At 69.5% G+C, this 115,343-nt stretch carries 96 protein-coding genes, 4 tRNA genes and 3 pseudogenes (2 of these 103 cut by a window edge); 75 read left to right on the top strand and 28 right to left on the bottom strand.

Annotated features, from left to right (window positions below; all coding sequences use genetic code 11):
• Nucleotides 1–553: the 3' end of an allantoicase gene (gene alc / locus ACFYQ5_RS08130; RefSeq protein WP_389194747.1), read on the top strand. 593 nt of this gene lie to the left of the window's left edge; only the last 553 of its 1,146 coding nucleotides appear in the window; its start codon lies off the left edge, out of view; the stop codon is at nucleotides 551–553.
• Between the two features lie 4 nt (nucleotides 554–557).
• On the opposite strand, the gene ACFYQ5_RS08125 is transcribed toward alc, so the two are convergent.
• Both ACFYQ5_RS08125 and pepN (ACFYQ5_RS08120) read right to left on the bottom strand, forming a co-directional pair.
• Nucleotides 558–1,739: an MFS transporter gene (locus ACFYQ5_RS08125; RefSeq protein ID WP_389195367.1), complete on the bottom strand. Its 1,182-nt coding sequence runs from the start codon at nucleotides 1,737–1,739 to the stop codon at nucleotides 558–560.
• 262 nt (nucleotides 1,740–2,001) lie between these two features.
• Nucleotides 2,002–4,578, bottom strand: coding sequence for an aminopeptidase N (gene pepN / locus ACFYQ5_RS08120; protein ID WP_389194744.1), 2,577 nt, complete (start codon nucleotides 4,576–4,578; stop codon nucleotides 2,002–2,004).
• Nucleotides 4,579–4,691: 113 nt separating this feature from the next.
• Here pepN (ACFYQ5_RS08120) and ACFYQ5_RS08115 point away from each other — a divergent pair, with 113 nt between their 5' ends.
• Nucleotides 4,692–5,192 (top strand): DUF1203 domain-containing protein, encoded by a 501-nt coding sequence (locus ACFYQ5_RS08115; RefSeq protein ID WP_389194741.1) that lies wholly within the window; start codon nucleotides 4,692–4,694, stop codon nucleotides 5,190–5,192.
• 44 nt (nucleotides 5,193–5,236) lie between these two features.
• Nucleotides 5,237–5,389: a hypothetical protein gene (locus tag ACFYQ5_RS08110; RefSeq protein WP_389194739.1), complete on the top strand. Its 153-nt coding sequence runs from the start codon at nucleotides 5,237–5,239 to the stop codon at nucleotides 5,387–5,389.
• A gap of 75 nt (nucleotides 5,390–5,464) precedes the next feature.
• Here ACFYQ5_RS08110 and ACFYQ5_RS08105 read toward each other — a convergent pair whose 3' ends face one another.
• From ACFYQ5_RS08105 to pepN (ACFYQ5_RS08090), 4 genes are all read right to left on the bottom strand, one after another.
• Entirely contained in the window at nucleotides 5,465–6,493 is a 1,029-nt protein-coding gene (locus ACFYQ5_RS08105) for an aspartate-semialdehyde dehydrogenase (RefSeq protein WP_389194736.1), read from the bottom strand.
• 195 nt (nucleotides 6,494–6,688) lie between these two features.
• Nucleotides 6,689–9,997, bottom strand: coding sequence for a S8 family serine peptidase (locus tag ACFYQ5_RS08100; protein ID WP_389194733.1), 3,309 nt, complete (start codon nucleotides 9,995–9,997; stop codon nucleotides 6,689–6,691).
• A gap of 144 nt (nucleotides 9,998–10,141) precedes the next feature.
• The gene (locus tag ACFYQ5_RS08095; protein WP_389194731.1) at nucleotides 10,142–11,149 is read right to left on the bottom strand and encodes a hypothetical protein; all 1,008 of its coding nucleotides are present in this window, start codon (nucleotides 11,147–11,149) and stop codon (nucleotides 10,142–10,144) included.
• 171 nt (nucleotides 11,150–11,320) lie between these two features.
• Complete coding sequence (gene pepN / locus ACFYQ5_RS08090; RefSeq protein WP_389194728.1) at nucleotides 11,321–13,909, bottom strand: aminopeptidase N; 2,589 nt, start codon at nucleotides 13,907–13,909, stop codon at nucleotides 11,321–11,323.
• Between the two features lie 133 nt (nucleotides 13,910–14,042).
• On the opposite strand from pepN (ACFYQ5_RS08090), the gene ACFYQ5_RS08085 reads away from it, so the two are divergent.
• Entirely contained in the window at nucleotides 14,043–14,693 is a 651-nt protein-coding gene (locus ACFYQ5_RS08085) for a DsbA family protein (protein WP_389194725.1), read from the top strand.
• 73 nt (nucleotides 14,694–14,766) lie between these two features.
• Here the strand turns inward: ACFYQ5_RS08085 and ACFYQ5_RS08080 are convergent, their stop codons facing one another.
• Nucleotides 14,767–14,976, bottom strand: a complete 210-nt coding sequence (locus tag ACFYQ5_RS08080) for a tautomerase family protein (protein WP_389194722.1) — start codon at nucleotides 14,974–14,976, stop codon at nucleotides 14,767–14,769.
• Nucleotides 14,977–15,079: 103 nt separating this feature from the next.
• Entirely contained in the window at nucleotides 15,080–15,841 is a 762-nt protein-coding gene (locus ACFYQ5_RS08075) for an SDR family oxidoreductase (protein ID WP_389194719.1), read from the bottom strand.
• A gap of 86 nt (nucleotides 15,842–15,927) precedes the next feature.
• On the opposite strand from ACFYQ5_RS08075, the gene ACFYQ5_RS08070 reads away from it, so the two are divergent.
• Nucleotides 15,928–16,788, top strand: coding sequence for a helix-turn-helix transcriptional regulator (locus ACFYQ5_RS08070; RefSeq protein ID WP_389194717.1), 861 nt, complete (start codon nucleotides 15,928–15,930; stop codon nucleotides 16,786–16,788).
• 123 nt (nucleotides 16,789–16,911) lie between these two features.
• Here the strand turns inward: ACFYQ5_RS08070 and ACFYQ5_RS08065 are convergent, their stop codons facing one another.
• Entirely contained in the window at nucleotides 16,912–17,553 is a 642-nt protein-coding gene (locus ACFYQ5_RS08065; protein ID WP_389194714.1) for a superoxide dismutase, read from the bottom strand.
• Nucleotides 17,554–17,650: 97 nt separating this feature from the next.
• Complete coding sequence (locus tag ACFYQ5_RS08060; protein WP_389194712.1) at nucleotides 17,651–18,712, bottom strand: glycerophosphodiester phosphodiesterase family protein; 1,062 nt, start codon at nucleotides 18,710–18,712, stop codon at nucleotides 17,651–17,653.
• A 141-nt stretch (nucleotides 18,713–18,853) separates the two neighbouring features.
• Between ACFYQ5_RS08060 and ACFYQ5_RS08055 the strand changes: the two genes are divergently transcribed.
• The gene (locus ACFYQ5_RS08055) at nucleotides 18,854–19,315 is read left to right on the top strand and encodes a GNAT family N-acetyltransferase (protein WP_389194709.1); all 462 of its coding nucleotides are present in this window, start codon (nucleotides 18,854–18,856) and stop codon (nucleotides 19,313–19,315) included.
• Here the strand turns inward: ACFYQ5_RS08055 and ACFYQ5_RS08050 are convergent.
• Entirely contained in the window at nucleotides 19,287–20,501 is a 1,215-nt protein-coding gene (locus ACFYQ5_RS08050) for an MFS transporter (RefSeq protein WP_389194707.1), read from the bottom strand. The two genes, ACFYQ5_RS08055 and ACFYQ5_RS08050, sit on opposite strands and share 29 nt — an antisense overlap.
• Nucleotides 20,502–20,561: 60 nt before the next feature.
• Here ACFYQ5_RS08050 and ACFYQ5_RS08045 point away from each other — a divergent pair, with 60 nt between their 5' ends.
• Complete coding sequence (locus ACFYQ5_RS08045) at nucleotides 20,562–21,527, top strand: ArsR/SmtB family transcription factor (RefSeq protein WP_389194704.1); 966 nt, start codon at nucleotides 20,562–20,564, stop codon at nucleotides 21,525–21,527.
• On the opposite strand, the gene ACFYQ5_RS08040 is transcribed toward ACFYQ5_RS08045, so the two are convergent.
• The 3 genes from ACFYQ5_RS08040 to ACFYQ5_RS08030 all read right to left on the bottom strand — a co-directional run bounded on the left by ACFYQ5_RS08040 (nucleotide 21,515) and on the right by ACFYQ5_RS08030 (nucleotide 25,125).
• Nucleotides 21,515–22,162 carry a CatB-related O-acetyltransferase gene (locus ACFYQ5_RS08040; protein WP_389194702.1) on the bottom strand — a complete coding sequence of 216 codons (648 nt, stop codon included), beginning with the start codon at nucleotides 22,160–22,162 and terminating at the stop codon, nucleotides 21,515–21,517. The genes ACFYQ5_RS08045 and ACFYQ5_RS08040 overlap by 13 nt on opposite strands.
• Nucleotides 22,163–22,198: 36 nt before the next feature.
• Nucleotides 22,199–23,614 carry an amino acid permease gene (locus ACFYQ5_RS08035; RefSeq protein ID WP_389194700.1) on the bottom strand — a complete coding sequence of 472 codons (1,416 nt, stop codon included), beginning with the start codon at nucleotides 23,612–23,614 and terminating at the stop codon, nucleotides 22,199–22,201.
• A 119-nt stretch (nucleotides 23,615–23,733) separates the two neighbouring features.
• The gene (locus ACFYQ5_RS08030; RefSeq protein WP_389194697.1) at nucleotides 23,734–25,125 is read right to left on the bottom strand and encodes an amino acid permease; all 1,392 of its coding nucleotides are present in this window, start codon (nucleotides 25,123–25,125) and stop codon (nucleotides 23,734–23,736) included.
• A 263-nt stretch (nucleotides 25,126–25,388) separates the two neighbouring features.
• Between ACFYQ5_RS08030 and ACFYQ5_RS08025 the strand changes: the two genes are divergently transcribed.
• Nucleotides 25,389–25,982, top strand: coding sequence for a biotin transporter BioY (locus tag ACFYQ5_RS08025; protein WP_389194694.1), 594 nt, complete (start codon nucleotides 25,389–25,391; stop codon nucleotides 25,980–25,982).
• Nucleotides 25,983–26,084: 102 nt separating this feature from the next.
• Here the strand turns inward: ACFYQ5_RS08025 and ACFYQ5_RS08020 are convergent, their stop codons facing one another.
• Entirely contained in the window at nucleotides 26,085–27,530 is a 1,446-nt protein-coding gene (locus tag ACFYQ5_RS08020) for an amino acid permease (RefSeq protein WP_389194691.1), read from the bottom strand.
• 237 nt (nucleotides 27,531–27,767) lie between these two features.
• On the opposite strand from ACFYQ5_RS08020, the gene ACFYQ5_RS08015 reads away from it, so the two are divergent.
• The gene (locus tag ACFYQ5_RS08015) at nucleotides 27,768–28,256 is read left to right on the top strand and encodes a ribose-5-phosphate isomerase (protein WP_389194688.1); all 489 of its coding nucleotides are present in this window, start codon (nucleotides 27,768–27,770) and stop codon (nucleotides 28,254–28,256) included.
• Between the two features lie 74 nt (nucleotides 28,257–28,330).
• Nucleotides 28,331–29,152, top strand: coding sequence for an Fpg/Nei family DNA glycosylase (locus ACFYQ5_RS08010; protein ID WP_389194685.1), 822 nt, complete (start codon nucleotides 28,331–28,333; stop codon nucleotides 29,150–29,152).
• A gap of 10 nt (nucleotides 29,153–29,162) precedes the next feature.
• Here the strand turns inward: ACFYQ5_RS08010 and ACFYQ5_RS08005 are convergent, their stop codons facing one another.
• Nucleotides 29,163–30,395: a GNAT family N-acetyltransferase gene (locus ACFYQ5_RS08005; protein ID WP_389194683.1), complete on the bottom strand. Its 1,233-nt coding sequence runs from the start codon at nucleotides 30,393–30,395 to the stop codon at nucleotides 29,163–29,165.
• Nucleotides 30,396–30,500: 105 nt separating this feature from the next.
• Between ACFYQ5_RS08005 and ACFYQ5_RS08000 the strand changes: the two genes are divergently transcribed.
• Nucleotides 30,501–31,646, top strand: coding sequence for a PP2C family protein-serine/threonine phosphatase (locus ACFYQ5_RS08000; RefSeq protein WP_389194680.1), 1,146 nt, complete (start codon nucleotides 30,501–30,503; stop codon nucleotides 31,644–31,646).
• A 142-nt stretch (nucleotides 31,647–31,788) separates the two neighbouring features.
• Here ACFYQ5_RS08000 and ACFYQ5_RS07995 read toward each other — a convergent pair whose 3' ends face one another.
• Nucleotides 31,789–32,967: a cation:proton antiporter gene (locus ACFYQ5_RS07995; protein WP_389194677.1), complete on the bottom strand. Its 1,179-nt coding sequence runs from the start codon at nucleotides 32,965–32,967 to the stop codon at nucleotides 31,789–31,791.
• Nucleotides 32,968–33,118: 151 nt separating this feature from the next.
• Here ACFYQ5_RS07995 and ACFYQ5_RS07990 point away from each other — a divergent pair, with 151 nt between their 5' ends.
• Nucleotides 33,119–33,619 carry an HD domain-containing protein gene (locus tag ACFYQ5_RS07990; protein ID WP_389194674.1) on the top strand — a complete coding sequence of 167 codons (501 nt, stop codon included), beginning with the start codon at nucleotides 33,119–33,121 and terminating at the stop codon, nucleotides 33,617–33,619.
• A gap of 48 nt (nucleotides 33,620–33,667) precedes the next feature.
• Here ACFYQ5_RS07990 and ACFYQ5_RS07985 read toward each other — a convergent pair whose 3' ends face one another.
• The gene (locus tag ACFYQ5_RS07985) at nucleotides 33,668–34,831 is read right to left on the bottom strand and encodes an acyltransferase family protein (RefSeq protein WP_389194671.1); all 1,164 of its coding nucleotides are present in this window, start codon (nucleotides 34,829–34,831) and stop codon (nucleotides 33,668–33,670) included.
• Nucleotides 34,832–35,317: 486 nt separating this feature from the next.
• Between ACFYQ5_RS07985 and ACFYQ5_RS07980 the strand changes: the two genes are divergently transcribed.
• Both ACFYQ5_RS07980 and ACFYQ5_RS07975 read left to right on the top strand, forming a co-directional pair.
• Nucleotides 35,318–35,512 carry a hypothetical protein gene (locus ACFYQ5_RS07980; RefSeq protein ID WP_389194668.1) on the top strand — a complete coding sequence of 65 codons (195 nt, stop codon included), beginning with the start codon at nucleotides 35,318–35,320 and terminating at the stop codon, nucleotides 35,510–35,512.
• 108 nt (nucleotides 35,513–35,620) lie between these two features.
• Nucleotides 35,621–35,968, top strand: coding sequence for a DUF1330 domain-containing protein (locus ACFYQ5_RS07975; protein ID WP_389194665.1), 348 nt, complete (start codon nucleotides 35,621–35,623; stop codon nucleotides 35,966–35,968).
• Between the two features lie 72 nt (nucleotides 35,969–36,040).
• Here the strand turns inward: ACFYQ5_RS07975 and ACFYQ5_RS07970 are convergent.
• A tRNA-Gly gene (locus ACFYQ5_RS07970) sits at nucleotides 36,041–36,114 on the bottom strand.
• A gap of 179 nt (nucleotides 36,115–36,293) precedes the next feature.
• Between ACFYQ5_RS07970 and ACFYQ5_RS07965 the strand changes: the two genes are divergently transcribed.
• The 5 genes from ACFYQ5_RS07965 (at nucleotide 36,294) to clpX (ending at nucleotide 41,054) form a co-directional block, all read left to right on the top strand.
• A tRNA-Pro gene (locus tag ACFYQ5_RS07965) sits at nucleotides 36,294–36,370 on the top strand.
• A gap of 150 nt (nucleotides 36,371–36,520) precedes the next feature.
• Entirely contained in the window at nucleotides 36,521–37,945 is a 1,425-nt protein-coding gene (gene tig / locus ACFYQ5_RS07960; protein WP_389194662.1) for a trigger factor, read from the top strand.
• 297 nt (nucleotides 37,946–38,242) lie between these two features.
• Entirely contained in the window at nucleotides 38,243–38,848 is a 606-nt protein-coding gene (locus ACFYQ5_RS07955) for an ATP-dependent Clp protease proteolytic subunit (RefSeq protein WP_167748643.1), read from the top strand.
• A 67-nt stretch (nucleotides 38,849–38,915) separates the two neighbouring features.
• Nucleotides 38,916–39,599, top strand: coding sequence for an ATP-dependent Clp protease proteolytic subunit (locus ACFYQ5_RS07950; RefSeq protein ID WP_031091966.1), 684 nt, complete (start codon nucleotides 38,916–38,918; stop codon nucleotides 39,597–39,599).
• A gap of 156 nt (nucleotides 39,600–39,755) precedes the next feature.
• Nucleotides 39,756–41,054 (top strand): ATP-dependent Clp protease ATP-binding subunit ClpX, encoded by a 1,299-nt coding sequence (gene clpX, locus ACFYQ5_RS07945; protein ID WP_389194659.1) that lies wholly within the window; start codon nucleotides 39,756–39,758, stop codon nucleotides 41,052–41,054.
• 98 nt (nucleotides 41,055–41,152) lie between these two features.
• Here the strand turns inward: clpX and ACFYQ5_RS07940 are convergent, their stop codons facing one another.
• On the bottom strand, nucleotides 41,153–42,142 hold the full coding sequence (locus tag ACFYQ5_RS07940) for a hypothetical protein (RefSeq protein ID WP_389194657.1): 990 nt from the start codon (nucleotides 42,140–42,142) through the stop codon (nucleotides 41,153–41,155).
• Between the two features lie 137 nt (nucleotides 42,143–42,279).
• Between ACFYQ5_RS07940 and ACFYQ5_RS07935 the strand changes: the two genes are divergently transcribed.
• The 18 genes from ACFYQ5_RS07935 to ACFYQ5_RS07850 all read left to right on the top strand — a co-directional run bounded on the left by ACFYQ5_RS07935 (nucleotide 42,280) and on the right by ACFYQ5_RS07850 (nucleotide 63,235).
• A complete protein-coding gene (locus ACFYQ5_RS07935; protein WP_389194655.1) occupies nucleotides 42,280–44,901 on the top strand; it encodes a valine--tRNA ligase in 2,622 nt (873 codons plus the stop codon).
• Between the two features lie 124 nt (nucleotides 44,902–45,025).
• Nucleotides 45,026–46,549, top strand: coding sequence for a bifunctional folylpolyglutamate synthase/dihydrofolate synthase (locus ACFYQ5_RS07930; protein WP_389194652.1), 1,524 nt, complete (start codon nucleotides 45,026–45,028; stop codon nucleotides 46,547–46,549).
• Nucleotides 46,550–46,552: 3 nt separating this feature from the next.
• Entirely contained in the window at nucleotides 46,553–46,921 is a 369-nt protein-coding gene (locus tag ACFYQ5_RS07925) for a DUF4233 domain-containing protein (protein WP_389194649.1), read from the top strand.
• 85 nt (nucleotides 46,922–47,006) lie between these two features.
• Nucleotides 47,007–47,420: a nucleoside-diphosphate kinase gene (gene ndk, locus ACFYQ5_RS07920; protein ID WP_014156293.1), complete on the top strand. Its 414-nt coding sequence runs from the start codon at nucleotides 47,007–47,009 to the stop codon at nucleotides 47,418–47,420.
• Between the two features lie 293 nt (nucleotides 47,421–47,713).
• Nucleotides 47,714–48,733, top strand: a complete 1,020-nt coding sequence (locus tag ACFYQ5_RS07915; protein ID WP_073746922.1) for a rod shape-determining protein — start codon at nucleotides 47,714–47,716, stop codon at nucleotides 48,731–48,733.
• Nucleotides 48,734–48,830: 97 nt separating this feature from the next.
• Nucleotides 48,831–49,889: a rod shape-determining protein MreC gene (gene mreC / locus ACFYQ5_RS07910; protein ID WP_389194646.1), complete on the top strand. Its 1,059-nt coding sequence runs from the start codon at nucleotides 48,831–48,833 to the stop codon at nucleotides 49,887–49,889.
• Nucleotides 49,890–49,899: 10 nt separating this feature from the next.
• Nucleotides 49,900–50,562 carry a rod shape-determining protein MreD gene (gene mreD, locus ACFYQ5_RS07905; protein WP_389194644.1) on the top strand — a complete coding sequence of 221 codons (663 nt, stop codon included), beginning with the start codon at nucleotides 49,900–49,902 and terminating at the stop codon, nucleotides 50,560–50,562.
• A gap of 64 nt (nucleotides 50,563–50,626) precedes the next feature.
• Nucleotides 50,627–52,801, top strand: coding sequence for a penicillin-binding protein 2 (gene mrdA, locus ACFYQ5_RS07900; RefSeq protein ID WP_389194641.1), 2,175 nt, complete (start codon nucleotides 50,627–50,629; stop codon nucleotides 52,799–52,801).
• A complete protein-coding gene (rodA, locus tag ACFYQ5_RS07895; protein ID WP_389194639.1) occupies nucleotides 52,801–53,994 on the top strand; it encodes a rod shape-determining protein RodA in 1,194 nt (397 codons plus the stop codon). The genes mrdA and rodA overlap by 1 nt, the downstream gene beginning before the upstream one ends.
• Before the next feature lie 76 nt (nucleotides 53,995–54,070).
• Nucleotides 54,071–55,597, top strand: coding sequence for a CHAD domain-containing protein (locus tag ACFYQ5_RS07890; RefSeq protein ID WP_389194636.1), 1,527 nt, complete (start codon nucleotides 54,071–54,073; stop codon nucleotides 55,595–55,597).
• 50 nt (nucleotides 55,598–55,647) lie between these two features.
• On the top strand, nucleotides 55,648–57,576 hold the full coding sequence (locus tag ACFYQ5_RS07885; RefSeq protein WP_389194633.1) for a TIGR03960 family B12-binding radical SAM protein: 1,929 nt from the start codon (nucleotides 55,648–55,650) through the stop codon (nucleotides 57,574–57,576).
• A 575-nt stretch (nucleotides 57,577–58,151) separates the two neighbouring features.
• A complete protein-coding gene (locus ACFYQ5_RS07880; RefSeq protein ID WP_389194630.1) occupies nucleotides 58,152–58,676 on the top strand; it encodes a DUF6879 family protein in 525 nt (174 codons plus the stop codon).
• A gap of 18 nt (nucleotides 58,677–58,694) precedes the next feature.
• Nucleotides 58,695–59,543 carry a helix-turn-helix domain-containing protein gene (locus ACFYQ5_RS07875; RefSeq protein ID WP_389194627.1) on the top strand — a complete coding sequence of 283 codons (849 nt, stop codon included), beginning with the start codon at nucleotides 58,695–58,697 and terminating at the stop codon, nucleotides 59,541–59,543.
• 297 nt (nucleotides 59,544–59,840) lie between these two features.
• Nucleotides 59,841–60,053 carry a hypothetical protein gene (locus ACFYQ5_RS07870; protein ID WP_389194625.1) on the top strand — a complete coding sequence of 71 codons (213 nt, stop codon included), beginning with the start codon at nucleotides 59,841–59,843 and terminating at the stop codon, nucleotides 60,051–60,053.
• 102 nt (nucleotides 60,054–60,155) lie between these two features.
• Nucleotides 60,156–60,293 carry a hypothetical protein gene (locus ACFYQ5_RS07865; protein WP_168712694.1) on the top strand — a complete coding sequence of 46 codons (138 nt, stop codon included), beginning with the start codon at nucleotides 60,156–60,158 and terminating at the stop codon, nucleotides 60,291–60,293.
• A gap of 14 nt (nucleotides 60,294–60,307) precedes the next feature.
• Entirely contained in the window at nucleotides 60,308–61,495 is a 1,188-nt protein-coding gene (locus ACFYQ5_RS07860; protein WP_389194621.1) for a JmjC domain-containing protein, read from the top strand.
• Nucleotides 61,492–62,397 carry an aldo/keto reductase gene (locus tag ACFYQ5_RS07855; protein ID WP_389194618.1) on the top strand — a complete coding sequence of 302 codons (906 nt, stop codon included), beginning with the start codon at nucleotides 61,492–61,494 and terminating at the stop codon, nucleotides 62,395–62,397. The genes ACFYQ5_RS07860 and ACFYQ5_RS07855 overlap by 4 nt, the downstream gene beginning before the upstream one ends.
• Nucleotides 62,398–62,602: 205 nt before the next feature.
• Nucleotides 62,603–63,235 carry a hypothetical protein gene (locus tag ACFYQ5_RS07850; protein ID WP_389194615.1) on the top strand — a complete coding sequence of 211 codons (633 nt, stop codon included), beginning with the start codon at nucleotides 62,603–62,605 and terminating at the stop codon, nucleotides 63,233–63,235.
• An 83-nt stretch (nucleotides 63,236–63,318) separates the two neighbouring features.
• On the opposite strand, the gene ACFYQ5_RS07845 is transcribed toward ACFYQ5_RS07850, so the two are convergent.
• A complete protein-coding gene (locus ACFYQ5_RS07845; RefSeq protein WP_389194612.1) occupies nucleotides 63,319–64,152 on the bottom strand; it encodes a recombinase family protein in 834 nt (277 codons plus the stop codon).
• Nucleotides 64,153–64,284: 132 nt separating this feature from the next.
• The gene (locus ACFYQ5_RS07840) at nucleotides 64,285–64,485 is read right to left on the bottom strand and encodes a hypothetical protein (protein WP_389194610.1); all 201 of its coding nucleotides are present in this window, start codon (nucleotides 64,483–64,485) and stop codon (nucleotides 64,285–64,287) included.
• A gap of 386 nt (nucleotides 64,486–64,871) precedes the next feature.
• Between ACFYQ5_RS07840 and ACFYQ5_RS07835 the strand changes: the two genes are divergently transcribed.
• Complete coding sequence (locus ACFYQ5_RS07835; RefSeq protein ID WP_389195363.1) at nucleotides 64,872–65,207, top strand: restriction endonuclease; 336 nt, start codon at nucleotides 64,872–64,874, stop codon at nucleotides 65,205–65,207.
• 150 nt (nucleotides 65,208–65,357) lie between these two features.
• On the opposite strand, the pseudogene ACFYQ5_RS07830 reads toward ACFYQ5_RS07835, so the two are convergent.
• Together ACFYQ5_RS07830 and ACFYQ5_RS07825 are read right to left on the bottom strand one after the other, a co-directional pair.
• Nucleotides 65,358–65,909, bottom strand: a pseudogene (locus tag ACFYQ5_RS07830) (hypothetical protein); the annotation flags it as partial.
• 435 nt (nucleotides 65,910–66,344) lie between these two features.
• Nucleotides 66,345–67,919, bottom strand: a complete 1,575-nt coding sequence (locus ACFYQ5_RS07825) for a recombinase family protein (protein ID WP_389194607.1) — start codon at nucleotides 67,917–67,919, stop codon at nucleotides 66,345–66,347.
• A 273-nt stretch (nucleotides 67,920–68,192) separates the two neighbouring features.
• Between ACFYQ5_RS07825 and ACFYQ5_RS07820 the strand changes: the two genes are divergently transcribed.
• The 15 genes from ACFYQ5_RS07820 to ACFYQ5_RS07750 all read left to right on the top strand — a co-directional run bounded on the left by ACFYQ5_RS07820 (nucleotide 68,193) and on the right by ACFYQ5_RS07750 (nucleotide 89,285).
• A complete protein-coding gene (locus tag ACFYQ5_RS07820; RefSeq protein WP_389194604.1) occupies nucleotides 68,193–68,504 on the top strand; it encodes a hypothetical protein in 312 nt (103 codons plus the stop codon).
• A 121-nt stretch (nucleotides 68,505–68,625) separates the two neighbouring features.
• Nucleotides 68,626–69,405, top strand: a complete 780-nt coding sequence (locus ACFYQ5_RS07815; protein ID WP_389194602.1) for a TIGR03936 family radical SAM-associated protein — start codon at nucleotides 68,626–68,628, stop codon at nucleotides 69,403–69,405.
• 228 nt (nucleotides 69,406–69,633) lie between these two features.
• Nucleotides 69,634–73,866 (top strand): Rne/Rng family ribonuclease, encoded by a 4,233-nt coding sequence (locus tag ACFYQ5_RS07810; RefSeq protein ID WP_389194599.1) that lies wholly within the window; start codon nucleotides 69,634–69,636, stop codon nucleotides 73,864–73,866.
• 369 nt (nucleotides 73,867–74,235) lie between these two features.
• Nucleotides 74,236–74,556: a 50S ribosomal protein L21 gene (gene rplU, locus ACFYQ5_RS07805; RefSeq protein WP_389194597.1), complete on the top strand. Its 321-nt coding sequence runs from the start codon at nucleotides 74,236–74,238 to the stop codon at nucleotides 74,554–74,556.
• Nucleotides 74,557–74,570: 14 nt separating this feature from the next.
• Nucleotides 74,571–74,828, top strand: coding sequence for a 50S ribosomal protein L27 (gene rpmA, locus ACFYQ5_RS07800; RefSeq protein WP_014045902.1), 258 nt, complete (start codon nucleotides 74,571–74,573; stop codon nucleotides 74,826–74,828).
• Nucleotides 74,829–74,970: 142 nt separating this feature from the next.
• Nucleotides 74,971–76,413, top strand: a complete 1,443-nt coding sequence (obgE, locus tag ACFYQ5_RS07795) for a GTPase ObgE (RefSeq protein ID WP_389194594.1) — start codon at nucleotides 74,971–74,973, stop codon at nucleotides 76,411–76,413.
• Nucleotides 76,414–76,717: 304 nt separating this feature from the next.
• Entirely contained in the window at nucleotides 76,718–78,220 is a 1,503-nt protein-coding gene (locus ACFYQ5_RS07790; RefSeq protein WP_389194590.1) for a D-ribitol-5-phosphate cytidylyltransferase, read from the top strand.
• A gap of 136 nt (nucleotides 78,221–78,356) precedes the next feature.
• Nucleotides 78,357–80,402 (top strand): hypothetical protein, encoded by a 2,046-nt coding sequence (locus ACFYQ5_RS07785; protein ID WP_389194587.1) that lies wholly within the window; start codon nucleotides 78,357–78,359, stop codon nucleotides 80,400–80,402.
• Nucleotides 80,403–80,841: 439 nt separating this feature from the next.
• The gene (locus tag ACFYQ5_RS07780) at nucleotides 80,842–81,912 is read left to right on the top strand and encodes a glucose-1-phosphate thymidylyltransferase (RefSeq protein ID WP_389195360.1); all 1,071 of its coding nucleotides are present in this window, start codon (nucleotides 80,842–80,844) and stop codon (nucleotides 81,910–81,912) included.
• Entirely contained in the window at nucleotides 81,909–82,895 is a 987-nt protein-coding gene (gene rfbB / locus ACFYQ5_RS07775) for a dTDP-glucose 4,6-dehydratase (RefSeq protein ID WP_389194585.1), read from the top strand. Before ACFYQ5_RS07780 ends, rfbB begins: the two co-directional genes overlap by 4 nt.
• A 76-nt stretch (nucleotides 82,896–82,971) precedes the next feature.
• Nucleotides 82,972–83,850, top strand: a complete 879-nt coding sequence (gene rfbD / locus ACFYQ5_RS07770) for a dTDP-4-dehydrorhamnose reductase (protein ID WP_389194582.1) — start codon at nucleotides 82,972–82,974, stop codon at nucleotides 83,848–83,850.
• A gap of 185 nt (nucleotides 83,851–84,035) precedes the next feature.
• Nucleotides 84,036–84,923, top strand: a complete 888-nt coding sequence (locus tag ACFYQ5_RS07765) for a hypothetical protein (protein WP_389194579.1) — start codon at nucleotides 84,036–84,038, stop codon at nucleotides 84,921–84,923.
• A 224-nt stretch (nucleotides 84,924–85,147) separates the two neighbouring features.
• Nucleotides 85,148–87,154, top strand: a complete 2,007-nt coding sequence (locus tag ACFYQ5_RS07760; RefSeq protein ID WP_389194576.1) for a glycosyltransferase family 2 protein — start codon at nucleotides 85,148–85,150, stop codon at nucleotides 87,152–87,154.
• Between the two features lie 88 nt (nucleotides 87,155–87,242).
• On the top strand, nucleotides 87,243–87,839 hold the full coding sequence (gene rfbC, locus ACFYQ5_RS07755) for a dTDP-4-dehydrorhamnose 3,5-epimerase (RefSeq protein ID WP_389194573.1): 597 nt from the start codon (nucleotides 87,243–87,245) through the stop codon (nucleotides 87,837–87,839).
• Nucleotides 87,840–88,064: 225 nt separating this feature from the next.
• Nucleotides 88,065–89,285 carry a glycosyltransferase family 2 protein gene (locus ACFYQ5_RS07750; protein ID WP_389195358.1) on the top strand — a complete coding sequence of 407 codons (1,221 nt, stop codon included), beginning with the start codon at nucleotides 88,065–88,067 and terminating at the stop codon, nucleotides 89,283–89,285.
• 55 nt (nucleotides 89,286–89,340) lie between these two features.
• Here the strand turns inward: ACFYQ5_RS07750 and ACFYQ5_RS07745 are convergent, their stop codons facing one another.
• Nucleotides 89,341–90,756 carry a polysaccharide pyruvyl transferase family protein gene (locus ACFYQ5_RS07745; RefSeq protein WP_389194570.1) on the bottom strand — a complete coding sequence of 472 codons (1,416 nt, stop codon included), beginning with the start codon at nucleotides 90,754–90,756 and terminating at the stop codon, nucleotides 89,341–89,343.
• Between the two features lie 296 nt (nucleotides 90,757–91,052).
• Here ACFYQ5_RS07745 and proB point away from each other — a divergent pair, with 296 nt between their 5' ends.
• The 5 genes from proB (at nucleotide 91,053) to ACFYQ5_RS07720 (ending at nucleotide 96,322) form a co-directional block, all read left to right on the top strand.
• A complete protein-coding gene (proB, locus tag ACFYQ5_RS07740) occupies nucleotides 91,053–92,171 on the top strand; it encodes a glutamate 5-kinase (protein ID WP_389195355.1) in 1,119 nt (372 codons plus the stop codon).
• A 129-nt stretch (nucleotides 92,172–92,300) separates the two neighbouring features.
• Nucleotides 92,301–92,786, top strand: coding sequence for a hypothetical protein (locus tag ACFYQ5_RS07735; RefSeq protein ID WP_389194567.1), 486 nt, complete (start codon nucleotides 92,301–92,303; stop codon nucleotides 92,784–92,786).
• A 176-nt stretch (nucleotides 92,787–92,962) separates the two neighbouring features.
• Nucleotides 92,963–94,246: a glutamate-5-semialdehyde dehydrogenase gene (locus ACFYQ5_RS07730; RefSeq protein ID WP_389194564.1), complete on the top strand. Its 1,284-nt coding sequence runs from the start codon at nucleotides 92,963–92,965 to the stop codon at nucleotides 94,244–94,246.
• Between the two features lie 86 nt (nucleotides 94,247–94,332).
• Entirely contained in the window at nucleotides 94,333–94,932 is a 600-nt protein-coding gene (locus ACFYQ5_RS07725) for a hypothetical protein (protein ID WP_389194561.1), read from the top strand.
• Nucleotides 94,933–95,200: 268 nt separating this feature from the next.
• Nucleotides 95,201–96,322: a hypothetical protein gene (locus tag ACFYQ5_RS07720; RefSeq protein WP_389194558.1), complete on the top strand. Its 1,122-nt coding sequence runs from the start codon at nucleotides 95,201–95,203 to the stop codon at nucleotides 96,320–96,322.
• On the opposite strand, the gene ACFYQ5_RS07715 is transcribed toward ACFYQ5_RS07720, so the two are convergent.
• Nucleotides 96,252–97,430 carry a M48 family metallopeptidase gene (locus tag ACFYQ5_RS07715; protein WP_389194555.1) on the bottom strand — a complete coding sequence of 393 codons (1,179 nt, stop codon included), beginning with the start codon at nucleotides 97,428–97,430 and terminating at the stop codon, nucleotides 96,252–96,254. The two genes, ACFYQ5_RS07720 and ACFYQ5_RS07715, sit on opposite strands and share 71 nt — an antisense overlap.
• A gap of 111 nt (nucleotides 97,431–97,541) precedes the next feature.
• On the opposite strand from ACFYQ5_RS07715, the gene ACFYQ5_RS07710 reads away from it, so the two are divergent.
• The 14 genes from ACFYQ5_RS07710 (at nucleotide 97,542) to ACFYQ5_RS07645 (ending at nucleotide 111,958) form a co-directional block, all read left to right on the top strand.
• On the top strand, nucleotides 97,542–97,694 hold the full coding sequence (locus ACFYQ5_RS07710; protein WP_167526116.1) for a hypothetical protein: 153 nt from the start codon (nucleotides 97,542–97,544) through the stop codon (nucleotides 97,692–97,694).
• 84 nt (nucleotides 97,695–97,778) lie between these two features.
• Nucleotides 97,779–97,940: a hypothetical protein gene (locus ACFYQ5_RS07705; protein WP_389194552.1), complete on the top strand. Its 162-nt coding sequence runs from the start codon at nucleotides 97,779–97,781 to the stop codon at nucleotides 97,938–97,940.
• A gap of 38 nt (nucleotides 97,941–97,978) precedes the next feature.
• A complete protein-coding gene (gene nadD, locus ACFYQ5_RS07700) occupies nucleotides 97,979–98,596 on the top strand; it encodes a nicotinate-nucleotide adenylyltransferase (protein WP_351276953.1) in 618 nt (205 codons plus the stop codon).
• 19 nt (nucleotides 98,597–98,615) lie between these two features.
• Nucleotides 98,616–100,409: an LCP family protein gene (locus ACFYQ5_RS07695; protein ID WP_389194549.1), complete on the top strand. Its 1,794-nt coding sequence runs from the start codon at nucleotides 98,616–98,618 to the stop codon at nucleotides 100,407–100,409.
• A 60-nt stretch (nucleotides 100,410–100,469) separates the two neighbouring features.
• Complete coding sequence (rsfS, locus tag ACFYQ5_RS07690) at nucleotides 100,470–100,901, top strand: ribosome silencing factor (protein WP_099172529.1); 432 nt, start codon at nucleotides 100,470–100,472, stop codon at nucleotides 100,899–100,901.
• Nucleotides 100,898–101,551, top strand: a complete 654-nt coding sequence (locus ACFYQ5_RS07685; RefSeq protein WP_389195352.1) for a histidine phosphatase family protein — start codon at nucleotides 100,898–100,900, stop codon at nucleotides 101,549–101,551. The genes rsfS and ACFYQ5_RS07685 overlap by 4 nt, the downstream gene beginning before the upstream one ends.
• 116 nt (nucleotides 101,552–101,667) lie before the next feature.
• Nucleotides 101,668–101,740, top strand: a tRNA-Ala gene (locus ACFYQ5_RS07680).
• 424 nt (nucleotides 101,741–102,164) lie between these two features.
• Complete coding sequence (locus ACFYQ5_RS07675; RefSeq protein WP_033305681.1) at nucleotides 102,165–102,398, top strand: hypothetical protein; 234 nt, start codon at nucleotides 102,165–102,167, stop codon at nucleotides 102,396–102,398.
• A 158-nt stretch (nucleotides 102,399–102,556) separates the two neighbouring features.
• A tRNA-Ala gene (locus tag ACFYQ5_RS07670) sits at nucleotides 102,557–102,629 on the top strand.
• 559 nt (nucleotides 102,630–103,188) lie between these two features.
• Nucleotides 103,189–106,062 carry a leucine--tRNA ligase gene (leuS, locus tag ACFYQ5_RS07665; RefSeq protein WP_389194545.1) on the top strand — a complete coding sequence of 958 codons (2,874 nt, stop codon included), beginning with the start codon at nucleotides 103,189–103,191 and terminating at the stop codon, nucleotides 106,060–106,062.
• Nucleotides 106,063–106,210: 148 nt separating this feature from the next.
• Nucleotides 106,211–106,903 (top strand): hypothetical protein, encoded by a 693-nt coding sequence (locus tag ACFYQ5_RS07660; RefSeq protein WP_389194542.1) that lies wholly within the window; start codon nucleotides 106,211–106,213, stop codon nucleotides 106,901–106,903.
• Between the two features lie 174 nt (nucleotides 106,904–107,077).
• Nucleotides 107,078–107,923: a DegV family protein gene (locus ACFYQ5_RS07655; RefSeq protein WP_389194540.1), complete on the top strand. Its 846-nt coding sequence runs from the start codon at nucleotides 107,078–107,080 to the stop codon at nucleotides 107,921–107,923.
• 454 nt (nucleotides 107,924–108,377) lie between these two features.
• Nucleotides 108,378–109,346, top strand: a complete 969-nt coding sequence (locus ACFYQ5_RS07650; RefSeq protein WP_389194537.1) for a helix-hairpin-helix domain-containing protein — start codon at nucleotides 108,378–108,380, stop codon at nucleotides 109,344–109,346.
• Nucleotides 109,343–111,958: a ComEC/Rec2 family competence protein gene (locus tag ACFYQ5_RS07645; RefSeq protein ID WP_389194534.1), complete on the top strand. Its 2,616-nt coding sequence runs from the start codon at nucleotides 109,343–109,345 to the stop codon at nucleotides 111,956–111,958. The genes ACFYQ5_RS07650 and ACFYQ5_RS07645 overlap by 4 nt, the downstream gene beginning before the upstream one ends.
• A 68-nt stretch (nucleotides 111,959–112,026) precedes the next feature.
• Here ACFYQ5_RS07645 and ACFYQ5_RS07640 read toward each other — a convergent pair.
• Nucleotides 112,027–112,472 (bottom strand): annotated as a pseudogene (locus tag ACFYQ5_RS07640) (pyridoxamine 5'-phosphate oxidase).
• A 62-nt stretch (nucleotides 112,473–112,534) separates the two neighbouring features.
• Between ACFYQ5_RS07640 and ACFYQ5_RS07635 the strand changes: the two are divergent.
• Nucleotides 112,535–113,306, top strand: a pseudogene (locus ACFYQ5_RS07635) (arylamine N-acetyltransferase).
• A 277-nt stretch (nucleotides 113,307–113,583) separates the two neighbouring features.
• Nucleotides 113,584–114,477, top strand: a complete 894-nt coding sequence (locus ACFYQ5_RS07630; protein ID WP_389194531.1) for a YceI family protein — start codon at nucleotides 113,584–113,586, stop codon at nucleotides 114,475–114,477.
• A gap of 81 nt (nucleotides 114,478–114,558) precedes the next feature.
• On the opposite strand, the gene ACFYQ5_RS07625 is transcribed toward ACFYQ5_RS07630, so the two are convergent.
• Complete coding sequence (locus ACFYQ5_RS07625; protein ID WP_389194528.1) at nucleotides 114,559–114,804, bottom strand: hypothetical protein; 246 nt, start codon at nucleotides 114,802–114,804, stop codon at nucleotides 114,559–114,561.
• A gap of 89 nt (nucleotides 114,805–114,893) precedes the next feature.
• Between ACFYQ5_RS07625 and holA the strand changes: the two genes are divergently transcribed.
• Nucleotides 114,894–115,343: the 5' portion of a DNA polymerase III subunit delta gene (holA, locus tag ACFYQ5_RS07620; RefSeq protein WP_389194526.1), read on the top strand. It continues 540 nt past the right edge of the window; only the first 450 of its 990 coding nucleotides appear in the window; it begins with the start codon at nucleotides 114,894–114,896; its stop codon lies beyond the right edge, outside the window.

Raw genomic sequence — 115,343 nt, 5'->3', positions numbered from 1 at the left:
CCCCGACGGTGGGATCGCCCGTCTCCGCGTGCACGGCGAGGTCGTCCCCGACCCGGCCTGGCTCGCGGCGCTCGGCACGATCGACCTGATCTCGATCCTGAACGGCGGCATGTACGAGGACGCCTCGGACCGCTTCTACTCCTCGCCGGCCCAGATCATCCTGCCCGGCACCTCCCGCACGATGGACGACGGCTGGGAGAACCGCCGCCGCCGGGTCCGCGGCACCAACGACTGGGTGCGCTTCCGGCTGCCCGCCCAGGGCGCGGTGCGCGCGGTCGAGATCGACACCGCCTGCCTCAAGGGCAACGCGGCCGGCTGGATCGGCCTCCTCGGCCGCGACGGCGACTCGGGCGAATGGTTCGAGATCATCCCCCGCACCCGGCTCCAGCCAGACACCCCGCACCGCTTCGTCCTGGACACCGAGGCCGTGGTCACCCACGTGCGCCTGGACGCCTACCCCGACGGGGGAGTGGCCCGGATGCGCCTCCACGGATCCCTGACGGAGCCGGGTGCGGCCGAACTGGCCCGCCGCTACGACGAGTCGGCGGCGTAACCCGTCAGCTCCCGGTCCCCGCCCGGTGGACGGCTGCGCTCCGGTGCCCGTCCGCCGGGCGGTCAACGGCGCGACGGCCGTCCGGGCCGCCGATCACCCCCAGCGTCACCAGTGCGAGCGCCGCGGTGGCCCCGCCCAGTGTCATGACCGCCGCCGGGGACGCCGCGTCCACCACGAACCCGCCCGCCAGCGCACCGAGCGAGATGGTCGCCTGGAACGACGAGGTGAACAGCACGGAGGCCGCCTCGGGTGTGCGGGGCGCCGAGGTCAGGAACCACATCTGGCTGCACACGGGCACCGCGCCGTACGCCAGCCCCCAGACGATCAGCAGGACCACCGCGCCGCCCCCGGTCGTGCCGACGACCGGCAACAGCAGCGTCGAGGCCGCGAGCATGCCCGCCGCCACCCCGAAGGTGGCGCGCAACGAGCGCCGCACGAGCGCGCCCGCGGCGAAGTTGCCGACGACACCAGCCGTGCCGTAGACCAGCAACACGACGGTGACGAAGCGCGGGCCCGCGTGCGCCTCCTGCTCCAGGAAGGGCGTGACGTAGGTGTACGCGCCGAAGTGCGCGAGTACGACGAGGAACGTGACGAGCAGTCCGGCCCGGATCCGGGCCGTGCCGATCAGACGGCTCAGGACACCGAGTCCCGTGGTGCTCTCCGGTGGCAGCGGAGGCATCAGCGCGATCAGAGCCCCGCACACGGCCAACGTGAGCAGCCCCATCGCGGTGAACGCGGCGCGCCACCCGGCGGCGTCACCGAGGAACACCCCGAAGGGCACGCCGAGCACCGAACCGAGCGGAACCGCGGAGAAGATCACGGCGGTCGCCCTGCCGACCTGCTCCGGGGGCACCAGTCGCGGCGCGATCCCCGCGCCGATGGACCAGAAGGCGCCGATGGCGAGTCCGACGAGGACACGGGACGAGATCATGACCCAGTAGGAGGGAGCCGCAGCGGCGAGGAAGTCCGCCACCGCCAGCAGGAGCATCAGGGCGCAGAGCATGATCCGCCGGTCGATCCGCCGGGTCGCGACGGTCACGACGGGGGCGGCGACGGCGGCCAGGACGCCGGGCACGGTCATCATCAGCCCCGCGTCGCCGTCCGAGATCCCGAAGGTGGCGCCGATGGGCGTCAGCAGGCCGATCGGCAGGATCTCGGTGGTGACCAGGGAGAAGATGCCCACCATGACGGACACGACCCCCAGCCAGCTGACCACGGGTGAACGGGCGGGCGCGGTCGGGGCCGGGGTGACTACGGGCACGGATTCGTCCTGTCGCTGGAGCTGCCGGTTCGAGCTCCGAGTTCAGCAGCCCAGGAGGGGCGCGTCCGGCAGGAATCCGACGTCAACGAGAAGGCGTCGTTCGCCCGGTGGGCGAGGAACCGGTCGTGCAGCCGACGAGAAAGGGGCGCCCCCACCGGGAGCGCCCCCTCGTCCGTGTGCCGGTCCGCTACGCGGTGGCCGCCGCAGCGTCCGCCGCCTGCGCCTTCAGCGCACGCTCCACGCCTGCCCTGGACTCCGACATCAGCCGGCGCAGAGCCGCGCTCGGCTGCGCCGACGCCAGCCAGGCGTCCGTGGCGTCCAGGGTCTCCTGCGAGACCTGGAGGGCCGGGTACAGGCCGACCGCGATCTGCTGGGCCATCTCGTGGCTGCGCGAGTCCCAGACGTCCTTGACCGCCGCGAAGTACTTCTCCGTGTACGGGGCCAGCAGCTCACGCTGCTCGGTCTGGACGAAGCCGCCGATGACCGACTCCTGCAGGGAGTTCGGCAGCTTGTCCGACTCGACGACCGAGGCCCACGCCTCGGCCTTCGCCTCCTCGGAGGGCTGCGCCGCGCGCGCGGCAGCCGCGTGCCGCTCACCCGCGGCCGTCCTGTCGCGCTCGTACTCGGCGGCGATCTCCTCCTCGTCCAGCAGGCCCGTCGCGGCCAGGCGCTGCACGAACGCCCAGCGCAGCTCCGTGTCGACGGCCAGCCCCTCGATCTCCTGGGTGCCGTCCAGCAGCGACTGCAGCACGTCCAGGTGGAGGGGGCTGCGCGCCGTCGCGGCGAAGGCACGGGCCCACGCCAGCTGGTGGTCACCGGCCGGCTCCGCAGCGCGGAGATGCGCCAGCGTCGCCTCCGTCCACTGGTTCAGACCCGCCTCGCGCCACTCCGGGGCGGCGTAGAGGTCCAGGGCCAGCTTCACCTGCCGGTGCAGCGACTGCACGACGCCGATGTCCGACTCCTTGCTGATCCCGGACAGGACCAGCGCCAGGTAGTCGCGCGTCGCCAGCTCGCCGTCGCGCGTCATGTCCCAGGCCGAGGCCCAGCTCAGGGCGCGGGGCAGGGACTCGGCGAAGTCGCCCAGGTGCGCGGTGACGACCCGCAGCGACTCCTCGTCGAGGCGGACCTTCGCGTACGACAGGTCGTCGTCGTTGAGCAGGACGACGGCCGGCCGGGCCGTGCCGGACGGGAACGGCACGGTGGTGCGCTCGCCGTCGACGTCCAGCTCGATCCGGTCCGTGCGGACCAGCTTCCCGGCCTCGTCCAGGTCGTAGAGGCCGACGGCGATCCGGTGCGGGCGCAGCGTCGGCTCGCCCTTCGCCCCGGCGGGGAGCGCGGGGGCCTCCTGCAGCACGGTGAACGCGGTGACGTGGCCGTTCTCGTCGGTCTCGATCTCCGGGCGCAGGATGTTGATGCCGGCCGTCTCCAGCCACGCCTTCGACCAGGTCTTCAGGTCGCGGCCCGAGGTCTCCTCCAGTGCGCCCAGCAGGTCCGAGAGGCGCGTGTTCCCGTAGGCGTGCGCCTTGAAGTACGCCTGCACCCCCTTGAAGAACGCGTCCTTGCCGACGTACGCCACGAGCTGCTTCAGGACCGAGGCGCCCTTCGCGTACGTGATCCCGTCGAAGTTCACCAGGACGTCGTCGAGGTCCTGGATCTCCGCCATGATCGGGTGCGTCGACGGCAGCTGGTCCTGCCGGTACGCCCACGTCTTCATGGAGTTGGCGAACGTGGTCCAGGAGTGCGGCCACTTCGAGCCCGCGGCGTCCGCCTGGCACGCGATGGAGGTGTACGTGGCGAACGACTCGTTCAGCCAGAGGTCGTTCCACCACTCCATGGTGACCAGGTCGCCGAACCACATGTGGGCCAGCTCGTGGAGGATGGTCTCGGCACGCGTCTCGTAGGCGGCGTCGGTGACCTTCGAGCGGAACACGTACTGGTCGCGGATGGTGACCGCGCCGGCGTTCTCCATGGCCCCGGCGTTGAACTCCGGTACGAAGAGCTGGTCGTACTTGGCGAAGGGGTACGCGTAGTCGAACTTCTCCTGGAACCACTCGAAGCCCTGCCGCGTGACCGCGAAGATGTCGTCCGCGTCGAGGTACTCGGCGAGCGACGGCCGGCAGTAGATGCCGAGCGGCACGGACTGGCCGTCCTTCTCGTAGCTGCTGTGCACCGCGTGGTACGGGCCGGCGATCAGAGCCGTGATGTAGGTGGAGATGCGCGGCGTCGGCTCGAAGGACCAGACGTCGTCCTTGGGCTCGGGCGTCGGCGAGTTGGAGATCACCGTCCAGCCGGAGGGCGCCTTCACGGTGAACCGGAAGGTCGCCTTCAGGTCGGGCTGCTCGAAGCTGGCGAACACCCGGCGGGCGTCCGGCACCTCGAACTGGGTGTAGAGATAGGCCTGTTCGTCGACCGGGTCGACGAAGCGGTGCAGGCCCTCGCCGGTGTTCGTGTACGAGCAGTCGGCGACGACCTTCAGCTCGTTGGCACCGGCCCGGAGGTGCTTCAGCGCGATCCGGGAGTCCCGGAAGACGGCGGCGATGTCCAGGTCCTTGCCGTTGAGCACGATGTCGTGCACGGCCGGGGCGACCAGGTCGATGAAGGTCTCCGCACCGGCCTCGGCGGAGTCGAAGCGCACGGTGGTGACGGACCGGTAGGTGCCACCGTCCTGCGCTCCGGAGAGGTCGAGATCGATCTCGTACGCGTCCACGGTCAGCAGGCGCGCCCGCTCCTGTGCCTCTTCGCGGGTCAGATTCGTGCCAGGCACGCGGTCATCTCCTTGATATGCGACGTTTTTGGTCATCCTTCCACGTGGGAGAGGTGCAGCGCGATGTCCGTTTTCCGCCGGACCGGCAGAGGAGCACGGGCCACCCTCGGAGCATGACCATCCATGAGGCACGGCCCATCGGGCCGGACGTACTGGAAGAGCTCCGCACGGCCGACGACGCGGGGCGTCCCTGCGTGCCGTACGCGGCCATGGACGGCGGTGAACCCCTGCGCTGCTGTCTGCGCGGCGCCCGCCCGGGGGAGGGGATCGCCCTCGTCTCGTACGCGCCGCTGCGACGCTGGGCGGCCCGGACCTGGGCGCGCCCGGGGGCGTACGACGAGCAGGGGCCCGTCTTCATCCACGCTGAGGCGTGCGACGGGCCGGCGGCGGACCGGACCGGCTACCCCTTCTCGCGGGCCGGCGCGCTGCGGACCGTCCGGCGCTACGACGCGGAGGGGCACATCGTGGGCGGCCGGCTCCTGGAGATCCCGGCCGAGGAGGAGCGGGGCTTCGACGAGGCACTCACGGAGGCGCTCGCCGACCCGCAGGTGGCGCTGGTGCACGTCAGGGCCGTGGAGTACGGGTGCTTCCACTTCGAGGTACGGCCGGGTTGACAGCGAGGCCCGGGGAATCCGGACTCCTCCGGCAGGATGGTGCAATGAGGATCACTGTGAATCTGCCGCAGGAGGACATCGACTTCCTCGACACGTACGCCACCGCGGCGGGGCTGCCATCCCGGTCCGCCGTGCTCCATGTGGCCGTCGCACTGCTGAGGAGGGCCGAGCAGGAGAGAGACGGCGGGGAGCGGTGAGGTGTGTCCGGCGCGCCATGCGAAGGGGCGGCCACCGGATCCGGTGGCCGCCCCTTCGCATGGGTGGCGAGGGCGTCAGCCCTTCAGCTCCGCCGCCACCAGCTCCGCGATCTGGACCGCGTTGAGCGCCGCGCCCTTGCGCAGGTTGTCGTTGGAGACGAACAGCGCGAGGCCGTGCTCGACGGTCTCGTCGACGCGGATACGGCCCACGTAGGAGGCGTCCTTGCCGGCCGCCTGGAGCGGGGTCGGGATCTCGGAGAGCTCGACGCCCTCGGCGTCCTTCAGCAGCTCGTAGGCGCGCTCGACGCTGATCGGGCGGGCGAAACGGGCGTTGATCTGGAGGGAGTGGCCGGAGAAGACCGGGACCCGGACGCAGGTGCCGGACACCTTGAGCTCCGGGATCTCCAGGATCTTGCGGGACTCGTTGCGGAGCTTCTGCTCCTCGTCCGTCTCGAAGGAGCCGTCGTCGACGATCGAACCCGCGAGCGGGAGCACGTTGAAGGCGATCGGGCGCTTGTAGACGTTCGGCTCAGGGAAGTCGACCGCGCCGCCGTCGTGCGTCAGCTTGTCCGCCTCGGCGACGACCTTGGACGCCTGACCGTGCAGCTCCGCGACGCCGGCGACCCCGGAACCGGACACCGCCTGGTAGGTGGCGACGGTCAGCGCGTCGAGCTGTGCTTCCTGGTGCAGGGGGCGCAGCACGGGCATGGCGGCCATCGTGGTGCAGTTCGGGTTGGCGATGATGCCCTTGGGGCGGTTCCTGATCGCGTGCGCGTTGACCTCGGAGACCACCAGCGGGACCTCGGGGTCCTTGCGCCAGGCGGAGGAGTTGTCGATCACGACGGCACCCTGGGCGGCGACCTTCTCGGCCAGCGCCTTCGAGGTCGCGCCGCCCGCGGAGAACAGCACGATGTCCAGCCCGGTGTAGTCCGCCGTCGAGGCGTCCTCCACCGTGATGTCCGTGCCCTCGTAGGCGAGGGTGGAGCCCGCGGAACGCGCGGAGGCGAAGAGACGCAGCTCGGCGACGGGGAACTTCCGCTCGGCCAGGATCCTGCGCATGACTGTGCCGACCTGACCGGTGGCGCCGACGATTCCGACCTTCACAGGAACTCCCTCACACGTACGAACGGGCACGGTTGCCGGTCTATGATGCGTATGTCCACGGCTTCCTTGTCCAATCCATTGTCCGGCAGGCGGACGGGGCGCGCACGGAGCAGTGGGGCGGGTGCCCTTGCGAGCACCCGCCCCACGGTTCGCGCATGTCGTGCGGATCACACGGACGCGGTGGTCACGGCACGGTTACGGCGCGACCTTCTCGATCACGACGCTGCCGGTGCCCGCCGCGGTGCCGCGGGTGTTCACCAGCTGGACCTCGCCGAAGAACTGCCGGCCCTCGGGAGCCGCTCCGGCGACCACGATCTCGGCGCCGACCTGGGCGGACGCGCCGTTGGCCAGGTTCACGGCCTGGGACTCGTCGACCTTGATCTCACCCAGCGACGGTGCGTAGTACACGTCGCGGTAGTCGTACTCGGTGGTCCCGGCCGGGACCGAGTAGCCCTCGATGACGATGGTGTAGGTGCCGGCCGCCGGGTTCACCAGGCTGACCGTCTCCTCCGAGCCGGCCGTCGTCGAGGCGCCCACCTCGGTCGAGCCCTTGAGGACACGCAGATCGATGTCGGCGTTGGCGTCCGAGGTGTTGCCGATGGCGACGTCCAGCTTCTCGACGCCCGCACCGATGGTGACCGTCTTGGTGTACTTGCCGCCCGTGGAGATCGACGGACGCTCGACGTCGGCCGAGCCCAGCGAGCCGCCCTTCAGGGCGCCCTCCAGGTCACCGGCGTTGTTGGTGACCGTCCAGTCCACCGTGGCGGGGGTGCCGATCTTCGCCTCGGGGATGGTCTGCACCGCCGGGTCGAAGGTGGCGCCGAGCAGCGAGACATCCAGCTTGTACGGGTTGTCCAGCAGCGGCGACGTACGACGGGACTCGACCTCGATCTCCCAGACGCCGGGCTGCGGGTCCTTGTAGGAGCGCGTGTCCGGGCGGCAGGTGTTGGCCGGGTTCTCGTAGTTCGGGTAGCAGTAGATCGTGGAGCTGTCCTCCACCGCGACCCCGTAGGGGTGCAGGGAGATGAACCGCGTCTGGCTGCCCGAGCGCAGGGCGCTCAGCGCGACCTCCAGGGTCTCCGCGCCTTCCGGCACGTTCACGAAGTACGACGTGGTGCCGTTGCGCTGCACCGAGCCGGTCGTCGAGAACGCGTAACCCGGCTTCACCAGGTCCTGGGCGACGACCACGGTGGAGAGGATCTGCTGGTCCACGCCGGTGGTCTTCGTGTCGTCCACCACCAGGATCGCGCTGTGGACGCCCGCCGTGCGGGCCTTCGCCTCGACCTTGACGGTCACCGGCTTGCCGAGCGGCAGCGAGACGGTGCTCGAACCGCTCAGCTTGAAGGTGCCGTCGTTGTTCTTCCAGGACAGCTTGTGGCTGACGGCCTTGTCCGGACCCGTCGTGCGGGTGACGGTGACGTCGTACGACTTCTTCTGGCCGGTCTTCAGGCCGCCCTCACGGTCGTACAGGCCGGTGCCGAAGCCCGGGGTCTTCAGCGCGAAGTCGATCGCGGTGTCGACCGGGGCCTTCACGGTGTACTCGTGCGCCGAGGCGCCCTTCTTCTCGATCTGCTTCCAGGCGCCGACGATGTCCATCAGGCCGGCACCCTGGGCGTGCGCGGGCACGTCCTTGATGTGGGTGGCCGTGCTGGTCAGCGCGGTCCGCAGGTCGGCCGGGGGCAGCTCGATGTGCTTCTGCTCCGCGGCGGACAGCAGCAGCGCCGCCGCACCGGCGGCCTGCGGCGAGGACATCGAGGTGCCCTGCAGCATGGAGTAGCCGGCGGGGAGCGAGTAGCCCGCCTCCTTGACCGGACCGCCGGGGATCCAGGTCTGGGTGGTGTTGATGGACGCGCCGGGGGCCGTCAGGATCGGCGCGAAGCCGCCGTCCTCACGCGGACCGCGCGAGGAGAAGGGCAGCATGTCGTACTTCTTGGTGACGTTCGAGCCGTAGTTGGCCGCCCACGTCTCCTTGGAGATGGACGCGCCGACCGAGATGACGTGGTCCGCGAGGCCCGGGTCACCGATGGTGTTGACCCCCGGGCCGTCGTTGCCGGCCGAGATGACCAGCTGGACGCCGTAGATGTCGATGAGCCGCTTGTAGAGCTCGGCGCGGGCGTTGTTGCCGTCGTTGAGCGGCGGCAGGCCGCCGATCGACATGTTGACGACGTCGACACCGCGGTTCACCACGAGGTCGATCATGCCCTCGGTGAGCGCGATGTTGGTGCAGCCGCCGGACCAGGTGCAGGCACGCGAGGAGACGACCTTGGCGCCGGGCGCCGCGCCGTTCATCTTGCCGCCGAACAGGCCGTTGGCCGCGGTGATGCCTGCGACGTGCGTGCCGTGCTCGCTCTGGATGACGCCGATGTTGACGTAGTCGGCTGTGTTCCCCGCCGCGTCGAAGACGACGTCCTCACGGGTCTCGACGACGAACGGGATGCGCTCGACGACCTCGGTCCGAGGGTCGTCCGTACCGAAGTAGGAGACCTGGTGCTTGTCCTTGTACGGCTTGAGCACGGCGTCGTTGCCGAAGTCCGCGTCGTTGTCCAGGTCGACGCGGGTGGTGCCGGTGACCGGGTCGTAGAGCACACCCCACTGGTCGGTGGTGTCACCGTCGCGGTTGAGGTCGCCCGCCATGTCGCCGCCACGGGTGACGGACTCCTTGAAGAGCCGGAAGCTGTACGAGCCCTCCGGCGCGGAGTACGTCGTGCCGCCGTTCGTGAACGTCGGCCCGGAGACCTTCTGGTCCATCCGCAGCCAGGTGCCGTCGCCGTCGCCGACGGGGTCGGTAGCCGTCACCCAGTCGACGATCTTGCGCTCGCCGGTGGTGGTCTTCTGCAGCGCGGGGTGGCCGACGTCGACACCGGAGTCCAGGACACCGATGGTGATCCCGCGGCCGTCGGCCTTCGGGTGCTGCTTCACGAAGTCGACCGCGCCCGTCTCGAAGGACGGGTTGTACGGGTTCTTCGCAGGGGTGTTCTTACCCGGCGCCGGGTAACTGCCCGTGGCCTTCTGCTGCTTCGCCCCGGTGGCCCGGTCGCCCGAAGGCGTCGGGTCGTCCAGCTTGATCTCCTGCTTGAGATCGATGCCGTGGACGGACGACAGCTTCTGCGCCGCCTTGATGGTGGCCTCGGCGGTCGCGGTCGGCACGGTCGCCCGGACGTAGCCGAGCTTGTCGTACGTCTGCCCCAGGACGGACCCCTTGACGGCGTCCAGCTGTTCGGCGACCTGCTCGGTCGCACCGGGGGCGGTGGCGACCATCATCGTGATGTTCTTCTCGCCCTTGGCCTCGGCCTTCGCCAGCACATCGGCGTCGGCCTCGCCCAGCTTGTCGCCCTTCGCGCTCGCGGCGGCGGGCTTCACGGGGGAAACCGCGGGGTCGTCTGCCGCGAAGACCGGGGCGGCGCCGGAGGCGGCCAGCGCGGCCGCCAGACCGGCTGCGGCCGCGATGCGTGCCGCGCGTCTCGCCCCGGGTATGGAGCTGGGGGATTCCTTGGTCATCAGCATCCCTGTGTGGTGAATGAAAGAGAGAGTCCGGAATTCGGTACCCGATGACCGCTCAGCATTTCGTAAAAGACAGGGTTTTGTGGAGAGTTGACGGGGGTGAGAAACGGACATGGCGTACATCCGCCACCGGTTGCATTGCGCCACTCACCGGGGAAGGACCACCACGTACGCGGCCGGTTCGCAGTCCTCGGCCGCCATCATCGCCGTACGCAGCACCACCGACAGCTGTGCCGTCGAGTCGCGCAGCTGCTTCGGCGTCACCCGCACCACCGTGATGCCGAGCCGCTCCAGGTGCTCCCGCTCGGCGGAGTGGGCGACGCGCTCCTCCCGGGGTGAGCGGACAGCCAGTTCGAGTGCGACCGCCTGGTCCGGCCAGTACGCGTCCACCCCTCCCAGGAAGCTGCCGCCCGGCAGGGCCAGTTCCACGTTCCAGAACGGCTGGGGCAGATCGTGGGTGCTCACCATCTCGTACAACAGGGTCTCCGCCATCGCGCGGCCCTCGAGGAACAACGCCTCGACCGCTTCCCGCACATGCAGGTGGCCGAGCAGTCCGGCGGCGTTCAGCTCCCGTACGGCCGGGACGGCTTCGCAGTGCCCGCCGCGCACCGCCTCCGTCAGGATCCGGCGCACCGCCGAGGCGTCCGTGAGCGAGCCCACCGCATCGGCCAGGGCCCGCTCCACCGGGGCCAGCGGCACCCCGAGCCGGTGCTGCGGCCGGGGCAGACCGGCGGCCCGGGTCACCTGGACGAACCGGGTGGAGCGCAGCCGCCTGGTGCGCGGGACCAGCACGTCGATCCGGTGCGGCGCGATCGCCGCAGGAGCGGATGCGAAGCCGTACAGGGCCAGGGCCGCCAGCCCCGTGACCATGGCCTCGCCGTAGTCGGGTCCGGACCGGTCCGGCGCGGTCCGCCGGGCGCCGGCCGGGGGCCGCCCCGCGTACAGCAGGGCGCCGCGCACCCGGTCGTCGTGCGTGGGCGGTCCCGGGTGCAGGAGGTACACACCGGGAAGCAACTGCTGCCAGGGGCCGCCGGGGAGGCACTGGGCGGCGACCTGCGCGGCGGTCACGCCGTGGGCGCGCAACCGCGCGGCGGACTGCACGCGGTGGCTCACCGCGTGGACGGGGCGCGGGGGCAGCGGGGTGTTCTGGTTCATGCCGGGGAGGATCCCGCAGTCCCGCTGTGCGCTAACCCGTGTTACACGCTCGTCGACATTCCAGGACAACACCGTCCAGAAGTGCGACAGTTCGAATGTCGAAAAGGGCGGTAGTGCCTGGGATCGCGCGGCGTGAGCCCCGCACGCGCGTACGGGGCTCACACCGGCATCTCACGCCGCCGCGTCGCGCTCCTGACCCCGCAGCGCGCGTGCCAGATCGTCCCGCGCCTCCAGGACCAACCGCCGGAGCGCCGGTGCCGCGTCCGGGTGCGAGGTCAGCCACGCGTCCGTCGCGGCGAGGGTCGCGGGGTCGTCCTGCAGCCCGGGGAACAGGCCCTTGACCACGTCCATGCCGATCTGGATGGAACGCTCGGCCCACACCCGCTCGATCGCCTCGAAGTACGAGGCCGTGTACGGGGCCAGCAGCTCCCGCTGCGAGTGCTGTCCGAAGCCCGCGATCGTCGCCTCGACGAGCGCGTTGGACAGCTTGTCCGACTCCACGACCACCGCCCATGCCTGCGCCTTGACCGCCGCCGAAGGGCGGGAGGCCAGACATCGCACGTGGTGCCGCTTGCCCGACGCCGTGTCGTCCCGGGCGAGTTCGGCGTCGACGGCCGCCTCGTCGGCCTTGCCGTGCGCGGCCAGCGGGGACAGGAACGCCCACCGCAGCTCCTGGTCGACGTCCAGGCCGTCGATCACGGCCGAGCCGTCGAGCAGTTCACCCAGCAGCTGGAAGTCCGCGTCCGACGCCGCGACAGCGGCGAAGAACCGGGCCCACGTCAGCTGGTGCTGGCTGCCCGGCTCCGCGCGCCGCAACTCCGCCGCCGCGCCCTCGGCCAGTGCCCTGCCGCCCTCCTCGCGCCAGGCCGGAGCCGCGTAGTGCACCAGCGCCGACTGGGCCCAGGCGTGCAGCATCTGGAGGACGCCGATGTCGCTCTCCCGGCCGGCGTGCGCCAGCACCAGGGCGACGAAGTCCCGGGCCGGCAGAGCCGCGTCCCGGGTCATGTTCCACAGCGCGGACCAGCAGAGCGCCCGGGCCAGGGGGTCGGTGATGTCACCGAGGTGCGCCCGCAGGGTGGCCAGGGACCCCTCGTCGAGGCGGACCTTGCAGTAGGTGAGGTCGTCGTCGTTGACCAGGACCAGGTCGGGCTTCTCGGACCCGGTCAGCTCCGCGACCACGCTGCGCTCCCCGGCGACATCGGTCTCGGCGCGGGCGTACCGCACCAGCGCACCTTCCGGGGAGAGCCGGTACAGACCGACCGCGACCCGGTGCGGCCGCAGCTCCGGGTGGGAGGCGGCGGCCTCCTGGGTCACGGCGAGCTCCGCGATCCGGCCCTCACCGTCGTACGTCACGACGGGCGTCAGGACGTTGACCCCCGCCGTCTGCAGCCATGCGCGCGACCAGGCCGTCATGTCGCGCCCGGACGTCTCCGCCAGCACCGACAGCAGGTCGCCCAGCCGCGTGTTGCCGTAGGCGTGCTGCTTGAAGTAGCGGCGCGCGCCTTCCAGGAACGCGTCCCGTCCCACGTACGCCACGAGCTGCTTGAGCACCGAGGCGCCCTTGGCGTACGTGATGCCGTCGAAGTTCAGCTTGGCGTCCTCCAGGTCACGGATGTCGGCCGTGATCGGGTGCGTGGACGGCAGCTGGTCGGCGCGGTAGGCCCATGCCTTGCGGTTGTTGGCGAAGGTGATCCAGCCGTTGGTGAACCGGGTCGCCTCCACCATCGAGAACGTCCCCATGAAGTCGGCGAAGGACTCCTTCAGCCACAGGTCGTCCCACCACTGCATGGTGACCAGGTCGCCGAACCACATGTGCGCCATCTCGTGCAGGATGACGTTGGCGCGGCGCTCGTAGGACGCCGACGTGACCTTGCCGCGGTAGATGTACTCCTCGCGGAAGGTGACGAGGCCCGGGTTCTCCATCGCACCGAGGTTGTACTCGGGCACGAACGCCTGGTCGTACTTCCCGAAGGGGTACGGGTAGTCGAAGTGGTCGTGGAAGAAGTCCAGGCCCTGCTTGGTGATCAGGAAGACGTCGTCCGCGTCGAAGTGGCGCGCGAGCCCCTTGCGGCACATCGCGCCGAGCGGGATCTCCAGCTCCGTACCGTCGTCGAACGTACGGGAGTAGTGGTCGCTCACGTAGTGGTACGGGCCCGCGACGACCGCCGTGATGTACGTCGAGATCGGCAGGGTCTCCGCGAACCGGTGGACCTCGCCCTCCTGCGACTCCTCCGCGCCGTTGCTCCAGACCCGCCAGCCCTCGGGAGCCGTCACCTCGAAGCGGTACGGCGCCTTGAGGTCGGGCTGTTCGAAGTTGGCGAAGACGCGCCGGGCGTCGGCCGGCTCGTACTGCGTGTAGAGGTAGACCTCGCCGTCCTCCGGGTCGACGAAGCGGTGCATGCCCTCGCCGGTCCGGCTGTACGCGCACTGCGCGTCGACCACCAGGACGTTCTCGCCGGCGGTGAGGTCCTCCAGCGCGATCCGGGTGCCGTCGAAGACGGACGCGGGGTCCAGGTCCTTGCCGTTCAGCGTCACCGCGTCCACGGACGGGGCCAGCAGATCGGCGAAGGTCGAGGCCCCGGCGCGGGCGGCGCGGAAGCGGATCGTGGTCTGCGAGCGGAAGGTGCGCGGACCGGCGTCGTCGCCCCCGTCGGGCTCACCGACGGCGGAGCGGAGGTCGAGGGCGACCTCGTAACCGTCGACGGTCAGCAGCTCGGCCCGCTCGCGGGCCTCGTCGCGGGACAGGTTCTCACCGGGCACGGAGCACTCCTTTGTGTCTCGATCGAAGACCTTTGATCCTCCCATGCGGCTATCGGCACCCGTGCGCGGGAATGGCGGGAGGGCCTCAGGGTGTTCCGGCTCACAGGTGCAGACCGACCTCATGAGGAGTGACATGTCCGAGAACAGCACGGCCGCCGGCAAGGTCCCGGCCGATTTCTGGTTCGACCCGCTCTGCCCCTGGGCCTGGATGACCTCCCGCTGGATGCTGGAGGTGGAGAAGGTCCGCGACGTCGAGGTGCGCTGGCACGTGATGAGCCTGGCCGTGCTCAACGAGCCCAGGCTCGACGAGCTGCCCGAGGAGTACCAGGACATGATGCGCACCCAGGCATGGGCACCGGTCCGCGTCGTCGTCGCCGCCCAGCAGAAGCACGGCGACGACATCGTCGGTCCCCTTTACACCGCCATGGGCACCCGCATCCACAACAACGGCGAGGGCCCCACCCGCGAGGCGATCGCGGGCGCCCTGGCGGACGTCGGCCTGCCGGCCGAGCTCCTGGAGTACGCCGACTCCGACGCGTACGACAAGGAGCTGCGCGCCTCCCACCAGGAGGGCATCGACAAGGTCGGCCAGGACGTCGGCACCCCGGTCATCGCCGTGCCCGGCGCCGACGGCGAGCAGATCGCGTTCTTCGGCCCGGTCGTCACCCCCGCCCCGAAGGGCGAGGAGGCCGCGAAGCTCTGGGACGGCACGCTGCTGGTGGCGTCGATCCCCGGCTTCTACGAGATCAAGCGGACCCGCACGCAGGGCCCCGTCTTCGACTGACCCGGCCGTCCGGCACGGGCTCCCTGGGATCAGGCCCCTGGTGACTCACCAGGGGCCTCATCGCGGGTGAGGGTCAGGCGTCGCCGTTGAGCATGGCGGCGGTCAGGACCTCGCCGGCGACACCCCAGCCGCCGTCGACGACTTCGTCGACGAGCACGACAGTCGTGGGACGTGCCCGCTCACCGAAGATCTCCACGTACAGGTCGGTGGTGCGCTCGACGATCTTCTTCTTGTCCTCGGCGGTGATGGTGTGCGCGGGTACCTTGAAGTGGGCGAAAGGCATGGGCGTCTCTCTCCTGGAGTGGGTCGTCTCCCCGGGCGGAAGCCCGAGGGCCATGGTCATGGGGCTGTTCATCCGCTGAGGCCGGCGTCGTCCGGCCGTGTCGTCACACCAGGCCCCCGTTGGCCCGCAGGATCTGGCCGTTCACCCAGCGCCCCGCCGGGCCGGTGAGGAAGGCGACCACCCCGGCGATGTCCTCCGGGGTGCCCAGTCTCTCCAGCGGCGGTGTCCTGGCGAGCTGGTCGATCTGCTCGGGCGTCTTGCCTTCGAGGAACAGGTCCGTGGCGGTGGGACCGGGAGCCACGGTGTTCACGGTGATGTCCCGTCCGCGCAGCTCGCGGGCGAGGATCAGTGTGATCGACTCGACGGCTCCCTTGCTGGCCGCGTAGGCGCCGTACGCAGGGAACTGAGTGCCGACCACGGAGGTCGAGAACCCTACGAACGAGCCGCCCGCACGCAGTCGCCTGGCGGCCTGCTGGGCGACGACGAAGGTGCCGCGGATGTTGGTGCGGTGCACGGCGTCGAGCACGGCCAGGTCGAGGTCGGCGATGGGTGACAGGGCGAGCCGGCCGGCGCAGTTGACGACGACGTCCACGCCGCCGAACTCCTGCTCCGCCCGGTCGAACAGCGCGGCGACCGCGTGCTCGTCCGCCACATCGGCCTGTACGTGGATCGCCCGCCCGCCGGCGGCGGTGATCGCCGACACGGTCTCCTCGGCGGCAGCCGCGTCGCGGGCGTAGTTCACCACGACGGCCAGGCCGTCCCGGGCGAGCTGGTGGGAGACCGCCCGGCCGATGCCGCGTGATCCGCCGGTGACGATGGCGACCCGTACGGTCGCCGGTGTGGGAGCGGGGTGGTTCGTGGTCATGCCCTCCACGATGCGCCGCACCGGCCGGCGGAGCCAGGGGACGCCATCCCCTGGGCCGGTGGCCCGCCCCGGCGCACAATGAAGGCATGGGTTCTGTGAAGTACACCGAGCTGGGAGCTTTCCTGCGTTCGCGGCGTGACCGCATCCGTCCGGCCGACGTGGGTCTTCCATCCGGGCCCCGGCGCCGGGTGTCCGGGCTGCGCCGGGACGAGGTCGCCCAGCTTGCCGGGGCATCGGTGGACTACTACAACGAACTCGAACGCGGGGCCGGCTCCCAGCCGTCCGAGCAGATGATCGCCGCGTTGTCGAGGGCACTGCGCCTGACCGCTGACGAGCGCGACTACCTCTACCGCCTGGCGGACCGCCCGGTGCCCGTGCACAGCGCGCCCGCCGCGCACGTCCATCCCGGCATGCTCGATCTGCTCACCCGTCTGACCTCGACACCCGCACAGGTCATCACCGACCTGCACGTCACCCTCGTGCAGAACCCGCTCGCCGTGGCCCTGCTCGGGGACCACTCCGGCCTCCGGGGCCCCCGGGCCAGCTTCGTCCACCGGTGGTTCACCGACCCTGACTCCCGGCGGCTGTATCCCGAAGCCGACCATGAGGGCCAGTCCCGGGCCTTCGTCGCCGACCTGCGGGCCGCTGTCGCCAGACGGAGTGCCAAGGACACCGAAGCCCGCTCGATGATCGACTCGCTGCTCGGCACCTCCTCCGAGTTCGCCGCTCTGTGGGCCGACCACGACGTGGCGTTCCGGCGCGACGACCGCAAGCGTCTCCAGCACCCCGCACTCGGCCTGATCGAGGTCAACTGCCTCAACCTGTTCAGCGAGGACGGACGGCAGCGGCTGCTCTGGTTCACTCCCGCGGTCGGCGCCGACAGTGCCTCTCTTCTTGACCTGCTCGCCGTCATCGGGACCCAGGAGATGGCCGGACCGGCACGCTGAAGCCGCCGGCGCAGGCAGGGGAGAGCCCCCGCGAGTCATGTCCTCGCGGGGGCTCTCCGTCCATCCGCCTGCCCGGTGAAGGTTGAGAAGACGATCACGAGGCAGGACGCTCGGGCCCCTCCGTCAGGGGGCGAGCAGCAGCACGTCCGCGCGCTCCTTGGCGGCGGCGTAGCGCTTCGCCACGTCCTGCCAGTTGACGACGCGCCACATGGCCTCGATGAAGTCCACCTTCTGGTTCTTGTACTGCAGGTAGAAGGCGTGCTCCCAGGCGTCGAAGACCAGGACCGGGACCGAGCCCTGCCCGACGTTGCCCTGGTGGTCGTAGACCTGCTCGACGATCAGCTTCCCGCTGACCGGCTCGTACGCGAGGACGCCCCAGCCGGAGCCCTGCGTGGTGGCCGCGGCCTTCGTCAGCTGGGACTTGAAGCCGGCGTACGAACCGAAGGACTCGGTGATGGCGTCGGCCAGGTCGCCCACACCGTCCGCCGCGAGGGGCTCGCCGCCGCCGTCACCGGTCATGTTGTGCCAGTAGATCGAGTGCAGGATGTGGCCGGAGAGATGGAACGCGAGGTTCTTCTGGAGGCCGTTGATCGCACCCCAGGCCTCCTTGTCGCGGGCCTCTTCCAGCTGCTCCAGGGTGTCGTTCGCACCCTTGACGTATGCGGCGTGGTGCTTGTCGTGGTGGAGCTCGACGATCTGCGGGTTGATGACCGGTTCGAGCGCCGCGTAGTCGTACGGGAGTTCCGGAAGCGTGTACGTGGCCATGGGTTCGAACCCTCCAACTGCTACCTGGTGGTTATTGCAACTCAGTCGCAAGTGCAGGCTAGCAGGAGGAAGGGCCGAAGGTGATCAGTCGTTCGTCCTAGGACCGGAGGGCGTCGCGCGCGATCGCCGCCAGGTCGGGGAAGTCCGTCACGACGGCGTCCACGCCCCGGCCGAAGTGGAAGGCGTATTCGGCGAACGCGTCACCGAAGTCGTTCGGCGCGGTGCCTTTCCGGTACTCGGCCGGGAGGTACTGGTTCTCGGCGCGGAAGGTGTACGCCCCGACCTTCAGGCCGGCCGCGTGCGCGTCCTCCAGCAGGGTGAGCGGCGGCACCAGTGAGGACTTGTCCGGGCCGATCCACCCGGCGTACGAGGCGATCTCGCGGAGCCCCGCCGGCGTCATCATCTCCTTGTACGTCAACGGGTGGCCGTACGGTCCGCCGCTCGTCCCCAGTGCCTGCCACAGCGGGAGCCCCAGGCGCGCGGCGGCCACCTCACGGAGGCTCGACGGGTCGAAGGACTGGACGACGCAGTCGCGGGCGGTCAGCCGGTTGCGGCGGACCAGCCTGATGAGCTCCGGCTCCAGGGGGAGCCCGATCGAGCGGAAGTACACCGGGTGCTTCGTCTCCGGGAAGACCGCGATGCGGCGGCCGTGCTCCTTCGACAGGGCGCGGGCCAGGTCGACGACCTCCTGGAAGGTCATGATCTGCTCACGGCCGTCGAAGACCGTGTTGCGGTTGCGGACCAGGGGGAGCCGCTCCACCGCGCGCAGGGTCTTCAGCTCGGCGAGGGTGAAGTCCTCGGTGAACCAGCCGGTGACGGCGCGCCCGTCCACCGTCTTCGTCGTGCGGCGGCCGGCGAACTCCTCGTGCCGGGCCACGTCGGTGGTGCCCGAGATCTCGTTCTCGTGGCGCACCACCAGGACGTGGTCCTTCGTCGGGACCAGGTCGGGCTCGATCCAGTCGGCCCCGGCGCGCACCCCGAACGTGTAGGCGCCGGCGGTGTGTTCGGGCCGCCAGCCGGCGGCGCCCCGGTGGCCGATGACGAGCGGGCCTCCACCGGCCCCGTGCGGTTCGGAGGCGGCGGCGGGCGCCGTCGCGGCGGCGGAGACGGCCGCTGCCGCCAGGAGGATCGAGCGGCGTCGCGGATGAGGGAATGACATGCGGGCTCCTCGGTAGGCGCGGAGCAACCACCAAAGCACAGCGAGTGACACGCCGGGGCGGACAGCGGCTTGCCGCCTCATGTACGGCCATGGGAACGGGTCTTGGGTACGGTTCCTGGCAGGCGACGCGGGAGGCGGGACATGAAGCTACGACCGGGGCGGCCCGAAGAGGCCGCGGCACTGACGGAGATGGCCCTGCGGTCCAAAGCCCACTGGGGTTACGACGAGGCGTTCCTGGCGGCATGCCGCGACGAACTGACCGTGCGCCCGGACGAGATGGGCGACGGGCGCGCGGCGGTCGCGGAGCAGGACGGCCGTGTCCTGGGCTTCACCGCCCTGTCCGGGGAGCCACCCGAGGGCGCGCTCGCCATGATGTTCGTCGAGCCCGAGGTCATCGGCCGTGGCGTGGGCCGGCTCCTGTTCGGGCACACCATGACGCAGGCCCGGCGGCTCGGCTTCGAGGCGCTCACCATCGACGCCGACCCGAACGCCGAGCCGTTCTACACGGCGATGGGAGCCGCCCGGATCGGGGCCACTCCTTCGGGCTCGATCCCGGGGCGCGAACTGCCCCTGCTCAGGATCGCGCTCGGCCGGGCGGTGTGAGCGTCACCCCCTCGCGGGGGAGGGTCGCGCGGTCGCGCCGCAGTCCCGGTGCGAGGGCCGATGTCACCGCGACCGAGGCCACGGCCAGCACCGCGATCGCCGTCGCGGCGGAGCTCCGCTGGGCGAGGGTGCCCGCGAGTGCCGCCGCCACGCCCTGCATGGCGAGCATCCCGGAGGAGTGCAGGCCGAAGGCCTGGCCGGTCATCGCGACCGGGGTCAGGGCCATCAGGCGCTCCTGGAGCAGCAGGCTCGCCGAGAAGCCGGTCGAGGCCAGGGCCACGAGGACTAGGGCCAGGGGCAGCTCCGGCCGCAGCGCGAACAGGAGGTACGGCACGGCGAGCAGCAGGAGCAGCGGCACTCCCAGCCGTCCCCGCCACCGGGGCGGTACGAAGCGGCCCGTCACTGTGTCCCCGGCCAGCATCCCGAGCGCCGCGCAGGCGAAGAGCAGCCCCGCCCGGTCCGGCCGGTAGGGGACGAACAGCGATTCGCAGCCGACGACCAGCCCGTTGGGCAGCCAGAGCGCGAGGTACACGCGCCGCCGGGGCGCCGAGGACCACAGCAGCGCGTTGGTCCGCCAGGTCTCGCCCACCGACGGCCGACCGGCCGCCCGGGGCGGCCGGTGTGCCAGGCAGAACCGGGCGGAAGCGGCGCCGGCCACGTAGAGGGCCGCCGCGACGAGCAGGGTGCCGCGCGGGGACAGCACGGCGATCAGCACGCCACCGGCCGCGTAGCCGCAGACCTGCATGGTGCCGGAGCACATGTTGAGCACCGAACGCCCCAGCAGATAGCCGTCCTTGGGCAGCACCTCGTTGAGCAGCCCGTACCGCACCCCGCCGATCACCGCCGCGACCACCCCCTCGCCCAGGACGACGGCGAACATCAGCGGCAACGGCAGTCCGGGTACGGCCAGGACGGCGGTTCCGATGCCGAAGGCGAGGGCCGCGCCGCTCAGCGCTCCACGTGGTGGGAGCCGGTCGGCCGCCGACATCAGCAGCGTCGCGCCGATCAACTGGGCGAGGGAGGCACCGAACATGGAGAGGGCGGAGAGCAGCGGTGACCCGGTCGTGGTGAACACGAGGACACCCAGGGCCAGTCCGCTCGTCGTCGAGGCGGCACCCTGCAGGGCACTCGTCGCGAAGAGGGGGCCGAACTGCGGCACACGGAAGACGTCCCGGTAGGTGAGCATGCCGGGGAGTCTCGGCGAGCCGTCGGTACGGCCGTTACTCTTTCGCGCGGAGGCGAAACCATGGGCTGGTGGCAGGTCAACGCGGACACCCTGGCCGCCGGGCGCTTCGTCGTGTCGGAGCTGTCCGAGACCACGGCGACACTCCAGGCACTGGAGCGAGGGACGCCCTCGAACCCGGCGGAACGCGCGTGGCTGGATGCCCACCGGCCGGCCTACCTGGAGCGTCTCGCCGACGACCCGGTCACCGCACAGCTCGTACGGACCGGCCTCGGCGGCCACTGGAACGCGGACTTCCTCACTCCCACGCCCACCGGCGGGACCACGTTCGCCCAGGACCTGTCCCGGATGCGCGAAACATCCCCCGACGAGGCGCGCGCCGACCTGGAGGTGTCCAGGGGCGGCCCGCTGCCGACCGCACTGCACCGCCCCGATCTGCCGCAGAAGGCGGCTGACCTGCTGGAATGGGTATGGGAGCGCATCGTGCTCCCGGACTGGCCGCGCCGCCGCCGGATCATCGAGGCGGACGTCGTGGCCCGCGCCGGACAACTGAGCCAGGGCGGCTGGGCCGCGGCGCTGGACGCGATGAACCCCGGGATGCGCTGGCTGGGCGGCAGCCGTCTCCAGGTCAACCCGCGGGACTACCCGCCGCGTGAACTCGTCGGCGTACGGCTGGTGTTCGTCCCCGTCACACCACGCCAGGGCTGGGTGTCCTGGGACGCGGCGGCGCAACGGTACGCCGTCGTGTACGCCTGCTCCGGCACCCTGTCGGACGCCGACCGGCCCGTGGTCCCCGACGGTCTCGGCCGGCTGCTGGGGCCCGCGCGGGCCGGTGTCCTCGTGCTGCTCGACCACCCCAGGAGCACCACCGATCTGGTGGCGCTCACCGGCCAGGGCCTGGGCTCGGTGGGCCGGCACCTGAAGGTCCTGTTCGACGCCGGCCTGGCCGGGCGCCGGCGGTCGGGCCGCTCGGTCCTCTACTTCCGTACGGAGGTGGGCGAGGTCCTCCTGCGGGCTCAGTCCGGCTGAGGAGCGGCGGCCTCCAGGTCGTCGACGCTGCCGGACATGATGGTGCGGACGTGCGCGGTGATGTGCTCGGCCGGCCAGTCCCACCAGGCCACGGCGAGGAGCCGGACGATGTCCGCCTCGTCGTAGCGGGTGCGGAGCAGCTTCGCCGGATTGCCGCCGACGATGCCGTAGTCCGGTACGTCGGACGTGACGACGGAACCGGCGGCGATGATCGCGCCGTTCCCGATCCGGACGCCCGGCATCACCGTCACCCGGTAGCCGAACCACACGTCGTGGCCGACCACCGTGTCGCCCCGGCCGGGCAGCCCGGTCAGCAGGTCGAAGTGGTCGGCCCAGGAACCGCCCATGGTGGGGAACGGAAACGTGGACGGGCCGTCCATGCGGTGGTTGGCGCCGTTCATGATGAACCGGACCCCGGTGCCCAGCGCGCAGAAGCGGCCGATGACGAGCTTCTCGGGACCGTAGTGGTACAGCACGTTGCGGGTCTCGAACGCCGTCGCGTCATCGGGATCGTCGTAGTACGAGTACGCGCCGACCTCGATGAGCGGGGACGTGACCAGCGGCTGGAGCTGCACGACACGCGGCTGCCCGGGCATGGGGTGCAGCACGGCCGGATCCGGGGGGAGGGGGTTCATGGGAGCACCCTCGCAGAACGGCCGTGCCGCACGCACTCAGTTTTGGGCCGGGGCGCTGCCGCGCGCCGTCCGCTTCTGCCGCACGAGACCGGTCACGATCAGCACCGCGGTCAGTGCCCCGGTCGCCAGCAGCTGGTCGCGGGTGTCGGGCTGGCGCAGCATCAGGACGAAGACGCCGGCCATGGCGGCCAGCGCCACGATCGTCAGGCCGGGGAAGAGCCACATCCGGACGACGAGCCGGTCCGGGGCCTCGCGCTCCGTCCGGCGGCGCAGGATCAGCTGGGAGACCGCGATGAAGATCCAGACGACGAGGATCACCGCGCCGATCATGTTGAGGAGCCAGGGGAAGACGTCCTCGGGGCGCCAGTAGCTGAGCAGCACGCACAGGAAGCCGAAGACCGAGGAGGCGAGCACGGCGTTGCGCGGGACGCCCGAGGAGATCGTGCCGAGCAGCTTGGGGCCCTGGCCGCGGGCGACGAGCGAGCAGGCCATGCGCGAGGAGCCGTAGATGTTGGCGTTCATCGCGGAGAGCAGAGCGACCAGGATGACCACGTTCATGATCTCCGCGGCGCCGCTGATGCCGAGGTGGTCGAGCATCGCGTAGAACGGGCCGACCTCGGCGACCGTGGGGTCGTCCCACGGTACGAGGGTCACGATGACCGCCATCGAACCGATGTAGAAGACGGCGATGCGCCACATCGCCGTACGCACCGCCTTGGCGACGCCCTGCACCGGGTTCTCGGACTCGGCCGCCGCGATGGTGACGGTCTCCAGACCGCCGTACGCGAAGACGGAGGCGAGCAGACCGATGATGAGGCCTTCGGAACCGTGGGGCATGAAGCCGCCGTCCCCGGTGAGGTTCGTGGTGCCGGGGGAGTCCGTGCCGGGCAGCACGCCCAGGATCGCGAGGATGCCCAGCACCAGGAAGAGCGTGATCGCGATGACCTTGAGCGCGGCGAACCAGAACTCGAACTCGCCGAAGTTCTTCACGGCGGCCAGATTCGTACCGAGGAAGATCACCATGAACAGGGCGACCCAGGCCCACTCCGGCGTACCGGGCAGCCAGCCCGTCACGATCTGGGCGGCTCCGATGCCCTCCAGTCCCACGGCGACACAGAGCAGCACCCAGAACGACCACCCGGCGGTGAAGCCCGCCCACGGCCCGATCGCCCGTTCCGCGTGGACGGAGAAGGAGCCGGACGCGGGATTGGCCGCCGACATCTCCCCCAGCATCCGCATCACGAACATGACCAGCAGTCCGGAGACGCCGTACGCGACGACGATCGAGGGACCGGCCGCGGCGATGCCCGCACCGGAGCCGACGAACAGCCCGGCCCCGATCACACCGCCCAGGGCGATCATCGACAGATGGCGCTGCTTGAGGCCATGGGTGAGCGCGGAGTCGGCAGCGGGGGCGGCGTCCGTGGGGGGCGGCGCGGAGGTCCGGGACATGGACAGGCTCAGTTCACTGGTCGGGACGGAGGTCGGCCCACAGTCTGGCCACCGGCCCCGTCCAGGGGGAACGGTCGTCCGCTATACGGTCACGAGCCTCACACAAGGTGCTCACCCGCCTACGGTCTCGCCCGCAGCTCCCGCACGGCCGCGACGAGCAGCACCAGCGCCGTGGCCCCCGCCGACCACAGCACCTGCGGACGGGCCACGTCATCGGTGAGCATCAGCAGCAGGACGGCCAGCAGACCGGCCAGGGTCACCCACGTCAGATAGGGGAAGCACCACATCCGCAGCGCCAGGGCGCCCGGCGCCTCCCGTTCGATCCGGCGCCGCAGCCGAAGCTGCGAGGCGGCGATCAGGCCCCAGACGAACAGCAGGACCGCCCCGACCGAGTTGAGCATGTAGAGGAAGACGGTGTCGGGCCACAGGAGATTGAGCAGTACGGAGACGAAACCGAAGGCCACCGACGCCAGTACGGCCCGCCGGGGGACTCCGCCCCCCTGCCCGCCCGTCACCTTCAGCAGCCCGCGCGGCGCCTCGCCGCGCTCGGCCAGCGAGAAGATCATCCGGGAGGAGCCGTACAGATTGGCGTTGAGCGCCGAGAGCAGCGCCACGAACACCACGATGTTCATGATCTGCCCGGCCGACGGCACCCCGATCGAGTCCAGGACCTTCACGTAGGGGCTGAGCCCGGCCTGCTGAGCGGTCCACGGCAGCACGGTCACGATCACCAGCATCGAACCGACGTAGAAGAAGAGGATGCGCACCACCGCGCTGCGCACCGCACGCCCCACGGCGCGGGCCGGATCGTCGGTCTCCGCCGCCGCGATCGTCACGACCTCCAGCCCGCCGAAGGCGAACACCACGGTGAGCACACCGGAGACCACGCCGTCCCAGCCGTTCGGCAGGAAGCCTCCCTGGCCGGTGAGGTTCGTCAGCCCGACCGGACCGGTGTCCGGCAGGACGCCCAGGACGGCCAGCAGGCCGAGTGCCAGGAAGGCCACGATCGCCGCCACCTTCAGCGCGGCGAACCAGAACTCGAACTCGCCGAAGTTCTTCACAGCCGTCAGATTCGCCACGGTGAACACCACCATGAACAGCAGCACCCAGAGCCACTGATCCATCGCGGGCACCCAGCCGTGGGCGATCTGCGCGGCGGCCGTCGCCTCCACGGCGAGCACCACCACCAGCAGGAACCAGTAGAGCCAGCCCACGCTGAAGCCGGCCCAGCGGCCCAGCGCGCGTTCCGCGTGCACGGAGAACGACCCGGACGCGGGCATCGCCGCCGACATCTCGCCGAGCATCCGCATCACCAGCATCGCGAGCGCGCCCGCGATCACATACGAGACGACGACGGCCGGCCCGGCGACCGCGATCCCGGCACCCGACCCGACGAAGAGACCGGCGCCGATCACCCCGCCCAGACCGAGCATCGTCAGATGGCGCTGCTTCAGGCCGTGAGCCAGGGGCTCGGACGGTACGGGGGAGTGCGTGGGGGGCGCGTCGTGCATGAGCTGTGGATCACTCTCGGATCATTTTATGGGGAACCTACAGTCCCACGGGGTGGCTCCCCTTCCCGAACGGCGGGCCCGGCACACCCCCACCTCCGTGACCTGCATCACGCCGTTCGGTGATTGCGCAACGGTCTTTGTCCGAACCCGACTACCCGCTCAACCGTCGCTTTGTCGGCGGCTGATGGTGATCGGGCCAGGTGCCGTCGGCTAACGTCACCCCCAGTCCGTCCCTGCCTGCCGACCTCACCCGCGGAGTCCCGATGAGCACTGCTGCCGCCCCCACCCGTACCGGAGCGGTCCTCGCCGACCTGCTGCCCGCAGCCCGGCACCGCTACGCCGTGGACACGGCCCTGGTCGTCGGCGGCGCCGCCCTCACCGGCATCGCGGCCCAGATCGCCGTGCCCGTCCCCGGCTCCCCGGTCCCCGTCACCGGCCAGACCTTCGCCGCGCTGCTCATCGGCACCGCCTTCGGCGCCCGCCGCGGCTTCCTCTCCCTCGCCCTGTACGCGCTCGTCGGCATGGCCGGCATGCCGTGGTTCTCCGAGGGCACCTCCGGTCCGGGCGGCGCGTCGTTCGGATACGTGCTGGGCATGCTGCTCGCCGCCACGGTCGTCGGCGGTCTGGCCCGCCGCGGCGGTGACCGGTCCGTGCTGCGCACCGCGGGCACCATGGCGGTCGGCTCCCTCGTCATCTACGCCGTCGGCGTGCCCTACCTGGCGCTCTCCACCGGCATGTCGATCAGCGCCGCCGTCGCGGCCGGCCTGGTGCCGTTCCTGATCGGCGACGCACTCAAGGCCGCGCTGGCCATGGGGGCGCTGCCCGCCTCCTGGAAGCTCGTCGGGCGTCGCGGCTGACACCGCGGACATCACCGAAGAGGCTCGCCGGGTCATGACGGACCGGCGAGCCTCTGGTGTTTCCGGGTGCCCCTGACCTCCGCCGTCAGGTGTGCGTACGGGTCACTCGGTCGGTGCCGCCGCCTTCGCCTTCCGGCTGCGGGCCTCGCGCACCAACGAGACGCCCACGACCAGGGCCGCGACCAGCAGCGAGAGCAGGACCTGCTCACGCCCGGCGTCGTCGGTCAGCATGTAGACGAGGACGAACGAGATCATCGCGATCGTCGCCCAGGTCAGATACGGGAAGAGCCACATCCGTACGACGAGCTTCTCGGGCGACTCACGCAGGATGATGCCGCGCATCCGCAGCTGGGTGAAGCAGATCACCAGCCACACGAACAGGGCCACCGCGCCCGAGGAGTTCAGCAGGAACGCGAACACCGTGTCGGGCCACTGGTAGTTGAAGAACACGGCGACGAAGCCGAACACGACGGACGACAGGATCGCCGCCTGCGGTACGCCCCGCTTGTTCACCTTGGCGAACGCCGTGGGCGCGTCCCCCCGCTGTCCCAGCGAGAAGGCCATGCGCGAGGCCGTGTAGAGGCCGGAGTTGAGACAGGACAGGACGGCCGTCAGCACGATGACGTCCATGACCTGGCCGGCGTGCGGGATACCGATGACGTTCAGAGCGGCGACGTACGAACCGTCCTCGACGATCGACGGGTCGTTCCACGGAAGCAGGGTGAGGACGACGAAGATCGAGCCCAGGTAGAAGATGGCGATACGCCAGATCACGCTGTTGGTGGCCTTGGAGACGGCGCGCCGCGGGTCCTCGGACTCCCCGGCCGCCAGCGTCACGATCTCGCTGCCCATGAAGGAGAAGACGACCATCAGCACACCCGTGAGGATGGCTCCCGGCCCTTCGGGGAAGAACCCGCCGGTGTCCGTGAGGTGGGCGAGGCCGGACCCCGCGTTGTCCGCGCCCGGCAGCAGGCCGAAGACGGCGAGCAGGCCGACGACGACGAACGCGCCGATGGCCACGACCTTGATCCCGGCGAACCAGAACTCGAACTCACCGTACGAGCCGACGGAGACCAGGTTGGTCGCCGTGAGCACCACCATGACGATCAGGGCCCATGCCCACTGCGGCACGCCGGGGACCCAGCTCTCCAGGATCTTGGCACCCGCCGTGGCCTCGACGGCGAGCACCACGACCCAGAAGAACCAGTACAGCCAGCCGATGGAGAAGCCGGCCCAGCGGCCCAGGGCCTGGTCGGCGTACGCGGAGAAGGAGCCGGAGCTCGGCCGGGCGACGGCCATCTCGCCGAGCATCCGCATGACGAAGACGACCATCAGGCCGACCAGCGCGTACGACAGGAGAATGGCCGGGCCCGCCGCGGCGATGCCGGCGCCGGAGCCGACGAAGAGGCCCGCTCCGATCACGCCGCCGATGGCGATCATCGAGAGATGACGGTTCTTGAGACCGGCCTGGAGCCCGCCGGAGGAGTCCGGCTTACCCGGCTCGCCGGGCTGTTGGCCCGGTCCAGCCAGAGTCGTCTGCGACGTCATGGATCGAATCCTTACGTTTTCTGATCACCGTGTGTCGGGTCTTGCCTCTGCGGGGGTGGTGGAGGCAAGGTCACGCATTCAAGCCCGTGCGGCACCAGAATCGGAACCCCCTCATCCGGTCCTTGACCCGATCGTTGCCCGAGTGGTTCTGCCCACAGGACCGGAGTCCTCGCACGGCGCTGTGTGTCCCGACCCCGCTGACGGCTACCCGTCCCCGCTCGTGCCACACTTCGCTGCATGCGCGTGTACCTCGGCTCCGATCATGCTGGCTACGAACTGAAGAACCATCTGGTGACGTGGCTCACGGCCCACGGCCACGAGCCCGTCGACTGTGGTCCCCACATCTATGACGCCCAGGACGACTACCCGCCGTTCTGCCTCCGCGCCGCCGAGCGGACGGCCGCGGACAAGGACAGCCTCGGCATCGTCATCGGCGGCTCGGGCAACGGCGAGCAGATCGCCGCGAACAAGGTCAAGGGCGTCCGCGCCGCGCTCGCCTGGAGCGAGCAGACCGCCGCGCTCGGCCGTGAGCACAACGACGCCAACGTGGTGGCCATCGGCGGCCGGATGCACACGGTGGAGGAGTCCACCACGTTCGTCGAGATCTTCCTGAGCACCCCGTACTCGGGTGAGGAGCGCCACACCCGCCGCATCGAGATGCTGGCGCGGTACGAGGACACCGGCGAGCTCCCCCCGGTCCCGGCCCACCACCCGCAGCAGGGCTGAACGGCCCGCATCCGCTTCCCTGTGCCGCCGGGCCGTACACCCGGCGGCACACACGCGTGACCAGGAGACCCGCCGTGCCCGAGGGGCATACGATCCACCGCCTCGCCGCCGACCACCACGAGCGGTTCGCCGGCCGTCCGGTGCGGGTGAGCAGCCCCCAGGGCAAGTTCTCCGGCAGCGCGGAACTCCTGGACGGCAGGACCTTCACCGGTGTCGACGCCCATGGGAAGCACCTCTTCCTGGGCTTCGAGGGTTCGGCCTGGGTCCACATCCACCTCGGCCTCTTCGGCAAGCTCGGCTTCGGTACGGTTCCGGCGCCGCCGCCCACCGACACGGTCCGGCTGCGCCTGCTCAACGACGCCCACCACGCCGATCTGCGCGGCCCCACCACATGCGCCCTGATCACCGGCCCCGAGAAGCGCGCGATACACGACCGGCTCGGCCCGGACCCGCTGCGCGCCGACGAGGACGGCGAGCGGGCCTGGCAACGGATCTCCCGCAGCCGCGTCACCGTGGCCGCCCTGCTGATGGACCAGAGGGTCGTCGCGGGCGTCGGCAACGTCTACCGCGCCGAGGTCCTCTTCCGGCACGGCATCGACCCGTACCGCCCCGGCAGGGACCTCACCCGGGGTGAGTGGGACGCGATCTGGACCGACCTCGGCGTCCTGATGCGCGAGGGCGTGCGGAACAACCGCATCGACACCGTCCGCCCCGAGCACCTGCCGGAGGCGATGGGCCGGCCCCCGAGGGTCGACGACCACGGCGGCGAGGTGTACGTCTACCGACGGGCCAGGCAGGCGTGCCACATCTGCGGCACCGAGATCCGTACGGCGGACCTGGCGGCCCGCAACCTCTTCTGGTGCCCGTCCTGCCAGCCGTCCGCACCGCGGCGGTAGCCGCACGGGCTCAGAAACCGTGCGGGCACCACGGCTGTACGTCCGAGGAGAACGCGAGCGCGGCCTCGGCCAGAGCGCCCGCACGTGTCTCCCGCACCTGTCCGGCCGCCGCCAGCGTCGTCAGCGACACCCCGCCCAGGTAAGCGGATGCCAACGCCGAGACGGAAAGGGCCAGTTCGGGCTCTTCGTCCGTCCGCCGGCAGACGGCGTCGCCCTTCGCGCCGGCGGTCAGCCGCCAACGCCCCGCGTTCCACGGGCAGAAGGTGTCCTCCACCTCCAGCACCACGTCGACCGGTGTCCGGTAGGTCCGGGCCTCCAGCGCCGCACCCAGCTCGACCAGCCGTACGTACAGCCCGTCCCGCAGCCGCACCTCGCAGCGCCGGACGTCGGAGACCAACCGGAGCACGGCGTCGTCCGGCGGCCGGTTGTGGCACTCGACCACCGACATCAGATCGATCCCGCACAGGAAGCGCCACAGCGCCGCGTACGAGGCGGGGTCCAGCGCCGCCAGGTCACGCACCGCCACCGTGCCCCGGGGACCGGCTTCGTCCCAGGACGGCCTCAGGCCGAACGTGGCGTACCCGAGCACCTCACCGTCCCGCTCCGCGAGCACGCACTGCAGCGGGGAGCCCCCCTTCCTCGTGCTCTCCGGGTCGTTCACGGGCATCCGCTCCCAGCCGGGCCGGCGTACGGGCGTTCCGGGCCGGGTCTCCGCCAGCCGCGCGTACACCGCCTCGCAGGCATCGAGCGCCTCCAGCGGGGACGACCGGCGCATCCGCACCGCGTCCGTGCCCGCGGGGAGTGCCAGGCGGGCACGGGAGGTGTCGATCCGCAGGTTCATCTCCGTCGTGGCCGCACCGTAGCCGAACCGTCCGTAGATACCGGGCTCCGAAGCCAGCAGCACCGCGAGCGGCTCCCCCCACGAGCGGACGTCGTCCAACTGGCGCCGCATCATCGCCGTCAGCAGCCCCTGCCTGCGGTGCGTCGCGGCCACGGTCACCATGGTGACTCCCGCGGCAGGAACCGCGGCTCCGCCCGGCACGGTCACCCGGAAGCTGTGGGCACCGGCCGTTCCCACGCACTCCGCGCCGTCCCAGTGGCCGATCGCGCGCTGCGGCTCGGTCAGCGACGCGTACATCTCGCGCCCCTCGGGGGAGATGGGTACGCCGCCGAACGCCAACTCCGTACAGCCGAGCCAGGTGTCCCACTCCGAGGCCGTCAACACGCGCAATTCCGTGCTCATGAGCCCTGCTTACCAGGGCCGCGCCGACCAGGGCGACCCACTTTCGAACACTTCGGCACCAGGTCCCCCTGCACCGGAGGCCGTCGGATGGATAAGGTCCCGACAATGGCACGTCGCAGAGGACCAGAGACCTATCCCGCCCGGTGGCGAAGATCAGCGCACCGGGCGCGCGTCGCGCTGCGCAGATCCGGTGTCGACTACTTCCGCGGTGACGGCTCCGACTGGATAGCCCTGGCCGGTCTGCTGGTCACCATCCCGGTGATCACCGGGTTCACGCTGCTCGACCCGGTGTGGTGCTCACCGGCCGCCCTGGCCCTGCCGATCGTGGCGGGCGGTCTGCTGCTGCGGCCGGCCAGCCTGCTGAGCCTCTACGCGACCGCGGCAGCCGCCCTGATCGTGGAGTCCTTCGTCCTCGGCCCGTACGCGGACGGGCCTGCCCGGGTCACCCCGGGCACCGTCCTGGTCGTCGCGGCCTGCGGCTTCTTCGGGCTGGTCATCGCCCAGTTCCGGGCCAGGGTCGGGGTGCCGTGGCGACGCGGCGGCACGATGCTCTTCGACCTGCGCGAGCGGATCCGGGTCCAGAGCGCCCTGCCCCGGCTCCCCGAGGGCTGGCACCGCGAGATGGCGCTGCGCCCGGCCGGCGGCCAGTCCTTCTCCGGCGACTTCGTCGTCGCCGCCCGCACCAACGGCGGACGCACCCTGGAAGTCGTGCTCACCGATGTGTCCGGCAAGGGCATGGACGCGGGTTCCCGCGCCCTGCTGCTGTCCGGAGCCTTCGGCGGCCTCCTGGGATCCCTGCCGCCGCACGGCTTCCTGCCCGCGGCGAACGGCTATCTGCTGCGCCAGGACTGGGACGAGGGCTTCGCCACCTCCATCCATCTCGTCCTGGACCTGGAGTCCGGCGACTACGAACTCCTCTCGGCCGGCCACCCTCCCGCCCTGCAGCTGCACGCGGGCAGCGGCCAGTGGGAGGAGCAGGTCGCCGAAGGACCCCTGCTCGGTGTGTACGACGGGGCGGAGTTCGACGCGGTGAAGGGTTCGCTGGCGCCCGGGGACGTCCTGATGCTCTTCACGGACGGTCTGGTGGAGGCGTCCGACCGGGACATCGCCGACGGCATCGACCGGCTGACCGGGGAGGCCGACCGCTATGTCGCGACGGGCTTCGAGGGTGCGGCCTGGCATCTGATCGAGGCCTGCGCGAAGGACGTCAACGACGACCGTGCTCTCCTGCTGCTGTCCCGTCGCGCCTGAACCGTACGGAAGCGGTTGAAACGGTACAGGCGTCAAACGGGGCACTCGCCCATCACCCGAACGTGAAGTCTTTACGGCTACGCCATCCCGGGTGCCAGGCCGCAGCCCCCGCACCCGGGATGTCCGTCAGCTCCCGGCTCACTCAGACGGGTACCGCCTCTTTGTCGGCCTCCTTGTCCCGGGTACGGCCTCCGGGCAGGATCCGGGCGAGCCAGTGGGAGCGCCCGGCCGCCAGCGGCGAGAGGACCGCGAGCAGGAGTACGTACCCGGCGATGAACGGGGAGAGCCGTTCGTCCAGGCCCGCACCCGCGGCCATCGTGGCGAGGATCAGCGCGAACTCACCGCGCGCCAGCAGGGTGGTGGAGATGTTCGCGGTGGCCTGCGGGCCGAATGTGTAGATCTTGGCCGTGGCCATCCCGGCGAAGACGTTCATCGCCACCGTCACGGCGACGGCCGCCAGCACCGGCCACACCACGCTCGGCAGGTCGCCGGGGTTGATGGACAGTCCGAAGGCGAAGAAGAAGATCGCACCGAACGCGTCACGCAGTGGATGCACCAGCTTCAGGATGCGGGTGCCCGAGGCGGTGCTGCCCAGCATCAGACCGACCATGAACGCACCGATCGCGTCGGCGACCCCGAACCACTCCGAGACCCCGGCCACGAAGACGGCGGCACCGAGGAAGGAGATGACGAGGAGCTCGTCGTCCTTGGTGTCGAACAGTTTGCCGATGACCTTCGTGCCGAACCGGGCCAGGAGGGCGAGCAGCAGCAGGAAGCCGAAGGCCTTGCCGCCGTCGAGCACCGCGGCCCCGAGACTGTCGGCACCGGACAGGATCGGCTGCAGGGCGGCCAGATAGAGGGCGAGGAAGACGTCCTCGACGACGATGATGCCGAGGATCGGCCGCGTCTCGGGACTGCCGATCCGGCCGAGGTCCACCAGGACCTTGGTGACGATGGCCGACGACGAGATGCCGAGCACACCCGCGAGCACCAGTGCTTCCGAGGTGCCCCAGCCCAGCGCGAAGCCGAAGCCGAGACCCGCGCCGACGTTCAGGACGAGATAGGTGCCGCCGGCGAGCGCCATCTTGCGCCCGCCCTTCTTCAGGTCGTCCAGGTGGAACTCGAGACCGAGGTAGAAGAGCAGCAGCACCAGCCCGAGTGCGGAGAGCATCTCCAGGTCGTGCGGATCGTCGAGAAGGACGACCCCTGGCGTGTGAGGGCCGAGCAGTATCCCGGCGAGGATGAACAGGGGGATGGTCGGCAGTCCGATGCGGCCGCCGACGCGGGCGAGGACGGCGGCGGCGAGGAACGCGCCCCCCATGGCGATGAGCGTGTCTGCGTGTCCGATGAGCCCGTCTCCTTCGTTCGGTCAAGGGTGCGTCAAGGAATCGTCAGTAATTAGTTTACCGAACGATTCGGTGTGCACTCGTGGACCCGTCGAAGCGCCGCGACGCCCGGCGTACAGTCGGCCCATGCCGAACCCGTATCTGACCCTGGCCCAGGTGGAGGCGATCGCCCGCGAGGCCCATCGCCGACAGACCGACAAGGCGGGGCGCCCGTACGTGGAGCATCTGGCCGCGGTGGCCGAGGGTGTGCGGATCCGGGGCGGCGGCGAGGAGCAGATGGCCGCGGCCTGGCTGCACGACGCGGTGGAGGACGGCGCGCTGTCCCGGCAGTGGCTGGACGAGGCCCCGCTGTCCCGGCGGGTGAAGGAAATGGTCCTCGCCGTCACCAGGCGGGACGGCGAGGACCTCTTCACGTACACCAGGCGGATTCTCGCCACGCCCGGTGCGTTGCTGATCAAGGAGTCGGATCTGGCGCACAACGCGGACCCGGACCGGCTGGCGGTCCTGGAACCGGCGACCCGTACCCGGCTGACCGAGAAATATGCGCAGGTACGCGGCCTGTTGGGGCTCGACGGGGGTGTGAGGCCCGACGAACGGCGGGATCAAGCCAACCCCGACGCGGGCTGACGTCCTGACGGGACCGGCCCCGGCGGAAGGGGGCCGATCCGGACAGGCTCAACGCTTGGCGGGGCTCCGGCGGAACGCCCAGTTCATGTCCGGCTCCGTGGCGAAACGCAGCGCGCGCCGGACCGGCGGGGTGCACAGCAGGGTGACGGCGACGGCCGCGACGACAGAGACGACGACGAGTCCCACGGGGCCCGAGAGCCACTCGTAGCGGTCGAACAGGCCGTAGTAGCCGGCGCCCTTCACCAGGAAGCCGTGCAGCAGGTAGCCGCAGATCGTCCCGGCCCCCAGCACCGTGAACCACATGTGGCGGCGCGGCACCCAGGCGAGGAACGCGATCGTGAGCAGCATCGCGCATCCGAACATCGCCAGGGTCATCACGGGCCCCGTCCACCACTGGAAGTCCATCTCCTGGGCGCTGTTGCTGCGGTAGAACCAGCCGAGCCGCATGTGCGGCTCGGCCCAGTAGGCGAAGACCGCGGCCCCGGCGAACAGGGGAAGGGACAGCAGCCGCACCTCGCGCCGCCGGACCAGCTGGAAGTGCTCGGGCTTCATCAGGAGGCCGAGCACGAAGAACGGCAGGAGCTGGCAGACGCGCTGCAGATCCAGGTCGTCACCGATGCCCGGCGACACCGAGGCGAGCATGGCGATCGCGAGGGCGACCGGGAGCGGGTGGCGCAGGGACTGCCACAGCGGAGTGGTGACCCGCCAGATGAACAGGGCGATCAGGAACCAGGTGAGGAACAGAGGGTCGAGCAGGGTGACGGACGTGTCGGCCTCGCCGCCGGCGTACCGCTTGAACAGCGAATACGCGGTCTCGAAGAGCACGTAGGGCACCACGACCCCGGTCACGAGGCGCTTCACCTTGGCCGAGCTCATGTCGAACGACCGTGAGAAATAGCCCGAGACGAGGATGAACGCCGGCATGTGGAACGTGTACACGACCATGTACAGCGCTCGTGCCGTGCGGCTGCCGTCCATCACCGGCTCCCACGCGTGGGCCACGGCGACGAGCACGATCGCGAGGTACTTCACATTGTCGAAGTACGCGTCACGACGCTTGGCCGGTGCGGGCGTCCCGGTGCGGTCCGGTGCGCTCCCGATGGTGGGGGAGGGCGCCCCCGGGGCCGTCAGGGTCTGTTCGCGTCTCGGCTCCGACTCCCGGCTCTCCGGGGTGATCGGGGCCCTCTGAATTTCACTCGGAGCTTTGGACATCTCATGCACCTTAGACCCGCCGATCGGTATGCGTAAAACCCCAAGAAATATCGCGCGTTCCCGGCCATTCAGAAGTGAAACCACCGGCGGTCGCCCGCTACGTGATGATTCTTCCCGCTTAAATGGTGCATATCGTCTGGAGGTTGGCGCGAGTGAAATTCGTCGCACGAACTCCGGCATATCACTGTGAATGAAGTGTGGGGATATGGAAACGATCAGATCGAGCAATATTCGAACTGCCCTGCGCACAGCGGGTTCACAGGGAATGGGCGCGGCCCGCGCGGCCCGCGCTGCCACCGCCGAGCGACCGTGTGCGCCGAGCCACGCCCCGGCGCACGCGCGCGTCAGGATGGCGGGATCCTGCCGTCCCGCCCCATTACCCGGCAGCAGGCACAGGGGAGTTGGTGGCACGATGTACTCGACGGGGCGTGCTGGGCCGCACGCCACCGGGCCGGCAAGGCGGACCGACCAAGGGTGTGATCAGTCGTGGCCATTTCACTGTCTGTGGTACTTCTGCTGGGAATCGTCCTGGTGGTGTTCATCCGCGGCGGATCCCTCAAGGGTGGGCCGGCGGCCGTCGCCGTGCTCTTCGGCTTCTTCCTCGCTTCGACGGGCATGGCGCCGTCGATCAACAGATTCATGAACTCGATAGCCGAAACGATCAACCAGATCAGCTTCTGACGCACGCGCGTGCGCGCGTCGACCCCGGCCGGGCGATGCCGTCGGGGCATACACGCATGCCCTTCGCGCACGGGACGTGCCGGAGCCTCACGGATCGGAAGGACAGTCATGCCCGCCTATGTCATAGCGCACCTGCGAGAGGCCGACCCGCACCCGGACATCGCCGAGTACATCGAGCGGCTTCCCGCCACCTTCGAGGTGTACGGCGGGCGCTACCTCGTGCACATGACGCCGCACGAGGTGAAGGAGGGCGACTGGCCCGGACACGTCGTGATGATCGGCTTCCCGGGGATCGACGAGGCGCGGGCCTGGTGGGACTCGCCCGCCTACCGGGAGATCGCGCCGCTGCGCTCACGGCACATCGAGGGCGACATCATCCTGGTCGAGGGCGTCCCCGAGGGCTACGACCCGACGCCCGCCGTGAAGGCGATGCGCGAGGCCCTGGCCACCGAGTAGTACGGAAAGGCGAGGAGCGCGTAACCGAAAGGGCCGGCCCGGAGGATCTCTCCTCCGGGCCGGCCCTTCACGTGGAGCGGGCGACGGGAATCGAACCCGCGTAGCTAGTTTGGAAGACTAGGGCTCTACCATTGAGCTACGCCCGCAAGCGCCGCACAGCGGGTCCGGTGGACCGCGGTACGGAAAGCATCGTAGCGGGTCGGAGACGGTGCGCGCACACCCGTATCGGTGTGCCCATGTGACGGGCCGGTGGTCGCCTCCGCGACGACCTGACCGAAGCGGCCGACGCGAGGCCCGTCTGCATGTACCCTACGTGTCGCACCGACGGGGTGTGGCGCAGCTTGGTAGCGCGTCCGCTTTGGGAGCGGAAGGTCGTCGGTTCGAATCCGGCCACCCCGACCACCAGCAAGATCGCATTGTGGGAGTCCTCCCCCTTGCCGTTACTATGCAAATTGCGTGCCCGTGTGTCTGATGTACCGGGCTCGATCCGCGAAGCCGCCTCTCGGCGGCCCAGCAGAACCCCAAGAAGTCAGCCACCAAGGAGACCGAACCGTGAAGAGCGCCGTGGAGACCCTGAACCCGACTCGGGTTCGGCTCAGCATCGAGGTGCCCTTCGAGGAGCTCAAGGACAGCCTCGACGCGGCGTACAAGAAGATCAACCAGCAGGTCACGGTGAAGGGCTTCCGTAAGGGCAAGATCCCCAACCGCGTCATCGACCAGCGGTTCGGCCGTGGTGCTGTGCTGGAGGAGGCCGTCAACGACGCCCTTCCGAAGTTCTACACCGAGGCTGTCAACGAGGGTGAGCTCAACGTTCTGGGCCAGCCCGAGGTTGACATCACCGAGCTCAAGGACGGCGAACTGCTGGCCTTCACCGCCGAGGTGGATGTCCGTCCCGAGATCGAGATTCCGGACTACTCCGGCATCGAGGTCACCGTGGACGCACTCGAAGTCACCGAAGAAGAAGTCGACAAGGCCGTGGAGCAGCTCCGTGAGCGCTTCGCCTCGACCAACCCGGTCGAGCGCGCCGCCGCCGAGGGCGATGTCGTGACGATCGACCTGGAGGCCAAGGTCGACGGAGAGGTCCTCGAGGACGGCGTGGCCGCGGGTGTCTCGTACACCATCGGTTCCGGCGAGCTCCTCGAAGGCATCGACGAGGCCGTGACCGGCCTGGAGGCGGGTGGCGAGGCCACCTTCACCTCCGAGCTGAAGGGCGGCTCGGCCGAGGGCAAGGAAGCGGAGGTCACCGTCAAGGTCACCACCGTCGCCTCCCGCGAACTGCCCGAGCTGGACGACGACTTCGCGCAGATGGCGAGTGAGTTCGACACGCTCGCCGAGCTCCGCGAGGACAGCCGCAAGCGCCTCGAGAACACCAAGCAGTACGACCAGGCCACCCAGGCCCAGGAGCGCGTCCTCGAGGAGCTGCTGAAGCTGGCCGAGGTCCCGATCCCCGAGAAGCTTCTCGCGGACGAGGTCCAGACCCGCAAGCACAACCTCGAGCACCACCAGCTCGGTCAGATGGGTCTCGACCTGGAGAAGTACCTCGAGATCCAGGGCAAGACCCTGGAGGAGTTCGAGAACGAGACGTCCGAGCAGGCCGTCAAGGGCATCAAGACCCAGTTCATCCTGGACGAGCTCGTCAACAAGGAGAAGCTGAACGTCAACCAGGAGGAGCTCACCGAGCACCTCATGCGGCGGGCGCAGTCCTCCGGTATGAGCCCCGACCAGTTCGCCCAGGCCGTCGTCGAAGGCGGCCAGGTGCCGATGCTCGTCGGCGAGGTCGCCCGCGGCAAGGCGCTCGCCGTCGTCGTCGAGGCCGCCAAGGTCGTCGACACCAACGGTGAGGTCGTCGAGCTCGAGGACGATGAGGACGCGGCGGACGCGGCGGACGTCACGGACGAGGCCACCGAGACGGTCGAGGCCGCCGAGGGCACCACCGAGGCAGCCGACGAGAAGAAGGACGAGAAGAACGAGGCCTGAGCCTCGCTCCGCTCGTTGATCTGATCCGCACGACGGGCCCCGGACGTATCGCGTCCGGGGCCCGCCGCCGTATCGGTCCACGCCGCCCGACGCACCCGGGACCGCCCCCGGGAACCCTTGTGCGGACTGCTTACCTTGCGCTCCCAGCGAACAGTTGGGGAAGCGGGATGGCGTTGTCCCACCTGCGCGTTAGGGTCCATGAAGAGGAAGGGTCGGGTAGTCCCGGCCTATCCGGTACGAAGACGCTGAGACGGCCGGAGCCGTCAGAGACGAGCAGGTGGATACGTGACGAATCTGATGCCCTACGCCGCCGGAGAGCCGTCCCTCGGTGGAGGCCTCGGTGACCAGGTCTACAGCCGACTGCTCGGCGAGCGCATCATCTTCCTCGGTCAGCAGGTCGACGATGACATCGCCAACAAGATCACCGCACAGCTTCTGCTCCTTGCCGCGGAACCCGACAAGGACATCTACCTCTACATCAACAGCCCCGGCGGTTCGGTGACGGCCGGCATGGCGGTCTACGACACCATGCAGTACATCCCGAACGACGTGGTCACCATCGGTATGGGCATGGCGGCCTCCATGGGCCAGTTCTTGCTCACCGGTGGCACGGCGGGCAAGCGCTTCGCGCTCCCGAACACCGACATCCTCATGCACCAGGGTTCGGCCGGCATCGGCGGTACCGCCTCGGACATCAAGATCCAGGCGCAGTACCTGCTCCGTACGAAGACGCGGATGGCCGAGATCACCGCCCGCCACTCCGGCCAGACCGTGGAAACGATCATCCGCGACGGCGACCGCGACCGCTGGTACACGGCGGAGGAGGCCAAGGACTACGGCCTCATCGACGAGATCATCTCGGTCGCGTCGGGCATCCCGGGCGGCGGCGGCACCGGCGCCTGATCCGGGCGTGCACGACCCCGCACCCTCTCGTACGCCGAGACCTCCAGCCCACATGAACGCCACCAGGATGGTGAACACCCACATGAACAACTTCTCCGGCGCCTCCGCGAGCGGCCTCTACACCGGCCCGCAGGTGGACAACCGCTACGTCGTCCCGCGCTTCGTGGAGCGCACCTCGCAGGGTGTGCGTGAGTACGACCCGTACGCGAAGCTCTTCGAGGAGCGCGTGATCTTCCTCGGCGTCCAGATCGACGACGCCTCGGCCAACGACGTCATGGCGCAGCTGCTGTGCCTGGAGTCGATGGACCCGGACCGCGACATCTCGATCTACATCAACAGCCCCGGCGGCTCGTTCACCGCGCTCACCGCGATCTACGACACGATGCAGTTCGTGAAGCCGGACATCCAGACGGTCTGCATGGGCCAGGCGGCCTCCGCCGCCGCCGTCCTGCTGGCCGCGGGCACCCCGGGCAAGCGCATGGCGCTCCCGCACGCCCGTGTGCTGATCCACCAGCCGTCCTCGCAGACCGGCCGTGAGCAGCTCTCCGACCTGGAGATCGCGGCCAACGAGATCCTGCGGATGCGCACCCAGCTCGAGGAGATGCTGGCGAAGCACTCCACGACCCCGCTGGAGAAGATCAGCGAGGACATCGAGCGCGACAAGATCCTTACCGCCGACGACGCACTCGCGTACGGTCTGGTGGACCAGATTGTCTCCACCCGTAAGACAACCGCAGGCGCGTCCGTCTGACGTCGGTCTTTCCCCTTGGCACATCCCGTATCCACGGCCCCGGCCGTGTGAACCGTGCCAAGGGGGGCCCGAACGGGGGGCCAGGCAAGGTACCGTCGGATAGAGGCACCAGGAGCCGCTGAACCAGGCTGCTCCCAGGCGAAGGGGAAGCACCTCGTGGCACGCATCGGTGATGGCGGCGACCTGCTCAAGTGCTCGTTCTGCGGAAAGAGCCAGAAGCAGGTGAAGAAGCTCATCGCGGGACCCGGTGTGTACATCTGCGACGAGTGCATCGATCTCTGCAACGAGATCATCGAGGAGGAGCTCGCCGAGACCTCCGAGGTGCGGTGGGAGGAGCTCCCCAAGCCGCGCGAGATCTACGAGTTCCTCGAGGGGTACGTCGTCGGGCAGGAGCCCGCGAAGAAGGCCCTCTCGGTCGCTGTGTACAACCACTACAAGCGGGTCCAGGCCGGGGAGAACGGCGGCGGCGCGAATCGTGACGACGCGATCGAGCTCGCCAAGTCCAACATCCTGCTGCTGGGCCCCACGGGTTCCGGCAAGACGCTCCTCGCGCAGACGCTGGCCCGCATGCTCAACGTCCCGTTCGCCATCGCGGACGCGACGGCGCTGACGGAGGCCGGCTATGTCGGCGAGGACGTCGAGAACATCCTGCTGAAGCTGATCCAGGCCGCGGACTACGACGTCAAGAAGGCCGAGACCGGGATCATCTACATCGACGAGATCGACAAGGTCGCCCGCAAGAGCGAGAACCCGTCGATCACCCGCGATGTGTCCGGGGAGGGCGTCCAGCAGGCCCTGCTGAAGATCCTGGAGGGCACCACCGCCTCCGTACCGCCGCAGGGCGGACGGAAGCACCCGCACCAGGAGTTCATCCAGATCGACACGACGAACGTGCTGTTCATCGTGGGCGGCGCCTTCTCGGGTCTGGAGAAGATCATCGAGTCGCGGGCCGGTGCCAAGGGCATCGGCTTCGGCGCGACGATCCGCTCCAAGCTGGAGATCCAGGCGAGCGACCAGTTCCAGGAGGTCATGCCGGAGGACTTGGTGAAGTTCGGGATGATTCCCGAGTTCATCGGCCGCCTCCCCGTGCTGACCTCGGTCCACAACCTGGACCGCGAGGCGCTGCTCCAGATCCTGATCGAGCCGCGCAACGCACTGGTGAAGCAGTACCAGCGCCTGTTCGAACTCGACGGTGTGGAGCTGGAGTTCGAGCGGGAGGCGCTCGAGGCCATCGCCGACCAGGCGATCCTCCGCCAGACGGGCGCGCGCGGTCTGCGCGCCATCATGGAAGAGGTCCTCCAGTCCGTGATGTACGACGTCCCGTCCCGCAAGGACGTGGCCCGCGTCGTCATCACCCCGGACGTCGTCCGCAACAACGTCAACCCGACGCTGGTCCCGCGCGAACCGCGCACGATCGGCAAGAACGACGGCGGCCGCCACGAGAAGTCCGCGTAGCGGCAGCGACGACGGCACACACGAAGGGGCGCCCGGCCGACGGCCGGGCGCCCCTTCGTCAGGGCGTCTGATCGACCGGACCTTCTGACCGCTTGCAGCTAGACCTTGGTGCGGGAAGTGTTGTACAGCTTGGCGGCGAGGGTCGCCACATCGTTCTGGGGCATGGACTTGCCAGCCAACAGTGCGCCGCGGTCGGCGCCTACGACGATCGCCAGGGTGCTGTGGTCGGACCACACGCAGACGGGTGTGATGATTTCCTTGGGCCCGTTCTCCGGTGTGCCGTCGCCGTCCTTGTTGATCACCTTGGCGTTCCGGCACTTCATCAGCGCGCCTTCGAAGCCGTCGGGTTCGACGGCCTCGGCATCGCCGACGAACGTGGCGTCATCACCCTGCCCCGCCTGCTTGGGATCGCTGAGGGCGAGCTCGAGGGTCTTCGCGGGGTCGTTGATCTCGCCCCAGTAGCCCGTGAACCCGAGAGCCTTCGCCACCGCCTTGGCGTCACCGCTCAGGTATGTGGCGTTCACCCGGTTCGCGTTCTGGATCCCCAGAGCCTCGGCCTGGGTCTTCGTAGTGCCCGTCAGGGCGGTGGACTTCGTCGGCGCTGCCCTTTTGTAGTCGTCCACCGAGGCGGCCGGCGTCAGCTTGTACCCCTTGGTGGAGTCCGCCACGTCGCCGTTGCCGCCGCCCGAGGTCAGGAAGTACACCCCGCCCGCCACGACGGCCAGCGCCACCACGGCCGCGCCGACGATCAGCCCGGTCTTCTTCTTCGGGGCACCCGGCTGCGGAGGCATGCCCGGGTATGCCTGCTGCCCGCCGTAAGGCGGGACGGGCGGCTGCTGTCCGTACGGGCCCGGCTGCTGTCCTTGTGGGTAGCCGTAGCCCTGCGGGGGCTGCTGCTGTGGCGGGACGCCCTGGGGGGCCTGCTGCGGGTAGCCGTAGCCGGGCTGGCCCTGCGGGGGTCCCTGCGGCGGCTGGCCGCCGTACGGGCCGGGCGGCTGCTGCCCGTACGGGCCGGGCTGCTGACCGTACGGTCCGGGCTGGCCCTGTGGCGGCTGCCCACCGTACGGACCCGGCTGGTTGTAGCTCATTGCGCTGTCCCCTCCAGAATGCTTATGCGTTCCGAACATCCTGACGGAAGCGGCGCTCACATAGGGCATCAGGGCGTACACCGTTACTGAACAAACCGGTTTCAGTGCATGACTGTGACGCCCCTAAACTGTGTGCCGTGACCGAGAACGCAGCGCAGCAGCCAGCCAGCACCCCCGAACTGCCGACCCAGTACGCGCCGGCCGAGGTAGAGGGGAAGCTGTACGAGCGCTGGGTAGAGCGCGGGTACTTCGAAGTCGACGAGAACAGCGACAAGCCGCCGTACAGCATCGTCATCCCGCCGCCCAACGTCACCGGCTCGCTCCACCTGGGCCACGCGTTCGAGCACACGCTGATCGACGCACTCGTCCGCCGTAAGCGCATGCAGGGCTTCGAAGCGCTGTACCAGCCCGGCATGGACCACGCGGGTATCGCCACCCAGAACGTGGTCGAGCGCGAGCTGGGCAAGGAGGGCAAGTCCCGTCACGACCTGGGACGCGAGGCCTTCGTCGAGCGTGTCTGGCAGTGGAAGAACGAGTCGGGCGGCCAGATCTCCGGTCAGATGCGCCGCCTCGGCGAGGGCGTCGCCTGGTCCCGTGAGCGCTTCACCATGGACGAGGGCCTCTCCAAGGCCGTCCAGACCGTCTTCAAGCAGATGTACGACGACGGGCTGATCTACCGCGCCGAGCGCATCATCAACTGGTGCCCCCGCTGTCTGACCGCGATCTCCGACATCGAGGTCGAGTACCAGGAGGACGACGGCGAGCTCGTCTCCATGACGTACGGCGAGGGCGACGAGACGATCGTCGTCGCCACCACCCGTGCCGAGACGATGCTCGGCGACACGGCCGTCGCCGTCCACCCCGAGGACGAGCGCTACCAGCACCTGGTCGGCAAGCGGATCAAGCTGCCGCTCACCGACCGCACGATCCCGGTCGTCGCCGACCACCACGTCGACCCGGAGTTCGGCACCGGTGCCGTCAAGGTGACGCCCGCCCACGACCCCAACGACTTCGAGATCGGCAAGCGCCACGACCTGCCGTTCCTCACGGTCATGGACGAGCGGGCCGTCATCACCGTCCCCGGTCCCTTCGAGGGACTGGACCGCCTGGAGGCGCGCTCCGCCATCGTCGCCGCCCTGCGTGCCGAGGGCCGGATCGTCGCCGAGAAGCGCCCGTACGTCCACTCCGTGGGCCACTGCTCGCGCTGCAAGACGACCATCGAGCCGCGCCTCTCCCTCCAGTGGTGGGTCAAGGTCGAGCCGCTCGCCAAGGCGGCCGGTGACGCCGTCCGTGACGGCAGGGTCAAGATCCACCCGCAGGAGATGGAGAAGCGGTACTTCGACTGGGTCGACAACCTCCACGACTGGACGATCTCGCGCCAGCTCTGGTGGGGTCACCGCATCCCCGTCTGGTACGGGCCCAACGGCGAGGTCGTCTGCGTCGGACCGGACGACGAGGCGCCCACCGGCGAGGGCTGGACGCAGGACAGTGATGTCCTGGACACCTGGTTCTCCTCAGGCCTGTGGCCCTTCTCGACGCTCGGCTGGCCCGAACAGACCGACAGCCTCGCGAAGTTCTACCCGAACTCGGTCCTGGTCACCGGCTACGACATCCTCTTCTTCTGGGTCGCCCGGATGATGATGTTCGGCCTGTACGTCAACGACGGGGTCCCGCCGTTCGGCACCATCGTCCTGCACGGCATGGTCCGCGACGAGCACGGCAAGAAGATGTCGAAGTCCTTCGGCAACGTGGTCAACCCGCTGGACTGGATGGACAAGTACGGCTCCGACGCGCTGCGCTTCACCCTCGCGCGCGGCGCCAACCCGGGCACCGACGTCCCGATCGGCGAGGACTGGGTCCAGGGCTCGGCGAAGTTCTCCAACAAGATCTGGAACGCCACCCGCTTCGCGCTGATGAACGGCGCCACGATCGAGGGCGAACTGCCGTCCGCCGACGAGATGTCGGTGACCGACCGCTGGATCCTGTCGCGCCTGGGCAGGACGGTCGCGGACGTCGACGCGTACTACGACGACTTCCAGTTCGCGAAGATCAGCGAGTCCCTGCGGCACTTCGCCTGGGACGAGGTCTTCGACTGGTACGTCGAGCTGTCCAAGACCACGTTCTTCGCGGGTGGCCGCCCTGCCGAGATCTCGGGCAGGGTCCTGGGCGAGGTCCTCGACGTGATGCTGCGTCTGCTGCACCCGATCGTGCCGTTCGTCACCGAGGCGCTGTGGACCGCGCTCACCGGCCGCGAGTCCGTCGTCATCGCGGACTGGCCGACCGACTCCGGCTTCCGCGACGAGGCGGCCGAGAAGGAGATCGAGCTCGTCCAGCAGGTCGTCACCGAGGTCCGCCGCTTCCGTAACGACCAGGGCCTCCAGCCCGGCCAGAAGGTCCCGGCCGAACTCACCCTGACCGGCACCGCGCTGGCCCCGCACGAGGCGGCCATCCGGCAGCTCCTGCGCCTGCAGCCCGCCGGGGACGGCTTCCAGGCCACCGCCTCGCTGCCGGTCGCCGGGACCACCGTCGCGCTCGATCTCTCCGGCACGATCGATGTCGCGGCCGAGCGCAAGCGCCTGACCAAGGACCTGGAAGCCGCCGAGAAGGAGAAGGCCCAGGCCACCGGGAAGCTCGGCAACGAGGCGTTCCTGGCCAAGGCCCCGGACAACGTGGTCGACAAGATCCGTGGCCGGCTCGCCAAGGCGGAGGCCGACATCGAGCGGATCGCCGCCCAGCTGGCGAACCTGCCGAAGGGCTGATGACCTGATCACGGAGCCCCCGCGCCCCCGACCGACCGGGAGCGCGGGGGCTTCGCCGTGCCCTGGGGGAAGCGCGGCGGCGGGCGCTGCGCGCGATGTCCGTGGCCATCCGTAGACTGGCCCTGTGAGTGAGCCCCGCCCTTCAGACCGGCACGACGCGTCCGATCCCGACGACACCTTCGCGGAGATCGTCGACGAAGAGACCCAGCGCGACCCCGACCTGGCGGTGATCGAGGCCGGGAGCCGGACACTGCGCACCCAGTCGGGCCCGCCTCAGGGCGAGGCGGTCCCCGACCGCCCCGCCGACCCCGAGACCGACCGTGCGCTGCGCGAGGTGGAGCAGGAGCTCGCCGGACGCTGGGGCGAGACCAAGCTCGAGCCCTCGGTGACCCGTATCGCCGCCCTGATGGACGTGCTGGGCGAGCCCCAGCGCGCCTACCCCTCGATCCACATCACGGGGACGAACGGCAAGACCAGCACGGCCCGCATGATCGAGGCCCTGCTGAGCGCCTTCGAGCTCCGTACCGGCCGCTACACCTCCCCGCACGTCCAGTCGATCACCGAGCGGATCAGCCTGGACGGCGCCCCGATCGACGCCGAGCGCTTCATCGAGACGTACAACGACATCAAGCCGTACGTCGAGATGGTCGACGCCCAGCAGCCCTACCGGCTCTCGTTCTTCGAGGTGCTGACGGGCATGGCGTACGCGGCCTTCGCCGACGCGCCCGTCGACGTCGCGGTCGTCGAGGTCGGCATGGGCGGCACCTGGGACGCGACGAACGTCATCGACTCCACGGTCGCCGTCATCACCCCCATCTCGCTGGACCACACCGACCGCCTCGGCTCCAGCCCCGCCGAGATCGCCGGTGAGAAGGCCGGTGTCATCAAGCAGGGTGCGACGGTGATCCTGGCCCAGCAGCCGGTCGACGCCGCGCAGGTCATGCTGAAGAAGGCCGTCGAGGTGGACGCCACGGTCGCCCGCGAGGGCATGGAGTTCGGCATCGTCTCCCGCGAGATCGCGGTCGGCGGCCAGCTGCTGACCCTGCGGGGCCTGGGCGGCGAGTACGACAACATCTTCCTCCCGCTCTACGGGGCGCACCAGGCGCACAACGCGGCGGTGGCGCTCGCCGCCGTCGAGGCGTTCTTCGGTATCGGCGCGGAGCAGGCCCGCAGCCTCGATGGGGAAGCGGTCCGCAAGGCCTTCCTCTCGGTGCTCTCGCCGGGCCGTCTGGAGGTCGTCCGGTCCAGCCCGACCGTCGTCCTGGACGCGGCGCACAACCCGGCCGGCGGCCTTGCCGCAGCCGAGGGGATCTCCGAGGCGTTCAGCTTCTCCCGGCTGATCGGCGTCGTCGGTGCGAGCGACGGCAAGGACGTCCGGGGGCTCCTCGAAGCCTTCGAGCCGATCTTCGCCGAGGTCGTCGTCACCCAGAACTCCAGCCCGCGCGCCATGGACGCGGACGCGCTCGCCGCGATCGCCGTCGAGGTCTTCGGTAACGACCGTGTGCAGGTCGAGCCGCGTCTGGACGACGCGCTGGAGGCCGCGATCACCCTCGCCGAGGAAGAGGCCGAATACGCGGGCGCCGGAGTCCTGGTGACCGGATCCGTGATCACGGTCGGCGAGGCCCGGCTGCTCCTGGGAAGGCGCTGACCTGTGCGTACGCTCTGCGCATCGACGCTGATCGGTGAGTTCTTCGTCATCGGCTTCGCCGGACTCGTGGCGATGAAGTCCGACGACATGTCCATGGCCACGGTCTGGACGGTCTGCGGCATCGGCATGCTGCTGTCCGTCCTGCTCTGCGGTGTGATCACCCGGCCGGGTGGCGTACAGCTCGGCTGGGCGCTCCAGATCCTGCTGGTGCTGAGCGGCTTCTTCGTCCCGATGATGTTCATCCTCGGCGTGATCTTCGGCGCCCTGTGGTGGGCCTCGGTGCACTACGGCCGACGGATCGACGAGGCCAAGGCGCGGTGGGCGGCCCAGGCGGAGGCACAGGAGAGCGCACAGGCCCCGGCCCAAGGATGACGCAGCGTAACCCGGCCGTAGGGCCGTTCGCGTACCCCTGTAATCTCGCCCTCACCCGCACCCGAAAGTCTGCAAGGAGCCGCACATGACTCAGCGCACCCTCGTCCTTCTCAAGCCCGACGCCGTCCGGCGTGGGCTGATCGGCGAGATCGTCGGCCGTATCGAACGCAAGGCCGGATGGACGATCACCGCGCTGGAGCTGCGCACGCTCGACCAGGAGACCCTGGAGCAGCACTACGGCGAGCACAAGGGCCGCCCGTTCTACGAGCCGCTCGTGGAGTTCATGGCCTCCGGCCCCGTCGTCGCCCTGGTGGCCGAAGGCGAGCGGGTCATCGAGGGCGTCCGCGCCCTGGCCGGTCCGACCGACCCGATCGCCGCCGCGCCCGGCTCGATCCGTGGTGACTTCGGCACGATCACCCGGGAGAACCTCATCCACGCCTCGGACTCCGAGGAGTCCGCAGAGCGAGAACTGAAGCTGTTCTTTCCCGGACTTTCCTGACTTCGGCTCCGCCAATCAGCGCTCATGACCTGGGGCGACCGAAGTAATTCGGTCGCCCTTCGGCATAGGGTCACGTATCGCGGGAACGCATCCCTCCGACGTAACGTCACCATGGGTGGAACGGGCTACTGTTCCACTCGCAAAGGCGAAGGACCCTCGCGCTGTGTCCGTGCATACGGCACTACGATGGAAGCTTCCACGCCCGCAGCGCCCACCCTCGCCTACCTGGAACAAGCCATTCTTCGCTTCTTGGGAAGGCCCGACGCATCCTCATGGGGAACAAGGGGAACTCAATGTCGTTCATCGGCCGTGACATGGCTATCGACCTCGGGACTGCCAACACGCTGGTGTACGTCAGGGGGCGCGGCATCGTTCTGAACGAGCCGTCCGTCGTGGCCATCAACACCAACACCGGCGGAATCCTGGCGGTCGGCGCCGAGGCAAAGAAGATGATCGGCCGCACGCCGGGGAACATCGTTGCCGTGCGGCCCCTGAAGGACGGCGTGATCGCCGACTTCGAGATCACGGAGCGCATGCTCCGCTACTTCATCCTGAAGATCCACAAGCGCCGCTACCTGGCCCGCCCGCGGGTCGTCGTCTGTGTGCCCTCCGGCATCACAGGGGTCGAGCGACGCGCCGTCATCGAGGCGTCGACGCAGGCCGGCGCGCGCCAGGTGCACATCATCGAGGAGCCCATGGCCGCGGCCATCGGCTCAGGCCTGCCGGTCCACGAGGCCACCGGCAACATGGTCGTCGACATCGGTGGCGGCACCACCGAGGTCGCGGTGATCTCGCTCGGCGGAATCGTCACCGCCCAGTCGATCCGGGTCGCCGGTGACGAACTGGACAACGCGATCATCCAGCACATCAAGAAGGAGTACTCCCTCCTCCTCGGTGAGCGCACCGCCGAACAGATCAAGATCACGATCGGCTCGGCGTTCGAGATGGAGAAGGACGAGCACACCGAGATCCGCGGACGCGACCTGGTCTCGGGCCTGCCCAAGACCGTCGTCATCTCCGCGACCGAGGTGCGCAAGGCCATCGAGGAACCGGTCAACGCGATCGTCGACGCCGTGAAGACGACCCTCGACAAGTGCCCGCCGGAGCTCTCGGGCGACGTCATGGACCGAGGCATCGTCCTCACCGGCGGCGGCGCGCTCCTGCGTGGGCTCGACGAGCGCCTCCGCCACGAGACGGGCATGCCGATCCACATCGCCGAGGACCCGCTGGACTCGGTGGCGCTCGGATCCGGTAAGTGCGTCGAGGAGTTCGAGGCACTCCAGCAGGTGCTGGACGCCCAGCCCCGACGGTAGAACACGATGTTCCGCCGTACGGGCACTGCCGTCCCGTACGGCGGAACGTTGGTATACAGGCACGAACATTCCGACGAGGAAGGCACGGCCGCCGCACGTGAGGGACACACGAGAGAGCCGGCTGCTCCTGGTGCTGCTGATCGCCATCGCATTCGCCCTGATCACGGTCGATATCCGCGGTGGCGAGGAGTCACCGGTGGACGGAGCCCGGCAGGCCGCCGCCACGGTCTTCGGACCGGTCGAGAACGGTGTCGCGGCCGCGGTGGACCCGGTGGGCAATGCCATCGGCGCCGTACGGGACTCCGGTGACCGGCACGACAGGATCGCGGCCCTGGAGCACGAGAACGCCGAGCTGAAGACGAAGCTCGGCAGCGATGACCGCAACGCCAGCAAGGTCCGCCAACTCGACACCATGCTGAAGAGCGCCGGATCCGGCCAGTACGGCATCAAGGCCGCACAGGTCATCGCCATAGGAGCGGCCCAGGGATTCTCCTGGACCATCACCATCGACGCGGGGGCCGACGACGGCCTCCAGCGTGACATGACCGTACTGAACGGCGAAGGGCTCGTCGGCCGGGTCACCACCGTCGGCCCGAACACCGCGACCGTCCTGCTGGCCAACGACCCCGACTTCACCGTCGGCACCCGGATGGAGAAGACCGACGAGCTCGGCTTCGCCACCGGACAGGGATCCCGGCCGCTGTCGGTCCAGTTCCTCAACGGCAAGGCCGACGTCAAGAAGGGCGACCGGCTGGTCACCTTCGGCTCGAGCGGGGACAAGCCCTTCGTCCCCGGCGTGCCGGTCGGCGAGGTCGTCCGTGTCGACCCGTCCGGCGGCGACCTGACCCGGACCGTCTACGTCCGCCCGTACGTCGGCTTCACCAAGCTCGACATCGTGGGCATCGTCGTCCAGGCTCCCCGTGACGACCCCCGCGACATGGTCCTGCCGAAGCAGGCCAAGAAGCCGGAGAAGCCCAAGCCCACCCCGACCGTCACCGTCACCGTCCAGCCGAACGGTGACCTCGTCGACGGCAGCGGAACGGTCGTCGGGAACATCAACGAGAAGCCCGACGCGTCCGCTTCCCCGGGCGCCTCCCCGGACGCCTCCGGAAACGCCGACACGGCCGCCGGTGACGCGGCGAACGAGCAGGAATAGAGCTGACCCCATGCGTTTGAACAGGACTCTGCTCTCCGTCGCCCTGGTCGTGGTCGCCCTCGTCATCCAGGTCTCCGTCCTCGCCCGCCTCCAGCTCCCCGGGGCCACCCCCGACCTGCTGCTCCTCGTCGTCCTCGGACTCGCCTTCGTGTACGGGCCCGTCAGCGGCGCCCTCATCGGCTTCGGCGCGGGTCTCCTCGCGGACCTGGCACCGCCCGCCGACCACGCCGCCGGGCGCTACGCCCTGGTGCTCTGCATCATCGGCTACCTCGCCGGAATGGCCCGCCCCGAGAAGGGCCAGCTGAAGTCGGCCCTCACCCCGATGGCCTTCGTCGTCGTCGCGGCGCTCGCGTCGACCCTGCTGTACGCCGGTGTCGGCTCCCTCGTCGGCGACACGGCCGCCCGCCATGTGGGCCTGGGCAGCCTGCTGTTCACCGCAGCGGTGTACGACCTGCTCCTCGCGCCGTTCACCGTTCCGCTGATCATGGCGCTCGCCAGACGCACCGAGAACGACCCGGTCTCCGACAGTTCCGGCAGCGGTGACGTCGCCGCCGGCTGGCTGGCCTCGGGCACCGGGCTGCGGATCGGCAGCCAGCGGGGCGGGATGCGCCTGAGGGCGGCCCGCAGCCGCGCCGCACGTGCAGGAAGGATCAAGGGGGTCAAGCGACTGTGAGGCTGTTCTCCTCCGGGGGCGACCCCCGTACTCCCGGCCGACCCACCACCACCGGGGGCACCCCGTGAGCAACATCCCGGAGACGGGCCGGACCCCGCGGGTCCAGATCCGTCTCGTCGTCATCCAGGTCCTCGTCTTCTCCCTGCTCCTGACGCTCGGCGGCCGGCTCTGGTACCTCCAGATCCGCAACGGGCAGGAGTACACCGACGAGGCCAAGAACAACCACGTCCAGCAGGTCGTGCAGCCCGCCGTCCGTGGTTCCATCCTCGACGCGCGCGGCGTGCCCCTCGCCGACAACGAGACCCGTCTCGTCGTCTCCGCGAGCCGTACCGAGCTGATGAAGATGAAGGACGACGGCGTCGGCGTCCTCACGCGTCTGGCCGGCGTCCTCGACATGAAGCCCAAGGACGTCCAGGACAAGGTCCGGCTCTGCGACGCCGAGACCCCGCAGCCCTGCTGGAACGGCTCGCCCTACCAGCCGATCCCGGTCACCGACGAGGCCACCACCCAGCAGGCCCTCACGATCCGCGAGCGCGCCGAGGACTTCCCCGGCATCACGGCCGAACCCACCGCCGTACGCCGCTACGCCGCACCCGGCAAGGCCAACACCGCCCAGGTCCTCGGCTACCTCTCGCCCGTCACCGACGAAGAGGTCACCAAGGCGCAGGACACCGACTCGCCGTACCTCCGCTCCGACCAGGTCGGCCGCTCCGGCCTGGAGCGCACCTACGACAACGAGCTGCGCGGCAAGGCCGGCGTCACCCGCTACGAGGTCGACAACCTCGGCCGCGTCATCGGCGAGGCGCAGAACGACGAGGCGGAGCCCGGCTCCAGCGTCGTCACCTCCATCGACGCCCGGGTCCAGGCCGTCGCCGAGTACGAGCTCAACAAGGCGATGGAGACGGCCCGCAAGGAGATGGACCGCAACACCAACGAGCTGTACAAGGCGGACTCCGGCGCCGTCGTCGTCATGGAGGCCAAGACCGGCCGCATCGTGTCCATGGCGTCCCTGCCGACGTACGACCCCAACGCCTGGATCGGCGGCATCTCCGCCAAGGACTACGCCCAGCTCACCGGCAAGAAGTCCAACTTCCCGCTGCTGAACCGGGCCATCCAGGGCACCGCCGCACCCGGGTCGATCTTCAAGGTCATCTCCTCGACCGCCGCGGTCAACGCCGGATACGACTTCGACGGCAACTACCCGTGCCCGAGCTCGTACTCCATCGGCGGCCAGGTCTTCAAGAACTTCGAGTCCCAGGGCTACGGCAGCATCAACCTCGGGCGTGCCCTCGAGGTCTCCTGCGACACCGTCTACTACGGCCTGGCGCACAAGGAGTGGGCGAAGGACGGCGGCAACAAGCCGAAGAAGAACCCGGGGGACTGGTTCTACAGGACGGCCCACCAGTTCGGACTCGGCAAGGAGACCGGCATCGACCTCCCCAACGAGGTCGCCGGCCGCGTTCCCGACCGCCAGTGGAAGCAGGACTTCTACGACGCCAACAAGGCGGCCTGGTGCAAGCAGGGCAAGAAGGACGGCACGTACGTCGAGAAGATCGCGTACGAGGGCTGCCTCGAGGGCAACAAGATGCGCGCCGGTGACTCCGTCAACTACTCGATCGGCCAGGGCGACACGCTCGTCACCCCGATCCAGATGGCGACCATCTACGCCGCGATCTCCAACGGCGGCACCCTGTACGACCCGGCCGTCGGGAAGGCGGTCGTCAGCGGCGACGGCAGGACCGTCCAGGAGATCGCGCCCCAGGCCCACGGCAAGCTGCCCTTCAAGGGAGACACGCGCGACAAGATAGACGAAGCCCTCGCGGGAGTCGCGACCCGGGGCAGCGCCGCCTGGCGTTTCGGCGGATGGCCCCAGGACAAGATCCCGATGCACGCCAAGACGGGCACCGCCGAGGTCTACGGCAAGCAGACGACCTCGTGGTTCGCCACGTACACCAAGGACTACTCGATCGTCATGACGATCTCCCAGGGTGGTACGGGCTCCGGCGCCTCCGGCCCCGCCGTGCGCAACATCTACAACGCGCTCTACGGGCTCGACGCGAGCGGCAAGCAGGACCTCAAGAAGGCGCTGCTGCCCACCCCGCAGAAGACCCTGCCCAAGATCAAGCCCGACGGACAGATCGAGTCGCCCAAGATCAAGCCGTACACCCCCGCGCCCGTCGACGACGGCACGCAGGCGCTCGCCGGCGCCCTCCCCGTGACCCTGGGGAGGCGTGACTGATGGCAGGCTTCTCCGTCTCGCGCTACGCCCCCGAACAGCGCTCCGTCTGGACCAGGCTCACCGCCCGCGACTCCGTCGTGCGGCGGCTGGACTGGCCGCTCCTCGGATCGGCGCTCGCCCTGTCCTTCGTCGGCTCGCTGCTGGTCTGGTCGGCGACCCGGGGCCGCGATTCGCTCACCCACGGCGACCCGTACTACTTCCTGTTCCGGCACGCGCTCAACACCGGCATCGGCCTCGTGCTGATGATCGGCACCATCTGGCTCGGGCACCGCACCCTGCGGGGAGCGGTGCCGGTCCTCTACGGGCTGTCGGTCGTGCTCGTCCTCGCCGTCCTCACGCCGCTCGGCGCCACCGTCAACGGCGCGCACGCCTGGATCGTCCTCCCCGCAGGCTTCTCCCTCCAGCCCTCCGAGTTCACCAAGATCACGATTATCCTGGGCATGGCGATGCTGCTCGCCGCCCGGGTCGACGCCGGCGACCAGGCGCATCCCGACCACCGGACCGTCGCCAAGGCGCTCGGCCTGGCACTCGTCCCGATGGCGATCGTCATGCTGATGCCCGACCTCGGCTCCGTCATGGTCATGGCCGTCATCGTCCTCGGCGTGCTTCTCGCCTCCGGCGCCTCCAACCGCTGGATCTTCGGGCTCCTCGGCGCGGGCGCTGCCGGCGCGGTGGCCGTCTGGCAGCTCGGCGTGCTCGACGACTACCAGATCGCCCGGTTCGCGGCCTTCGCCAATCCGGCGCTCGACCCGGCCGGCGTCGGCTACAACACCAACCAGGCCCGCATCGCCATCGGTTCCGGCGGTCTCACGGGAACCGGGCTCTTCAACGGATCCCAGACGACAGGCCAGTTCGTCCCCGAACAGCAGACCGACTTCGTCTTCACCGTCGCGGGCGAGGAGCTCGGCTTCCTCGGAGCCGGACTGATCATCGTCCTGCTCGGCGTCGTCCTGTGGCGCGCCTGCCGTATCGCCCGCGGGACGACCGAGCTGTACGGGACCGTCGTGGCCGCCGGCATCATCGCCTGGTTCGCCTTCCAGTCGTTCGAGAACATCGGGATGACACTCGGGATCATGCCGGTGGCCGGACTTCCGCTGCCGTTCGTGTCCTACGGAGGCTCGTCGATGTTCGCCGTCTGGGTGGCGATCGGACTGCTCCAGTCCATCAAGGTGCAACGGCCGATGTCGGCCTGACCAGAGGACCGCCCGGCACAGGGGCGGTCCTGGCTCCGCCCTGCATACCCGCCGACATCGCGGATAGATTCGTCATATGGCGGACTCCAAGCATGAGGTCGAACGAAAGTACGAAGCGACTCCCGAGACCCGGCTGCCCGATCTGACCCGTGCGGCCGGGGTCTCGGCCGTCGTCCACCGCGGGCTGAGCGAACTCGACGCCGTCTACTACGACACCGACACCTTCCGGCTGGCCGCGGACTCCCTCACCCTGCGCCGCAGAACGGGCGGGGACGACGCCGGGTGGCATCTCAAGATCCCCGTCTCCGCCGGTGTCCGTGACGAGATCCAGGCCCCGCTCACCGACACCCTGCCGCCCGACCTCGGCGCGCTGCTCCGCTCCCGCGTACGGAACACCCCGGTGGCCCCCGTCGTACGGATCCTCTCCGCCCGGGACGTCCACCACCTCCTCGACGAGGACGGCGCCCTGCTCGCCGAGCTGAGCATCGACGAGGTCCTCGCGGAACGCCTCACCGGAAAAGGGCAAGGCGTCACCTCGGCATGGACCGAGATGGAGGTCGAGCTGGCCGACGACGGCGACCCCGCGCTCCTCGACGCCGTCGAGCGGCGGCTGCGCAAGGCCGGGATCCGGCCCTCGGCCGCACCGTCCAAGCTGGCCAGGGCCCTGGCCGAGACCGCCCCCGAGAAGCGCGCGAAGGTCCGGAGGCCCGCGGCCCCGCGCACCGCCGGCGACCATGTACTCGCCTACGTACGCCGTCAGGTCACGGCTCTCGTGGAGCTGGACCCCGCCGTACGCCGCGACCTGCCCGACAGCGTGCACCGCATGCGGGTCGCCACCCGCCGGCTGCGCAGTGCCTTCAGGACATACCGCAAGATACTCGACCGGACCGTCACCGATCCGCTCCGCGAGGAGCTGAAGTGGCTCGCCGCCGAGCTCGGGGTCGACCGCGACCAGGAAGTCCTCGACGCGCGTCTCCGCTCCGACGTCGCCGGTCTGCCCGCGCCCCTGCTCCTCGGCCCGGTGAAAGCCCGGCTGCAGCTCACCTCCGTCGCCAGGCGCACCGGTTCCCGGAGGCGGGTCACCTCCGTGCTCGACACGGAGCGCTATCTGGCCCTGCTGGACTCCCTGGACGCCCTCCTCGCCGACCCGCCCCTGCGCCCCGCCGCGGCACGGACACCACGGGATGCCCTGCCCCGTGCCGTGCTCAGGGACTACGAGCGCCTCGCCACCCGCGTCGGGCACGCCCTGGAGCAGCCGCCGGGCGAGGACCGAGACGTGGCCATGCACGAGGCGCGCAAGGCCGCCAAGCGCGTCCGCTACGCCGCCGAGGCCGCCAGGCCCGCCCTGGGTAAGCCGGCCAAGAAGTTCGCCCAGCGGATGAAGTCCGTGCAGTCGGTCCTCGGCGACCACCAGGACAGCGTCCTGGCCCGGAACGTTCTGCGCACCCTCGGAGCCCAGGCCCACGGCGCGGGGGAGTCCGCGTTCACCTGGGGGCTGCTGTACGGCCGGGAGGAGGCCGCGGCGGCTGCACGGGAACGCGAACTGCCCGGAACCTGGGCCCGGGCGTCCCGCCCCGGACTGCGCGCGGCGCTGAAGGGCTGAGCACCGGGTTACGCTTGATGGTCACCCCTGCCAGCTACGAAGGTCCACAGATGTCTGCCGAGTCGGTCTTCCCGCAGCTCGAAGCTCTGCTCCCGCATGTGCAGAAGCCCATCCAGTACGTCGGCGGTGAGCTGAACTCCACCGTCAAACCGTGGGACGAATGCGACGTCCGCTGGGCACTCATGTACCCGGACGCCTACGAGGTCGGACTCCCCAACCAGGGCGTCATGATCCTCTACGAGGTGCTCAACGAGCGTGAGGGCGTCCTCGCCGAGCGCACGTACAGCGTGTGGCCGGACCTCGAGGAGCTGATGCGCGCGCACAAGGTGCCGCAGTTCACCGTGGACAGCCACCGCCCCGTCGGTGCCTTCGACGTGTTCGGCCTCAGCTTCTCCACCGAGCTCGGCTACACCAACATGTTCACGGCCCTGGACCTCGCGGGCATCCCGCTGGAGTCCAAGGACCGCACCGTCGATCACCCGATCGTGCTGGCGGGCGGCCACGCCGCCTTCAACCCCGAGCCGATCGCGGACTTCATCGACTGCGCGGTCATCGGCGACGGCGAGCAGGCCGTCCTGGAGATCACCGAGATCATCCGCGCCTGGAAGGCCGAGGGCCGGCCCGGCGGCCGCGAGGAGGTGCTGTTCCGCCTCGCGAGGACGGGCGGCGTCTACGTACCCGGCTTCTACGACGTCGAGTACCTCCCCGACGGCCGCATCGGCCGCGTGGTGCCCAACAAGTCCGGCGTGCCGTGGCGCGTGTCCAAGCACACCGTCATGGACCTCGACGAATGGCCGTACCCCAAGCAGCCGCTCGTCCCCCTCGCCGAGACCGTCCACGAGCGGATGTCCGTGGAGATCTTCCGCGGCTGCACCCGCGGCTGCCGCTTCTGCCAGGCCGGCATGATCACGCGCCCCGTGCGGGAGCGAAGCATCACCGGCATCGGCGAGATGGTCGAGAAGGGGCTCAAGGCCACGGGCTTCGAGGAGGTCGGCCTCCTGTCGCTCTCCTCCGCGGACCACACCGAGATCGGTGAGATCGCCAAGGGACTCGCCGACCGGTACACGGACGACAAGGTCGGCCTCTCGCTGCCCTCCACCCGCGTCGACGCGTTCAACGTGGACCTGGCCAACGAGCTGACCCGCAACGGCCGCAGGTCCGGCCTCACCTTCGCCCCCGAGGGCGGCTCCGAGCGCATGCGCAAGGTCATCAACAAGATGGTCTCGGAGGAGGACCTGATCCGCACGGTCGCCACCGCGTACGGCAACGGCTGGCGCCAGGTGAAGCTGTACTTCATGTGCGGCCTGCCCACCGAGACCGACGAGGACGTCCTCCAGATCGGCGACATGGCGGTCAACGTCATCGCCAAGGGCCGCGAGGTCTCCGGGCAGAACGACATCCGCTGCACCGTCTCCATCGGCGGCTTCGTGCCCAAGCCGCACACCCCCTTCCAGTGGGCCCCGCAGCTCAGCGCCGAGGACACCGACGCCCGGCTGAAGAAGCTCCGCGACAAGATCCGCGACGACAAGAAGTACGGCCGCTCCATCGGCTTCCGGTACCACGACGGCAAGCCCGGCATCGTCGAGGGCCTGCTCTCCCGCGGTGACCGCCGGGTCGGCGCGGTCATCCGCGAGGTCTACGAGTCCGGTGGCCGCTTCGACGGCTGGCGCGAGCACTTCAGCTACGACCTCTGGATGAAGAGCGCCGAGAAGACGCTCCCCGCCTTCGGTGTCGACGTGGACTGGTACACCACCCGCGAGCGGACCTACGAGGAGGTCCTGCCCTGGGACCACCTGGACTCCGGCCTCGACAAGGACTGGCTCTGGGAGGACTGGCAGGACTCGCTCGACGAGACCGAGGTCGAGGACTGCCGCTGGACGCCGTGCTTCGACTGCGGCGTGTGCCCGCAGTTCGACACATGGCCACAACTGAGCGAGAGCGGTAAGAAGATGCTCCCGCTCACGGTCAAGAAGCCGTAGTGACCAGCGGAGATGCCGTCCGTCGGATGGCTGAGTCGCTCGCAGGCATGACCGATGCGGAGCGGGCCGAGATCCTTCGAGGGCTCGGAGCGAGAGAGCGTGAGCAGGCTTCGCGCACGCTGCGGCGAACGCCGCTCCCCGCCCCTCGGCAAGACGGCGGGCGCATCGTCTCGGCCGTGGAGTGGGTGTAGGCAGGTAGAGGGCGTCCGGCCCGACACAGAGCCGGACGCCTTTTGCGTGCCCTCCCTAGGCCGCAGCCGCCCCCGACCCCGTTGGGGTGAACACGCCCCCTTGACCAGCACAGTCCGGCAGGGTGAGGGTCGTGCAACCAGGCGCAACGCGCTCGACAGGGAGGGACCTCATGGCCTTACGGTTCGTTGGTAAAGATCCTGAGTCCGGAGATCACGGATCACCTGCTGTGTGGGTGGACCAGGAGTCAAAGGATCTTGTGATCCAGGGGTGGACAGCAGACGAGCAGACCACGGGCGAAAGCTCACGGGATGTTCTGATCCCCGGGCATGAGTCGGTGATCAGGGTTCCGAAGCGGATGGTCCCGCTTCTCAGGGAGGCGCTTCGTGTCGCAGAGTCTGACTGACTTCTCTGACCTCATCAGGTCAGTGCGGGAGTCAGCCGTGCATCTTGAGATGCGCGACGGATACGGCGTGGACAACGAGATCGAAGGCTTCGCGGCGTGGCAGGAGGGGCACCGACTGGACCCGGATGACCGGAGTTCCTGGTGGCGTCCGTGGCTGGACCTGGTGCAGGAGGTCACGGCCAAGGGTGTCGTCATCCGACGTGCCCGCATCGTGTCGGAGCCGGTCAGCGATTACATCGCGTTCGAGCACTCCGGCACCTTCACCAACGTGGCGGCCGGAGAACAGATCCGTTGGCTGCCCCGCCGCAGTGCTTCGGATCTGGCCCTGCCGGGCAACGACTTCTGGTTGTTCGACGGCAGGCTTGTTCAGTTCAACGTCTTCGACGGCGTCGGCAGGTGGGTCCACACCGACCAGACGGAGGACGCGGCCGTAGCCAAGCTGTGCGCGTCGGCGTTCGAGGCGGTGTGGGAGCGGGGCATCCCGCACGAGAAGTACACCGTCTGATTCCTGACCGGTCAGCTCATGCCTACCTCTCCGCTTTCCAGTGCCCAAGCCGCGCGTCAGGCGGTAGCCACCCGCCTGCAAGGGCTGATGAAAGACGCGGGGCTGTCAGGCCATGAGCTGGCCGTTCGGTGCGGCTGGCACCGGGCGAAATCTTCCCGCATCGCGCGGGGCATCACGCCTCCCTCGGATGCGGACATCCGGGCGTGGTGTTCGGCGTGCGGAGCGGACGGCCAGGCGGCTGACCTCATCGCTGCGTCGCGCAACGCCGAGTCCATGTACGTCGAGTGGAGGCAGATCCACAAGGACGGCATGCGCCGTGTCCATGAGCAGACTGTCCCGCTTTACCAGCGCACCCGCTCGTTCCGCGTCTACGCCTCGAACGTCATGCCGGGCATGCTCCAGACCGCCGGGTACGCGACAGGGCTTCTGAGAGCCATCACGGCCTTTCAGGGCACACCGGATGACGTGGCTGACGCGGTGGCTGCCAGGCTCGACAGGTCGCGGGTGATCCGTGAGGGTGACCACCGCTTCGCGCTGCTCCTCGAAGAGACGGTTCTCCACTACCGGGTCTGCGATGACGAAGCCATGCGAGAACAGCTTGAGCACCTGCTCACTGTCATGCGTCGGCCGAACGTGGCGCTCGGCATCATCCCGAAGCAGGCACGCCGAACGGTGTGGCCGCTCGAAGCGTTCTACTCCTTCGATGATCAGCAAGTAGCTGTGGAGACGCTGACGGCTGAGATCAACCTGACCACTCCCGGCGAGATCTACACCTATCTACGCGCCTTCGCTGAGCTGTCACGAGTGGCCGTACGGGGCGAGCCGGCGAAGGGTCTGATCCGTGACGCGCTCTCCACGCTCGGGTGATCCCGTGCAACAGCGTGCAACAAGGTAGAGCCGCATACCCGTAGGTCCCTAGCGTCGTCTGCACACCGAGGCAGGCGGAGGCGGCGACATGGTCAGGGTGAACGAGGAGGCCCCGGAGCGGGGCGCGCTGGAGTACGTGACCTATGCCCCTGCGGGGCAGGACTGTGCCGCGTGCCTGCGCCCTCTGAAGCCCATGGAAGTTGCCCGTCGCATCGTCCTTGATCGGACGGCCGGGCCACCCCTGGCCACGTACCGCCACGCGAACGACTGCCCGAAGTCGGTGGCTGGCTGATGGAGATGCGGACTTGGAGACAGTCGCGCACCACGGCGACGGATGCGGCCGAGTCCTTGCGTGCTGCCTTCGCCGCACTGGGCATCCCGGAGAGCGCGTGGAGCAGCGTGCGACCCGTGGTCACCAACACCGGGGGCGCGTACGTCCACCTCGGCATGATCCGCGCAGACGCGGTCGAGCAGATCGCGGAGGCGATGAGAGAGATCCCGTCGCGGTGAAGCCCTGCCCCCTGCCTCGCGGTAGCTGCCTCGAAGGTGGCTGCCCCTTCGTTCCTCCCGCCGGATTCCCGGCGGGGTTTCCCGAGTAGAGAGGTAAGTCCGATGGTGGAAGAGAGCACCGGTTCGACGGCCCCCGTAGGGGGTGGCCTGCTCATCGCGAAGCGGCAGATCGTGGCCGCAAGGACGCGGGCCGAGCAGGAGTCGGACAACACCAGTGGCCGTTCCGACGGCAACGACTAGCGGGGTAGCCCACGATGCTTGATGCGGCTTCGTGGGCGGGGCGTCTGGGTGGGGACACGTTCCTTGCCCAGACGTACCACCGCTCCTACGCGCACATCCCCGGCACCGCCGATACGGCGGGCCTGTTCTCCTTCGACGACCTGAACCGGATCATCGCTTCGCAGCGCCTTGAGCCGCCCCGGCTGCGCCTGTCGCTCGACGGCGAGATGGTTCCCCTCCACCGCTACGCGATCCCGACCACGAACCGCCGCGCGGTGAGCTGGTCGCGCATCCAGCCGGCCGAGTTCCACGCCCAGCTCAAGGACGGCGCGTCGCTGGTCCTCGACTCGGTAGAGAAGATCCACCCGGCGGTGGGTGCGGCTGCCGAAGGTCTCGAACGGTTCCTCGGCACGTCCGTACAGGCCAACGCGTACGCGTCCTGGACCGACCGGGAAGGCTTCGGCCTGCACTGGGACGACCACGACGTGGTGGTGGTACAGGTGCACGGCTCGAAGCGGTGGCGCCTGTACGGCTCCACCCGAGAGGCTCCGACCTTCCGGGACGTGGAGTCTCCTGAGACGCCCGAGGGCGACCCGGTAGCGGACATCGTCCTGTCACCGGGGGATGTGCTCTACCTGCCGCGCGGCTGGTGGCACGCGGTCACCGCCGACCAAGGGACGGAGTCCCTTCACCTGACGTTCGGCATGGTTCCGCACACGGGTGCGGACCTCATGCTCTGGATCGTGGACCAGCTCCGTTCGTCCCTCGCACTGCGCAAGGACGTCCCGCGGTTCCTGTCCCTGACGGAACAGTCGGACTTCGTCGGGGCCATGCGTCTTGAGGTGCTCAACATGATGGCTGACTCCCGGCTGGTGGAGCGGTGGGCGGAGTCCATCGACACGACCGACCTCGGCCACCTGATCCCCTCCCTGCCCTACGTGGACGGGCTGCCCGCACAGCGGGGGATCACGGTCAAGGTGACCACCTCCCGGGGCCGCCTGACGGCGAACGGCGCACATGGCACGGTGACGCTCTCGGCGGCCGGTACCGCCTTCGACTTCGCCGAGTCGGCCGAACCTGCCCTAAGCGCCCTGCTGACCGGTGCGCCCGTCACGCTCGGGGACATGGCCGACTGCGCGGGACTGGAGGTCAAGGACGTGGCCGAGCTTGTCTCGGCCCTCATAGAGGGGCACGTCGTCGCGGTCGTGGGGACAGCGCTGTGACGGCCGTGCTGTCCCTGGGGACGTACCGTGTGCGTGCCGTGGGTCAGGCGGCACGCACCGCCCTAGCTGCGGGTAGCCCGTGGGTGGACACGGCACCCAACTATGCCCATGGCTACGCGCACGAGGGACTGCGCCCGGTGCTGCGGACGTACCCGACCGTGCGGGTAGCCACGAAGACGGGGTTCTTCACGGGCAAGCAAGGGCATGCCGCTCTGGCGGAGAAGGTACTCAGCCGGGAAGAGGCCGCCCGTGGGCACAGCCTCGCTCCGCACTTCGTTCGATGGCAGACGGAGCGTTCGTTGGCTGTGCTCGGCCGGGCGGACATCGTGTTCGTGCACAACCCTGAGCACCATGGGCACGGTCATGACCGGGCCGCTCTGCATGGGCGTATGCGGGAAGCGTTCGCCGCACTGGAGGAGTACGCACAGGCGGGCAGGATCGGCGGCTACGGGGTAGCTACATGGTCGGGCCTGACCTCCGAAGCGTTCACCGTTCCCGAGCTGCTCGCCCTTGCGCGGCAGGCGTCGGGCTCGGCAGAGCACCACCTCATGGGCTTGCAGATGCCGGTCAGTCTGATCATGGACGACCTGATCAGGCAGGCGCTCAACGGCGTTGGACCGCTGATGCACGCGCAAGACGCGGGGCTGATCACGTTCGGCTCCGCCCCTCTGCACGGCGGCGATCTGCTGGATGCCATGACACCCGAACTGGTGAACTTCATCCGCCCCGGCCTGTCGCCCGCAGCCGCTGCCTTGCTGGCTGCCGGATCGTGCCCCGGCCTCGAGGTGCTCCTGACCTCGGCCAGCACCCGCGAACACTGGGACGATGCGGCGAAAGCCCTGGCTGCCCCGCTGACGGCCGGGGAACTCAGGAAGGTGACCGATGAACTCTCCTCCGAGTGAGGACGTACAGACCCTGATGGAGGCCGCCCATGACCGGGCGGCGAAGGCTCTGGCTCTCACGTGCACGGGCCCACCGGCATGGGGATTCCAAGGGGTCACCCTCGGCCGGAGGGCAGGGGACCGATGGCTACGGGTGAGCCGCACCGCTGAGAGGAACGCGGACAGGAAGAAGCAGGGGGAAGGCATCGTAGGAGCGTCCCTGCTGGTGCCTGACGCCGTCCCACGCCCACGCCTGCACGCGGTACACGACTGGACCGATGGCGAGTGGGCGTTCGAGGCGGAAGTCTTCGACTACGTGACACAACCCGTAGTGTCCCCGGACCGGGCAGACCTGGACCATGACCCCGGCTTGCCTGATGAGTGGTGGGACGACCTGTGCCAGGCACTCGGCCTGCTGAGCGAAGCGGACGGAGTGAGGGTCACCGTCCGGGACGAGTGGATGGAACGCGCCTTCCCGCAGTTCCTCGGCATCCCTGCCCCGGCCAAGGTGGAGCGGGTGGCCGGTCACGGTGACCTGCACTGGGGGAACCTCACGACCATGCCCCTCAACCTGCTGGACTGGGAGCGATGGGGACTGGTGCCCCTCGGCTTCGACGCGGGCCTACTCCACGCAAACAGCCTGCTGGTGCCAGGCGTCGCGGACCGCATCCGTAAGGAGTTCGCTTCGATCCTGGACACTCCAGCCGGCCGAATCGGAGAACTCGCAGCCCTGGCCGAGATGCTCCAAGCCGTCGCCCGTGACTGGTACCCGGAGCTTGCTCCCCGCCTGCGCGCACACGCGGAGATCCTGACGGGCGTTCGCCCGCCGGTACCGGCTCACTCTGAGGTCACTGTCTGACGGCCTGCTGCGCCTCACGGAAGCCGGAGAGGAAGCCTGTGCCCCAGTGCGAACGCCGACGAGCACGGCGGCACAAGCGCCTCTCAGGCGCTGTCGCCTATGTGCCGATACAACGTGGCTCGGGAGATTCCCAGTCCCTTAGCGATGGCTGTGACGCTCTCTCCCTTGGCCAGCCGGGCACGGGCTACGGCTAGCTTGTCGTCGTCCACCACGGTCGGGCGTCCTCCGTGGTTGCCCTTGCGGGCCGCAGCGTCCAAGCCTTCCAACGTCTTTTCCCGGATGCCTTCCCTCTCGACCTCTGCACTGACGGCGAGGACGGCGAACACGATGGCTCCCGCGCCGTTCGGGTCGTAGACCCCCTGGAGGGGACCGGAGAGGAGTTCCAGTTGGATGCCGTCCGCCTGGAGGGTGGAGGACAGGGACATCAGCTCTGCCGCACTGCGAGCGAGACGCTTCATCTCGACCACGGTCAGGATGACCGGCTGGTTAGGTGCTGCCTGCTTGAACTCGCGTGCCAGCGTGAGCGCCTTCTCCAGCTCCGGCCGTTCTTTCACGCGGGTACTGATCTTCTCCGAGAACACGCGGGTGCACTGCGCCCCGGCAAGGGCGTCCAACTGGGACTGGAGTTCCTGTCCCACGGTCGAGCAACGGGCGTAGCCAAGCCGGATCGCTGCGCCCGGCTTCCCTTCAGCCTGCGCCACGGGTGCGCCCTGAGTCCACGCCCTACCGGGGTTGCGGTCGGCAGGAGTCTTCACGGTCAGTTCCGCTTTGAGCGCGGGCACCAGGGCGAAGCGGCCCGTGTGGTAGTTCGCTGCGACCTTGCCCGCGCCGGTACGGCAGGGGCTTCCTGCGGGTGCCTGGCACTTCGGGCAGTCGTGGCGTTCGACCTGTTCGGCCGGGGTGATCGTCTTCGTCATGACCAGACCGTCTCATAAACGTGTCTCGAAAGCCAGTAGTGAGAGGGATCTTTTGAGACGAGTTTCGAGACGGCGAGGCGGGAGTGAAACGGACACTGCCCGGAGGCTGGCTGACTGTCTCACTAACGATGGTTAGTGAGACGAGTCGTCGTCATCGGTAGTGATGAGCCGGAGGATCAACTGAGCGAAACGGAGCCTCTTCTCCTTGCTCCACTCGACCTCGCGCCATTCCGCGGTCACCTGGGGATACAACTTGTCTGCGTAGCCCTGGGAGGTCTGGGCAGTCCGCTTTTCCTGGGGCTTCGGCTTCTTGGGCGCTGGTGTCTCCTGCATGAAGGACCTCCCACTGGGGTCGTCAAGTCGAGGAGAGTGTCGGGCGTCGCATGCCCCCTGCTCAGCAGACTGAGGCCTGGGTCACTCCTTCGAGTGAAGGGGGTGGGGGATGACCCCTTGAAGGGGGCCTTGCTGATCGCCATGTCATAGCAGCCGAGATTCCGCCACGGTTTCAGGGGCGTTCAGGCTATGGATCATGGGAGTGACCAGTCCAGTTGTGAGGATTTTCAGTGCAAATTCTCCGGCGTGTGGGCTCGCGCGCCGCCGACTGCGATGGGGTGCGAAGCACGTTGGCTGAGACCGCGACGACGGTGCACGACGTTCTCAAGGCGATCCGTGACGGCTCCGCCGTGAACCGAGACCGGGGAACCCGCTTCGAGGAGCTCATGGTCCAGTACCTGAGCACTGACCCGGAGTGGACCGAGCAGTTCACCCGCGTTTGGATGTGGTCCGACTGGCCGGGGACGGAGCACGACAAGCGGGATACGGGCATCGACCTGGTCGCACAGGATCGGGAGACTGGAGGCTTCTGCGCCATCCAGTGCAAGTTCTACGAGCCGCAGCACACGGTCCACAAGGAGGACATAGATTCCTTCTTCACGGCCTCCGGCAAGGGCGCCTTCACCCGCCGAAGCGGAACGTCTCACCCAAGGCTGACAGAGAGGGCAGACCGGTACCTCGCTGGACTCGTTGGCCCGGCGGACGGTGACCTTCAGGTTTAGGTCCTCCGTGGCGCGGTTGATGGCGGTATGTATCCGGCGTCCATGTTTCCCGGAGTTGCGCAGGGCGATCACGGCGCGAGCTCCCGCTGCGATGGCGCGGCCTCCGATGGGCGACGAGGCGACGCTCATCCCGTCGGCCGAGCCCTTCGGGGTATGCGTCACGAGGAGCGTGGGGATGCCGGCTTCGCTGATCGGCTTCAGGCTGCGCATGATGCGCTGTGCCGTGACGGGAGACGAGATGTCTTCGCCGGGGGCGAGTGCGCCGATGATGTTGTCCAGGACAAACAGCCCGGGCTTCATGTTCACGAGGTCCTGGCAGATGCCCGTCCAGTAGTCGGGCTCTCCGCGGTCTTCGACGGGGAAGATGGTCACCGCGTCGTCGGGCACGGCGCCGTGCAGGCGCTCTTTCAGTTCCTCCGGCGCTCCGTCGTCGGTCAGACCGAAGACGATGTGATCGAGCTTCCCGAGCACAGGCTGCCCGAGGAACGTCGGCTCCCTGTTGACCAGGGCTATGCCCATGCCTGCGCTGAGGAGGGTCTTGCCGGCTTTCGGCTCACCGGACAGGACCGTGATGCGGGTTGTGAGGAGATCGCTGATGAGGAAGGCGTCCTCGTACGGGACGCGTTCGATCTGGTGGAGCTGTCGCCCCTTGTCCTTGATGGCTCCTACAGTAGTGTGACCGTCCTTCCTTGTGGGGCGCACACGGGTGCGCCAGTTGCCCCCGCCGGACGGCGGGACATGTGCCTCCCTTCTCTTGGGGTATGAGGCGTATCGCTGGTCAGGCGGGAACGTCGTCAGCTCCGCAGGCGTGGGGCTGTCCGTCGGTGAGGGGTGATGTGCACGCCTCGCAGGTCCAGACGATTTCGCTCGTAATGTTCAAGGGTTCGCGACTCCTGTCGATGGAGAGCAGCACGTAGCCACGTCTCGCCGGGTGGAAGTCGCGCAGTTCCGTCCTGCGCTTCGGGAGTCCCTCGACGTCCCTGCGAGCCCCTCGGGATCGCGGCCTCTCGCGGAGTGGCCAGCTCTACCACCGCTGAACGGTGGGAGCTACGGTCCCCGCTCCGTCAAAGAGCGGGGAGGTATTCCTACGTGGCGGGTTGCTCGACTGTCAAGCCGAGCCCCTCCCTGTCTTTGTTGTCAGAGCTTCGCTGCGAAGTCGTCGCTCTTGATGACGAGCCGTTCGCGTACGTCACGGGGAATCTTGAGACGTAGATGCACGGCGGGTGCACGCACGCCCTTGACCTTGGTGCGCGTGACTTCGCAGGTAATGCCGACGCGACGGAGATCCTCGGCCATGACCTCCATGCCTCCGGACTCCCATGCTTCACGGAACGTCTTGCCGTTGTGGATCAACGTCCATCGGTCCTGCGTGGTCTCGGGATCGATCGCGCTCAGTTCCTCCGAGAGCTTGTCGAGCGTCTTCTCTGCCTGCTCCTGAGTGAACCGCGTCTTCGTGTAACGGCCTCCCGGCTCAAGCCCCTTCATGTAGTAGGCGATGGCCTCTTCGAGTCGCTTCACTTCGGCACGGGCCTCAGCGCCTTGGGCGTACTCGCGGACTTGCACGGGAAAGTCGCCGAGCACCCGCAGCACGTCGCCTACCAGTACGTCGTACACACCCTGTGGGTCCGGTGCGCCGAGCCCTCCGCTCTTGCACTTCTGGCACCGGAGGTATCGGTACTGGCCGAACTTGTTGGACGTGACGTGCACCGTCATGTTCGACGTGCAGTCGGCGCAGACCAGGACGCCGAGGAACTGCGTCGCGCCGTGCGTCTGACGCTGGGGCTGGTTCTTGCCGCGCCGGTCGATGGCTTCTTGGAGTTCGTTGTATTCGTCCTCGGTGAAGATCGCCTCGGCCACCCTGACCGGCTTGCCATCGTGGCCGAGGATCAGCTTGGAACGACGCACCCCCTTGTTCTTGTTCTCCTCCACGCGGTAACCCATGAGTGCCGGGTTGCGGAGGCGACGGAGAAGAGTCGTCGTGGTGAGCCCTTCGGACATGAGACCGGAGCGGACGAGACAGAGAGACATGCGCCGGGCTGATACCCCCCGTAGTGCCATGCGGCGAGCCCATCGCAGCGCCTTGTGTGCGTTCGGCTCGATGGCAAGGCTCGGTCTTCCGTTCGCCTTCGTCGTCACGTAGCCGTAGGCAGGCTTGCCGACGAACCATGCGTCCTGAGTCCGCGTGTAGTCCCAGAGCGAAGCTACGCGGGTCGATGTGTTCGCCGCTTCGATCTCGGCGATACCCCCGATGAGCGTGACCATCATCCGACCGACAGTGGATTCAAGGTCGATCGAGTCGTTCTTCGAGGCCAGGTTCTTCCCGTACCGCTGGCACCACTCGATCATCGTGGAGAGATCGGACATGCGGCGGATGAATCTGTCGAGCTTCCAGAAGAGCAGAGCATCGAACTCGGGGGATCGGTTGTTCAGCCACTCGCCGAGTTCCTTACGCTTCCACGGCGGAACCTTCGTTGCCGAGACGTTGAGGTCGGAGGCGACTCCGACGACTCGATACCCCTTGTCCCTGGCCAGTAGGCGAAGGTCGAGTTCCTGCCGTACCGGCGAGGTGGTGTCCTCCGTAAGTACGGACAGACGGATGGAGAGCAGGGCGCGCGGGGCGTCCGCAGGAAGTAGAGCCTCCGCCTTCTTCAGCTCCTTGAGCAGAGCCAGGTCCGCAGCGGTCCACTCGGCTTCGATGTCGTACGTCTTCATGGCTCGGAGAGTAGCGATGGATTTAGTCGTGTGTCCATCTGCCCGCAGCTCGACCTGGACATCCAGATCGGCCCCACCGGCAAGAAACTCCTGCCGCTGACGGTCGTGAAGTAGACCCTTCCGGGCGACAGCCCGGTGACGAGAGCCCGGCCCGGGAAGCTCCGGGCCGGGCTCTCGCGTCCTTCACGGCATGGACCTCGACAAGCAGCACCGCACACCCGCGCCGTCGGCCGCGCACTGGCCCGGCTGACGTGGCACCTCGTCGGTGCGCCGGTGACCTGGGTCCACCGCACGGTGTGCACACCGGTGGGGCACCTCCTGCGCGACGCGGTCGGGGCGCCGGCCAAGAGGGCCGCGCTGGAGGCGGGACGCGCGGCCCGCGACGCCCTGGCCTCGGCACGGGAGACCCTCCGCGTGGCGCGCAGGGACGCGTGGCGGGCGCTGGCGGGAGCGCCGCAGGTCACGGACACCCGGGAAATCGAGGGGTCCGCTGCGCGTACCCTGGGTAGGACAACGACTGTCCCCAGCGCGGCGCCCGCATCCGAGATCTCCCTGCTTGCCGACAAAACCGTCAAGCGGGGGTGAGCCGGAGCGGCACCCCGGGGCACCCCGTATTTCGTGGGCGGCCGCCACCGCGGCCGCCCCGCACCGAGGAGAAGAACCACTGGGCAAGCGACAGCCCGAAGGCCCGCCGCCCGCACCGGCGGTGCAGCGCATCCGACTGCGCTACACCAAGCGGGGCCGCCTCCGGTTCACCAGTCACAGAGACTTCCAGCGTGCTTTCGAGCGGGCGCTGCGCCGCTCCGAGGTACCCATGGCCTACTCGGCGGGCTTCACCCCGCACCCGAAGGTCTCGTATGCCAACGCCGCCCCCACGGGCACGGGCAGCGAGGCCGAATTCCTGGAGATCGCCCTCACCGAGGCGCGGGACCCGGACACCCTGCGCACGCTGCTCGACGCGTCGATGCCCGAGGGCCTCGACATCATCGACGCGGTGGAGGCCCGCACCTCCGGCCTCGCCGACCGGCTGACCGCCTCCGTATGGGAGATGCGGCTGGACGGGGTCGCCGTTCAGGACGCCGAAAAGGCCGTCGCCGCCTTCCTGGCCGCCGAGACCGTCGAGGTCCAGCGCCGCGCCAAGAACGGCATGCGGACCTTCGACGCCCGTGCGGCCGTGGCCGGCCTGGAGGCCCTTGATCCACAGCCTGATAGGTCCGGAGACAGGCCCTGTGCGATACTGCGGCTGGTAGTACGGCACGTGACACCTGCCGTGCGACCCGACGACGTCCTGTCCGGTCTCCGAGCTGTGGCCGACCTAACGCCGCCGGTCCCCGCAGCGGTGACCAGGCTGGCGCAGGGGCTCTTCGACGAGGAGTCCGGCACGGTGACCGACCCGCTCGCGCCCGACCGCGAGGCAGCCCCGGCCGTTTCCACGGCCGATCCGGCAGCCGCCGCGACGGCGCCGGAAGGTGCAGGTTCCGCGTAAGGCGGTCGTTGTAGCGCAGCCCTTGGACTCGGGAGCCACCTGGGTCGGGCCGCGCACCGCCCCATAAGACTTTCGCCAGGCCGTGCGTAGCGCGTACGGAACCGGCGAGCCAGACATCAGCTCCCGTGCGGCGCCCGCGCCCCGGACGGCGGTATCGCGCACATCACGCGAATCGCGTCGGACCGGATCAGGCGTGGCGCCCGGGAGCGCGACGGGAGAACCGCCCGCATGCACGAGCCGAACGAATCCGGTACCACCGGAAACACCGAAGACAACAACGCCCCCGGGGACAAGCTGCCTCCGCGCCGCAGGCGCCGCGCGGCATCCCGCCCCGCAGGCCCGCCGGGCGCTCCGGGCGCGGCCCCCGCCGAGGACGTCACGCCGGCCGTACCGGCCGCTGCGGAAGAAACAGCCGAGCCGGCCGCCGAGCCCGCTCCGCCGGTGCGTGCGCGTCGCCGTGCGGTCCGTAAGGCGACCGCTCCGGCGGGTGCGCCGCAGGCCGCCGAGGTCGTGGAGTCCGTCGCCGAGGCCGCCCCGGCCGAGGTGGAGGCCGAAGAAGCCGCCGAGCCCGCTCCGCCGGTGCGTGCGCGTCGCCGTGCCACCCGTAAGGCGACCGCTCCGGCGGGTGCGCCGCAGGCCGCCGAGGTCGTGGAGCCCGTCGCCGAGACCGCCCCGGACGAGGAGGAGGCCGAGGAGGCCCCCGTCGCTGAAACCCCTGTCGTCGAGGCCCCTCGTGGCCGTCGCCGCGCCACCCGTAAGGCCACCGCTCCGGCAGGTGCCCCCCAGACGGCCGAGGCCGTCGCGCAGGACACCGTCGTGGCGGAGCCGGTGACGGCCCCCGAGCCCGCAGCGGAAGCCGCCCCCGTGTCCGAGGAGCCGGCCGAGCCCGTCGCCGCGCCGCGAGGCCGTGCCCGCCGTCGTGCGTCGGCTCCGGCGGGTGCGCCGCAGGCCGCGCAGCACACCGAAGCCCCGGCCGCGATCGTCGCCGAGCCGGCGGCCGAGTCCGCCGGGGCCGAAGAGGTCGCCGAGGCGCCCGCCGCCGAGGCCGCGCCCCCGTCGCGCCCCCGCCGTCGCGCGTCCCGTAAGGCGAGCGCTCCGGCCGGCTCCCCGCAGCCCGTCGAGGAGGTCGTCGAGGCGGCCGCCGAGAAGGGCGAGAGCCTGCCCGCCGCGGTGGCGGAGGAGCTGGCGTCCGAGACCGAGCAGGTCGAGGAGGCCGCGCCGCGAGGCCGCCAGCGCCGCCGGGCCACCTCGGCCGCGGGCCGTCCCGAGTTCACCGGCAGGACCGAGGAGCCGGCCCGCAAGGGCCGTCGCGCGACGCGCCCCGCCGTGGCCGTGTTCCAGGCCCCGGTCTTCGCCGAGCCGATGTTCCAGACCCCGGAGACCGCGGCTGCCGCCGCGGCAGCCGCAGGTCCCACCCCGGCGTACGACGAGAGCGACGACTACGAGGAGCAGAAGCCCGCAGACCGCGCAGGCCGCGTGGACCGCGCGCCCCGCAAGGCCGAGAGCGGGCAGGCCGCCGAGGCCGCCGCTCCCGTCGAGGCCGCCGAGGCCGTGCCTCAGGGTGGTTCGCGCCGTCGTCGCCGCCGTCGTGGCGAGGCCGTCGAGACCGAGCCGGCCGCGACCCCGGTCACGCTTCCGGCCGAGCAGCCCGCCGTTGCCCCCGCCGCCCCCGTCGAGGACGAGCAGGAGGCGGAGCACGAGGCGGACGCCGAGCACGAGGGCGACGACACGGACGAGTACGGGGACCGCCCCTCGCGCCGCCGTCGCCGTGGTGGCCGTCGCCGTCGTCGTGGTGAGGCCAACGACACGGACGACGCCGAGCAGCAGGACGACGCCTCCGCGGACCACGCCGAGGACGAGCGGCAGGCCCAGGAGGACGAGGACGACGAGGACCACGAGTCCGCCTCCGGTTCCAGCAGCAGCCGTCGCCGTCGCCGTCGTCGCCGCCGTAGCGGGGAGCCCTCTGGCGAGGAGACGGTCACGGGCGCGGACGACCCGGAGCGTACGGTCGTCAAGGTCCGCGAGCCGCGTGAACGGCGTGGGAAGGAAACGGCCGAGCGCGAGCTCGGCACCGGTTTCGACGAGGTCCAGTCCATCAAGGGCTCGACCCGCATGGAGGCCAAGAAGCAGCGCCGCCGCGAGGGGCGTGAGCAGGGCCGCCGCCGCGTCCCGATCATCACCGAGGCCGAGTTCCTGGCCCGCCGTGAGGCCGTCGAGCGCGTCATGGTCGTCCGCCAGAGCGGCGAGCGCACCCAGATCGGCGTCCTCGAGGACAACGTGCTCGTCGAGCACTACGTCAACAAGGAGCAGGCCACCAGCTACGTCGGCAACGTCTACCTGGGCAAGGTGCAGAACGTACTGCCGTCCATGGAGGCCGCGTTCGTCGACATCGGCAAGGGCCGCAACGCCGTCCTGTACGCGGGCGAGGTCAACTTCGAGGCGCTCGGCATGGCCCACGGGCCGCGCCGCATCGAGACCGCGCTGAAGTCCGGCCAGTCCGTCCTCGTCCAGGTGACGAAGGACCCGATCGGCCACAAGGGTGCCCGCCTGACCAGTCAGGTCTCGCTGCCCGGCCGTTACCTGGTCTACGTGCCCGAGGGCTCGATGACCGGCATCAGCCGCAAGCTGCCCGACACCGAGCGCGCCCGGCTGAAGACCATCCTCAAGAAGATCGTTCCCGAGGACGCGGGCGTCATCGTGCGCACCGCCGCCGAGGGGGCGAGCGAGGACGAGTTGCGCCGTGACGTCGAGCGGTTGCAGCAGCAGTGGGACGAGATCCAGAAGAAGTCGAAGAGCACCAGCAGCTCCAACGCGCCGACGCTGCTCTACGGCGAGCCGGACATGACCGTCCGGGTCGTCCGGGACATCTTCAACGAGGACTTCTCGAAGGTGATCGTCAGCGGTGACGACGCCTGGGAGACCATCCACGGCTATGTCTCGCACGTGGCACCGGACCTGACGGACCGGCTGTCGCGCTGGACCTCCGAGGTCGACGTCTTCGCGACGTACCGCATCGACGAGCAGCTGATGAAGGCGCTGGACCGCAAGGTCTACCTGCCGAGCGGCGGCTCGCTGGTGATCGACAAGACCGAGGCGATGGTCGTCGTCGACGTCAACACCGGCAAGTTCACCGGGCAGGGCGGAAACCTCGAGGAGACCGTCACCAAGAACAACCTGGAGGCGGCCGAGGAGATCGTGCGCCAGCTGCGGCTGCGCGACCTCGGTGGCATCGTCGTCGTCGACTTCATCGACATGGTGCTGGAGTCCAACCGGGATCTGGTGCTGCGGCGACTGCTGGAGTGCCTGGGCCGCGACCGTACGAAGCACCAGGTCGCCGAGGTCACGTCGCTGGGCCTGGTCCAGATGACGCGTAAGCGGGTGGGCCAGGGGCTGCTGGAGTCCTTCTCCGAGACCTGTGTCCACTGCAACGGGCGCGGCGTGATCGTCCACATGGAGCAGCCCACGGCCGTCGGTGGCGGCGGTGGCAAGCGGTCCAAGAAGCGCGGCCGCGGTGGCGCCGGGCACGAGCACGAGCACGGCCAGGACCACGAGCACGCCGAGCAGTTGGCCGAGGCCGAGACCGAGGCCGAGGTGGCCGCCGAGGTCGCCGCCCCGGTGGCGCTGCCCGAGCCGGAGTTCGTCGCCGACGAAGAGCTGTACAGCAGCCCGGCCGAGGCCGAGGCGGCCGCGTCGCGCGGCCGTGGCCGCCGGCGCGCGACCCGTAAGGTCACGGCACCGGCCGGCCGGCCCGCCCCTGTGGCCGAGCCCGTTCCGGCGGCCCCGGTGGCCGAGGCGGAGCCGCAGCCCGAGCCGGCAGCCGAGACCCCGGTGGCGCCTGTCGTCCCCGAGGCGGAGGCCGCAGTCCCCGAGGCGGCGCCCCCGGCCCGTACGCGTCGCAGGGCGACCCGGAAGGCGACCGCCCCGGCGGGATCGCCCAAGCAGGCCGACGTGACGCCGCCGGTGCACCCGGCCGAGCCCGCGGCGGAGCCCGTCGCGGTCGAGGACCCGGTCGTCGAGGCCCCCGCGGCCCCGGCGCCCGCTCCCTCGGAGGAGGCTCAGGCACCTGAGGCTCCGGCAGCCGCGCCTCAGGCGGCCGACGAGGAGTCCGCTCCGGCCGCCCCGCCGCGCGCCCGACGCCGGGCCACCCGGAAGGCCACCGCTCCGGCGGGGTCTCCGGCCGGTACCGAAGAGGCAGCGGCCGTCGTGGTCACGGCTACCGACTCCGGCACGCCCGATGCCACGGGCACCGAAGAGGCGGAACCGGAAACTCCGGTGAAGAAGACCGCAGCGCGGAAGACCGCGAAGAAGGCAACGGCGAAGAAGGCGGCCACAAAGAAGACGGCCGCCAAGACGGTGGCGAAGAAGACCGCCGCCAAGAAGACGACGAAGAAGGCAGCGGGGAAGAAGGCCGTCGCCGCCGAGCAGTCGTCGCCTTCCGTGACAGCCTCCACCGACCTCTAGGGGCCTCTGGAGGTAACGCCGGGAAGTGACGGCGTCGTGTGGGCCCGCCTCGACCGAGGCGGGCCCACACGCGCGTGCACGCGGAGCAGGGGCCGTGTCCGTACACGGGCCGGTGGGCTCCGCGGAGCCCACCCGGGCGGTTCCGCTGCCGGGCCGGGGCCGGTTTGACCGGCAAGGCGACTGTCCGTAGTCTGAACGCTCGGTGTGTTTCCGTACGCACCTAACCCCTGAGCACATCCCTTCCGGCTTTGGCGCGCGCATCGTGCGCCGTGCCGGGAGAGGCCGCTCATCCTTCCGGATCGTCCCGGGCCCCGGCCCGTGCGGGCGGCTGGCATCAGGGGATCCGTTCCGAGTGAGAGAGAGATCCGCGTGTACGCCATCGTGCGCAGCGGTGGTCGCCAGCACAAGGTTGCTGTCGGCGACATCGTTGAGGTTGACAAGATTTCCACCGCCCAGGTTGGCGACACGGTCGAGCTCTCGACCCTGCTCGTTGTCGACGGCGACGCCGTGACCAGCGACCCCTGGGTTCTGGACGGCATCAAGGTCCAGGCCGAGATCGTGGACCACCACAAGGGCGCGAAGATCGACATCCTTCGCTACAAGAACAAGACCGGTTACCGCCGCCGCCAGGGTCACCGCCAGCAGTACACGGCGATCAAGGTCACCGGTATCCCCGCGGCTGCGAAGTAAGGGACTGAGGAGACATGGCACATAAGAAGGGCGCATCGTCCACTCGGAACGGGCGCGATTCCAATGCTCAGCGGCTCGGCGTGAAGCGCTTCGGCGGTCAGGCCGTCAACGCCGGTGAGATCCTGGTCCGCCAGCGCGGCACCCACTTCCACCCGGGCACGGGCGTCGGCCGTGGCGGCGACGACACGCTGTTCGCGCTGACCGCCGGTGCGGTGGAGTTCGGTACGCACCGTGGCCGCAAGGTCGTGAACATCGTTCCCGTCGCTGCCTGAGTCAGGCACCGACCGAACGACACAGCACCTTCCGAGGGCGGATCTCAGTTTTCCCGGTTGACCGGGGAAGCGGGTCCGCCCTCGGCGCGTTACGTCAAGAGACATTCCCGTATTTTTCCCGCAGTACCTGGAGGCACCCACCATGACCACCTTCGTGGACCGCGTCGAGCTGCATGCCGCCGCGGGTAACGGAGGCCACGGCGTGGCCTCCGTTCACCGTGAGAAGTTCAAGCCGCTGGGCGGCCCCGACGGGGGTAACGGCGGGCGCGGCGGCGACGTCATCCTCGTCGTCGAGCAGGCCGTGACCACACTGCTGGACTACCACCACCACCCCCACCGCAAGGCCACGAACGGCCAGCCCGGCGCCGGTGACAACCGTTCCGGCAAGGACGGCCAGGACCTCGTGCTGCCCGTCCCGGACGGCACCGTCGTCCTGGACAAGGCCGGGAACGTTCTCGCCGACCTGGTCGGCCAGGGCACCACCTTCGTCGCCGGCCAGGGCGGCCGGGGCGGCCTCGGCAACGCCGCGCTGGCCTCCGCGCGGCGCAAGGCACCCGGCTTCGCGCTGCTCGGCGAGCCGGGGGAGAGCCGGGACATCGTCCTGGAGCTCAAGACCGTCGCCGACGTCGCGCTCGTGGGCTACCCGAGCGCGGGCAAGTCCTCGCTGATCTCGGTGCTCTCCGCGGCCAAGCCGAAGATCGCGGACTACCCGTTCACGACCCTCGTGCCCAACCTGGGCGTCGTCACCGCCGGTTCGACCGTCTACACCATCGCCGACGTCCCCGGGCTCATCCCGGGCGCCAGCCAGGGCAAGGGGCTCGGCCTGGAGTTCCTGCGGCACGTCGAGCGCTGCTCCGTCCTCGTGCACGTCCTGGACACCGCGACGCTGGAGTCGGACCGCGACCCCGTCTCGGACCTCGACATGATCGAGGAGGAACTGCGGCTGTACGGCGGCCTCGAGAACCGCCCGCGCATCGTCGCCCTCAACAAGGTCGACATCCCGGACGGCCAGGACCTCGCCGACATGATCCGCCCGGACCTGGAGGCGCGCGGTTACCGCGTCTTCGAGGTCTCGGCCATCGCGCACAAGGGCCTCAACGAGCTCTCGTACGCCCTCGCCGGGATCATCGCCGAAGCGCGTGCCAGCAAGCCGAAGGAGGAGTCGACCCGGGTCGTCATCCGTCCCAAGGCCGTTGACGACGCCGGCTTCACGGTGACCGTGGAGGACGACGGCATCTACCGCGTGCGCGGCGAGAAGCCCGAGCGCTGGATCCGCCAGACCGACTTCAACAACGACGAGGCCGTCGGCTACCTCGCCGACCGGCTCAACCGGCTCGGTGTCGAGGACGCGCTCCGTAAGGCGGGTGCCCAGGCCGGCGACGGCGTGGCCATCGGAGCCGAGGACAACGCGGTCGTCTTCGACTGGGAGCCGACCATGGCCGCCGGCGCGGAGATGCTGGGCCGCCGTGGCGAGGACCACCGCCTCGAGGCTCCCCGCCCCGCCGCGACGCGCCGCCGCGAGCGCGAGTCCGAGCGCGATGTCGCGCAGCGCGAGTACGAGGGGTTCGAGCCCTTCAGCGACTGAACACGCGGTCCCGCCCGGTGGGGGAGTCCCGCCCGGGCGGGACTTTCGAAACCCGCCCTGGCGCCGGGTCGGCCGCCCGGGTGAAAACCGGCGCGGCATGCCCGCTCATGGGTGCTCCACACCGCTCAGTCGTGTGGCGTCGGTCACCTGCTCGTACGGCCGCGATCCGGGTGTTTGTCCTGTGTGGCGGGCGAACAGCAGGTGTTCCCCGGGTGAGGCGCACTCGACGTCCACCTTGCGAGATGGTAACGGAGGGTGCAACCATCAGGATGTTCCCCAGCCCTCGCAAGGTAGGTCGTCGTCTGTGTCTGAGCAGTACATAGCCCAAGTCCGCACCACGGCAGTCGTACTCGCCGGCGGTACCGGTCAGCGCGTGGGTCTGTCGATACCGAAGCAGCTGCTGAAGATCGCCGGCAAGGCGGTCATCGAGCACACCCTGAGCATCTTCCAGCAGGCCGAATCGATCGATGACGTCATCGTCCTGATGGCTCCGGGTTATGTCTCCGATGTCGAGAAGATCGTCGCCAAGGCCGGGCTGACCAAGGTCATCAAGGTGATCGAGGGCGGTTCGACCCGCAACGAGACGACCGAGCGAGCCATCGCGGCACTCGGCGAGGGCCTGGCCGACGGGGAGGACCGCAACGTCCTGTTCCACGACGCCGTGCGTCCGCTGCTGTCCCAGCGGGTCATCAAGGACTGCGTCGACGCCCTCGACCGCTACCAGGCCGTCGACGTCGCCATCCCGTCCGCCGACACCATCATCGTGACCCGCACCCACGGCGAGGACGGCGCGTTCATCACGGACGTACCCGACCGGTCCCGGCTGCGCCGCGGCCAGACCCCCCAGGCGTTCAAGCTGTCGACCATCCGGCGGGCCTACGAGGTCGCCGCGGGTGACCCCAACTTCCAGGCCACCGACGACTGTTCGGTTGTCCTGAAGTACCTGCCGGACGTGCCGATCTACGTCGTCGCGGGCGATGAGTACAACATGAAGGTCACCCAGCCGGTCGACGTCTTCATCGCGGACAAGCTGTTCCAGCTGGCTTCGACCGCCGTTCCGCAGCCGGCCGGCGAGGCGGACTACCGGGAACTGCTCACCGGCAAGACGATGGTGGTCTTCGGCGGGTCCTACGGCATCGGCGCCGACATCGCGTCGCTCGCCGAGTCGTTCGGCGCGAAGGTGTACGCCCTGGGACGCTCCACCACGGGGACGCACATCGAGAACCCGGAGCACGTCGACGACGCGCTCTCCACGGCGTACGCGGAGACGGGGCGCATCGACTACGTGGTCAACACCGCGGGTGTGCTGCGCATCGGCAAGCTGGCCGAGACCGACACCGCGACGATCCAGGAGGCGCTGAACGTCAACTACCTGGCGCCCGTCCAGATCGCCCGCGCCTCGTACAAGTACCTCGCGGAGACCAAGGGGCAGCTGCTGCTCTACACATCCAGCAGCTACACCCGCGGCCGCGCCGAGTACAGCCTCTACTCCTCCACCAAGGCAGCCATGGTGAACCTCACCCAGGCGCTGTCGGACGAGTGGGCGGCGGACGGGGTCCGGGTGAACTGTGTCAACCCGGAGCGGACCGCGACGCCGATGCGGACCAAGGCGTTCGGCGAGGAGCCGGTGGGCTCGCTGCTCTCCTCCGAGGCGGTGGCCCGTACGTCCGTCGACGTCCTGCTGTCCGAGATGACCGGCCATGTGATCGACGTGCGCCAGCAGGACCCGACCCGTGGGGCGAGTGAGGCATCGGGCTTCGAGCAGGCCTTGGCCTCAGTGCTGGACCGTCAGATCGATGTGTCATAATCAGTGATCGACTATTCGGACCCCGTCGTTCCGCCATTACGGCGAATGACGGGGTCCGAGTGCGTGAAGTCGCTCTTCACATATTCCCCGCAAGGCACTCAACGTAATCAGTCAGCATTCTCGGGAGCGGTACTTCGTGATTTCGAAAGCCATTCGGTTGGCTCGTGTCGGCAGCGGTTCGGAGCTGGCCGCCGCGCTTCTCCTGGGTCTGGGATTCCCGTGCGTCATGGTCGCGGCCATCGTTCCCAACCTGTGGTGCTTCGTGGCGGCCGCCCTCGTGACGTACGCGGCGGACCACTATCTGCACCGCTGCGGCAGTTATCTCGTCAACCGGTTGGCCGCGGTGCGCGCGGGTCTGTCGATCCGCTTCCTGGTGCGTCAGCTGCTGCTGGTCCTGCTGCTCTCGCGCATGGGCTACGGCGAGGGCACCCTCTTCTACGTGACCGTGGCCTGCCTGCTGGCCTTCTACGGCCTGCAGGCGCCGCAGAGCGCGATGGTCACCCTGATCCGGTTGCGCCGCAAGCTGCCGGTGGTCACCCGGAACATCGACCTCAGCGAGGTGGCCATCGGTGGCGCCCCGCCGCGCAGGCTGATGAGCCGTCCGGCCGAGAAGATGCTGCACCTGGACCTCTTCGCCCTGGTCGGCGTGCTGGTCGCCCTCGAGACCGGCACCGCCGCCTTCGCGTACGCCGGCCTGGCGCTCATGCTCGGTCTCGCCGTCCTGTACCTCGCCGCCTTGCTGCCCTACGCGCGCCCCAGCCGCCTCGTCCCGCCGGAGACCAAGGTCCTCGCCGCGGTCGACGCGTGGCTGGGCAGCTACCGGCCGACGGTCATCATGTACTTCTCCGGATCCAAGGACTCGGCGTACCAGGTGAACATGTGGCTGGAGACGATGGCTCAGCTCGGCGGGCGCCCGCTGATCTTCCTGCGTGAGCGCAACATCGTCCCCCAGCTGGCCATGACCTCGGTGCCGGTGCTCTGCGTGCCCGGCGGGGTGCACCTGATGAACCTGGACCTCTCGTCGGTCCGCGTGGCCCTGTACGCGGCGAACGTGGGCAAGAACATCCACATGCTCCGGGTGCCGACGATGAAGCACGTCTTCATCGGGCATGGCGACAGCGACAAGCTCGCCAGCGTCAATCCGTACAGCAAGGTGTACGACGAGGTGTGGACCGCCGGGAAGGCCGGGCGGGACCGCTACGCACTGGCCGACGTCGGGATCCGCGACGAGGACATCGTCGAGGTGGGACGCCCTCAGCTCGCTTCCATCAAGTCGTGGACCGGCGCACCGAAGAACCCGGTCCCGACCGTGCTGTACGCCCCCACCTGGGAGGGCTGGGACGACAACCCCGGCAACACCTCGCTGCTGCTGGCGGGCGAGAACATCGTCAGGCGCCTGCTGACCGCCGAGCAGCCGGTCCGGGTGCTCTACAAGCCGCACCCCTTCACCGGTACCCGCAGCCGGCGGGCGAAGGCCGTGCACGTCCGTATCACCCAGATGATCGAGCAGGCCGCGGCCGAACGCGCCACCGACCCCCGGTGGGCGAACGAGCGGGGCATGCTGGAGGCCGGGCAGGCCGAGGCGCGGGCCGAGATGCTGCGCATCGAGGCGCGGCTGTCCCTGCTCGCCGGCAGTTCGCAGACCGGCAGGGACGAGGCAACGACCTCCCGGGACGCCAAGGTCGCCCCGGAGGTCGTGGCGGAGACCGCGAAGCTCCGGGAGGAGTGGAACGACGCCTACTGGCGTTCCACCGGCTGGTGGGAGCACAAGGTCATCACCGGGGCCGCGCCCCGTCTGTACGACTGCTTCAACGAGTCGGACGCCATGGTCTCGGACATCTCCAGCGTGGTGTCGGACTTCATCGCGAGCGGCAAGCCGTACGCGGTGACCGACTCGGCCGCGATGGGCGAGGACGAGTTCCGGCGCCAGAACACCGCGGTACGCGCCGCGGTGATCCTCTCGAACTCGGCGGCCGAGCTGGACACGCTGATGGCCGCCGTCACCGACCCGGCCGCCGACTCGCTGGGAGAGGCGCGGCGTGAGCTGAAGCAGTACCTGCTCGGCCCCGACGAGCCGACCTCCATCGAACGGTTCGACGCGGCGGTCAAGGAACTGGCCGCGAAGGCGGAGGCGCGCAACATGGGGGTCGCCCGGAACCTGGGCGAACCCGTGGGCGGCTGAGTCCGAGACGGCACAGAACGGGCACGGGCCCGTCGAAACCTGGAAACGGGTTTCGGCGGGCCCTTTGTGGTGCGGCTCACAGTCCGAAGATGGGTGCGGCGCACAACCAACGCGCCGGACCGGCTGTCTTAACTGGATGTGAACGGCAGTGCGATTCCCGGCTGCTGCCGCGAGGTCTCTGGGGCGTGCGTCGGTGATGCCGCATTCACTCCTTGGCCTGCATCGGGTGCGAGTGCGGAGTAGCAGGAGCTGTGAAGAGGGATATTTCCGTCTATAAGACCTACCGTGCCCGGGGTTCCCGGGTGTCCTGGTGGACGCGTAGGCCCTACCTTCCCGCGTGGCAGGAGGGTGGGGTATTCACAGTAAAATCACATCGTTTTCAACGAGTGACCGCTGTCCGGCACTTGATCACCACATACTCACCATGGGGACAGAAATCGTGAAGGCTCTCGTACTCTCCGGCGGGGCGGGCACCCGTCTGCGCCCCATCACCCATACATCGGCCAAACAGCTGGTGCCCGTCGCCAACAAGCCGGTTCTCTTCTACGGCCTCGAGGCCATCGCCGACGCGGGCATCACCGAGGTCGGCATCGTGGTCGGAGACACGGTCGACGAGATCCGGGAGGCCGTCGGTGACGGCTCCGAGTTCGGTATCAAGGTCACCTACATCCCGCAGGACGAGCCGCTGGGCCTGGCCCACGCCGTACTCATCGCCCGCGAGTTCCTCGGCGACGACGACTTCGTCATGTACCTCGGTGACAACTTCATCGTCGGCGGTATCAGCGGGCTGGTCGAGGAGTTCCGCAGCGACCGGCCCGACGCGCAGATCCTGTTGACGCGTGTCCCCAACCCCACCTCCTTCGGTGTCGCGGAGCTCGACGCCGAGGGACGGGTGGTCGCGTTGGAGGAGAAGCCGAAGGTCCCCAAGAGCGACCTGGCCCTGGTCGGCGTCTACCTCTTCACCCCCGCCATCCACGAAGCGGTCCGCTCGATCGAGCCGTCCTGGCGGGGCGAGCTGGAGATCACCCACGCCATCCAGTGGCTGATCGACCAGCAGCGGAACGTCCGCTCCACCACGATCTCGGGGTACTGGAAGGACACCGGCAACGTCACCGACATGCTGGAGGTCAACCGCTCGGTGCTGGAGACCGTCGAGCCGTACGCCGAGGAGGCGGAGGTCGACGACGGCAGCGAGATCATCGGCCGGGTCCGCATCGAGAAGGGGGCCAAGGTCAGCGGGAGCCGCATCGTGGGCCCCGTGATCATCGGATCGGACTCGGTGATCAGCGACTCCTACGTCGGCCCCTTCACCTCGGTCTCCGAAGGCTGCAACATCGCGGACAGCGAGATCGAGTACTCCATCGTCCTGAAGGGCGCGTCCATCGTCGGAGTCCGGCGCGTCGAGGCGTCGCTCATCGGCCGCAACGTCGAGGTGACTCCCGCGCCCCGTAATCCCTCCGCTCACCGACTCGTGCTCGGCGACCACAGCAAGGTGCAGATTTCCTCATGACCACGAACATCCTGGTGACCGGCGGGGCCGGATTCATCGGTTCCCACTACGTCCGTACCCTGCTGGGCCCCGAGGGACCGGGCGACATCGCCGTCACGGTGCTCGACAAGCTCACTTACGCGGGCAACCCGGCCAACCTCGACGAGGTCCGTGATCACCCGGGCTTCACCTTCGTACAGGGCGACATCTGCGATCCCGAACTCGTCGGCAAGCTGATGGCCGAGCACGACCAGGTGGTGCACTTCGCCGCGGAGTCCCACGTGGATCGTTCCATCGACGGCGGCGCCGAGTTCGTCCGCACGAACGTGGTGGGCACGCACACCCTGATCCACGCCGCGCACCTGGCCGGCGTCAAGACGTTCGTGCACATCTCGACGGACGAGGTCTACGGCTCGATCGCCCAGGGCTCCTGGCCCGAGACGCACCCGCTCGAGCCCAACTCGCCCTACTCCTCCGCCAAGGCGTCCAGCGACCTGATCGCCCTCTCGTACCACCGGACCCACGGGCTCGACGTGCGGGTGACCCGGTGCTCCAACAACTACGGGCACCACCACTTCCCCGAGAAGGTCATCCCGCTCTTCGTCACCAACCTGCTGGACGGCGGAACCGTCCCGTTGTACGGCGACGGGGCGAACGTCCGTGACTGGCTGCACATCGACGACCACGTCCAGGGCATCGAGCTGGTCCGCACGAAGGGCCGGGCCGGAGAGGTCTACAACATCGGCGGCGGCACCGAACTCTCCAACAAGGAGCTGACCGGTCTTCTGCTGGAGGCGTGCGGGGCCGACTGGGAGACCAGCGTGACCTACGTCGAGGACCGCAAGGGCCACGACCGCCGCTACTCGGTGGACTGCGCCAAGATCAGGGATGAGCTCGGCTACGAGCCACGCAAGGACTTCAAGCAGGGCCTCGCCGAGACCGTGCAGTGGTACCGCGACAACCGCGCCTGGTGGGAGCCGCTGAAGGACCGAGCGGCGCTCTGAGTCCTACGTCCTACGGTGCCGGGTTCGCACCGGCCCACGGTCACGCCAGCAGGTACAACGGAAAGCGGGATGCGGAATGAGCGGCAGTTGGTTGGTCACAGGCGCGGGCGGGATGCTCGGGCAGGACGTCCTGGCCAGGCTGGCCCGGGACGGTGAGTCCGCTGTCGGCCTGGACCGCAAGGCACTGGACATCACCGATGCGGGCGCCGTGCGACGGGCTGTCGAGGAGCACGGCCCGTCCGTGATCGTCAACTGCGCCGCCTGGACCGCGGTGGACGACGCCGAGACCAGGGAGGACGAGGCGCTGCGCATCAACGGCGAGGGCCCGCGGATCCTCGCCGAGGCCTGCGCCGAGCACGGAATCGTGCTGCTCCAGGTCTCCACCGACTACGTGTTCGACGGACAGGCGGCCGAGCCCTACGCGGAGACGGCGCCCACCGCCCCGCGGAGCGCCTACGGACGGACCAAGCTGGCGGGTGAGCGGGCAGTTCTCTCCTTGCTGCCCGACGCGGGGTACGTCGTCCGTACCGCGTGGCTGTACGGAGCGGGCGGAGGCAACTTCGTCCGAACGATGATCAAGCTCGAGGGCATCAAGGACACGCTGGACGTCGTGGACGACCAGCTGGGTCAGCCCACCTGGACCGGCGACGTGGCCGACCGCCTCGTACGGCTGGGGCTGGGGGCCTTGGCCGGAACGGCACCGGCGGGCATCTACCACGGAACCAGCAGCGGCGAGACGACCTGGTTCGGTTTCACCCGGGCCATCTTCGAGGAATTGGGCGCCGATCCGGAACGTGTCCGCCCGACCACCAGTGCGGCTTTCGCCCGGCCGGCTCCGCGCCCCGCGTACAGCGTGCTGGGACACGAACGCTGGAAGGAAGCCGGTCTCGAACCCATCCGGAATTGGCGGGAAGCGCTCGCAGAGGCTTTCAAGGATGTTCACGGAACTCCGTGACCCTGTGGTCATTGCCGACTGTCACCCGGACGCAGTAAGTTCGCTGCCTGCCGAACCGATCGGTGCGGCTGGCGTATTTTTTCGTTCACGCTGTTCCTGTACGGGCCGAGCCGGCGAATCGGATCCGTACTTCCGGATCAACGAATCGCAGGCGGGCTGGACTTCTGGGTGTCACACTCACTGTCGTGACGCCTGTGCAGTGTTCGATACGGAAGGGAATCCGTGCGATGGCGACAAAGACAGCTGCGAAGAAAATGGTCAGGACAATCGTGGGAGAGGCGGGGTGGAAGCGGCTGCGCCGCTACCGGAGGAGGCTGTTGGGCGCGCCTCCCGCTGTTCCGCGCCCCGCCGCGCCCACGGGAATCGCTGCGATCTCACGCGACCTGCGGAAGCTCGCCCAGCACTTCAAGACCGACAAGTGGGGGACCCACAGGTACGCGCAGCACTACCAGCGGCATCTCGAGCACCTGAAGAATGAGCCCATCAATCTGCTGGAGATCGGTGTAGGTGGTTACAGCAGGGCGGGCCAGGGCGGCGCATCGCTGCGCATGTGGAAGCACTTCTTCCCGAATGCACAGATCTACGGGATGGACATCCGGGACAAGTCGTTTGTCGACGAGGAGCGGATCACGACCTTCATCGGCGACCAGTCCGATGCCGGATCTCTCGTCGGCGTCGCAGCGAAGATCGGCACACTCGACGTCATCATCGACGACGGCAGTCATCTGAGTCCGCACATTCTGACGACGTTCGAGACGCTTTTCCCGCTGCTCAAGGACGGTGGAATCTACGCCGTCGAGGACACACAGACCTCGTACTGGCCGGAATGGCAGGGAAGCGAGGACCGTGGCGACCCGAAGACCAGCATGTCGATGCTGAAAAGGCTCGCCGACGGCCTCAACTACGAGGAGTTCGTGGACGCGGATTACGAGCCGTCCTACACCGACCTCAACATTGTGGGCATGCACTTTTACCACAACCTTGTCATCATCGAGAAGGGTAAGAACGCCGAAGGTACGAACAAGAAGCGCGTGCTGAAGAAGCGATACAGCGAGGACGGCTCCACGCGCTGAATGCGCAGCCTGTCCGAAGCTCGTTCCTGAAGTCGCCGGACCCCGACCGCCCCGGGGCCCGGCGACCTCGTCCGTCACTCTGTGAATCCATTGATTATTTTTGCCGTCCGATTGCTGCGCATCCACCCCGGGGAAGGGCTCTCCGCTCCGGATATATCCTGTAGGGCGGGCGTCCCGGGTGGGATTCAGCGCCGATTTTCCCTGATTACCAGATGAGGTTCTGCATGTCCGTCAAGGTCAGCGTCGTCATTCCCGTATACAACCCGGGCGAGTACATCGAGGACTGCATTTCCTCTCTGTTGCGGCAGACTCTGCCGGACACCGAGTACGAGGCGATCTTCGTCGACGACGGCTCCACGGACGCCACCCCCGCCCGCCTGGACGAACTTGCCGCCGCGCACCCGAACATGCACGTGATCCATCAGGAGTCGTCGGGCTGGTCGGGCAAGCCGCGCAACGTGGGGACGGCGGCGGCCAAGGGCGAGTTCGTCATGTACGTCGACAACGACGACTGGCTCGGCGACGAGGCGCTCGAGCGCATGTACCACTATGGCGTGGAGAACGGTTCCGACGTCATCGTCGGCAAGATGGCGGGCAAGGGCCGTCCGGTTCCGGTGGAGCTCTTCCGGGTCAACCGCCCCCGGGCCGATGTCGCCAACGCCCCGCTGATCGACAGCCTGACGCCGCACAAGATGTTCCGCAGGGAGTTCCTGGAGAGCAACGACATCAGGTTCCGTGAGGGACGCAGGCGTCTGGAGGACCATGTCTTCGTCGTCGAGACCTATCTGCGGGCCGCGAACGTCTCCGTTCTCAGCGACTACCTGTGCTACTACCACATCAAGCGCGACGACGCCTCGAACGCCGGCTTCCAGCGCTTCGACCCGGTGGGCTACTACGGCAACCTCCGTGAAGCGCTGGACGTCGTCGAGAAGTACACGGAACCGGGAGAGCTCCGCGACGGCCTCTACCGCCGCTGGCTGCGCAACGAGATGGTCGAGCGGCTCCGCGGCAAGCGGCTGCTGAGCCTTCCCGAGGACTACCGCGCGGAACTCTTCAAGGAGATCCGCGGTGTGGTCACCGAGCGGTTCGGCCCGGGCGTCGCCGCCGGTATGCAGCCCACCCAGCAGATAGTCGCCGCCCTCATCGTGGACGACCGTCTCGGCGACATCGAGGAACTGGCCGGCTGGGAGTCCGGCATCAGGCCCACCGGGCGCCTCGAAAGCCTTGGTTGGGAAGACGGTTCGCTGAAGGTCGGCTTCACCGCCGAGTACGAGGTGGCGGACGCGCCGATGACCTTCCGTTCCGAGGACGGGAAGGACCTGCTCGCCCCGCAGCTCGCCGACGAGACCCTGCACACGATCGCCGGCCTCGGAGTCAGCACCGTGGCGCCGGTCGGGACGTCCAAAGTCGACCTGGTCGTGCGTGAACGTTCCACGGCCGCGGAGTTCTTCCAGCCGGTGGAGTTCACCAGGGAGCGGATCCCGGTCGGGGACGACTCCACGTTCCGGCAGGAACTGCGGGCCACCGCGACGATCGATCCGGAGGCCGCCGCCAACGGGGCACCGCTCGGGGACGGCATCTGGGACGTCCTCTTCAGGATCAGTTCCTGCGGCTGGACCAAGGAGGCCCGCCTGGGGTCGGTCCGTGCCGACCACATCGAGGAGGGGCGCCTCGGTTGCCTGAGCGGTTCGCCGCGCAGAGTGGTCCTGCCCTACTGGACCGAGCCGCACGGCAACCTCTCGCTCGACGTGGACCTCGCCACCAGCCGCATCGACCGGGACGTGCGGCGGATCACTCCTGAGGACGTCCGGATCGAGGGCGGCCGCGTCGAGCTGCCGCTACCGCTCGCGGTGGACTCCGCCGCCGGTACCGGGACCGTCCTCCTGCGCTTCAAGTCCGCGGACTCCGGGACGGTCCACATGGAAGCCACGCTCACCGCAGCTCCCGAGGGTGCCGTGCTGACCTCGGAACTGCCCGGCACCCTGCTTCCGGGGAGGGCCTGGGCCCTGGGGCTGGGCATGCCCTCGGCCAGACGTGGCAAGCCGCGGTGGAGCCCCCTCCCCGTCGCGCTCCTGGTCGCGGACGACGGCACGATCGCGGTCGGGCCGGCCGCCTCCGCCACCGGGAAACCCACTGCCGCTGCTGCCGCGAAGCCCGCCGCTCCTACCCTGAAGAAGCGTTCCGTCGCCCGGCGAGTGGCAGGGAGACTCAAGCGCAGCCTGTTCGGCTGAGAGATTCGCCCGCCACAAGGGGCGGCCCCCGATTCCGGCGGCGTGTGCCGCAGCGCGTAGACCAGTCAGTCGAGAAAGAAGTACACGTATGCGACCTCTGTCCATCGAAGGCGCCTGGGTTCACGAGCCGAAGGTGTTCCCGGACGACCGCGGCAGCTTCCACGAGTGGTTCCGGGGCGCGGACTTCCGTACCGCGACCGGACAGGACCTCAGCCTCGTCCAGGCGAACTGCTCGGTGTCCAGGCGCGGCACCCTGCGCGGCATCCACTACGCGGACGTGCCGCCGAGCCAGGCGAAGTACGTCAAGTGCGTCCGCGGCGCGGTCCTCGACGTCATCGTCGACATCCGGGTCGGCTCCCCGACGTACAAGCAGTGGGAGATCGTCCGGCTCGACGACGAGACCCACCACGCGGTGTACCTCTCCGAAGGGCTCGGACACGCCTTCTTCGCCCTGAGCGACGACGCCACCGTGGTGTACCTCTGTTCCGAGGGCTACGCACCCGAGCGTGAGCACGGCCTCAACCCCCTCGACCCCGATCTGGCCGTCACCTGGCCCGAGGGCATCGAGCCCCTGCTCTCCCCGAAGGACGAGCAGGCGCCGACGCTCGCCGAGGCGGAGGAGCGGGGCCTGCTGCCCCGCTACGAGGACTGTGTCTCCTTCAGGGAACAGCTGCGCGCTCGCTGATCCGGTCCGTGGGGTGCCCGTCGACGGGCACCCCACGGAGGGCGTCACGCGGGTGTCCGAAAGGTAGTCCGAATCCAAAGGCAACCCCATGAACGGCCTGTCCGTCTCCTGTGTCAAGAGGGGAACGAACAGGCCGTTTTCGAGTGTCTGTACGGAGAACGCGACATGAACCGTCGTTTCGTCGTCTTCTCCTGCAAAGCGAAGAGCGGGCGGACCGGGGGAGAGATGAGTACCAGCACACCAGACGTCAGCGTCGTCATCGGGGCCTATGAGGCGATGCCGTACCTGATCCGCTGCCTGGAGTCCGTAGAGACGCAGACCCTGCCCGCCGGGCGCATCGAGATCATCGCCGTCGACGACGGGTCCACGGACGGCACGGCGGAGTATCTGGAGGAGTTCGCGGCCCGTACCGCCATCGAGACCCGGATCGTCCACCAGGAGAACTCCGGCGGGCCCAGCGGGCCGCGCAACGTCGGGCTCGGGCTGGCCCGCGGGCGCTACGTCTTCTTCCTCGACGCGGACGACTACTTCGGCGAGGAGGCGCTCGAACGGCTGGTCGCGATGGGCGACCGGGCGGGGACCGACGTGGTGCTCGGCAAGGTCGTCGGCGTCAACCGCGGCGCGCCGAAGTCGATGTGGAAGGAAACCGTCGAGCGGGCCGACCTGTTCTCCTCGCGCATCAAGTTCACCCTGAGCGCGCAGAAGCTCTTCCGGCGGGAGATGCTCGTGCGGCTCGGGCTGACCTTCGACGAGGGGCTGAAGACCGGCGAGGACGCGCTCTTCACCATGGAGGCGTACCTGCGCGGCAACGGGGTGTCCGTCGTCGCCGACTACACCTGCTATTACCTGGTGGGCCGGGACGACGGCAAGCATGTGACGAAGAGCGGGAGTCACCGGCTGCGCTTCGATTCCGCGCGGGCGCTGGCGGAGCTCATCGCGGCTCAGCTTCCACCGGGGCCCGAACGGGACGACCTGATGGTCCGGCCATTCGTCATCACCCTGCTCCCGCAGTTCGGCCCGTCCCTGCTGCGGCAGTCCGAGGCCGTACGGAAGGAGAAGATGGAGCTGGCGGCCCCGCTGCTCAAGGCCTACTGGTCGCCGGGACTGGGCCGCCGCCTCAAGGTCCACGAGCGGCTGCGGCTGACGTGCGTGGCCCGTGGCCGGCTCGATCTGCTCCTGGACGTCCTCGGTTTCATGGCGGACAAGCATGTGCCCGCGGTCGTCCGTAAGGGGATCCGGGGCAAGGCGTACCTCGCCTATCCGCATTTCGGCGAGAGCGCGGAGCTGCCCGACTCCGCGTACGAACTGACCGTGGCCGAATGGATCGACGGCCGGCGGATCGAGGTGCCGAGACAGCGGACCGTCACCTCGATCGCGCGGCGCCTGGTGCGCAAGGCAGGCAGGGCGGCCCGGTCGGCTCGGCGCGTCCCACGCCGGACGCCCTAGGACCGCAGCCGGTCACGGCACCAGGACCACGGAGTACGCGGGAGCGGGCGCGTCCTCACTGCTCCGGGCGCAGGAACTTCCTGACGGGCCGGCCCACCACGCGCCGTGCGCGCCGGTACGCGGCGGCGCCCGCCCTGCCCTGAGTCCTGCCGCCGAACCGGTCAGGCCTTCCGGTGAGCTGGACCCGCCGCAACTCGCTGTTCTCCTCCGTCAGTTCCTCCAGCCTGCTCTGCAGCCAGCTGAAGCGGCCGCGCAGGGACTCCGGGTCGCTGTCGGTCCACGGCCTGGCGGCGGGCGGAAGGGCGAGCTTGGATATCTGGGCGTCGAAAGCCTTGCCTCCGTCGCCGTGATGGAACGTGTTCTCCAGGCCGTTCCGCTCCATGAAGCCGGTGAAGCGGAGGAAACGTTCCTTGTGGCCGTTCACCAGCTCGCCGAAGTCCGCGGCCTCGTACAGCTCGGCGGGGTCGATGTTCTTGGGCGTCTCGGTGATCTTGCGGTGCGGGATGTCGAAGTACCGGCAGAGCTCCAGGGTCCGCGAGTCGCTGCAGAGCACGGTGCTCGGGACACCGGCCAGCAGCGCCGCTATGTTTCCGTGGATGCGCGACCCGAACGAGAAGTCGAACGCGCGCAGCTCGTCGATCCAGGTGGCCGGGTCCACGTAGAGCCGGACCTTGCCCTCGCGGTACATCGGGTGGGACGGGTGGGTCGGCATCGAGGTCTGGGCGCCGATCGGGTTCGACGTCTCCCGCCAGTGGAGCAGCTGGGCCTCGAGCAGGTTCTGGCCGACGAACCGCAGATTCGGATAGCGCTCGTGGGCCAGACGGATGATGGCGTCGAGGCCGTGTGACCGTACGGCGCTGTGCGACCCGTTCACCGAGATGCGGGATTCCGCGGTGAGCGACTCGGCCTTCTTCTCGAGCGTGAACGTTTCGCCGTTCATGAACATGGAGGGGCAGCCGATGACCTCGACGTCCCGGAATCCCATGCCGTTGAGGTACTGCTCGGTGAACTCTCCCCGCACGCCGATGGACGCGCTGCGGTTGAGTACCTCGGTGACGAACTCCCGGACGGTCGGCTCCATCGGCTTCAGCCGGGCCGCGTCGTACGTGAGGTCGGCCTGCGCGCCGACGCCCAGCACGACGACGGGGATGCGCAGCTTCTTGATCAGCTGCGTCATCCGCTTCAGGGGCCGCTCGAAGGTCGGGCGGAACGCGTTCGCCAGGGGCACGACGAAGGCGTCGAACTCCTCGTTGATGCGATCGGCCGCCGCCGGATCCGTGCGGATGCCGTTGGAGAAGACCTCTGCCTGCGGAGTCGTCAGTATCTTGTGCGCCGCGTCGCTGAAGATCAGGTTGCCCGCATTGGTCGCGAAGACATCTCTGTCGAGCGACTGCTCGAGCGAAGCTACATCGAAGGGGCTTTTGCCCGATCTGAGGAGAATGCGCCTCTGGCGGATCGGTTCATCTGTCACGGAATAGAGGGTAGCTCTATGAATGGTGGGTGGAGATGGCGTAAATGACTCCATTCGAGGGCATGTCGGAACGTGACCTGAAGTGGGCGCCCCGTGTAATGAGGCCTGCGCGGTGACGGCAGCTGAGACAGCGCGGTGCCGATCCCGCCCCTCACGTAGATTGAGGCGAACCGAGCAGGACGACGTGATGGGGACGGGCGTACGTGTCAGGGGCAAGGGAATCCGAAGGCGTGGCAAGGGAACCCGGAGGCGCGCTCCGCACACCCTCCGGGGGCGGCGCGGGGCGTAGACCGGATGTGACCGACGCCCGCCGGATCGTCGTCAAAGTCGGGTCCTCCTCGCTCACCACCGCGGCAGGCGGGCTTGACGCCGATCGGGTGGACGCGCTCGTCGACACGCTCGCCAAGGTGAGGAGCGGTGGTGAGCGCGAGATCGTCCTCGTCTCCAGCGGAGCCATCGCGGCGGGCCTCGCCCCGCTCGGGCTCGTCCGCAGGCCCAAGGACCTGGCCCGTCAGCAGGCCGCGGCCAGCGTCGGCCAGGGGCTGCTCGTCGCCCGCTACACCGCGTCCTTCGCCCGCTACGGAGTACGGGTCGGGCAGGTGCTCCTGACCTCCGACGACACCAGCAGGCGCGCCCACTACCGCAACGCCTACAGCACGCTCGACCAGCTCCTGGAGATGGGCGCCTTCCCCGTCGTCAACGAGAACGACACGGTGGCCACCGACGAGATCCGGTTCGGGGACAACGACCGGCTCGCCGCGCTCGTCGCCCATCTGGTCCATGCCGACCTCCTCGTACTTCTGTCCGATGTCGACGGTCTCTACGACGGGGACCCGAGCACGCCGGGCACCTCCCGCATCGCCGAGGTGAGCGGACCGGCCGACCTGGAAGGCGTCACCATCGGCAGCGCGGGGAAGGCGGGCGTCGGCACCGGGGGCATGGTCACCAAGGTCGAGGCGGCGCGGATCGCCACCGCCGCCGGGATCCCGGTCGTCCTCACCTCGGCGAGCCGCGTCGCCGACGCCCTCGCGGGGCGCGACACCGGCACGTACTTCCACCGCACCGGGCGCCGCTCGGCGGACCGGCTCCTCTGGCTGGCCCACGCCTCGACCCCACAGGGCGCCCTCACGCTCGACGACGGGGCCGTGAGCGCCGTCGTCGAGCGCCGTACGTCCTTGCTGCCCGCCGGAATCTCCGCGGTCGAGGGGGAGTTCTCCGCGGGGGACCCGGTCGAGCTGCGGGACCCCGCCGGCCGGGCGGTCGCCCGCGGGCTCGTCAACTTCGACGCCAAGGAGATCCCCCAACTGCTCGGCCGGTCCACCCGCGACCTCGCACGTGAACTGGGCCCCGCCTACGAGCGGGAAGTCGTACACAGGGACGATCTCGTCGTCCTCACGCCCCGCCCGGCCCCCTGAAACGGCTGAAAGTCCAGCCTTCGGGCGGAGACCTTCACGAAAACCGCCCCACACCCGGTCTCGGACTGCTCAACTTTGTCACGGAGACACGAGGGGTCAGCACAGCTACGCATTCACAGGAGGCCGCCGGTGAGACGAGCGCGCCCGGGGGCGCCGCCCCGCGGAACGGGCGGCCGCGCCCTGACCAGCGTCGGAGCGGGAGCCGACTTCGTCGGTGCGCCCACCGACCAGACCCTCGAGCAGGAACCGGTGGTGACGGACGAGGAACTGACCCGCTCCAAGCTGTGGCACATCACCCTCAGTGTCTCCGGCACCGAGACGCCGCTGAAGGAGGTCAGGCGCGGGCTGGAGCAACTGGCGCACGATCACCCGTTCCTGCTGACCAGCCGGTATGCCAACGACCACGCGGAGATCCGCTACTGGGAAGAGGCCCGGGACCTTCACGACGCCGCCGCGGTGGCGTTGCGGCTGTGGGGTGAGCACCGCTCCAGCGCGAGGCTTCCGCCCTGGGAGATCGTGGGCCTGGAGGTCATCGACCGGGAGACGTACCACCTGCGCATCGCCGAGGGCTACGGCCCGCCGCCGGCCGCCCCCGTCGGGGTGCACCCGTACTGACCGGATGTACCGGACCGGCGGGTGCACGGGCTCCGGGGGCTCACGTACCGGACCGTGCGCGGAGGCCCCGGCCCGGGGCGTTCCGTTCCCGCGCCCCGTGCACAGCCACCGATACGCCTGTCTCGCATGACGGGATACGTGACGGATGCCCGCAGTGTGCGCACTACCCTGCGGGCATGACCACGCTTTCGCCGTACGACAACATGTCCCCGGTCGCCCAGGCCGCCTATCGGGCACGCGCCGCCGCCGACGACATCGCGCCACTCCCGCGCGCGGCGAAGGACGACGCCCTGCTGGCGATCGCGGACGCGCTCGAGGTCCGCACCAGCGAGATCGTCGACGCCAACGCCGAGGACGTCGCGAAGGCCAGGGAGGCCGGGACGAGCGAGTCGATCGTCGACCGGCTCACGCTCACCCCGGAGAGGATCCGGGCGATCGCCGCGGACGCGCGTGACGTGGCGGCGCTGCCCGACCCGGTCGGCGAAGTGGTCCGGGGCTCCACCCTCCCCAACGGCATCGACCTGCGTCAGGTGCGGGTGCCGCTCGGTGTGGTCGGCATCATCTACGAGGCCCGGCCCAATGTGACGGTCGACGCGGCCGCGCTCTGCCTCAAGTCGGGGAACGCGGTGCTGCTGCGGGGATCCTCCTCGGCCTACGCCTCGAACACCGCACTCGTGCGGGTGCTCCGTGACGCGGTGGGCGGGTCCGGTCTGCCGGCGGACGCCGTGCAGCTCGTCCCGGGCGAGAACCGCGATTCGGTGCGCGAACTGATGCGGGCCCGTGGCCTCGTCGACGTACTGATCCCGCGCGGCGGTGCCTCCCTGATCCGCACGGTCGTGGAGGAGTCGACGGTCCCCGTCATCGAGACCGGCACCGGCAACTGCCACGTGTACGTCGACGCGCAGACCGACCTCGGTATGGCCGTCGAGATCCTGGTCAACTCCAAGGCGCAGCGCCCGAGCGTGTGCAACGCGGCCGAGACCCTCCTGGTCCACAAGGACGTCGCCGCGGACTTCCTCCCGCTGGCACTGGACGCGCTGGCCGAGGCCGGGGTGACGGTGCACGGCGACGAGCGGGTGCTCGCGTACGCCGAGGGGTCCAAGGCCACCGTCGTGGCGGCTACGCCGGAGGACTGGGAGACCGAATACCTCTCGTACGACATCGCGGCCGCGGTCGTCGAGTCGCTGGAATCCGCCGTGGCGCACATCCGGCTCTGGTCCTCGGGCCACACCGAGGCGATCGTCACCACCTCGCAGGCGGCGGCCCGCCGGTTCACCCAGTTGGTCGATTCCACGACGGTCGCCGTGAACGCTTCCACGCGCTTCACGGACGGTGGTCAGTTCGGATTCGGAGCGGAGATCGGCATCTCGACCCAGAAGCTGCACGCCCGGGGGCCGATGGGGCTGCCGGAGCTGACCTCGACGAAGTACATCGTCACCGGCGACGGCCACATCCGTTAGCGGGACACCTCCGGCGGGGCGGGCGGCGGGCGGGTGAGTTTGCGGGCTCCCTGCCCAAATCGCCCCGCCGGGGCTACGCTGAAGCTGTGCCGGACGACGTGGGGGGCAGGCCGTTCCCGGACGGCTGGGAGCCCGACGACGACCGCGGGGGCGCGGACGAGGACTTCGCCTCCGTGGTGTTCGACGAGGACTTCGTCCGGTCCGCCGAGATCCACGAACCCACCGCGGTCGAGCGTCTGCTGGCCGCGGCGCAGGCCCGCGCCGAAGCCGAGGCGAGCAGGGCGCGTTCGGGCGGCGGAGCGTTGGACGACGACCTCTACGACGACGGATACGGTCCGGACGGCCTGTACGGCCGCGAGAGGGCGTTCGGCGCCCCGTACGACCCCGATGATCCCGACGGCCTCCTCGAGGACGACTACGGCCCCTACGGGCGGCATGGCGGCTCCCTGCGCCCTTACCGGGGTACGGCGCGCTGGCACCGGCCGGTCGCCTGGCTCCTTGCCCTGCTGATGGGCATCGGGATGGTGGCCCTGGCCTTCAGCGCCGTGTACCGCGGTGGTGCGAGCAACCGGCAGAACCAGGTGCCGCCCCCGGTGACCGGTGTAGTCGACAAGCCGGGCGTGGCGCCCTCCGCCTCCGCCGACTACTCCCGCCCCGCGGTGTCCGCCGTTCCCCGCACGCCCTGAACCTTGCGCGGAAGCGAGGCGGGACGCTGTACCTCCCTGATGCCCGCCCGGCCGCGCTCCACCTGCGCTCCCACCTGCAGGGCGTTTACCTTGATGACGATCGACCCAATCTGTAGGTACGACTGTGACCCCGCCCCCCGTCCCTGGGGAGAGGGCCAGCCACGTGTCCATGTGTCGAACCCGTGACGGACCGGTCCGCCCGATGCCAAGCGGCTGAGGCGGATCCCAGCGCCAGCCCCGCCGGTGGCGCGGAGGATCGGGAGAAGTCATGACAGGCCGCGGTAAACCGCCGGAAGGGCCGCCCGACAACCCCTCGGGCGGGGAGGACGAGTACCGCTCACTCGTCTTCGACGAATCGTTTGTCCGTGCTGCCCGACTGCAGGAGTTCTCCGCCCAGGAACGCATGGGCGAGCACGCGCGTGCCGTACGCTCACTCCCCGCCCGCGGCACCCGCCGGCACCGCTCCAGGGCCGCTGTCGCTCTCGTCCTGCTGATCGCGCTGGCGTTCGCCACCGCTGTCTACATCGGCTTCCGCAACCCCTACCCGGCCCCCGTCGGCAGGCGTGCCGAACCGCTCCGGACCACGGTGATTCCGCTCGCCCCCAAAGGCCGCGTACCCGGAGGGACCGTCGATTCGCTCCTGGCCAACGACCCGGCCGCGGAGTACCGCACCGGCGCCTCCGGCATCAACCTGCCGTCGGTCCGACGGACGAAGAACTTCTCGGACAGCCAGGTGACCATCGCCCTGACCACGGTCAAGGACTACCTGGTGGGCTCCTCTCTCGATCCTGACGTGCTCACAGGCGGGGTCGTCCGACCGGTAGGGCGGCTGCTCGACCCGGACCAGACGGCGCAGTTCGACCGGAGCATGGACGCACCGGCCGACGACGGTGAGCACAACGCGACCGGCTGGCTGGTGCGCTTCGATCCGGCCGAGGTGGAACTCGCCGACCCCGGCATCCGGGTCGACGGCACCCTCTCCTACACGGAGGCGGGGGCGGACACTCTGGAGGTGGTGTCCGACCACACCTTCACCTACGCGCTGCGGCCCGCCGTGTCCGGCCCCCACCGGGCCGACGGAGCCTCGCTGTTCACCGTGCGTCGCGTCCTGCATTTCCTGCTGGACCGGGAAGACATCCGGCTGCACAGGCTGGAGATCCGCAGCGCCTACGTCCAGGCCGGTCCGCAGTCCTGCTCGGCCGGGGCGGCGGCTCTGCGCCCGCTGCTCGCAGGTGAGCACGCGGACAACCGGGGCCCCGCAGGCACGGACCCGTACGCCACGGGCGTCCCCGCGGCGGCCCTCTGCGGCTCGCTGGCCGTCAGCTCCCCGACTCAGGGCCCTCCTCCTCGGGGTCCGGACGCCGCCAGGTCCCCTCGGAGCCGTCCGTAGCGTCCGAGGCCGGTGCGCCGCCCTTGCCCGCGGTGCCACCACCGCCGGCGCTCCCGCCACGTCCGGCGCTCCCGCCACTTCCGCCGCTCGCGCCGGTGAACTTGTCCCGGAGCTTGCCTCCCAGATCACCCGCACCACCGGCGATGTCACCGACGAGCTTCATCAGCGGGTCCTTGCTGGTGCGCACCGTGTCGGCGTAGTGCGCCGCGGACTCACGGAAGGAGTCCGTCACCGACGTGTCCTTGTCCTCGTCACGCTTGGGGTAGTGGCCGTCCATGATGCGCTGGAAGTCCCGGGTCTCCGACCACTTCTTCAGCTCGGCCGCCCGGACCGTGGTGAACGGATGCGTCCGGGGCAGCACATTGAGGATCTTGAGCACGGAGTCGCGGAGGTCACCGCCCTTCTCGTACTCGTCGGCCTGGGCGAGGAAGGCGTCGACATTCATCTCGTGGAGGTGATTGCCGCCGGCGATCTTCATCAGCCCGCGCATCGAGGCGCGCAGATCCTGCCCCACCAGCAGCCCGGCCCGGTCGGCGGACAGCTCCGACTTGCGGAACCACTCACGCAGCGCGGTTACGATCGCCATGATGGCGACATTGCCGAGCGGTATCCACGCCACCTTGAGTGCGAGATTGGTGAGGAAGAGCAATATCGTGCGGTACACCGCGTGACCGGAGAGGGCATGGCCCACCTCGTGGCCGACGACGGCCCGCATCTCCTCCTCGTCGAGCAGCTCCACCAGCCCGGTCGTCACCACGATGATCGGCTCGTCGAGGCCGATACACATGGCGTTGGGCTGCGGGTCCTGGTTCACGTACATCGGCGGGACCTTCTTGAGGTCCAGGATGTAACAGGCATCCCGCAGCATGTTGTTGAGATGCGTGAACTGGGCGTCGCTCACCCGGACGGAGTCCGACAGGAAGAGCAGCCGCAGACTGCGCTCCGGCAGCAGGCCGCTCAGCGCCTTGAACACGGTGTCGAAGCCACTCAGCTTGCGCAGGGCGACCAGGGCCGAGCGGTCCGCCGGGTGCTCGTAGGCCCGCGAGGAGATGTCCGGGAATCGCTTGCGCTGCCTGCTCGGCACGCTTTCGTGACTGGTGTCGGTCATGGGTGGCCCCCTGTTCGTACGAGACGTTGCTCGTCCCCCTGGCAAAAGCCAGCGTATGCGCTGGAGCTACGGTGTGCGGGGGGCTGTGGATAACTTTGAGGAGCGCCCGGAATGCCGCACACCGCCGTCTTGCTTGCCGCCGTGTCCGAGGACCAGGGGCCGGGCGACACACTCCGCGTCGTGCTGCTCGTCGCGCTCGTCGGAGCCGCCCTGCTCGCCTGGTTCCTGCTGCGTGGATACCGCAACGACGACAACAACGACTGAGTCGGCGTGAGCGTGCCCGTGGCGCCCGCATACGATGTGCGCGACGTCTCCCTCCTGATTCCCGATGGATAGGTCCTGCAGAAGATGAGCCTCTCGAGCACCGCGCACCAGCTGGTCACCCTCGCCGCCGAAGGCGAACAGGGTGGTAACCACGAAAGCCTCAGCCCGTATCTCACCGGTGGCGGCGCGCTCGTCGCGCTCCTGCTCCTGCTGTGGATCACCACTCGTTTCAACCGCGACCGCTGAGGCAGACGCGAACAGCTGTACCAGTAGGGTCTGCACGCATGGGAGAGCAGGAAGTGCCTACCGGCCGCGGCAAGCGGCGACTCGGCGTGATGGGCGGGACATTTGACCCGATCCATCACGGACACCTGGTGGCGGCCAGTGAAGTGGCCGCCCACTTCCACCTCGACGAGGTGATCTTCGTCCCGACCGGGCAGCCCTGGCAGAAGAGCCACAAGCAGGTGTCACCGGCCGAGGACCGCTATCTGATGACGGTCATCGCGACGGCGTCCAACCCGCAGTTCTCGGTCAGCCGCAGCGACATCGACCGCGGTGGACCGACGTACACGATCGATACGCTGCGGGATCTGCGCACGGTCCATGGCGACGCCGACCTCTTCTTCATCACCGGCGCGGACGCCCTGTCCCAGATCCTGACCTGGCGGGACGCCGAGGAACTGTTCTCGCTCTCCCACTTCATCGGTGTGACCCGGCCGGGTCACGTGCTGACGGACGACGGGCTGCCCGAGGGCGGCGTCTCGCTGGTGGAGGTGCCCGCACTGGCGATCTCGTCCACGGACTGCCGCGCCAGGGTCGCGCAGGGGGAGCCGGTCTGGTACCTGGTGCCGGACGGTGTCGTCCGCTACATCGACAAGCGCCAGCTGTACCGCGGCGAATGAGCCACGGAGAGGGGCACCTGTGAACGACCGACAGAACCCGTACGACCCGTACCAGCAGCAGCCGCAGATCATCGGCTACGACGAGTACGGGCAGCCGGTCTATCAGCAGCAGGGGCAGCAGCAGTACGACCAGCAGTACGACCCGTATGCCCAGCAACCTCAGCAGCAGCAACCGCAGCAGCCGGACGGGCAGTCGCAGCAGCAGGGCTACGGCTACGACCCGTACGCCGGCGCGCAGCAGCAGTACGACCCGTACGCCGCCCAGCACACCCAGCAGCAGGCGCAGCCTACGCAGCAGGAGGGGTACGGGTACGGCGACGGCGGCTACAACGACGGCGGCCACGGCGCGTACGGATACGACACGGGCCGGCAGCCCGCCGTGGACGACTCCACCCAGCAGTGGCAAGCACCCCAGGCCCAGGCCCAGGCCCATGCCCAGGCGCCGGCCGCGCCCGCCGCCGCACCGGCACCGCCGATTCCGGGGCAGCGGAGCGAACCCGCACCGGAAGCCGACGCCACGGTTCCCGGACAGCGCCGTGCCGACCGCGACTACGGTACCGAGCAGTTCTCCTTCATCGAGGAGCCCGACGAGGACTCCGAAGATGTCATCGACTGGCTGAAATTCACCGAGAGCCGGAGCGAGCGGCGTGAGGAAGCGCGCCGGCGCGGGCACAACCGGATGGTCGCCCTCATAGTCGTCGTGGCTCTCGTGGTCGTCGGCGGCGCGGGCTACCTCTGGTTCGCGGGAAAGATCCCGGGAGTCAGCGGAACGGACGACCGGACGACCACGGCGACGGGCCCGCAGAAGCGTGACGTCATCGTCGTCCATCTGCACAACACCAAGAAGGGCGGCACCTCCACGGCGCTGCTCGTCGACAACGCCACCACCGAGCAGGGCACCACCGTCCTGCTCCCCAACTCGCTGGCCGTGGCCGCGGACGACGGGTCCACCACCACCCTCGGAAAGTCCGTCGACGACGACGGATCCACCGGCACCCGCGAGTCGATCGACACCCTGCTCGGGACCAGCATCAGCGGCACCTGGCGGCTCGACACCCCATACCTCGAAAACCTCGTGGAGCTCGTGGGCAACATCGAGGTCGACACCGACACGGATGTGCCCGACTCCAAGAAGGGTGCCTCGCCGCTCGTGGCCAAGGGGGAGGCGCAGACGCTGAGCGGCCCGATGGCCGTCGCGTACGCCACCTACCTGGGCGAGGGCGAGCAGGAGGCCAAGCAGCTGATGCGCTTCGGCCAGGTGATGCGCAGCGTGCTGCGCAAGCTGTCGGAGGACCCCAAGGCCGCGACCGTCACGATCGAGACCCTCGCGCAGATCCTGGACCCGTCCCTGCCGGAGCAGGACCTGGGCGCCTCGCTGGCGAAGCTCGCGGGGCACGCCAAGGTGGGCGACTACAAGACCGAGCTGCTCCCGGTCCAGAGCGACGGAACCCTCACGGAGAAGGCCACCGAGAGCGTCGTCAAGGACGTCCTGGGCGGCAAGGTGAAGGCCCCGGAGCAGGGGGCAGCAGTACGCGTCGGCATCAAGAACGCCACGGGGAACACAAGCGGTACGGAGTACGCCAGGATCCAGCTCGTCAACGGTGGCTATGCCTTCGTCGACAGTGGCAGGACGGACGCCGCGACGTCCTCCCAGGTGGTCTACGGGGCCGCGGAGGACAAGGCGAAGGCGGTAGAGGTCGCCAAGACCCTGGGCCTGCCGGAGGCATCGGTGAAGAAGGGTGAGCCTGCCGCGAACGCCGACGTCTCCGTCGCCCTCGGGCAGGACTACAAGATCCCTGAGCAGCAGCAGTAAGGGCTGTCGGCGGTCCGTGAGACCCTAGAGGTTGATCTGACCGCCGACGAAAGCCTGCATGTGACCGCCACGGACCGCTCCATCGAGCTCATCAACGCCGCCGCCCAGGCGGCGGCCGACCGGCTCGCGCACGACATCATCGCCTACGACGTCAGCGACGTGCTGTCGATCACCGACGCCTTCCTGCTGGCCTCGGCTCCCAACGACCGCCAGGTCAAGTCGATCGTCGACGAGATCGAGGAGCGGCTGCAGAAGGAGCTCGGCGCCAAGCCGGTACGCCGCGAGGGCGACCGCGACGCCCGCTGGATCCTGCTCGACTACGTCGACATCGTGATCCACGTCCAGCACAGCGAGGAGCGCGTGTTCTACGCGCTCGAACGGCTGTGGAAGGACTGCCCCGAGATCGCCCTCCCCGAGGACGCGCTCAAGACCCGGGGCAAGGCCGAGGAGCACGCCCAGCTCAACGGCGGCACGGAAGGTGACCAGAGCTGAACGGCAGCAGGAGCGGCAGGGGCCGCAAGATCGTCCTCTGGCGGCACGGCCAGACGTCATGGAATCTGGAGCGTCGTTTCCAGGGCACCACGGACATCGAGCTGACCGAGGCCGGCGTCGGCCAGGCGCGCCGGGCCGCCAGGCTGCTCGCTTCGCTGCGGCCGGACGCGATCGTGGCGTCCGACCTGCGGCGGGCAGCGGCCACGGCCGCCGAGCTCGTCTCCGTCACCGGCCTTGAGGTCGCACACGACTCCGCGCTGCGCGAGACGTATGCGGGTGCCTGGCAGGGCCTCACGCACGAGGAGATCGTCGGGCAGTACGGCGAGCAGTACACCGCGTGGAAGCGCGGTGAGCCGGTCCGCAGGGGTGGTGGCGAGCTGGAGACCGAGGTGGCCGACCGGGCCGCCCCCGTCGTCCTGGAGCACGCCGACAAGCTGCCCGACGCGGGCACGCTCGTCGTCGTGAGCCATGGCGGCACGATCCGGACGACCATCGGCCGTCTGCTCGGGCTCGAGGCCCACCACTGGGAGGGGCTCGGCGGGCTTTCCAACTGCTGCTGGTCCGTGCTCGGCGAAGGCGCGCGCGGCTGGCGCCTGCTCGAGCACAACGCCGGGACGCTCCCCGAACCGGTGCTCGGGGACGACGATTAGAGGGCGCCCGGAGGGCCTCTCCGGGCGGCGGGGGCCGGATTTCACTTTCCGGCTCGTCGCAGGCTAAAGTTCTTCTTGTTCGCAGCGCGGAAACGCAGGGAAACACAGCGAACAGCGGGGCTATAGCTCAGTTGGTAGAGCGCCTGCATGGCATGCAGGAGGTCAGGAGTTCAATTCTCCTTAGCTCCACAGTCAAGATCCCGTCCCCGGCAGGGGGCGGGATCTTTTTTTGCCGGTTGTGCGGACCCGGTGCGGTGGCCCGTGCAGGCGGTGCCTCAACTGCCCCGGCCCGTCTGGGACAAGGGTCGACGGGCCGCTCCGGCGTCATCCTCGCAGGTGGGCCGACCGGGCCGGCACCCTCCCTCGACGACAAAGGCGGGCAGCGGGGCGGTAGTCGGGCTGACCTCCGTGCGGCGCCATGGCAGAATCGGACCGCCGGAGGGGGCGACGGACCGATCGGGAGGGAGCGCGATGCCTGCGAGCCGCGTACGGGCCCCGGGCCCGCTCCTTACCCCCACCGCGACCCGCCGCTCCACCACGACTCGCCCTCTCGGTTCCTCGCAAGAGGGTTCCTTCGTGTGCACGGCCTGCGGCCGCCCCCGGAGCTGAGCGGATGGGTGCACACAGGCGGAAGTGTGACTGGTGCGGCAGCGGTACGCCGATCGTCAGGGACATGGACCCCGTCAACGCGGAGTTCCAGTACTGGTGTGAGGAGTGCGCGCGGGCGCTGATCATAAAAGGCGACCCCATCGAGACGTACCGGGAGCTCGAGGGGGAGCCCATCTACGGCCGGCTCCTGGAGGAGCACTGCACCCTCAAGCGGTTCTACTCGTTCGCCACCGCCTGACGCGGTGCCTCCGAGCGGGCTGCTCATGATCGGAACAGCCGCTGGTCAGGGCGTTGCGCATCGGTCATACCCGGACAGAGTGGAAACGATTTTTGATGGGCAGGGAGGACCGTGTAATGTTCTCGATGTCGCCAGGGAAACCGGGCGGCAAACAGCTCGGGGCTATAGCTCAGTTGGTAGAGCGCCTGCATGGCATGCAGGAGGTCAGGAGTTCAATTCTCCTTAGCTCCACAGTGAAGAAGCGGGTCATCCGGATCGGATGGCCCGCTTCTTCGTGTCCGGCACCCCCTCGGATCAACCGTGTCCGCTGCCCAGGGCCCAGGGCCCTGCGAGGGGAGGAACGGGTCCTGCGATGAGGCTTCGTGGGAGCGACTCCGAATGGCTCGGCAAAGCGGTCCCGTTGCCGCATGTCAGGTCGCTGTTTACCGGCCGGTACGGGGTGTGAGCCGTTGCCCCGATAAGGGTCGGTGCGCGGTGTGACCTCCGGAGCGTGAGGGGCAGGCGGAAGATTCGCGCAGGTCATGTACTGGTGAGCTTCCGGCGGCGGAACCCGTGCTGCTTCTCGGACGGCTGTCTCCCGGCAGTGCGCCGGGCCCGTGCGGTACCCTGACGCCATGCGTGCCGTACGCCTTCTGCTTAGCGAGCCGCGCTGATCATTCCCGACCGGTGAGAATGCCTGGTCGGACTCGGCGCGGCGTCCCCTCCTGTGCGAGGGGATTTTTCGTTTCCGTAGACGTGTGTCCGTAGACGTGGGCGCCGGCAGATGACGATCGATGGAGCTTTGAGGATCATGAGCGAGACGAATACCGCGGCCGAGGTGGCCGCGCCGCACCGCTACACGGCAGCGATGGCCGCCGACATCGAGGCACGCTGGCAGGACTTCTGGGACGCCGAGGGGACGTACGAGGCACCGAACCCGACCGGTGATCTGGCGGGCGACCCGGAGCGGGCCGCCAAGCCGAAGAAGTTCATCATGGACATGTTCCCGTACCCCTCGGGGTCCGGTCTGCATGTCGGTCACCCACTGGGCTACATCGCCACCGACGTCTACGCCCGTCACCAGCGGATGACCGGGCACAACGTCCTGCACACCCTGGGCTTCGACGCCTTCGGCCTGCCCGCCGAGCAGTACGCCGTGCAGACGGGCACGCACCCGCGGGCGTCCACCGAGGCCAACATGGAGAACATGAAGGTCCAGCTGCGCCGGCTGGGCCTGGGCCACGACAAGCGTCGCTCCTTCGCCACGATCGATGCGGACTACTACAAGTGGACCCAGTGGATCTTCCTGCAGATCTTCAACTCCTGGTACGACACCGAGGCCGACCGGGCCCGGCCGATCGCCGAACTGGTCGCCCAGTTCGAGAGCGGTGAGCGCCCGGTCCCCGACGGCGGCGAGTGGGGCGCGCTGAGCGCCGCCGACCGCGCCGACCTCCTGGGGCAGTACCGCCTGGCGTACGCCTCGGACGCGCCCGTCAACTGGGCGCCCGGACTGGGCACCGTACTGGCCAACGAAGAGGTGACGGCCGACGGCCGCTCCGAGCGCGGTAACTTCCCGGTCTTCAAGGCCAAGCTGCGCCAGTGGAACATGCGCATCACGGCCTACGCGGACCGGCTGCTGAACGACCTGGACGGGCTGGACTGGCCCGAGGCCATCAAGCTGCAGCAGCGCAACTGGATCGGCCGTTCCGAGGGTGCTCGCGTCGGCTTCCCGGTCGACGGAGCCGGTGACATCACCGTCTTCACCACCCGTCAGGACACCCTGTTCGGCGCCACCTACATGGTGCTGGCACCGGAACACGAGCTGGTCGAGCGGATCATCCCCGCCGCCTGGCCCGAAGGCACCCACCCGGTGTGGACCGGTGGCCACGCGAGCCCGGCCGAGGCCGTCACCGCCTACCGCAAGCAGGCCGCCGCCAAGTCCGATGTGGAACGGCAGGCGGAAGCCAAGGACAAGACCGGTGTCTTCACGGGTGCCTACGCGACCAACCCGGTCAGCGGGGAGAAGGTCCCTGTCTTCATCGCCGACTACGTCCTGATGGGCTACGGCACCGGCGCGATCATGGCCGTACCGGCGCACGACGCGCGCGACTTCGCTTTCGCGCGCGCCTTCGAACTGCCGATGCGCTGCGTCGTCGAGCCGTCGGACGACCGAGGCCTGGACCCCTCGACGTGGGAGGACGCGTTCGGCTCTTACGAGGCGAAGCTGGTCAACTCCGCCAACGCCGAGATCTCGCTGGACGGCCTGGGCGTCGTCGAGGCCAAGGCGAAGATCACCGAATGGCTGCAGGAGCGCGGCGTAGGCGAGGGCACCGTCAACTTCCGGCTGCGGGACTGGCTGTTCAGCCGTCAGCGCTACTGGGGCGAGCCCTTCCCGATCGTGTACGACGAGGAGGGCATCGCCCACCCGCTGCCCGAGTCGATGCTGCCGCTGGAGCTGCCCGAGGTCGAGGACTACTCGCCGCGCACCTTCGACCCGGAGGACGCCGACACCCAGCCCGAGACCCCGCTGTCCCGTAACGCCGACTGGGTCAACGTCACCCTGGACCTCGGCGAGGGCGCCGGTCCGCGAAAGTACCGCCGCGAGACCAACACCATGCCGAACTGGGCGGGTTCCTGCTGGTACGAGCTGCGCTACCTGGACCCGCGCAACGACCAGCGGCTGGTCGACCCGGCGATCGAGCAGTACTGGATGGGGCCGCGCGAGGGGCAGCCGACCGGGGGCGTCGACCTGTACGTCGGCGGTGCCGAGCACGCGGTGCTGCACCTGCTGTACGCCCGCTTCTGGTCCAAGGTCCTGCACGACCTGGGGCACATCTCCTCGGCCGAGCCGTTCCACAAGCTGTACAACCAGGGCATGATCCAGGCCTTCGTCTACCGGGACAGCCGCGGCATCGCGGTCCCGGCCGCCGAGGTCGAGGAGCGCGACGGGGCGTACTACTACGCCGGCGAGAAGGTCAGCCGCGTTCTGGGCAAGATGGGCAAGTCCCTGAAGAACGCGGTGACGCCCGACGAGATCTGCGGCGAGTACGGGGCGGACACCCTGCGTCTGTACGAGATGGCCATGGGCCCGCTGGACGTCTCGCGTCCGTGGGACACCCGGGCTGTGGTCGGCCAGTACAGGCTGCTGCAGCGGCTGTGGCGCAACGTCGTCGACGAGGAGACCGGTGAGGTCACCGTCGTGGACACGGAGCCCGGCGAGGAGACGCTGCGGGCGCTGCACAAGGCCATCGACGGTGTCGGCCAGGACATGGCGGGGATGCGGTTCAACACCGCCATCGCCAAGGTCACCGAGCTGAACAACCACCTGACGAAGGCGGGCGGCCCGCTGTCACGGTCGGTTGCCGAGCGGCTGGTTCTGCTGGTCGCACCGCTGGCGCCGCACGTGGCGGAGGAGCTGTGGCGCCGACTGGGCCACACCGAGTCGGTCGTGCACCAGGACTTCCCGGTCGCCGACCCGGCGTACGTCGTGGACGAGACCGTGACCTGCGTGGTGCAGATCAAGGGCAAGGTCAAGGCCCGCCTGGAGATCTCCCCGTCGATCTCGGACGAGGAACTGGAGGCGCTGGCCCTGGCCGACGAGAACGTCGTCGCCGCACTGGGCGGGGCCGGAATCCGCAAGGTGATCGTGCGGGCGCCGAAGCTGGTCAACATCGTCCCCGCGTGACGGTGCGCCCGGGCGGTCCGCGCGGGCGCCAGGGCTTTCCCCTACGGGCAGGTCGGGGGTTCCTGCGGAACCCTCGGCCTGCCCGTTCCGTTTACGGTGGAAGGGGCGACCGTACGCGGGCAGCCGATTCGACGACCGAGGGGCGTTCATGGAAGCCGTGATCCTGATCCTGACCCTGCTGTTCGTGGCTTTCATGGCGCTCGGGGTGTACGTCGGCGTGAAGACGGTGCGCGCGGCCAAGCGCGGTGTCGACCGGACGATCACGCAGGCGCGCCGCTCTGTGGAGGACACGACTCTGCGGGCCAAGAGCTACGGTCAGCCCGGCGTGCCGGGAGAGCTGGCGCAGCTGAGGCTCACGCTGCGCACATCGATGAGGGCCACGCAGGACGCGCTGAACGCCGGAGTGGCGGAGGACGCCTCCCTGTCGGAGTCGCTGGGGCTCTTCCAGCGTCTGAGCGCACACGGACGCGAGCTTGACAACGAGCTCAAGCGGCTGGAACGCGAGCCGGACCGGGCGACAGTGGCCTCGCTGCTGCCGGGGCTGAAGGAGCGCACCGAGCGCATCACGCACTCGGCGGAGTCACTGCGCTGGGCGGCGCGTGACCGGGCCAGGCAGTTCGCCGACGACGATCTTGCCGCGCTCAACGCGCAGATCGACCTGGAGGCGGGCGCCCTCCGCCACTGGGCGACCGACGAGCCGTCGGCCCAGGGCGATACGGCCGGGCAGAGCTGGAGCGGGCCGGCCGACGAGGAGACGCCGCCGTCGCTCACCCCGCCGGACCCGGGGCTGCGCACGGGGTATCCGTGGCAGAAGTCCGCCAGGCCGGAGACCACGAACTGACGCTCATCGGCTGAGGGGAGGCAGGCCGGGGGCGGCGGGGATGAGTCCGAACGCGTTCTGAACGCTTCCGAAAGGTCAGAGGTGCGCCACGGATGGCTGCCGGACCGATCCGAAACGATCAGCAGGCCGGTCCCGGGCTGCCGTGCCCCCGCCACGGAAGGTAATCTCCGGCTCATGTCCCGCCATGTCGCGATCGTCACCGATTCAACGGCCTACCTGCCGCCCCAGACGATGGAACGGCACGGCATCACCGCAGTGCCGCTGACCGTCGTCCTGGGGGATCGGGCCCTGGAGGAAGGTACGGAGATCTCGGCCCGGTCGCTGGCGCAGGCCCTGCAGAAGCGCCGCTCCGTGACCACGTCACGGCCCAGCCCGGAAGTCTTCGCCGCCGCGTACCGCGCCGTGGCCGAGGCGGGGGCCACCGGCATCGTCTCCCTCCATCTGTCGGCCGAGTTCTCCGGTACGTACGACGCCGCCGCACTCGCGGCGAAGGACGCACCCGTGCCGGTGCGCGTGGTCGACACCGGCATGGTCGCCATGGCCTTGGGATTCTGCGCGCTCGCCGCGGCAGAGGCCGCCGAGGCGGGCGGCGACCTGGACGAGGCGGTCGCAGCGGCCGAGAAGCGGGCGGCCGGCACGTCGGCGTTCTTCTACGTCGACACGCTGGACTATCTGCGCCGAGGCGGGCGCATCGGTGCCGCCCAGGCGCTGCTGGGGTCGGCCCTGGCCGTCAAACCGCTGCTTCAGCTCGACGGCGGCCGGATCGAGATGCTGGAGAAGGTGCGGACGGCGTCCAAGGCGATCGCGCGGCTCGAGGAGATCGTTGCCGCGCGGGCCGGCACGGGCGCCGTGGACATCGCCGTCCATCACCTCGCCGCTCCGGACGGGGCCGAGCGGCTGGCCGAGCGACTACGGGGACGGATTCCGGGGCTTGTCGATCTGCATGTGAGCGAGGTGGGTGCGGTGATCGGTGCGCACACCGGGCCGGGGCTGCTGGGAGCGGTGGTCGCTCCGCGCTGAATCTCACTCGGGTGAGTGAGACGGTTATCCACAACTGGCGAGTTATCCCCAGGTATTGGGGCGGCTCGGCAGATTCCGGCGGAAGTGTCTAGCGTCCTGAGGCATGACCTTCCGACCACTTTCCACAGCGAGCCGTGCCCTCGGACGGCAGAGCCTGGCCGGCGGCGCCCCGAACCCGCCCACGCACCGGCTCGCGGATCTGCCCGCGCAAACCGTCATGGACCCGCCCAGGAGCCCGTCCACCCATCGGGCCACGCGCCGAGCAGCACCTCGTGTGACCCGCGGGCCCGGTCCGGCGGGGCATGCCCGGTCCAGGCCCGGTGTCCGCCCCGGTGGAGCGGCCGGTACCTCGCCCGGCACCACTTCGGCCGCCCGTCACGGGCGCCGGAGACGCACGGGGAGCGGATCGGACGCCGGGATCGCGGCAGCTTCCCGACTCCGGGCGGACGCCCTCATGGCCGCCGACCGGGCGGTGCCCCGGACTGCCGCGGCGACGGCCGGGGCGGGCACGGCTACGGCCGGGGCGGGCACGGCTACGGCGCTGTCCAGCGCCCCCGGACGCGTCCGCGCGGCACCTTCCTGGGCAGAGACCCCGCCGCTGCCCACGCCTGATGTGAGCTCCGTGGCGGCGCCGCCGGTCAGGCCGTCGCCCCCGCTGCGCCGCGGGACGCCCGACGGTTCCGCCGCGCGGACGCGGTGGTGGCGGGAAGCCGGGCCCGCTCTGCGGGATCGGTTACCCCTGTGGGCGCAGCTGCGATGCGGCCTGGAGCCACGCGCGCTGGCCGCCCTCGCCGTCGTCCTGGTCGTGGCCGCGGTACTCGCGGCGGCGCACTTCTGGTCGGCCCGTCCCGAGCCCGTCCGGGCTCCCGACCGGGTCACGGAGGCCGCCGCCGTACAGGCGTCCGGGGCGGCGGCCCAGGAAGCCCAGCTGCCCGGCCTCACGCCTGGTCCGGATGCGGGGTCGAAGACCGGCGCCGCCTCCGGTGGACGGATCGTCGTAGATGTGAGCGGCAAGGTGCGCCGGCCGGGGATCCAGTACCTGCCGGCCGGCTCCCGCGTCGCGGACGCCCTGCGCGCCGCGGGAGGCGTCCGGGCGGGCACCGATGTCACCGCGCTCAACCGCGCACGCGTCCTGACGGACGGTGAGCAGGTGGCGGTGGGCCTGCCCGTCGCGCCGCCACCTGCGGGCGGAACAGATGCCGGTGGTGCGGCGGGACAGGTTGGACCGGCGGCGCCCGTGAGTCTCGGCACGGCAACCGTCGAGCAGCTCGAGACCCTGCCCGGCGTCGGGCCGGTGCTCGCCCAGCACATCGTCGACTACCGCACCGAGCACGGGGGTTACCGCTCCGTCGACGAGCTCCGTGAGGTCAACGGCATCGGGGACCGCCGGTTCGCGGACCTCCGGCCGCTGGTCAGGCCATGAACGGGGCGGTGAACGGAGCCGATGTCCACACGGATTCGGGGCGGCGGCTGGGTGCGGCCGACCCGCGCCAGGAGGCCCCGGCCGACCTGCGGCTGGTCCCGCCCGCCTTGGCCGCCTGGGCGGCAGCCGTCGTGGCACTGGGGGCGCCGGGCCGGTGGGTGGCCGTCGGGGCGGTGCTCTGCGCATGCGCCGGGCTGGGCCTCGTCGCTGTACCCCGAGTCGTGGCGCGAGCGACACCCCGAGGCATGGCGGGCCCGGGAGCAGGGGGGCAGCCAGATCCGGGAGACCAAGTGGAGCCGGCGGGGCGGGCGGGACCGGCAGCCGGGGTGCCAGGACCGGCGAGGCCATTCGGGCGCGTGGGGACACGCACCACGGCCGTGGCCGGGGTGCTGCTCTGCGCGGCTGCCGGGTCGGCGGCCGCCGGGTTCCACGGCGCGGATGCCCGCAGTGGCCCCGTCCCCGGACTGGCCGAGTCGTATGCGCGCGTCGAGGCGGAGGTGACCGTCACGTCCGATCCCCGGCAGACCCGGCCGCGCGTACGGGGCGACCACAGCACACCCGTGTCCCTGCTCCTCGACGCTGAGGTCGACCGGCTGACCGCCCCGGACGGCACGGTCACCAGGCTCCGCACCCCGGTGCTCGTCATGGTGGCCCCGGGGGACGCGGCGGCGCAGTGGCAGCGGCTGCTTCCCTCGACCGGCATCCGGATCAGCGGACGGCTCGCACCTCCGCGTCACGAGGGGGAGCGCATCGCGGCCGTACTCGGCACCGACGCGGACCGCCCACCGCAGGTCATCAGGGGGCCCACCCTCCCCCAACGCGCCGCAGGGGATCTGCGATCCGGTCTGCGCGAGGCCACCGACGGGCTCGACGCCGATGCCCGGGCACTCCTGCCAGGGCTGGTCGTCGGCGACACCTCGCGGGTTCCGCCGGAGCTGCACGACGCCTTCAAAGCCACCGACCTCACCCACCTGCTGGCCGTGTCGGGCGCCAACCTGTCGATCCTGCTCTTCCTCCTCATCGGTCCACCGGGCACTGCGTTGCGCAGTGAACGCCGAGGTCTGGCACCCCGGCTGGGCATCTCCCTGCGCATGACCGCTCTGACCGGCGGCGGCATCGCGCTCGCCTTCGTGATCGTCTGCCGCCCCGAGCCGAGCGTTCTGCGCGCGGCCGCCTGCGGCCTGATCACCCTGCTCGCCATCGGAACAGGGCGGCGCAGATCGCTGATTCCCGCACTGGCCGCGGCCGTTCTGCTGCTGGTGCTGTACGACCCGTGGCTGGCCCGCAGTTATGGGTTCCTGCTGTCCGTGCTCGCCACCGGGGCGCTTCTCACTCTCGCACCGAAATGGAGCGACGCCCTTCAGCGGCGGGGGGTCCCGGGACGGCTCGCCGAGGTGCTGGCTGCCGCGGGCGCCGCTCAGGCGGTCTGCGCACCCGTGGTCGTGGTCCTCGCGTCGCGCGTCAGCCTGGTGGCGATCCCGTGCAATCTGCTGGCCGAGTTCGCGGTGGCGCCCGCGACCGTCCTGGGTTTCGCCGCGCTGGTCGTGGCCCCCGCGTCCATGCCGGTGGCGGAAGTGCTGGCCGAGGTCGCCGGCTGGCCCGTCGGATGGATCGCGTCCGTGGCCCGCACCGGGGCCGCGCTTCCCGGGGCCGAGGCCGACTGGCCAGGCGGCTGGCGCGGTGCTGCCCTCCTGGCCGTGCTCACGGCCCTGCTGGTGCTGTCGGCCCGTCGCCTGGCCCGCCACCCCTGGGTCTGTTCCGCCGCCGCGCTCCTGCTGGTGCTCGCGGTGCTGAGACCGGTGCCGCTCACCCGGTTCATGACGGGATGGCCGCCGCCGGGCTGGGCCTTCGCACTCTGTGACGTGGGGCAGGGGGACGCCATGGTCCTCGCCGCCGGGGACGGCACGGCAGTGGTCGTGGACACCGGACCTGAGCCTCGTCTCGTGGACCGGTGCCTGCGCGACCTCGGCGTCACCCGTGTGCCTCTGTTGCTGCTGACCCACTTCCACGCCGACCATGTGCGCGGCCTGCCCGGTGTGCTGAGTGGGCGCGAGGTCGGCTCGATCCAGACGACGAGCCTTGACGAACCGCCGGAGCAGGCAGCCTTCGTGAAGCGAACAGCCGCGGCGGCGCGTGTCCCGATGGTCCGGGCCGTCCCGAGGGAGCGACGCCGGACGGGGCCCCTCGACTGGCAGGTGCTCTGGCCCGCGGCCGGCCCGCAGGGGACGGCACCGGCCTACGTGACCGAGGAACCGAACGATTCCAGCGTCACGCTGCTCGTCCGGTCCGGCGGACTGACCCTGCTGCTCCTCGGCGATCTTGAACCCGCCGCCCAGCAGGGGGTGTTGCGCAGTCATCCGGCACTGCCTCGCGTGGACGTGCTCAAGGTCGCGCACCACGGCTCCGCGCACCAGGACTCCGCCCTCCTGCGCAGCGCACGCCCGAGGCTCGCACTGATCAGCTGCGGGAGGGACAATCCGTACGGCCATCCTGCCGCCCGTACGGTCGAAGCACTCGAAGCGACGGGAGCGAAGGTTCTGCGCACCGACCTCCATGGCGCGATCGCGGTGACAGGCGCCGGTGCGCGGCTGCGTGCGGCAGGCCGGTCGTGAACGCGAGGTACGCCCGGTGCCGTGTCCCGCTGGCGGGCCGGTCTCCGCGATCCTGCGGGCTCCCGCTGTCAGGCCAGCCAGGTGCCGTCGAGCATCAGGTCGCGCCCTGCCAGCTCGTTCTCCTCGCGCCACGCCTTGACGGTGCGCGGCGTGATGCGCAGATACACCCACGCGGAGCGTCCGCGCAGGCCCCAGTGGAGCTTCTCCGTGAAGGCGTCACCCGACTCGGCGGGGAGGTCCGTCCCTTCGACGGCCTCGGCCGTACCCTCGATCAGCACCACATCACGGTATGCCCGAGAGTGGCCCTGACCTGCCCGGACGGAGTCACGTTGAGCGCCGTCGGGTTGGTGCGCCGGGTGGCCGGCAGCAGTGTGCCCCGGTCCCATAACGGCACCAGGCACGGCACGCCGTCGGCAGAGGCTGTCGCCACCCAGAGGTCGTCGTCGTTCTCCCGACGATGGAGCGCGTCCTGCTTGCGTTGTTCCAGGCCGCGTGCCGGCTCTCGCTCCGCCATGGCCGACACGCTATTCATCGGCCCGAGCCACCGCATCGGTCGCACCACGACAGACTGCCGGCATGAACGAGGAACTGCCGCAGTCGGCCCATGCGCCCGTCCTCGCCTGGGTGGACGCCTATCTGGAGCGCATCGGTGCGGTCCGGCCGGCCCATGCCGGCGCCGTGGCTCTGCGCGAGCTGCAACTGCGTCACCTGATGACCGTGCCCTTCGAGAACCTCTCGATCCATCTCGGCCAGGGCATCGTCCTGTTACGAGCTCAACGGCGCCTTCGCCGCGCTGCTGCGCGAACTCGGCTTCCGAGTCACCCTGCTCCAGGCACGGGTCTTCGACGACGGCGGGCGCCTCGGAATCCCGTACGACCACGTCGCGCTGCGCGTGGAGACCGACGACGGTACGGATCCGTGGCTCGTCGATGTCGGGTTCGGTGATCATGCCGTGCGCCCGCTCGAGTTGGATGCCCGTGCCGAACAGGACGACCCCTGCGGCAGGTTCCGCTTCCGGGCGGCGCCGCAGGGCGACCTCGACCTGCTGCGCGACGGTTCGCTCCAGTTCCGCCTGGATCTGCGGCCGCGCGTGCTGGCGGACTTCCGGGCCGGATCCTGGTACCACCGCACTTCGCCGGATTCCCACTTCTCCCGGTCGGTCATCTGCTCCCGACGCACCGGGGACGGCCGGGTGACGCTCCGCGGCCGTACCCTGATCACGACCGTGCGGGGTGAGCGGCACGAGACGGAGCTGGGCGACGACACCGAGGTGCTCGCCGCTTACCGCGACCACTTCGGTCTGGCACTCACGCATCCGCCCACCGTGAGCGCGACCCCGGCCGGATGACAGATGAGGGCGTCGGCCGGACACCGGCACCGGCACCGGCACCCGCACCCGCACCCGCACCCGCACCCGCACCCCAGTCAATACCGACCTTCGGTACTACCTGCGTACAGCAGGGCACAGCTGGGTACAGCTCGGCACAACCTGCTCTGAGCTGCTGCGTTTGCCTCGGACATCGCAACGGTGATCGAATGACCATTCGTCGGCGGGCCGCTGCTCCGACAACGACGTTTGGCTGCCAGGGTCCGTGGTGAGAACCGCCCCTGGGGAGTACGTGCACATGTTCGGCCGTTGGCTAGGCAGCAGAGCGAAGTCCGGCACCGCGCAGAAGAGTGCCCTCGCCGGGTTCCCCGTGCCACACAACGCCGGAATGCTGAGCTGCCGGGTGCTGGACCCCGTATCCGAGCCCGTACAGCAGGCCGATTTCGTCGTCACCGACAGCGGTGGCCGCAAGGTCGTGAGCGGTGAGACGGACCCCTTCGGGAACGTGGTCGCCACCGTCCCGCCGGGCGACTACCGGCTGGGTGTCACGGCCGAGGGCTTCACTCCCTTCCACGGCCCGGTCGCCGTCGCACAGGGCGACCACGCGAGCCTCGGCGACGTCTCCCTCCAGGTGGCCCAGCCCCCGCAGCTCCCCGACCCGGGTGACTGGGAGATCGAGCCGGCGCACACCCAGATCGGCTTCACGGCACGTCATATCGGCATGGCTCGCATCCACGGCAGGTTCAACACCTTCGCCGGCGCCGTGCGGATCGGCGACCGCATGGAGGACTCCGCCATGCACGTCGTCATCGACGCCTCGTCGATCGACACGAACGTCAAGATGCGCGACGACCATTTGCGGTCCGGCGACTTCCTCGACATCGAGCGCTACCCGACCCTCGAGTTCTACAGTGACCGCTTCGTCCACCGCGGAGGTACCCGCTGGGGCGTCATCGGTGCGCTCACCCTGCACGGTGTGAGCCGCACCGTGACGCTGGACACCCACTACCTCGGTCTGGGCAACGGCCTGGAGGGTGAGACCCGGGCCGCCTGCCGGGCGACCACCGAGCTGCACCGTGAGGACTTCACGCTCACCTGGCAGACGATGGTGGCGCGCGGCATCGCCGTGGTCGGCCCGAGCATCAAGATCGAGATGGACATCCAGATCATCCCAAAGGCTGACCAGGGCTGACACCGCCCCGCGCACCCGCGCGCACCCCCGCGCACCCGCGCGCACCCGCGCGCACCGGAGCCCGCGGCTGCTGAGGCGGCGCTAAGGTGCCTCCAGCCACCCCTCGTACTCCGCGGCGAACGCGTCGAGCGCCGCAGAGTCCAGCCTTGCGGCCGGGTCCTCCACCACCACCAGCCACTGCGCGTCCTCGGCGTCGTCCTCGCCGGCCAGGGCGTCCCGTACGAGCTGCGGTTCCTCGGAGACGCCGAACCGGTCGGACAGCTCCCCGGCGACCTCCTCGGCCGTGCCGCGGTCGGGCAGCACCAGCACATGTCTCACATCGTTCACCCGGCCATTCTCCGGTATGCCCGCTCCGGCGGTACGTCGGGGCGGCTGGCCCGCGGCGTTGTCACAGGGGCGTGGGATGCTGGACCGCGATGGCCACCAGACGTAATTCCACCGACGATCCGCTCGCCCCCGTCACGCTTGCCGTGGGCCAGGAGGACCTGCTCCTGGACCGTGCCGTGCAGCACGTGGTGGCCGCGGCCCGAGCCTCCGACGCCGACACGGACGTCCGCGACCTCACCCCGGACCAGCTGCAGCCCGGCACGCTCTCGGAGCTCACCAGTCCCTCGCTCTTCGCCGAGCGCAAGGTGGTGATCGTGCGTAACGCGCACGATCTCTCCGCCGACACCGTCAAGGACGTCAAGGCGTACCTGGGCGCCCCCGCCGAGGAGATCACGCTCGTGCTCCTGCACGCGGGCGGGGCCAAGGGCAAGGGGCTGCTGGACGCGGTGCGGAAGGCGGGGGCGCGTGAGGTGGCGTGCCCCAAGACCACCAAACCGGCCGAGCGGCTGTCCTTTGTACGGTCGGAATTCCGGACGCTC

Origin of the sequence: Streptomyces sp. NPDC005794 (assembly GCF_042871445.1) — a bacterium.
GTDB lineage: Bacteria > Actinomycetota > Actinomycetes > Streptomycetales > Streptomycetaceae > Streptomyces.
This window is presented reverse-complemented; position numbering and strand designations above follow the sequence as displayed.

Bases quoted from the DNA above. Each gene is read 5' to 3' on its own strand.
- ACFYQ5_RS08015 (WP_389194688.1), top strand. From the start codon at position 27,768: ATGCGCGTGTACCTCGGCTCCGATCATGCTGGCTACGAACTGAAGAAC.
- ACFYQ5_RS07840 (WP_389194610.1), bottom strand. From the start codon at position 64,485: ATGCAGGAGACACCAGCGCCCAAGAAGCCGAAGCCCCAGGAAAAGCGG.
- ACFYQ5_RS07940 (WP_389194657.1), bottom strand. From the start codon at position 42,142: ATGAGCTACAACCAGCCGGGTCCGTACGGTGGGCAGCCGCCACAGGGC.
- rfbD (WP_389194582.1), top strand. From the start codon at position 82,972: ATGAGCGGCAGTTGGTTGGTCACAGGCGCGGGCGGGATGCTCGGGCAG.
- ACFYQ5_RS08030 (WP_389194697.1), bottom strand. From the start codon at position 25,125: ATGCACGACGCGCCCCCCACGCACTCCCCCGTACCGTCCGAGCCCCTG.
- ACFYQ5_RS07660 (WP_389194542.1), top strand. From the start codon at position 106,211: ATGGAAGCCGTGATCCTGATCCTGACCCTGCTGTTCGTGGCTTTCATG.
- ACFYQ5_RS07825 (WP_389194607.1), bottom strand. From the start codon at position 67,919: ATGAAGACGTACGACATCGAAGCCGAGTGGACCGCTGCGGACCTGGCT.
- ACFYQ5_RS08075 (WP_389194719.1), bottom strand. From the start codon at position 15,841: ATGACCACGAACCACCCCGCTCCCACACCGGCGACCGTACGGGTCGCC.
- ACFYQ5_RS08125 (WP_389195367.1), bottom strand. From the start codon at position 1,739: ATGGTGGGCATCTTCTCCCTGGTCACCACCGAGATCCTGCCGATCGGC.
- ACFYQ5_RS07750 (WP_389195358.1), top strand. From the start codon at position 88,065: ATGAGTACCAGCACACCAGACGTCAGCGTCGTCATCGGGGCCTATGAG.
- ACFYQ5_RS08000 (WP_389194680.1), top strand. From the start codon at position 30,501: ATGGCACGTCGCAGAGGACCAGAGACCTATCCCGCCCGGTGGCGAAGA.
- ACFYQ5_RS08035 (WP_389194700.1), bottom strand. From the start codon at position 23,614: ATGTCCCGGACCTCCGCGCCGCCCCCCACGGACGCCGCCCCCGCTGCC.
- ACFYQ5_RS07705 (WP_389194552.1), top strand. From the start codon at position 97,779: ATGAGCCTCTCGAGCACCGCGCACCAGCTGGTCACCCTCGCCGCCGAA.
- ACFYQ5_RS08005 (WP_389194683.1), bottom strand. From the start codon at position 30,395: ATGAGCACGGAATTGCGCGTGTTGACGGCCTCGGAGTGGGACACCTGG.
- obgE (WP_389194594.1), top strand. From the start codon at position 74,971: ATGACCACCTTCGTGGACCGCGTCGAGCTGCATGCCGCCGCGGGTAAC.
- rpmA (WP_014045902.1), top strand. From the start codon at position 74,571: ATGGCACATAAGAAGGGCGCATCGTCCACTCGGAACGGGCGCGATTCC.
- ACFYQ5_RS08040 (WP_389194702.1), bottom strand. From the start codon at position 22,162: ATGAACCCCCTCCCCCCGGATCCGGCCGTGCTGCACCCCATGCCCGGG.
- ACFYQ5_RS07870 (WP_389194625.1), top strand. From the start codon at position 59,841: ATGCGGACTTGGAGACAGTCGCGCACCACGGCGACGGATGCGGCCGAG.
- ACFYQ5_RS07845 (WP_389194612.1), bottom strand. From the start codon at position 64,152: ATGACGAAGACGATCACCCCGGCCGAACAGGTCGAACGCCACGACTGC.
- ACFYQ5_RS07810 (WP_389194599.1), top strand. From the start codon at position 69,634: ATGCACGAGCCGAACGAATCCGGTACCACCGGAAACACCGAAGACAAC.
- ACFYQ5_RS08065 (WP_389194714.1), bottom strand. From the start codon at position 17,553: ATGGCCACGTACACGCTTCCGGAACTCCCGTACGACTACGCGGCGCTC.
- ACFYQ5_RS07955 (WP_167748643.1), top strand. From the start codon at position 38,243: ATGCCCTACGCCGCCGGAGAGCCGTCCCTCGGTGGAGGCCTCGGTGAC.
- ACFYQ5_RS08095 (WP_389194731.1), bottom strand. From the start codon at position 11,149: ATGAACCAGAACACCCCGCTGCCCCCGCGCCCCGTCCACGCGGTGAGC.
- ACFYQ5_RS08110 (WP_389194739.1), top strand. From the start codon at position 5,237: ATGAGGATCACTGTGAATCTGCCGCAGGAGGACATCGACTTCCTCGAC.
- ACFYQ5_RS07995 (WP_389194677.1), bottom strand. From the start codon at position 32,967: ATGGGGGGCGCGTTCCTCGCCGCCGCCGTCCTCGCCCGCGTCGGCGGC.
- ACFYQ5_RS07915 (WP_073746922.1), top strand. From the start codon at position 47,714: ATGTCGTTCATCGGCCGTGACATGGCTATCGACCTCGGGACTGCCAAC.
- ACFYQ5_RS08050 (WP_389194707.1), bottom strand. From the start codon at position 20,501: ATGCTCACCTACCGGGACGTCTTCCGTGTGCCGCAGTTCGGCCCCCTC.
- ACFYQ5_RS07710 (WP_167526116.1), top strand. From the start codon at position 97,542: ATGCCGCACACCGCCGTCTTGCTTGCCGCCGTGTCCGAGGACCAGGGG.
- ACFYQ5_RS08100 (WP_389194733.1), bottom strand. From the start codon at position 9,997: ATGCTGATGACCAAGGAATCCCCCAGCTCCATACCCGGGGCGAGACGC.
- ACFYQ5_RS08025 (WP_389194694.1), top strand. From the start codon at position 25,389: ATGAGCACTGCTGCCGCCCCCACCCGTACCGGAGCGGTCCTCGCCGAC.
- ACFYQ5_RS07630 (WP_389194531.1), top strand. From the start codon at position 113,584: ATGTTCGGCCGTTGGCTAGGCAGCAGAGCGAAGTCCGGCACCGCGCAG.
- ACFYQ5_RS07645 (WP_389194534.1), top strand. From the start codon at position 109,343: ATGAACGGGGCGGTGAACGGAGCCGATGTCCACACGGATTCGGGGCGG.
- ACFYQ5_RS07875 (WP_389194627.1), top strand. From the start codon at position 58,695: ATGCCTACCTCTCCGCTTTCCAGTGCCCAAGCCGCGCGTCAGGCGGTA.
- mreD (WP_389194644.1), top strand. From the start codon at position 49,900: ATGCGTTTGAACAGGACTCTGCTCTCCGTCGCCCTGGTCGTGGTCGCC.
- ACFYQ5_RS07990 (WP_389194674.1), top strand. From the start codon at position 33,119: ATGCCGAACCCGTATCTGACCCTGGCCCAGGTGGAGGCGATCGCCCGC.
- rodA (WP_389194639.1), top strand. From the start codon at position 52,801: ATGGCAGGCTTCTCCGTCTCGCGCTACGCCCCCGAACAGCGCTCCGTC.
- ACFYQ5_RS08115 (WP_389194741.1), top strand. From the start codon at position 4,692: ATGACCATCCATGAGGCACGGCCCATCGGGCCGGACGTACTGGAAGAG.
- rfbB (WP_389194585.1), top strand. From the start codon at position 81,909: ATGACCACGAACATCCTGGTGACCGGCGGGGCCGGATTCATCGGTTCC.
- ACFYQ5_RS08070 (WP_389194717.1), top strand. From the start codon at position 15,928: ATGGGTTCTGTGAAGTACACCGAGCTGGGAGCTTTCCTGCGTTCGCGG.
- ndk (WP_014156293.1), top strand. From the start codon at position 47,007: ATGACTCAGCGCACCCTCGTCCTTCTCAAGCCCGACGCCGTCCGGCGT.
- ACFYQ5_RS07675 (WP_033305681.1), top strand. From the start codon at position 102,165: ATGGGTGCACACAGGCGGAAGTGTGACTGGTGCGGCAGCGGTACGCCG.
- ACFYQ5_RS07730 (WP_389194564.1), top strand. From the start codon at position 92,963: ATGACCACGCTTTCGCCGTACGACAACATGTCCCCGGTCGCCCAGGCC.
- ACFYQ5_RS07860 (WP_389194621.1), top strand. From the start codon at position 60,308: ATGCTTGATGCGGCTTCGTGGGCGGGGCGTCTGGGTGGGGACACGTTC.
- ACFYQ5_RS07985 (WP_389194671.1), bottom strand. From the start codon at position 34,831: ATGTCCAAAGCTCCGAGTGAAATTCAGAGGGCCCCGATCACCCCGGAG.
- ACFYQ5_RS07650 (WP_389194537.1), top strand. From the start codon at position 108,378: ATGGCCGCCGACCGGGCGGTGCCCCGGACTGCCGCGGCGACGGCCGGG.
- ACFYQ5_RS07950 (WP_031091966.1), top strand. From the start codon at position 38,916: ATGGTGAACACCCACATGAACAACTTCTCCGGCGCCTCCGCGAGCGGC.
- ACFYQ5_RS07885 (WP_389194633.1), top strand. From the start codon at position 55,648: ATGTCTGCCGAGTCGGTCTTCCCGCAGCTCGAAGCTCTGCTCCCGCAT.
- ACFYQ5_RS07760 (WP_389194576.1), top strand. From the start codon at position 85,148: ATGTCCGTCAAGGTCAGCGTCGTCATTCCCGTATACAACCCGGGCGAG.
- ACFYQ5_RS07715 (WP_389194555.1), bottom strand. From the start codon at position 97,430: ATGACCGACACCAGTCACGAAAGCGTGCCGAGCAGGCAGCGCAAGCGA.
- leuS (WP_389194545.1), top strand. From the start codon at position 103,189: ATGAGCGAGACGAATACCGCGGCCGAGGTGGCCGCGCCGCACCGCTAC.
- ACFYQ5_RS07835 (WP_389195363.1), top strand. From the start codon at position 64,872: ATGGTCCAGTACCTGAGCACTGACCCGGAGTGGACCGAGCAGTTCACC.
- ACFYQ5_RS08080 (WP_389194722.1), bottom strand. From the start codon at position 14,976: ATGCCTTTCGCCCACTTCAAGGTACCCGCGCACACCATCACCGCCGAG.
- rfbC (WP_389194573.1), top strand. From the start codon at position 87,243: ATGCGACCTCTGTCCATCGAAGGCGCCTGGGTTCACGAGCCGAAGGTG.
- ACFYQ5_RS07890 (WP_389194636.1), top strand. From the start codon at position 54,071: ATGGCGGACTCCAAGCATGAGGTCGAACGAAAGTACGAAGCGACTCCC.
- ACFYQ5_RS08020 (WP_389194691.1), bottom strand. From the start codon at position 27,530: ATGACGTCGCAGACGACTCTGGCTGGACCGGGCCAACAGCCCGGCGAG.
- ACFYQ5_RS08045 (WP_389194704.1), top strand. From the start codon at position 20,562: ATGGGCTGGTGGCAGGTCAACGCGGACACCCTGGCCGCCGGGCGCTTC.
- ACFYQ5_RS08085 (WP_389194725.1), top strand. From the start codon at position 14,043: ATGTCCGAGAACAGCACGGCCGCCGGCAAGGTCCCGGCCGATTTCTGG.
- ACFYQ5_RS07655 (WP_389194540.1), top strand. From the start codon at position 107,078: ATGTCCCGCCATGTCGCGATCGTCACCGATTCAACGGCCTACCTGCCG.
- nadD (WP_351276953.1), top strand. From the start codon at position 97,979: ATGGGAGAGCAGGAAGTGCCTACCGGCCGCGGCAAGCGGCGACTCGGC.
- ACFYQ5_RS07720 (WP_389194558.1), top strand. From the start codon at position 95,201: ATGACAGGCCGCGGTAAACCGCCGGAAGGGCCGCCCGACAACCCCTCG.
- ACFYQ5_RS08055 (WP_389194709.1), top strand. From the start codon at position 18,854: ATGAAGCTACGACCGGGGCGGCCCGAAGAGGCCGCGGCACTGACGGAG.
- ACFYQ5_RS07865 (WP_168712694.1), top strand. From the start codon at position 60,156: ATGGTGGAAGAGAGCACCGGTTCGACGGCCCCCGTAGGGGGTGGCCTG.
- ACFYQ5_RS07975 (WP_389194665.1), top strand. From the start codon at position 35,621: ATGCCCGCCTATGTCATAGCGCACCTGCGAGAGGCCGACCCGCACCCG.
- ACFYQ5_RS08060 (WP_389194712.1), bottom strand. From the start codon at position 18,712: ATGTCATTCCCTCATCCGCGACGCCGCTCGATCCTCCTGGCGGCAGCG.